A 92,906-nucleotide genomic window follows, 5' to 3' on the forward strand; every position below is an offset into this window, starting at 1 on the left:
AGCAGCGGCAGGCTCTGCGAGGCGGTCACGAACTCCCGCAGCGGATGCCGGGCCAGCACCGCGTCCACCTCCGGCGTCAACGCCGCCGCCAGACGGGTGGCGACCGGCAGCGAGTCGTCGCGCAGCGTCTCCGCCGCCGCGAGCACCGCAGTGCGCCCGGGGCCCTCGGGCACCCCGGCGGCCAGCTTCTCATGCAGGTCGCCGCCCTCCTCCAGCACCAGCCCGGTGTCGATGCCCGCCGGAATCTTGATGCGGGCAGTGCGCCGCCACGTGGTCACCGGATCGCTCCAGGCCTCCACCCGATACGTCCAGTGGCCCGCGGAGGTGGGGGTGACCTCGGCGCCCCAGCGGTCGGAGCCGGGGGCCAGTTCACGCATCGGCGTCCACGGGCCGTGCTGGCCCTCCGGATCCGTCAGGACGACATTGGCGGCGACCGCGTCATGGCCCTCCCGGAACACGGTCGCGGTGACCTGGAACGTCTCCCCGACGACCGCCTTGGCCGGGCGCCTTCCGCACTCCACCGCCGGATGGACGTCCCGCACCGGGATGCGGCCGATGGCCGGAATCGAACTCATGGGTCTCACCTCCGCCGTGCTGGGGACCGGGCCTTCGGCCCGGTCGAGGGATACAAACTGCGACATATGCGTTGAGCCGCAGGGAGGTCTACCTCCCTGCGGCGAAATGCTCCTGCGCCTGCGGGGGGCCGCGCCGGTCGGCCGCACCCGGTCGGGGCCGCTCGTTCTGCTCCCGGAGATAGGCGCCCAGGGTGGACCCCAGATAGCGCTCGGCGGCGTCCGCGGCCTCGCGGGCGCAGCGCTTGCCCATCAGCACGCACAGGGTGTAGCCCGAGTCCTCGAAGGTGGCGCGCACCGCGCGGTCGGCGGGAGACGCGAGCATGACGCGTTCCCAGGCCCGGTACCGCCTCAGTTGCCGGGCCACTTCGGCTTTGGCCGGTAGCAGCATGACGCTCTTCACTTTCTCCGGGGCTCGATCGCACGTCTCCCGACCGTCGGGCGGCCGCGCGTGGGCACGCACGGATCCGTTACGGGTCTCGAGGTCTTCACACATGGTGCACGGGTGGCGACTCAGCGTCTTGTTGGATCTTCAACTATGCGTGGTGGGTTCCATCGCCCCGGCTGTGCGCTCCGGTTGCACGAATGGTCTAGTTCACCCACTCTTGAGGTGACTCAGAAGCGATCAACGCTCACGCTTCGCGTTCGGGGCTCGTCCCACAGGGGCGAGAAGGAGCGGGAGCTTCGCGGGTGAGGAGCCACGAAGATGAAGACCGCAGTGCCCTGCTACTACCACCTCGATGTGGAAGTCAGCCCCGAACGGGTCGGACAGGTACGGCGCATCCTGGCCGCGCATCTCCGCCTCTGGGACCTCGAGACACTGGTCGAGCCCGTCTGCAGCGGCGCCGAGCTGCTGTTGCAGGCCATCGACGAGCACGCCACGGACAAGAACACCTCGGTCGAGATGTGGTGGAACGGGCAGCATCTGATCACCGCCGTGGGAGAGAACGACTGCGACCTGCGTCCCGACCAGGACCTGCGTTCCTGTCTGCAGTGGATCGCCGCGATGAGCGACGGCTGGGGCTGCTGCGCCACCGACACCGGCAGCAAGGTCATCTGGTTCTCGCAGCGGGCCAGGGCCGGCGAACGGGTGCCCCTGGTGCCCTTGGCGCCCGCGCCGAGTCTGCGCGAAGTGCTCCAGGTGCCCCGCGAGATGCCTGCCGTGGCCCTGGCCGGGCAGGTGCGCGAGCTGGACGGCATCCTGGAGGATGCCCGGTGACGGCGAAGCGCCGCCGCAAGCCAGGGGTGCCCGTCTGGAGCGGGCACCCCTACCCATTGGGTGCCTCCTACGACGGGAAAGGCACCAACTTCGCGCTCTTCAGCGAGGTGGCCGAACGCGTCGAACTCGTCCTCGTCGACGACGGCGGGGAGCACCGCGTCCCGGTGACCGAGGTCGACGGCTTCGTCTGGCACTGCTACCTGCCGGACATCGGGCCGGGACAGCGCTACGGCTACCGGGTGCACGGCCCCTGGCACCCGCAGCTGGGCCATCGCTGCAACCCGGCGAAACTCCTGCTCGACCCGTACACCAGGGCGGTCGACGGGCAGGTGGACAACCACGCCTCCCTCTTCGAGCGCGCACCGCACGGCCGGTCCCGGTCGGACAGCGCCGGGCACACCATGCTCGGCGTGGTCACCGACCCGGCCTTCGACTGGGGCGAGGACCGGCCGCCGCGACAGCCCTACGCCGACAGTGTGATCTACGAGGCGCACGTACGGGGCCTGACCCGCACCCACCCCGACGTCCCGCCCGAACTCCGCGGCACCTACGCCGGACTCGCGCATCCCGCGGTCGTCGAGCACCTGACGAAGCTGGGCGTGACGGCGGTGGAGCTGATGCCGGTGCACCAGTACGTCCAGGACGGGGTGCTGCAGGGCCGCGGCCTGTCCAACTACTGGGGCTACAACACGATCGGCTTCTTCGCGCCGCACAACGCCTACGCCGCCCACGGCACCCGCGGCGGACAGGTCACCGAGTTCAAGTCGATGGTGAAGGCACTGCACGCGGCCGGCCTCGAGGTCATCCTCGACGTCGTCTACAACCACACCGCCGAGGGCAACGAGAAGGGCCCCACGCTCTCCTTCCGCGGCATCGACAACGCCTCGTACTACCGTCTGGTGGACGGCGACTGGGGCCACTACTACGACACCACCGGCACCGGCAACAGCCTGCTGATGCGCCACCCCTACGTACTGCAGCTGATCATGGACTCGCTGCGGTACTGGGTCACCGACATGCACGTCGACGGCTTCCGCTTCGACCTCGCGGCCACGCTGGCCCGGCAGTTCCACGAGGTGGACCGGCTGTCGGCGTTCTTCGACCTCATCCAGCAGGACCCGGTCATCAGCCGCGTCAAGCTGATCGCCGAGCCCTGGGACGTGGGGGAGGGCGGTTACCAGGTGGGCAACTTCCCGCCGCTGTGGTCGGAGTGGAACGGCAAGTACCGCGACGCCGTACGGGACTTCTGGCGTGGCGGCGAGCACACGCTGGGCGAGTTCGCCTCCCGGCTGACCGGCTCCGCGGACCTTTACGCGCACAGCCGGCGCCGCCCCCGGGCCAGCGTCAACTTCGTCACCGCGCACGACGGATTCACCCTGCGCGACCTGGTCTCGTACAACGACAAGCACAACGAGGCCAACGGGGAGGGCAACCGGGACGGAGAGAGCGTCAACCGGTCCTGGAACTGCGGAGTCGAGGGCGACACCGACGATCCGGGCGTGCTGGAGCTGCGTGCTCGCCAGCAACGCAACTTCCTGGCCACCCTGCTGCTCTCGCAGGGCATCCCGATGATCGGCCACGGCGACGAACTCGGCCGCACCCAGCACGGCAACAACAACGCCTACTGCCAGGACAACGAAGTCTCCTGGGTCGACTGGGAGCTGACCGAGGAGCAGCGGGACCTCGCCGAGTTCACCCGGTACGTCATCGCACTGCGCGCCGCCCACCCGGTGCTGCGCCGCCGCCGGTTCTTCCGCGGCGAGACCGCGACCCACCCGCGCCGGCCGCTGCCGGACCTGGTGTGGCTGGCGCCGGACGCGCAGGAGATGACGGAGGAGGACTGGCAGCGCTCCGACGCGCACTCCGTCGCCGTGTTCCTCAACGGCGACGCCATCGCCGAACACGACGACTGCGGCCGTCCCGTCGTGGACGACTCGTTCCTGCTCCTGCTGAACAGCTACTGGGAACCGGTGGAGTTCCGGCTGCCGGACGTCACGTACGGCGAACGCTGGACGACGCTGATCGACACCGCCGAGCCGCACGGGCCGCCGGACGAGTCGGAGTACAAGGCGAACACCGGGCTCCTGGTCGAGCGCCGCAGCCTGGTGCTCCTGTCGAGACCCCCCTGTGCCCCGAAGGGGCGCGGGGCTTCATCGACCGGCGGCTCCGCCGCGGGGCGCGGCACGTCACGACGACGCTAGAAGCCGACCGACGACACAACGTGGCACTTCCACAGGCGCCCGGCTGCCCCAGCGGAGCGTCACCTCAGCGTTCGCGGCGCGAGGTCACCGTGAACTGCGCACCGTCGGCGTCGCGCAGCACGGCCTCGTCGCTGCCCTTCGACAGGACGCTGCCGCCGTGCACCTCGGCGGCCCGTACACAGGCCGCCACGTCCTCGACCGCGAAGTGGATCTGCCAGTGGGGCCGGATGGTGGGGTCGGGCGCCGCCCCCAGGGCCCCGGACTCGATGCGCGCCACGATGTCGCCCTGGCTGCGCAGCACCACCTCGCCGCCCTCGTAGAGGACCTCGCAGCTGCCGGGCCGCCCCGAGGCCCAGTCCAGCACCTCGCCGTAGAAGATCGCGGCGTCGAAGGCGTCGCGCGTGTGCAGTCTGATGAAGGTCGGGGCCGCCTGCCGCCACTTCTCCCAGTCGGCGATCAGCGCCCCCTCCCAGATTCCGAAGGTGGCTCCGTCCCGGTCGGCCAGCAGGGCCGCCCGCCCCGGGGGGAACGAGATCGGGCCGACCGCGGCCGTCCCGCCCCGCTCCTGGGCCCGTGCCGCGGCCTTGTCCGCGCTGGGCACGGCGAAGTACGGCGTCCACGCCACCGCCATCTGCCACATGTCGGCGACGGCGGCGATCCCGGCCACGGGCGTGCCGTCCACCATGGCCATCCGGAAGCGGTCACCCAGCTTGGCGGAGCGCCACTCCCAGCCCAGCACGGCCGCGTAGAAGTCCTCGGTGGCGTCGACGTCGCGGCTGGTCAGGCTCACCCAGCACGGCGCACCGAACACGGAGGCCGAGGTGACGATGCGCGTCATGCCGCGCGGGCGTGAGGTGTCGTGGTTCATGGCAGTTGCGTCCTGGTCTCGTCGATCGGCAGCCACCGGTCTGGTACCAGTGTCCAACCGGAACCGCACGATGCGCCTGCCGAGTACCCCGTGAGGGGGGCCGAAACGGGTGCCGTGGCGGTTGCCGCCGGTGGCGACGGGCAGGGTGAGTGCCACTATGGAGGAGTGGCACAGGTACCGCATGAACCTGCCGACGAGACGGATCGCATCTTCGCGCTGCAGGAAGAAGTCGATCAGCTGAAGGAAGCCATCGTCTCGCACGCCGTCGTGGACCAGGCGATCGGGATGATGGTCGCGCTGGGCCGGGTGGCGCCGGACCAGGGATGGGCAGTGCTGAAGGACGTCTCCCAGCACACGAACATCAAGCTCCGCAATGTCGCCGAGCTCATTCTCATCTGGGGCCGCAACGGGGACCTGCCCCCGGAGATCAAGGCCGAACTCGAGGACGCCCTGGACCGCTACGGTCCCACGCAGATCCCCGAGGCCCCACCGGAGCGGTGAGGCGACGGGGCCGCGTACGGCCGAACGGCGCAACGTTCAGCCGGTCTCCGCGAGGAGTTCCGCGCGGAGCTGGTCGAAACAGCCGCTGAGCAGCCGGGAGACATGCATCTGAGAGATGCCGAGCTGCTGGGCGATGCGGCTTTGCGTCATGCCTCCGAAGAAGCGGAGATACAGGATGGTGCGCTCGCGCTCCGGGAGCGCCTGCAGACACGGCCTGACCGCCACGCGATCGACGACGACGTCGTAGGCCGGGTCGGGCCCTCCGATCGCGTCCGTCAGGGCGTATCCGTCGGTGCCGGGCATCTCGGCGTCCAGCGAGAGCGCGGTGAAGCACTCCAGGGCTTCCATCCCGGTGCGCACCTCGCCCTCGCTCAGGTGGGCCTGCCGGGCGATCTCGGTGACGGTCGGTCTGCGCCCCGCTGTGGTCTGGGACAGGTCCTTCGCGGCCTGCCGCACCCTGTTGCGCAGGTCCTGGACCCGGCGCGGCACATGCAGTGTCCACATGTGGTCGCGGAAGTGCCGTTTGATCTCGCCGGTGATGGTCGGCACCGCGTACGCCTCGAAGGCGTGGCCGCGGGCGGGGTCGTAGTGGTCGACGGCCTTGACCAGTCCGAGGGCCGCGACCTGGTAGAGGTCCTCCAGTGACTCTCCGCGCCCTTTGTACCGGACGGCGATCCGCTCGGCCATCGGCAGCCAGGCCTGGACCAGTTGGTCCCGCAGCTGCCTGCGCTGCGGCCCTTCGGACAGCCGAGCGAGCCGGGCGAAGGCCTCGGCGGTGTCGGGGGCGTCGTCGTGCGGATGGGGTTTCGTGCTGGCGCTGGCGACACGCATGGTGCGCACCTCCCTGAGGCGGTGCATGGGGGGACGGGCGCCATGGGAGATGCGGCTCGGACCTGCGGAGACATCCGGAGCCCGACCGGCTCCCACGGACGTGCCTCCTGTCCGAAGCACTAGGTACTGATGCCCAGAATCTGTACATCCCAAACAAACACGACATTCTGGATGGATGGTGGGTGCTTGACCGTCCCTTGGGGTTCATTACCTCTGCTACAGAGATAATCTGCTGATGTGGAAACCGAAACCTTCCCGGACGAGCTGATCGACGCCCTCGTCGGCGTCCAGCGGCTGGTACGGCGCCGTCTGCGCCCGCAGATCGCCCCGCAGTTGCGCGGCGCCGAGGTCGAGCTGCTGCGCCTGGTCGTCACCCGGCCCGGCATCGGCATATCCGACGCCGCCAAAGAGCTGTACCTGGCGGGCAATTCGGTCTCGACGCTGGTCAACCAGCTGTCCCGGCAGGGCTATCTGGTCCGCGAGACCAACCCCGCCGACCGGCGCGCCGCCCGGCTGCTGCCGACGCCCGCGGCCGAGGCGCGGCTCGCCGAATGGCGCAAACGGCGCGCCGAACTCGTACGCGGCGGGCTGTCCCGGCTCGACGACACGGACCGGGAGACACTGCGCACGGCGATCCCCGCCCTGCGCAGGCTGGCCGACACCCTGCACGAGGAGGCCGAGGAGACATGACGCGGAACGCCGACACCGGACAGGCCGAGGCCGTCACCTGCACCGGACTCGCCTACGCCTTCGGCGAGACGAACGCGGTCGACGGACTCGAACTGTCGGTGGCCGAGGGCGAGGTCTTCGGCCTGCTCGGACCCAACGGCGCCGGAAAGACGACCGCGATCCGCTGCATCACCACCCTGCTCCCGGTCCCCGCCGGAATGGTCCGCGTCTTCGGCCACGACGCGGCGGGGGACCGCATGGCCGTGCGGCGCCTGCTGGGCTATGTGCCGCAGCAGCTGTCCGCCGACGCCGGACTCACCGGCCGTGAGAACGTCGCCCTGTTCGCCCGCGTCTTCGACGTGCCCCGCGCCGAACGCGCCGAACGCGTCGGCCAGGCCCTGGCGGCCGTCGGTCTCGCCGACGCCGCCGACCGGCTGGCCGGCACCTACTCCGGCGGCATGGTCCGCCGCCTCGAACTCGCGCAGGCACTGGTCAGCGCCCCCCGGCTGCTGATCCTCGACGAGCCGACCATCGGCCTCGACCCGATAGCCCGCACCGGAGTGTGGGACCACATCAACGCCGTGCGCGCCGCCACCGGCATGACCGTGCTGGTGACCACCCACTACATGGACGAGGCCGACCAGTACTGCGACCGGGTCGCCCTGATGCACCGCGGCCGCATCCGTGCCCTCGGCACCCCCGACGAGCTCAGGGAAGGGCTCGGGGAGCGCCGGCGCGCCGCGGGCGCGGCGGCCACCGACCCGCTGCCCACCCTGGAGGACGTCTTCCGGGACGTCGCGGGCAGCGGACTCGACGACCAGGCAGGAGGTTTCCGCGATGTCCGAAGCACCCGCCGCACCGCGCACCGCGTCGGCTGACCCCACCGGCGCACCCGGCATCGACCTGCTGCTGCGGCCGCCCCGGCCCCGCGCGGGCTGGCGGCTGCTGCCCGCGCGCGTGTTCGCGATGTGCGCCGTCGAACTGCAGAAGCTGCGCCACGACCGCACCGAGCTGTACACCCGCGCCGTGCAGCCCGCCCTGTGGCTGCTGATCTTCGGTCAGACCTTCACCCGCATCAAGGCCATCCCCACCGGAGGCATCCCCTACGTCGACTACCTGGCGCCCGGCATCATCGCCCAGTCCGCGATGTTCATCGCCATCTTCTACGGCATCCAGATCATCTGGGAGCGCGATGCCGGCATCCTCAACAAGCTGCTGGTCACGCCCACCCCACGCTCGGCCCTGATCACCGGCAAGGCGTTCGCGGCCGGAGTGAAGTCCCTGATCCAGGCCGTCGTCGTCATCCTGATCGCCGCGGTGCTCGGAGTGGCGCTGACCTGGAACCCGCTGAAGCTGCTCGGTGTCGCCGCGATCGTGGTCCTGGGGTCCGCGTTCTTCTCCTGCCTGTCGATGAGCATCGCCGGCATCGTCCTCAACCGCGACCGCCTCATGGGGTTCGGGCAGGCCATCACGATGCCGCTGTTCTTCGGCTCCAACGCCCTGTACCCCGTGTCCGTCATGCCCGGCTGGCTCCAGGCCGTCAGCAAGGTCAATCCGCTGAGCTACCAGGTGGACGCCCTGCGCGGCCTGCTCCTCGGCACGCACGCGCACGTGGCCCTCGACTTCGCGGTGCTGCTCGTGGCCGGCGCGCTCGGCATCGCCGCGGCCTCCTCGCTCCTCGGCCGGCTGGCCCGCTGAGGACGGCCCGCGGAACGTGATGTGCCCCACGCACACGTGCACGTCCGTGTGGCGTGTTCCGACCGTTGTTCCTGCGCACGGCTTGATCAGTGATCAAAGGGGGTGAATGCGCTGGCCACAGCGCATTCTGCTCATTTGACAGTGCCCTGAGCGCACAGATAGGAAGCAGCTCTCTGAGGTCGATGAGGTGGACTGTGTACGAGCCGAACGTGGTCGGGGACTGGCAGGAGTACGACGAGCATGCCGGCCTGCGTGTCCGCGTCCACCGTCTGGAAGCCGCCGAGCCCCCACGCGGACGCGACGACGCGGCGGCCGGGCTGACGTACTTCAGCCTCCGGGTCACCGTTGAGAACCGCGGCAGCCGCTCCTTCGGCATCCACCTCGAGGACGGCCAGATCGACGTGCGCCTGGGCCCCGACGGGGAGGCCGCGTTCATCGACTGGCGCAACTCGCAGTTCATCGAGGGCTTCGACGTCTACCCGCTGCGCCGGGCCACCGCCGTGCTGTACGCGGCCGGCCCGGACGCCTGCCTGAGCCAGGTCGACGTGCAGATCCAGCTGCGGGTCGAGGAGGAGTGGACCGACCGCCGGCTGTGGACGGGCGGCATCGGTCTGCACGACGAGCCCGTCGGCGCCTACCCGGGCACGGGCCGGGACGGCGGCCTGGCGCACCAGGTCAGCAACTTCCTCCGGGACCAGGCCGAAGAGGGCACTGCCTGACCCCGCGCGCCCCGGAGCCCGCTCAGTGCGGGATGCCGTCGATGATCTCGCGGGCACCCTGGCGCAGCAGCGCCACGGCCACCGAGGTGCCCAGGGTGGCCGGGTCGAGCCGTCCGGCCCACTCGTGGGCGTTCAGGCGGGTCTTGCCGTCCGGGGTGAACACACAGGCCCGTAGCGACAGTTCGCCATTGGCCTCCACGCGCGCGTACCCGGCGATCGGGCTGTTGCAGTGTCCCTGCAGGACGTGCAGGAACATCCGCTCCGCGGTCGCCTCCTGGTGCGTGTGCCGGTCGCCGAGTGCGCTGACCGCGTCGATGAGGTCGCGGTCGCCCTCACGGCACTGCAGGGCGAGGATGCCCGCGCCGATGGACGGCATCACCGTGTCCGGCGACAGCACCTCGCTGATCACGTCCTGGCGTCCGATGCGTTCGAGACCGGCCGCCGCCAGCAGCACCGCGTCCGCCTCGCCGGCCGCCAGCTTCGCCAGCCGGCGGTTGGCGTTGCCGCGGAACGGCACACACTCCAGGTGGGGGTGGGTGGCGGACAGCTGGGCCACCCGGCGCACCGCGGAGGTGCCGATGCGGGTGCCGGCCGGCAGCTCGTCCAGGGTGAGGCCGTCCGGGTGCACCAGGGCGTCACGGATGTCGTCCCGCTTCAGGAACGCGGCGAACGTCGTGCCGGCCGGGAGCGGCCGGTCGGCGGGCACGTCCTTGAGGCAGTGCACGGCGAGATCGGCCTCGCCCGCGAGCAGCGCGGCGTCCACCTCCTTGGTGAACGCCCCCTTGCCCTCCACCTGGGACAGGACACCCATCCACTTGTCACCGGTCGTCTTCACCGGCACGACCTCGGTGCGCACACCGGGATACAGGACCGCCAACTCGGTGCGCACACGCTCCACTTGGGCCAGCGCCATGGGCGAGTCACGGGAGACGATGCGGATCATTTCGGGGACGGACATGCGGCCACGATAGACCGTCGCCAGAGGGTCGATGACCGTTACCGCCCCATTGGGGATCCGAATCACTCGGCAGGGACGACGGGTGTGCGCACACCGCCCTGAGACGCCCGGGCATCCGGCCGGATCAGCAACGCGAGCGCCCGGGCGGTGAGCGGCCCGCCGGCCGACGGGCGAGGCATCCTGCTGATGTCCAGCGTGTTCGTCCGGCCGGACGTGGTCAGCGGATTCGCCCGGCCCCGGCAGCCGACGGTCATCTGCCCGGCCCGCGGCATGGGCCGCCTGCACACCACCCCGGGCCCGCGCCCGCCCGCCGCCCTCGCCCGCCTCCTGGGGCACCGGCGGGCCGCGCTGCCGGCCGACCTGACGGTTCCCGCCACCACCACGGAACTCGCCGCGCGACACGGCCTGGCCCCCTCCACCGTGTCGTCCCACCTGACGGCCCTGCACACGGCGGGACTGCTCGATGCCCGCCGCCAGGGCTACTACGTGCGGTACGGGCGGACCGCCCTGGGAGACCGGCCGGCTGCAGGGGCGTAGGGCGATCCCGCCGGGTCCGTCGAAGGCGCCCGGGCGATCTCGGCCACCTCGGGCTTTTCGGCCGCGGCGCGCCGGGAACCCGGTGGCCGTCCGGAGCCGCCCCCAGGTCAGGAGGCCGACGTGGCCGATTCCCAGCACACGCAGCAGGATCCTACGACGCAGCACCCGCGCCCCGAGTTCCCGGCGCAGGACCAGCCCCATCCGGGGTGGACCGGGCCCATGGACCCGCCGCCCGACCACGGGGAGAAGACCTATCGGGGCGCCGACCGCCTGAAGGACCGCAAGACCGTCGTCACCGGCGGCGACTCCGGCATCGGGCGGGCGGTCGCACTGGCCTTCGCACGCGAGGGCGCCGATGTCCTCTTCACGTACTTGGAGGAAGAGGCGGACGAAGCACGCGAGACGTCCCGGCTCGTCGAGGACGCCGGGCGCAAGGCGGTGGCCGTGGCCTGCGACATCCGGGAGGAGGACAACTGCCGGGCGCTGATCGAGCGCGCCGTCACGGAGTTCGGGCGCATCGACGTCCTGGTGAACAACGCGGCCTACCAGATGTCGCAGCCCGACGGCATCGAGGCGATCACGACCGAACAGTTCGACCGGGTCATGCGCACCAACGTGTACGGCATGTTCTTGCTGACCAAGTTCGCCCTGCCGCACATCCCGAAGGGCGGCAGTGTCATCAACTCCACGTCGGTGCAGGCCTACAAGCCCAGTCCGCATCTGCTGGACTACGCGACGACCAAGGGCGCGATCGTGACCTTCACGCAGGGGCTGGCCCAGATGCTCGCCGAGCGCGGTATCCGCGTCAACGCCGTCGCGCCGGGCCCGGTGTGGACACCGCTGATTCCCGCGACCATGCCCGACACGGTGGAGTTCGGCAAGCAGAGCCCGCTGGGCCGCCCGGCCCAGCCCGCCGAACTGGCCCCCGCCTACGTCTACCTCGCCTCCCAGGAGGCCGGCTTCGTCACGGCCGAGATCCTCAACGCGACCGGAGGCACACCACTGCCCTAGCGGGACGCGGGAATGGAAGGCGCCGTGGCGGGAACCCGCACGGCCGTCCGCAACGAGGGAGTGGGGCACATGCATCAGGGAGCGCATCGGCCGCCGCGGCCAATGTCCGTCGTCCGGGCCCGTGACGGCGGCGGACAGCACGCATCAGTGGCGGACCGGTGGTCGCCGGTGCTGCGCGGCGTCATGACGGCGGCAGCCGTCGTCGTGGTCGTGGCCGCGCTGTGGGCGACGGCCGTGGCCCGCTGAGACGCCGAGCAAGTGCCGGCGGCCGCGATGGTCAAGGAGGATCGCTCAGCACGACCGTCAAGGGCTCGGTGCGCGGCACGAGACCGTGGGCGACGTCGGTGATCCGACGGCCGTTGCGGGTGGCCCAGGCTGCCAGGGCGGAGCGGGCGTCGGGCGGGGAGAGGCCGCCGTACTCGGCGATCATGCCGGTGGCCATGCCGACGGTCGCCTTGGCGGCCACCGCCCTTTCGACACTGCTGCTGACGTCGGTGGGACGCAGCGCCTGCGGGCTCCAGTTGACGAGGGCGACCGTGGTCACATGGCCGGCGCCTGAGCCAGGTGCAGATCGAGCGCGGGCAGTCCGCCGGGCGGCCGGCGGTGCGCGCTCTCACCGAGGTCCGGAGCGTCGATTCGCTCGCTCTTGCGGTAGCAGTCCACACAGGGACCTTCGTCGGTCTGGAGCTGGAAGAGCTCCATGAGAGCCGCCCGTTGGTCGGTGACGGCCATCAGGCGCAGCTCCCCGCGCACTCCGGCGATCATGACCCCGACCGCGTCGGCGCCCACGAGGTCCAGGCAGTCGAGAATCAGCCGGTCGAGGAGTACGACGGGATCGACGTCGTCGGCGAGGGAGTCGGCCGGCCCGACGAGAGCCTCGGCGAGCTGCCGTTCCCGGTTCATCACCGATCGCCCTCTCGTCCGCCGTCCCCGGCGTCCCGCCGGCCGGCGTCCTCGCTGCCGCCTTCGGTCTCGGACCCGAGCCGGAGCGTGCGCACGAGGATGTCGTGCGCCACCTCGGTCACCGTCCGGCCCTGGACGAACGCCCGCGCGCGCATCCGGTCCAGAGCCTGTTCGGCGCCCAGATTCAGCTGCACCATCACCATGCCGACCGCTTGGTAGACCTCACTGTGGTCGGCCTCGGAAGCCTCCATCCACGACGCTACTCCTTCTTCGCTCGCTCGTTCCTCCGCGTCGTGTCCGGCATGAAGGTTCACGAGGGCGAACGTGACGGCGTCCCGCGCCCACAGCGCTATCCGCAGGTCGCGCGCCGACAGCGCGCCGGGCGTGCGGCGATACAGGTCGAGCGTGCCGATCGTCGCCCCGCCCAGTCCGAGCGGCAGCGAGAACACCGCCCGCACGCCCAGCTCGACGGCCTCGTGGGCGAAGACGGGCCAGCGCCCGGCGTCCGGCGCCTTGGTCAGGTCGTCCGCCAGCACGGCGGCGGCGCGTTCGATCGCGGACTGGCAGGGGCCGTCCCCGAGCGTGTACTGCGCCTCCGCCAGCCGGGCTGCCGTCGGGTCGCTGGCACACCAGGTGGCCCGTACCGTAGGGCCGCTCGCGATCGACACGGACGCGCCGGTGACGGGAAGCAGTGCCACGCAGGCGCTGCACAGCGCCTGGGGAACGTCGTCGGGACCGAGACCCTTGGCCGCGGCCGTGAGCGTCTCGGTGACCCGCGCGCGTTCCTCGGCCTCGGACGGTCCCCTGTCACCGCAAGCACCGTCAACAGACATGATCCACCAGTACTCCCACCGATGGCACCGGGAGAACCGACACCGGCCTGGTGTCACAGGGGCGGCTGCACGCGCCCTCAGCTCCTGTGGCTGAGGTGCGCGCCGCACAGTGCACGGGTCCCGATGTCGTGCCGCACGAGTTCCCTGGCCCCCCTGCACAAAACTGCATGCGGCTTCAGGCGTGCCCGGGGGGAGCCTCCTGCCGCGCCGACGCCTCGAGGTTCACGGCCAGCCGCTGGGCCTGCAGAAGCAGAGCGCCGTACGCCGAGGCCTCCTCGGGCTCGCCCCGGACCAGGTCGGGCAGCTGCCGCCGCAGGCCGTCCATCGCGGCGCACATCTCCCGCACGGTCTGCCGCAGCGTGTCTTCCCGGCCCTGGTCGGGTCCGCCGTCCGCGGAGAGCCGCACGATGTGGGCCGCGTGGGCCAGGAAGTCGGCGTAACCGCGGATCAGGGGCAGCCGGGACCAGTGCGCCTGCCGGTTCCGGGTGGCCGCTTCGAGCAGGGTGCGGGTGAGTTCCGTCGTGTGCACGGCCGCGTGGTCCAGCACCACGGTCGCGTTCTCGTAGTCCTTCGTCGGCCGTGACGAGGCGTGGGCGCGGCGGCGTACGTTGCCCCACAGGCTCTCCCGGCTCCAGCCGACCGCCGACCGGCACTGCGTCACGAGGTGCTGGAGGTGCTGGGCCCGCCGATGCCAGGCTTCCGTTTCGTGGACGTCCCACTGCCCGTCGACGAGACGGCCGCCCGCCGTTTCGAGGAGCCTGCCCGTCTCCTGCGCGGCCTCATGGATCGCGGCGTGCGCATGGCGCAGATAGACGGGCGGCCGGATCAGCGCGTTGACCGCGATGCCGACGGCCGCTCCGAACACGGCCTCGCCGATCCGGGCCGCGCACGCCGTCAGACCGACGTGCGTGTCGGTGAGGACGAAGAGGGCGCCGGTGGCCGTGTAAATCCCCTGCCGTCCGAGCCGTGACCACGAACTGAGCAGCACCACCAGCGGGAGGACGAGACCCATGGCGCCGATCCTGTTGTGCAGCAGCAGAACCAGCACCGTGGCCATGACGGTTCCCGAGGCGATCGCCGCCAGTTGCTGCAGGGCATGGGCGACGGACTGGTAGACCGTCGACTCGACGAGCAGGATCGCCACCCAGGGCGCCACAAAGGCCATGGGCGCGTGCAGCCACCAGCCCACCACCGCCCAGGACGCCCAGGCGGCGAAGGCGGCCTTCAGCGCCTGCGCGGCGAGATCCCGCTCCCTGCCCGGCTGTTTCCACGCGCGTTGCACGGCCCTTGCCGCACCCCGCAGCTTCCTCGGCAACGTGAGAGCGATCAAGGGATGAGATCCAGGGCGAAGGCGAGGAAGAAGGCCGCCACGCGCACTTCGCGCGGACCGGCCTCGGGATCAGGCTTGGTGAAAGTCATGACGTCCGAGTCCCCGTGGCTGATCGAATATCACCAGAACGGGATGACTGGGCGCTCCGCCCCGGCAGGCCGCGCGTCCCGGGAGGTCGGCAGCGCTGCCCGCCGACCCTGCTTCGGGTCGGTCGACCTGGGAACTCGTCGGATGTTCGACAGGAGGTGCTGTGAGCCAGAGCGACGCTACGGCGGATGTCGCACCCGAGTCGGTGGACACGGCGCTGCTGGACGTGGTCCGGGACTGCGGGGCGTCCAGGGGCCTGCTCTACGTCCTGCCGCGCAACGGTGACGCCCTGTGGCTGGTGGCGTTGACGGGGGCTCCCCGTGAAATGGCCGTTCCGTGGACCCGTGTGGGCCTCGCGGACTCCATCCCGGTGGCGGACGCCGTGCGCACCGGTCGCCTGGTGTGGATCAGCGACATGGAGGACATGGCCCGCCGCTACCCGCGCACCTCACTCGTCCTGCCGTACGCCTTCGCACTGGCGGCCGCTCCCCTCACCGCCCGGGGCTCGGTCGTGGGCGGACTGGTACTGCTGTGGCCGGCCGCTCATCCGCCGGGTCTCAGCGGGGCGGAGCGCACCGTCATCGAGGCCGGTTGCCGGCGCCTGAGTCGTCTGCTGCACCACGCGGCGGACCACAGCGCGCTGCCTCCGCCGGGCGAACCGCGGATCCTGCCGCACCCTTCCCGAGCCCGTGCTCTGCGAGCCGGGGGCAGCGAACAGGCGGCGTTCATCGCCAGGCTGCCGGGCGGCGCGTGCGCGCTCGACGACACCGGCCGGTTCACCTTCGTCACGCCCGAGGCGGCACGCCTGCTCGGCGCCGACGCCGACACCCTGCTGGGCGCCCTGCCCTGGGAAGTGCTGCCGTGGATGGACGTCCCCGAGATCGAGGACTGCTACCGGTCGGCTCTGGTGAGTGAACGGCCCACCACCTTCAGCGCGGTGCGACCCCCGGACACCCGGCTGTCCTTCGCGCTCTACCCGGACCCCTCCGGGATCAGCGTGCGGATCACTCGCAGCGGCCCCCGCGACGAACTGGCGCCGAATCCGGCTGATGCCCCCGCTCACCCCGCCGGGACGGCCGAGCCCGCCGCGCGCGGACCGAGCCGGGCCGGCTCCCTGTACCACCTGATGCACATGGCCGCCACGCTCACCGAGGCCCTCGGCGTCCAGGACGTGGTGGACCAGGCCGCCGACCAGCTCATGCCCGCCCTCGGTGCCACGGCCATGGCCGTCATGGCGCCGCGGGACGGCAGACTGAGAATCCTCGGCCACCGCGGCTACGACGCCGAACGCCTGGAACGCTTCGACCACATGCCCCTCAACGCCGACATGCCCGTCGTGCGTGTGATGGAGACCGGCAACCCGCACTTCTTCACCGACTTCGACGAACTGAGGCGGTCGTATCCCGAAGCCGTCCACTTCGACGACAAGACGTCCTGGGCGTTTCTCCCCCTGATCGCCTCCGGCCGGGCCGTCGGCTCGCTCGTCCTCGCCTACGACCGCCCCCGGCACTTCCCGCCCACCGAGCGGGCGGTGATCACCGCGCTGGCCGGTCTCGTCGGCCAGGCCCTCGAACGGGGCCGCCTCTACGACACCCAGTTCGCCGTGGCCCATCAGCTCCAGGCCGCACTGCTGCCCCGGCACCTGCCCTCCCTGCCCGGGCTGCAGGTCACCGCCCGCTATCGGCCGGCCGGCCACGGGGTGGAGGTGGGTGGTGACTTCTACGACCTGATCCGTCTGAACGACACCACCGTCGCCGCCGCGATCGGGGACGTCCAGGGACACGACATCGACGCGGCGGCCCTGATGGGACAGGTCCGCACCGCCGTGCACAGCCAGGCGGCGGCCGGGGCCTCCCCGGGAGACGTGCTCGGCCGGACCAACCGGCTGCTCGTCGGCCTGGACCCCGGCCGGTTCGCCAGCTGCCTCTATGCCCACCTGGACCTCGGCCGCCACAGCGTGTGCCTGGCCAGTGCCGGCCACCCGCCCGCCTTGCTGCGGCACGCCGACGGCCACACCGAGGTCCTGAGCCCGCCCCCCGGCCTTCTCCTCGGCATCGACGACCGGACCGACTATCAGGCCGCCGAGTTCCCCCTGCACCCCGGCTGCGTCCTCGTCCTGTACACGGACGGGCTCGTCGAACGGCCCGGCGTCGACCTCGAAGACGCCATCGGCACGCTCGCCGCACTCGTTGCACGCACCGATCCCGAAGACCCCGAGGCCATGGCCGACACCCTCATCCGTCACGCCGCCGACCTCGCCGACGACCTGGCCCTGCTCATCGTCCACCTCAAAGGGGCGGCCGCGCCCGGCCGGGAAGGCGACGGCTGACACCGTCCGCCGACACGAGGTCCGGACCGTGTCGCGCAGGTGGCGGGGGGTACCCGGACGTACACACGGGCGGGGCGGGCACATCCCTTTCGTGTCCTGCCCCGACGCAGGAATCGCGAAGGGAGCGCCCATGGTGCACGACGCGCACGGCGCGGCCCGCGCCGACGACTCGGGCCCCACCGGCCTGCACCTCGCCCCGGGGGAGCCGTCGCCCGCCCCGGGGCCGGACGCGGATCTGCCCCGAGACCGTACCCAGGCGATCCTGGAGGCGACCAAACAGGTCGCCGCTCTCCTCAAGCAGAAGGAGCACGGATTCGCCCTGGCCGGAAGCGTGGCGGCCTACGCCCACGGCGGCAGCGGAAGGCTGCAGCACGACGCCGACTTCTGCGTCCTCCCCGAGGACGCCGACGCCGTGGCGGCCACCCTGCGCGAGGGTGGTCTCACCGTCCACCACGCCCCGGAGGACTGGCTGCTGAAGGCGAGCTGCCTCGGGCAGAGCGTCGACATCATCTTCGAACTGTCCGACCGCCCCGTCACACCGGAACTGCTCGCCCGCGCCCAGGAGTTGCCCGTCGACTCGGTCCGCATGCCCGTGCTGTCGCCGACGGACATGCTGGTGAGTCTGCTCAAGGCCTTCTCGGAACACCACTGCGACTTCGGGGCCGTACTTCCCGTCGCCAGGTCGCTCCGGGAGAAGGTCGACTGGCAGGAGGTCCGGCGAACCTGCGGCGACCAGCCCATGCCCGCAGCCTTCCTGTTCCTCCTGGAGCGCCTGGACGTCATCGATGCCGAGCCGGAGCAGCGAGCCGAATCCTCGAAGGAACAGCCATGAGCGAGCACGCCGTCCAGCCGCCCTCCGGCGCCCCGGCAGGCCTCGACTACCGGGTCGCCCACCTGACCGAACGTTTCGCGGCCGGTCTGCCCGGAGAACTGGGTGTACGGGCCGAACTGCGCGGCGAGGCCGTCCTGCTCACCGGCACGGTCCCCTCGGCCCGGTGCCGTGAGGACATCATGCGCATCGCCCGCGAGGCCTTCCCGGACGTGCCGCTGCACTGCGACATCGTCACCGCGCGAACCGCCCCGCCCGACGACGCGGAGGACCTCGCATGACCCGGGTCGCAGCCGTCGGCGACATCCATCTCGGGCCGGAGAGCCACGGAGTGCTCCGCCCCGCGTTCGAGACACTGCCCGAGTGCGCGGATCTTCTGCTACTGGCCGGCGACCTCACCCGCCACGGCACACCGGAGGAGGCCCTGGTCGTCGCCAAGGAGGTCGAGGACTTGGCGGTCCCGGTCGTCGCGGTCCTCGGCAACCACGACCATCACGGCGGATGCCCGGACGAGGTGACGGCCGTCCTCGAGGACTCCGGCGTACGGGTCCTGGAAGGGCAATCCGCCGTGCTGACCCGTGGCGACATCCGTGTCGGGATCGCGGGGACCAAAGGCTTCGGGGGCGGCTTCGCGGGCAGGTGCGCGGGAGAGTTCGGCGAGCCCGTGATGAAGGAGTTCGTCCGCTACTCCCGCCGGTGCGCGGACGGCCTGCGGACCGGCCTGCGGGAACTTGCCCGGGCGGAGTGCGACGTGCGGATCGCGCTGACTCATTTCTCGCCCGTGCCGGACACGCTGGCGGGTGAGCCGCTGGAGATCTATCCGTTCCTCGGCAGTTATCTGCTGGCCGAGGCGATCGACGCCGAGGGCGCCGACCTCGCCGTCCACGGACACGCCCATTCCGGCACCGAGCACGGGATGACCAGCGGCGGAGTACAGGTGCGGAACGTGGCTCAGCCGGTCATCCGGCGGGCGTTTCACGTGTACCACCTTCCGGTGCGGGAAGCGCACCGGTGAGCTGAGCCCGTGTGAGCGGCAGTGCATACCGCAGGCGGTCGTTTCTCTAGATGTCGCGCTGTTCCAAGGGCCGCACGGCCGGGCCCTGGAGGATCTGCCCGTCCGGGGCGAAGCGGGAGCCGTGGCAGGGGCATTCCCAGGCCTGTTCCGCGCGGTTGAACGCCACGAGGCAGCCGAGGTGGGTGCAGCGGGCCGAGACGGCGTGCAGCTGACCGTTCTCATCACGGTGCACGGCGCACTGCCGCCCTCGCACCCGCACCACGGCACCGCCGCCCCGGGGGATGTCCCCCGTCGGGGGCCCCGCGATCGCGGGCAGCCGGTCGCCGACGAAGTGCCGCGCCACCTGCGCCTGATGCTTCAGGAACGACACTCCCTCGCGGACCACCGGGATCAGACGGCGGGGATCGTAGAGGCCGGCCCAGGCGACCTCGCGGCCATTGATGAGGTCGCTGAGCAGTCGGCCCGCCATGATGCCGCCGCTCAGCCCCCAGCCACCGAACCCGGTGGCGACGTAGGTGTGACGACTGCCCAGCCAGAGCGGCCCGACGAGCGGCACGGAGTCGGTGGCGTCGTTGTCCTGCGTGGCCCACCGGTGACTGATCGTGAGCCCCGGGAAATGGCCTACGGCCCAGGCGGAGAGCCGTGCGAATCCCGCCTCGACATCGGTGGTGCCGGGAGTGAAGTGCTCGCCGGTGACGATCAGCAGGCGCTTCCCGTCACGGTACGGCGCGCTGCGCACGGACCGTGTGTTCTGCTCCGGCGTGATGTACATGCCGCGCGGCGCCCGGTCCTCGTCGATGGTCCCGGCCACGACCAGCTCGCGCCGCGGGGAGAGCCGGGTGAAGAGCAGCGCACGGTCGAAGACCGGGTAGTGCGTGGCGATCACGACCTCGTCCGCCCGCACCGAAACCCCCGCGTCCGTCTCCAGGACGCAGGGCTCGCCCTCCGTGAGGCCCACGACGCGTGTGCGCTCGTACACGGCACCTCCGCGTCGGCGCAGGTCGTCGGCGAGAGCCAGCAGGTACTTGCGGGGATGGAACTGGACCTGCTCCGTCACCCGGACCGCACCGGCGACCTGGAAGGGCAGCTCGGTCTCGGTCACCAACTCGGCCGCCAGGCCCGCCTCCCGCGCCGCTTCCGCCTCCGCCTTGAGCTTTCCCAGGAGCCGGGGCTGCTCGCCGTAGGTGTAGGCCGCGGCCTCTTCCCAGTCGCAGTCGATGCCGAGCTCGTCGACGAGCTCGGCGGCGTGCCGGATCGCAGCGGTCTGCGAGTCCGCGTACAGCCGTGCCCCCGTGGGACCGCGGGTGCGGCGCAGGTGGTCGTAGGTCAGCGTGTGCAAGGCCGTCAGTTTGGCGGTCGTGTGGCCCGTGACCCCGGCGGCGAGGCGGTCCGCCTCCAGTACGGCCACCTTGCGTCCTTGCTGGACCAGTTCCCACGCCGTGCTCAGGCCCGCGATGCCACCGCCGACCACGGCGACGTCGACGGCGATGTCGCCGGACGGCGGGGGAGCGGGTTCACCCGGGGGCGCCGTCTCGAGCCAGTACGATCCGTGGATTTCCGTCTCAGCGGTCATGAGCGCCGAGTTCCCCCAGCGGTGCCCCGGACACACACACGGGGGATCACCGCCACGAGGTGATGCGGCCTCCGCCCCTGCTCGCACGGCGCAGCAGCCGGAAGGCCAGCAACACGGTGAAGGGCCACAGGCCGGCGAAGCCGCAGATGAGGGCCGGGTCCGCGGTGCGGATCCCCATGACGACGAGGAACAGGGAGGCGCAGGCCAGCAGGGCCACCGAGAAGGGGAGCCAGAGCCGGGAGCCGGGGTGGCCGGGTGTCTTTCGGGCGAGCCGGAGCCGGTGGCCCGCGTGGCCGCGCATGCTTCTGGCGAGGCGCCGGTCGCAGCTCAGTTCCGCTTCGATACTCCGCAGGGCAAGCCGTTCGTGCGACGACAGCACGACATCATCGGGGTCTGGGTGCTCAGCCATGACCCACAGGGTTCCCCGCATGGGCTGACCGACGCTTTTGCGGGGTACCCGGTGCCACGCACACGCGCAGGAGACCGGTCGCCCGGCGCGGCCGGCCCCGGCAAGAAGCGGGCAAGGAGGCAACGATGGGTACGGTCAAGGAGGCCGTGGACGTGCAGGTTCCGCTGCACATGGCGTACAACCAGTGGACCCAGTTCGAGGAGTTCCCCAACTTCATGGAGGGCGTCGACGAGGTCAGGCAGCTCGACGACCGGCACAACCACTGGACCACCAGCATCGGCGGGGTGCGACGCGAGTTCGACACCGAGATCGTGGACCAGCTGCCGGACGACCGGATCACCTGGCGGACCGTCGGCGGCGACACACAACAGAGGGGATCGGTCCGGTTCGAGCGACTGGACGACACGCACACCCGCGTGGAACTCGTGATGGAGGTCGAACCCAGCGGGGTCGCCGAGCAGAGCGCGGACGCACTGGGCCTGATCGACCGGCGGGTGAAGGGCGACCTGAACCGCTTCAAGGACTACGTGGAGCGCGAGGGCGGCGCCACCGGCGGCTGGCGCGGCCGCATCCGGCCCGCGGACCCCGGCACACCGCTGTGACGGTCGGGCTGCGGTGATCCCGAACAGGGCTTGCGGCGAGCAGCCGAGGGCGAGGAGTGGCGAGCTGGCGAAGGCGAGGAGTGAGGAGACATGACGGACCTCGACGCGTTCATGGGCCGGCTGAGTCCCGACATGTGTGTCGTCACCGCCGCGGCGGGCGAGCAGCGATCGGGCTGCCTGGTCTCCTTCTCCTCCCAGTGCTCCATCCGGCCGGTGCGGTACGTGGTGTGGATCTCCAGGGCCAATCACACCTACGCCGTGGCCCGTGCCGCGGACTGCCTGGCCGTCCATCTGCTCACCCGTGAACAGCACGAGCTGGCAGCCCTGTTCGGCGGCCGGACGGGTGATCGGACCGACAAGTTCGCGCACGTGCCGTGGACGCGCGGACACGGCGGCGCGGTCGTCCTGGAGGAGGCTGCCGCCTGGTTCGTCGGCAGCGTCGAACAGCGCGTCGACGGCGGCGACCACGTCGGCTTCGTCCTCACCCCCGAGGACTGGGGCAGCCGCGCGGAAGGACCCCTGCTCCGGCTCGACGACGCCCGGGACATCAGCCCCGGCCATCCCGCGTGACGGCGCATACACCGTCGGCCCGGAGCGGTCCGGGCGGTGACGGTGTGCCGGATGGACAGATTCAGCCGGCGTCGTCGGGAAGGTCGGCCGCCGCGTCCTCGGGCGCCAGGTCGGGTCTCAGCCGTAGCCAGGACGGCTGGCGCAGCAGCCCCGCCCGGGTGCGGGTGCTGTAGCGGACCTCGCCGACCAGCCGCGGCACCACCCAGCGGGCCCCCGCCACCGACGGCACGGGATCGAAGGGGCACACGTCGGTCGCGGCGGCCCGCAGCAGTGCGGCGAGCTGCGACCGCTCGGCCTCGCTCCAGCCGGTGCCCACACTCCCGACGTACCGCAGCCGGCCCGCGGCCCGCTGCCCCACCAGGACGGCTCCGGGCAGCCCCGACAGCCTTCCCTTGCCGGGCAGCCAGCCGCCCACCACGACGTCCTCGCTGCGCATGTTGCGGATCTTGATCCAGGCCCGGGAGCGCACGCCGGGCTCATACGGCGAGTCCAGCCGCTTGCAGACCAGGCCTTCCAGGCCGTGCTCACGCGTGGCCTGCAAGGCCTGTTCGCCGTGCCCGACCAGGGCGGCCGGGGTGGACCAGAACGGGCCGCGGAGACCGAGCCGCTCCAACCGCTCGCGGCGTCGGGCATAGGGGAGCGCGGTGAGATCCCGTCCGTCCAGATGCATCACGTCGAACAGGACGAGGTGCACGGGTGCCTTCGCCGCCTGTCGTGCCGCTTTGCCGGGTGCGTGCGCCAGCTGCATGCGGGGTTGCAGCAACTGGAAGTCGGCGCGGCCCTGTTCGTCCAGTGCCAGCACCTCCCCGTCGAGTACGGCCGGCGTCGCACCGAGCGCCTCGCTCAGTGGTCGCAGCTCGGGATACGCGCCGGTGATGTCCTCCCCGGACCGCGCCCGCAGCAGGATGCCGCCGTCCCCTTCGAGGTAGGCCACCACGCGCTGGCCGTCCTGCTTGGTCTCGTAGGCCCAGCGGGAGTCCTGCGCTGCGGGCGGCAGCGAGCCGGGCGTGGCGAGCATGGGCGGGATCAGGGGGAGCGTCACGGGGTCAGTTGTCGACGGTGCGGTCCGCCGCCATTCGTCCCGGCGACCGGGTTCCCCTGAACGGCGCTGCCTGCGGGCGGCTGTGAACGGCGCTGCCTACAGGCTGCTCGCCGTCGTCAGCAGGTCGTCGAGGCCCACCCGGCGGAAGAACTCGGCGCGGACGCGGTCGGCCACGGCGGAGACGACCTCGCTGCCGTCGCGGCTCGGATCCACGTGAAGGCGCAACGGCCGCCTGCCGGACGGCAGTTCGACGGTCCGCACGACTGCCTCGGCCACCTCGGCGGCGTCCGCGTCCGGCGGTATCAGCCCGGCCAGCCGCACGTTCACGTCGTCCATCAGCGCCTTGTAGCGGGCGTCGTAGGCGGCCGCCCGGTCGGCGTCGTCCGGTGATCCGGCGTGGGCGAAGTGGTTCGTGCCCGAGGTGAAGGCGCCCGGCACGATGATCGAGGTGTCGATCCCGAACCGGATGAGCTCGGCGGCATAGCTCACCGCGAGCGCGTCCATGGCGGCCTTCGCCGCGAAGTACGGGGCGAGGAAGGGCGGGCAGCCGCCGCGGGTGCTGGAGGAGCCGATCCACACGAGATGTCCCTGCCCCTGCGCGCGCAGCCGCGGCAGGGCCGCCCGGTTGACGCGCTGGGTGCCGAGCACGTTGGTGTCGTAGACGCCCGCCAGCTGCTCGGGGGTGAAGGCCTCGGCCGGGCCCAGCACCATGTGCCCGGCATTGTGGACCAGGACATCGAGGCGGCCCTGTTCGTCGACGACGCGGGCGACGGCCGCGTCCGCGCTGTCCTGCCGTGTCACGTCCAGCTCCACGGCGTACAGGTCGACTTCGTGCTCGGCCGCGTGGGCGGCCAGGTCGGCGGCGGCTTGAGCGTTGCGGCTGTCGAGGGCGCGCATGCCGGCGTAGACGGTGTGCCCGCGCTCGGCCAGCGCGCGGACGGTGAGGGCGCCGAAACCGCTGGAGGCGCCGGTGACGAGAACGACCTTGCTGTCAGTCACGACTGTTCCTCTCGAACTCTCGAACTCTTGGCTTCTCGAAGGACGGGCGGGCCGTCAGATGATGCCGCCGTTGGCCCGCACCACCTGTCCGTTGATCCAGCGGCCCTCGGGGCCGGCCAGGAAGGACACGACGCCCGCGATGTCCTGCGGCGTCCCCAGGCGTTCCAGTGGCGGCTGCGCGGCCAGACGGGCGATCGTCTCCTCGTCCTTGCCGTCGAGGAAGAGCTCGGTGGCGGTGGGGCCGGGCGCCACCGCGTTCACGGTCACGTCGCGGCCGCGCAGTTCCCGGGCGAGTATCAGAGTCAGCGCCTCGACCGCCCCCTTGCTCGCGGCATAGGCGCCGTAGCCGGGGAAGGCGAGGCCGACCACCGACGTGGAGAAGTTGATGAGCGCTCCGCCGGGGCGCAGGCGGCGGGCGGCCTGCTGGTCGACGACGAAGGTGCCGCGGATGTTGGTGTGGTACAGCGCGTCGAGCTCACCGAGGTCGAGTTCGGCGATGGGGGACAGGGGCATCCGTCCGGCCGCGTGCACGACCGCGTCGAGGCCGCCGTAGGTGGCCTCCGCCAGGTCGAAGAGGGCGGCGACCGCCGTCTCGTCGCCGACGTCCGCGCGGGCGGCGTATGCCGAGCCGCCTGCGGCTTCGATGGTCTGTACGACGTCGTCGGCCGCGTCCTTGTTGCCCGCGTATCCGACGACGACCGCGAACCCGTCGGCGGCGAGCCGCTCGGCGACCTGCCGGCCGATGCCGCGCGATCCGCCCGTCACGATCGCGACACGCCGGGCAGTGGGGAACTGAGTGGTCATGGCTGCACCCTTCGCTGAGTAGCGTTGCTACGGAGATTTCGTATCGACGATAACACAGGATCGTAGCGACGGTATTGCCGATTTCGTATCAGTGCTACGCATGGCGTACTGTGGACGCATGGATGCGAGGGAAAAAATCCTGGAAGCGGCCACGGACCTGCTGGCCAAAGCGCCGGTCGCCGATGTCTCCACGCGGGCGGTGTGCGAGGCGGCCGGGGTGGGGGCTCCGATGCTCTACCGGCTGTTCGGCGACAAGGCCGGGCTGCTGGCCGCCGTCGTCGACCGGGGCTTCGAGGAATACCTCGCCTCCAAGCGGGCGGCGAGGCCCAGCGACGACCCGGTCGCCGACCTCAGGAGCGGCTGGGACAACCACATGCGCTTCGCGCTGGAGCACCCCAACCACTACCGCCTGATGTACTCGCCCGAGCTGACGGCCCCGCCCGCGGCGGCCCAGGAGGCGCACGCCCTGCTGCACGGGATCCTCGAACGCTGCGCCGCCGCCGGCCGGCTCACCGTCCCGCCCGCCCTCGCCACCCAGATGATCATGTCCGCCAATGTGGGGGCGGCCCTGTCGATGCTGACCAGGCCCGAGCAGTATCCGGACGCGCAGTTCGCCGAACGGCTGCGCGACAGTGTGCTCGACTCCCTGACCCGCCCGGCCGGCCCGGGTGAGCCCGGAGAGCCGGACGGCGCCGTCCCGGTCGCTGCCGCGACGCTCGCGGCCCGCTTGAGGGCCGCACAGTCCCCGGTGTTCACACCGGCGGAGTCGGCTCTGCTGGAACAGTGGCTGGACAAACTCTCCGCAGGCTGAGGCTGAGGCCGTGGCCCGCGGTCCTCACCGCTCCGCGGCCGACGATGCCTGCACGAGCCCCGACTGGTAGGCGATGAGGACGAGTTGGGCCCGGTCGCGGGCCCCCAGCTTCGTCATCGCGCGGTGCACATGGGTGCGTACGGTCAGCGGGCTGACGAAGAGCTTCTCGCCGATCTCCTCGTTGGAGTGGCCTTCCGCCACCCAGGCCGTCACCTCCCGCTCGCGGGCGGTGAGCGCGCCGGGGTCCCCGGACGCCGCCGGCCGCGCATCCCCTGCGGGGGCGGACAGGAAGCGCGTGATCAGTACGCGCGTGGCGAGCGGGGAGAGCAGCGAGTCGCCCGCGGCCACGGTCCGGATGCCGTCGAGCAGCGCGTCCGCGGTCACGTCCTTGCCCAGGAAGCCGCTCGCGCCGGCCCGCAGCGCCTCGGCGACGTACTCGTCGATCTCGGAGGTGGTGAGGATCAGCACGCGCGTGTCCGACAGCTCGGGGTCGGCGCAGATCGCGGACGTGGCGGCCAGGCCGTCGGTGCCGGGCATGCGGATGTCCATCAGGACGAGGTCGGGGCGGTGCACGCGCGCGAGGGCGACGGCCTCGGCGCCGTCGGTGGCCTCGGCTACCACCGCCATGTCGTCACAGGAGTCGATCAGGATCCGGAACGTGGCCCGCAGGAGGGCCTGGTCGTCGGCGAACAGCACGCGGATGGTCATGGTGTCCGTTCTTGTCGTCTCATGGTGCCCGTTCCATGCGTCACGGGTTTCTGGGCGTCAGGGAGCGGCGGGGGACAGGGGCGGGGGTGGTGATCTCGAAGCCGCCGTCCAGGCCGGGGCGCCGTGGACGGACTGGCATGCTCGGCGAGGTCGGCCGACGCCTCTTGCGCGATGCGGTACGCCATCGGGTCGGCCTCCGGAGCCGGCCGCCGCGGCGCGTCCTCCCGGATCATGCGCTCGTTCAGGTCCGTGGGCTCGAACGTGCCCACCAGCCGGCCGAGTTGGCCGGGCCCCGGCCTCGGGACCCGGCGCGCGTCCGGGCTCCCCCGGGCCTGCTCGGGATGCGTCCGCGCCAGATGCGCCCCCTCCTCCCGGCTGCGCCGGGCGCACTCGGTGCGGACCTGGGCGGCCTTCAGACAGGCCCCGCGCATCCGGACCGCGTAGTACGTCCGAGTGGTCCCGCGGCCGGTCGGCACGGCCGGCCGGAACGGCGCGACCATGACCGGTGCCGACAGCGACGGCGCGAGCAGACGGCGCAGCGTGCCGGCGCCGGCCGCCCCTGAGCGCGGTCACTGTGAGCACCGTGCGGGGGCGGGTCCGCTGCCGGAACGGGCCCCGCAGGAGCGTGCTGCCAGGGCCCGTGACGGGCCCACCGCGTCCGGCCGGTGGGTGGCGGACACGCAGATCTCGCTGCCCAGGAGGAAGACGGCGACCAGAACCACGGTCCGTCTCGGTGTCGGCGCTGCGCGCATGCTCGTCCATGTGTCGCTGCCAAGGGATGCTCATCGCGTCTCTCCGGTCGGGTCCTGGAAGCCATGGTGGGTGATCCCCGCCGGGAACGACGGGCGAGGGCCGTCCGTGTCCTGCGACACGGACGGCCCTGTCGGAGGAAGCGTGCGAGGTCAGACGCAGAGGGGCTGCTGGGCGACCGGCTCTGGCGCGTGCGCATCGCGCAGGCCCTTGCGGGTGATCGCCCTCCGGGAGGCCGAGGGGGGCCCTGCGGACCGCAACACTGCCGACCGGCACGGGTGGGCGGCGAGGTCACCCTCCTGGAACCCGCGCCCGTATCGCTGGCCCACACCCTCGGCGCCGAGGGGGGATGCTCACCCGCGCCCATGTCGAGCGGGGTGTGGACCTGCGCTGCGGGGTCACCGTGAGCGAGGTGACGCACAACGGGGTGCGGCTGGCGGACGGCGAACTCGTCGAGGACGACGAGGTGTTGGTCGTCGTCGGTTCGCAGCCCGACACCGAGTGGCTGAAGGGCAGCGGCCCGGCCGTCGGCGACGGCGTGCTCTGCGACGAGTACTGCGAGGCCGCCCGGGACGTGTACGCGGCCGGCGACCTCGCCCGCCGGCACAACCCCTTGTTCGGGGATTGCGGGCGGCGGCCATGCCCTGTTCGGCGGCGTTGGTGCGGTGCTCGATCCGCATCGACGCACTGCGCCCCGCCACTTGGCCGAGGGCAGGTTCGTGGCCGCGTACCGCACCGGCGAGCGGGTGAGCGGTGCGCTTGCGGTGGGCTTGCCGCCCAAGGCCCTCCGGCCGTGGCGGCAGGCGATCGCGGCCGGAGTGGCCTGGGACGAGGCCGTGCGGATCGACGCGACCGTGCCGGGGGTGTGACCTTCAGGGGGCGGCGGGGCCGGTGAGGTACCGTCCCCGCTCGTCGTACGGCCAGACATTGGGCACACAGCCGTGCATGCCCTTGATCTGCTGCATCATCGCCGGGGCCGGCTGCCCCGCACCAGGGCAGGTGACGTGGCCGTGTCCGAGGAAGTGGCCGACCTCGTGGTTGATGATCAGCGCGTGGTAGGCGGTGACCTCCTTGGCGTAGACGGGGGTGGCGAGCAGCCAGCGTTCGAGGTTGACCATCACCTTGTGGTTGACGCTGCAGTTGTAGCGGCCTTCGGTGTCCAGGCCTCCCTCGGCGCACGTCCTGTCCACCGTCCCCGGGGTTGCGACCCGTACGACGAAGTCGGTGGTGCCGCCGGAGACCCGCTGGAACGCCGAGTGGCCGTCGGCGGTCCAGCCGCGCGGGTCGGCGAGTATGCGCTCCACCTCCTTGGCGACGGAGGCGGCGGACAGATCGATGTTCTCCTCGACCTCGACCCGGTAGCGCAGCGCCTTGCCGGTCCCGGCCTTGGCGCTTGTGCCGGCGGCGGTGGTGAACGTGTCCGGCCCGGTGGCCGGGATCTTCGGGGCGGGCGGGGTGGAGGCGCTGTGGGACGGGCTGGGCGACGGTGTGACGGGGCGCGGTGGGTGCGAGGGCTCGGAGCCCGGCTTCGCGTGTGCGGTGGGTCGGGGCCGGTCGTTGTGGGCGTCGGCGGACGTCCAGCCCACGGCCGCGAAACGGGTGATGCTCAGGACGGTCAGCGCGGCCAGACCTCCCCACACCTTCGTCCTCGACCGTCGAGCGGCGGCGTGCGAGACACCTTTGCGACGACGGCGACGGGGCGAGCGAGTTGCTTTGTGCGCGGTCATGGTCGTTCAGGTTGTGATCGATATGTGATCGGACCTGGCGCGAGCGATAACGAAAAGGTAACGCCCAGTCGACTGCGGGAGCATATGATCATCCGGTAACAGAAGCCCGGGCGGCCGGTGGAGGTGCCGATACTGAGCCCATGCCGCGAGTTCTGCTGATCGAAGACGACCGTGCCGTGCGGGAGGGCGTCGCCCTTGCCCTGCGCCGTCAGGGACACGAGGTCGCCACCGCCGTGACGGGGGAGGAGGGGCTGGAGCTGGTGCGGTCCTTCCGGCCCGATGTCGTGGTGCTGGACCTGATGCTGCCCGGTATGCCGGGCCTTGACGTGTGCCGTGCGCTGCGCGCCCTCGACCAGACGCTGCCGATCATCATGGCCACCGCGCGGGGCGACGACGAGGACATCGTCGTAGGGCTGGAGGCCGGAGCCGACGACTACGTCGTCAAGCCCGTGCAGGCCCGCGTGCTGGAGGCGCGGATCCGTGCCGTGCTGCGCCGCGTGGCCGGCACACCCGGCGACGGCGGCATACCCAAACTCGACCGCTACGGGGACCTCACCGTCGACCGAGCCGGCTTCTCGGTCACCCTGAAGGGCGCGCCGGTGGCGCTCGCCGCCTCCGAACTGCGGCTCCTGATGACCCTGTCCGCCTCACCCGGCCAGGTGTTCAGCCGGCAGCAACTCCTGGAAGCGGTCTGGGAGCACAGCTACCACGCGGACGCGCGCCTGGTGGACGCCTGCGTGAAGCGGCTGCGTGCCAAGATGGGCGAACCCCGCTACATCGAGACGGTGCGCGGCTTCGGCTACCGGTTCGCCTCCCGGTGACGCGCACGCCGAAGGCCGGGCGCGCGTTCGCGGAGCGTTTCCGGCTGCCCCAACTGCGTGGTCTGCGCACCCGATTGGTCGTCGCGTTCGCGCTCGTGGCCGCGCTCACCGCGGGGACCACCGGCGCCCTGAGCTTCCGCGAGGCGCGCACAGGCCTGCTCCAGCAGAGTCAGGACACGGTGATCGCGCAGCTGCGCGCCCAGGCGAACCGGCTCGCCCCCGAGGTCGTCGCACCGCCGGACAAGGCCGAACTGCGGCGGTTCGCGGCCGCCATGGCCGCCACCGATCCCTCCGGGACCTGGCGGGTCATGGCCACCTACCGCGATCTGAGCGCGACGTCCTTCCCGGGCGACCGGTTCGAGGAACTCACACCGGCCCTGCGCACGGCGGTGGACACCCGACTGGCCACCGTCTTCCAGCGGGTGAACAGCGGCGACCACACCGCACTCGTCGTCGGCATGTCGGTCACCTTCGCCGGAGGCGTGGGCGACTCGGGCCTCAAGGTCTTCCTGATCGTGGCGCAGACCAAGGAACAGGCGTACGTCGACGCCCTGGTCACCGCCATCGAACGGGCCACCGTGCCCGCCCTCGTTCTGGCCGTGCTGCTGGCCCTGCTCGCCGCGCGCGGGGTGCTCAGGCCGGTGCGGGCGCTGCGCGGCGCCACCCGCAGCATCGCCGAGGGGCGGCTGGACACCCGGCTCGCCGTCGACGGGTCCGACGAACTCGCCGATCTGTCGCACACGTTCAACGAGACGGCCGCCGCCCTGGAGGCGTCGGTCGCCGAACTGCGCGGCATGGAGGCCCGGGCCCGCCGGTTCGCCGCGGACGTCTCGCACGAGCTGCGCACCCCGCTGGCCGCCATGTCCGCGGTCACCGACGTCCTCGACGAGGACGCCGCCCGACTCGACCCGGACACCGCCACCGCGGTCCGGCTGATCAGCGAGGAGACCGTGAAGTTGGCCCGTCTGGTGGACGATCTGATGGAGATCTCCCGCTTCGACGCCGGCGCGGCAGTGCTGCACCTGGACGAGATCGACCTGGCCGAGTCGCTGCGCCGCACCCTCGCCGCCCGCGGCTGGACCGACCTGGTGGAGACGGAGTTGCCGCCGCCCGACGCACTGCGGGGGCGCGTCGACCCCCGCCGCCTCGACGTCGTCGTCGCGAACCTGGTCGGCAATGCCCTGCGGCACGGCGCCCGCCCCGTCCTGTTGCGTCTGACCGGGGCGGGACGCCTTGCGACGGAGCGGCGGGCGGTCATCGAGGTACTGGACAGCGGACCAGGCATCCCCGACACCGTGCTGCCCCATGTCTTCGAGCGCTTCTACAAGTCGGACGCCGCCCGCACCCGCACCGAGGGCAGCGGCCTGGGCCTGGCGATCACCGCCGAGAACGTCCGCGTGCACGGCGGCAGCGTGAGCGCCGCGAACCGGCCGCAGGGCGGCGCCGTCTTCACCGTCGAACTTCCCCTGCACAGCGAGCAGTTGACGCAGGAGCGGGCCGAAGGCGATGCATCGGCACGAGGGAGCAGGCCATGAGGGCCGGTCGTCGATCCGCCTTCCTGCTGTGGCTTCCGATGCTGGGGGCGCTCACCTCCTGCGGCATTCCCACGACCGGTGTCGTGGAGGCGGGCGGACCCGCGAGCGGGGTCGCGCCGACGCTGCGGGTCTACTTCGTGGCCGGTCGCACCCTGCGCGGCGTGGACCGCAGCCTTGCCGGGCCGGTGGATGTCGAGTCGGCCGTACGGGTGCTGCTGAAGGGGCCGACCCGGGCGGAACAGGCCGAAGGCCTGTACACGGTGCTGCCGCCCGAGGCGTCCCTGATGTCCCGCGTGACGGTGACCTCCCGCGACGGCCGCGTGACCATCCGGCTGTCGGCCGGTCCGGGGGGCTCGGGCGAACTGGCCGCGGCACAGCTCATCTGCACGGCCGTCGCGGCACAACGCGTCATCGCCCCGGGGGCCGACCCGCAGCCGGTGACCGTCACCGGGCCGGACGGGCTCGACATCCGGGGGACGGGCACGCGGTGCCCCGACGGCCCGGGGACGTAAGGCAGCCGCGTCATGCGGCCGCGGTACGCTGCGCAAACGCCCGCAGTGGATTACTTGAGTTACGCAACGAATGGTAAAGTGGGCCGCATGTCCACTCCACCGCTCCCCGAGATCCCCGAGACGCCCGCCTCGGACGAAGTGATCGAGATCGAGCGTGCGCTCACCCGCATCACCTACCTGAGCACGCGTGCCCGCCAGCACGACCGGCTGATGGCCCTGGCCGGTGTGCCGCTGGACCGGGCGGCCGTGGCGCTGCTGCGGCAGATCGCCGACTCGGAGCCGCTGCGCCCGGGGGAGCTGGCCGCCCGGCTGGGAGTGGAGGCGTCCCATGTCACCCGCACCGTGCAGCAGCTCCAGAAGTCCGGCTATGTCACCCGTGTCCCGGACCCCGACGACCGGCGCGCCCAGCGCATCGAGCTGACCGAGGCCGGGCAGCAGGCCATCGACCGCATCCGGGACGCCGGTGCGCGGGGCATGCAGGTGGCCCTGTCCCGCTGGGAACCGGAGGAACTGCGGCAGCTGGCCACCCTCTTCCACCGCATGGTTGACGACTTCCTCGCCACCGCCGTCGAGATGGAGGCGCAGGAACAGACGACCGCGCCGGCGGGTACCGCCTGATCCGACGGCTACCTCACGCCGAGGCCGCGCGGGAACGCCGCCGCACGGCAACCGGCTCCACCGCCGCAGCGGGCTCCCGCGCCGTCCCGCCCGACCAGCCGCGCACTTCGCCCCAGCAGCCGATGCGCCTGCCCACCCCCACCGCCCCCCGGCCGGCCGCCGTATGCGCGATCGTCCACACGAACCCCGGCGACCCGCGCACCCTGGCTGCCCTCGGCGCCGCCACCGGAGCCGGTGAACGCACCCTCAGCCGTCTCTTCCGCCGCGAGTTCGGCATGACCTTCCCGCAGTGGCGCACCCAGTCCCGCCTCTGCTACGCGCTGCGCATGCCGGCCGACGGCAACCCCGTCACGACCGTCGCCCACCACTGCGGCTGGTCCTCCGCCAGCGCCTTCATCGATGTCTTCCGCCGCTCGTTCGGCTGCACCCCGGGAACCCATAACCGCCGCGTGCAGGGCCCGGCCTCCGGGCCGGGCCAGGCCGCCGGAACCACCCCCTCTACCCTCGGGTAACATCCGGCAGCAGGTCATCAGAGGAGGAACCGTGCCACGGTCCGAACGCTCGCCCCTGCTGCTCGCCGGCCTGCTGGCCACCGCGGGTGTCGCCCACTTCGCCTCGCCGCGCAAGTTCGACGAGACCATCCCCGAGGCCCTGCCGGGCAGGCCCAGGACATGGACGTACGCCAGCGGCGCCGCCGAGCTGGCCCTTGCGGCGGGCATCGCACTGCCCCGCACCCGCAAGCCGGCGGCCCTCGCCGCCGCCGCGTTCTTCGTCGGCGTGTTCCCCGCCAACGTGAAGATGGCCGTCGACTGGCGGCACCGCCCCACCCCGCAGAAGGCCGCGGCCATCGGACGGCTGCCGCTCCAGGTGCCCCTCGTCCTGTGGGCCCGCAGCGTCGCGAAGAACGGGGAGGGCCGCTAGGTGAGCGAGCGTGTGAACGTCGGCGACAAGATCGACGACTTCGAGCTGCCGGACGAGACCGGCGCCACCCGCACCCTGTCCGAGCTGCTCGCCGACGGACCGGTCGTGCTGTTCTTCTACCCCGCCGCCCTCACCGTGGGCTGCACCGCGGAGGCCTGCCACTTCCGCGACCTGGCGGCCGAGTTCGCGGCCGCCGGTGCCCGGCCCGTGGGCATCAGCGGTGACTCCGTCGAGAAGCAGCAGGAGTTCACCGGCCGCCACAACCTCGGCATGCCGCTGCTGTCCGACGCGGACGGCACGATCCGCGAGCGGTTCGGGGTCAAGCGCGGCTTCACCCTGGCCCCCACGAAGCGGGTCACCTTCGTCATAGCGGAGGACCGCACCGTCCTGGAGATCGTCCGCAGCGAGGTGCGGATGAACACCCACGCCGACCGGGCCCTCGCCGCCCTGCGCGACCGGCACAAGTGACCGCCGCGAGGCGGAGGGCCCGCCCGGCCCTCCGCTTCGGTTGAAGCGGTGCGACAAAAGAACCATCCTGAACTCTATGGAGCACGTCCCCGCTGCGGCGATCGTCGATGCCCGGGGCATCGTGACCGGGTGGAGCGAAGGTGCCCGGAGGCTGACCGGATACCCGGCCGAGGAGGCCGTGGGCCGGGCGGTGCGGGATCTGCTCGCCGAGGACCCGTCGCCCGGCGCCGTGGCTGCCATGACCGGCACCGTCGTCCTCCGGCACCGTGACGGCTCCTCGGTGCCTCTCGCCCTCCGCGCATGCGCCCTGTCCGGCGGGGACGACTCACCCGACCGATACGTGGTGACCGCCGAGCAGCCCGGCAGGCCGGAGCCCACGCTTGCGGGGCAGGCCTTCCAGCAAGCCTCCATGTCGTTGTCCGTGTTCGACACCGACCAGCGCTATCTGCGGCTCAACGACGCTTCCTGCCAGGTGATGGGGGTGCCCGCCGAGACCCTGCTCGGCCGGTACTTCATGGACACCGTTGAGGACGTCGGGTACAACCGGGGATTTCTGCGGCATCTGGAGCAGGTCATCGAGACGGGCAGGCCGGTCCGGTACGAGAGCTACGCGCACGCGCCGTCCTCGAACCGGGAGCACGCCTGGACCACCGAGATGTGGCCGGTCCGGGACGCCGACGGCAATGTCATCGGAACCGGCATCGCGGCCTTCGACAGCACCGAGCAGTACTGGGCCCGGGAGCGGCTCGCGCTGCTGAACGAGGCGGCGGCCTCCATCGGCACGACACTGGACGTGGTGCGCACCGCCGAGGAGCTCATCGAACTGCTGGTGCCCCGCTACGCCGACTTCGCCAGCGTCGACCTGCTCGACTGGGTCCTCGGCGCGGAGGAGCACCCCGCACCGCGCGAGATGGACGTCGTGCTGCGCCGCGTCGCCCACGGCTCGGTCACCGAGGGCACACCCGAGGCGGCCGTGCGTATCGGCGACACCGACTTCTACCCGTCGTTCTCACCGCCCGCGAAGGCACTGAGAGCGGGGCGGGCCGTCCTCAGCCACGCGGGCGAGCCGGATTTCGTGCGCTGGGTCGCCGAGCGCAACGCGCGAGCCCCGGGGGGCCGCCCCCACCGCAGAGGTGTGCACTCGATGCTCGCGGTACCGCTGCGCGCCCGCGGCACCACCCTGGGCGTCGCGGTCGCCGTCCGCATCGCCAATCCGGACAACTACAGCGGCGACGACGCCGTCTTCGCCGAGGAACTCGCCAGCCGCGCCGCCGTCTGCATCGACAACGCCCGCCGCTTCTGCCGCGAACGCACCACCGCACTGGCCCTGCAGAACAGTCTGCTGCCAAGAGGGCTGCCCGGGCAGGCGGCGGTCGAGGTGGCCCACCGCTATCTGCCCTCCGACTCGCTGGTCGGCATCGGCGGTGACTGGTTCGACGTGATCCCGCTCTCCGGCAGCCGCGTCGCCCTGGTCGTCGGCGACGTGGTGGGACACGGCATCGCGTCCTCGGCGACCATGGGCCGCCTCTGCACCGCCGTACGCACCCTCGCGGACGTGGACCTGCCGCCCGACGAACTCCTCACCCACCTGGACGACCTGGTCACCCACCTGGCGTCGGACGACACCGACGACGAGGTCGCGGAGCTCGGCGCCACCTGCCTCTACGCCGTCTACGACCCCGTCTCCCGCCGCCTCGACCTCGCCGCGGCCGGCCATCCCCCGCCCGCGCTGCTGCTGCCCGACGGCACCGCGAGCCTCGTCGCCATGACGGCCGGACCCCCGCTCGGCGTCGGCGGTCTGCCCTTCGAGTCGACGGAGCTGGAACTGCCCGAAGGCTCCGTCGTCGCCCTGTACACGGACGGCCTGATCGAGGACCGCGACCGCGACGTCGACCATACGCAGGCCGAACTGTGCCGCGCCCTGACCGCCCGCGCCGACACCCTCGACACGCTGTGCGACACGGTCCTCAAGGCCGTGCTGCCGGAGGAGCCCAGTGACGACGTGGCGCTGCTGCTGGCCCGCACCCGGGCGCTGGGCGAGGACCGGGTCGCCACCTGGGACATCACCCCCGATCCGGAACGCGTCGCCGCGGCCCGCCAGGCGGCCACCGAGCAGCTGACCGCCTGGGGCCTGGACGAGGCCGCCTTCGTCACCGAACTCGTCGTCAGCGAACTGGTCACCAACGCGATCCGGTACGGCGCGCCCCCCGTGCAACTGCGGCTGATCCGCGACCGCAGCCTCATCTGCGAGGTCTCCGACGGCAGTTCCACCTCACCGCATCTGCGCCGGGCGCACGCCTTCGACGAGGGCGGCCGCGGACTGCTGCTGGTCGCCCAGCTCACCCAGCGCTGGGGCAGCCGCCAGACGGGCCGGGGCAAGACCATCTGGGCCGAACAGACGCTGCCCCCGGTCTGATCACTGGAAGGAGCAGCCGGGGTTGGGAGCGTCCTCGGAGAACGGCGCGCCGTGCGGCAGCACATAGAGCACGTCGAGGACGACATCGGTGTCGCCGAGGTTGCGGCCGATGTGCACATGGTCGGATCCCGCAGGCTCCTGCACGAAGCTGCCCTTGGGGTACACGCCGTCGGAGGCGCAGTCGGAGTCGAAGTGGCTGAGCGTGCCCTCCTTCACCACGGCGTACAGGGGGCCGTCGTGGTAGTGCCAGCCGGTGGCCTGGCCGCGCGGGATCGTTATCTCCCGCACGGTGTAGTCGGTGCCCCCGACCGACCATTGACCGATGAGCCGGGCAGAGACGCCAGGTCCCGGTGGTGTGGCCTGCGCGGGCGCGCAGATGAGGACGGTAGCGGCGGTCACCGCTCCGGTGACCGCCGTACGCAGGGCAATGTTCATGGGGGGATCTCCTGGTGCAGAGAAGGATTGCCGCGGTGATCATACGAGACGCACCAAGCCAGTTGGAGCAGCCCTGGATCCCACCGGGCGCTCTCAGGTGCTCGGCCGTTCCCGCACGGCGTCCTCCGGTTTCTTGTCGTCCCGCAGCCCCAGGAACCGCGGATGCCGCAGCATCCCGTCCCGCGTCCACTCGGTGAAGTCGACCTGTGCGACCAGTGCCGGCCGCACCCACCGGGCGCCCGCCTCACGGACCCGGCCCTCGAACGGCGGGTCGGCGGCGCGCAGTTCGTCCAGTCGCTCCCGCAGCGAGAGCAGCGTGGCGCGGTCGAAGCCGGTGCCGACCTTGCCCGCGTACCGCAGTTTGCCGTGTTCCTGGTGGCCGAGGAGCAAGGCCCCCAGGCCGACCCGGCTGCCGGCGGGTTCGGTGAACCCGCCTATGACGAACTCCTGCCCCTGGGAACACTTGACCTTCAGCCAGTCGGTGGAGCGGCGCGGCTGGTAGTCACCGTCGGCCCGCTTGGCGATCAGACCTTCCCAGCCGCGGGCGCAGGAGGCGGCCAGCAGGTCGGCGCCGCCCTCATTGCGGTGGGAGGTCAGCCGCAGCGGAGCGCGGTAGGTCAGGGCGCGGCGCAACAGGGACTTACGGGTCCTGAGCGGCAGCCGGGTGAGGTCCGCTCCCTCAAGCCCCAGCAGGTCGAACACGTAGTACGTCACCGCGACACCGCTCGCCTCGACGTCCTCTCGGCGGGTCAGGCCCGTGCGCTGCTGGAGCCGGGCGAAGTCGGTGCGGCCCCGGTGAAGGCGACGACCTCCCCGTCCACGGTGAAGTCCGTGCAGGACCGGGCGGCCGGCGCCGCCACGGTCTCCGGGTAGGTGTCGTTGAGGCGGCGCCCCGTGCGGGACAGCAGCGTGACCCGCCCACCGCCCCGCACCGCCGGCAGCCGTACGCCGTCCAGCTTCCGTTCGAAGATCCATCCGCTGTCGAAGTCCCGCCGGTCACTGAGCGTCGCGAGCATCGGCCGGGCGGCCGGCTCCGCGCCCGGGCGTCCCGTGCGCAGCAGCCCCTGCTCCTTGTCCGGGAGCGAGCCCAGCAGGCCGGACACCGCCGCTCACTGCTCCTCGGCGGCCGCCGCGACCTGGGCGAGCGTCCGGCCACTGCTGACCGAGCGGGCCCGGCGCGGATCCGGTGTCCCGTGCCCCGGGGCCCCGCCGCCCGCCTTCACCAGCAGCCAGGCTTCCTCGCTGTCCCCGTCCTTGCCGCCGCGGAAGCGGGTGAGGGCGTACTCGCCGTGCAGCTTCGACCCCTTGAGGCGGAAGCGGGCATGTCCGCGCTCGAGCGACTCCCCGAAGTCGACGGGCCGACCCTTGCTGTCGTGGCTGAGGGGCTCGTAGCTGCCGTGGTCCCACACGATCACGGTGCCGCCGCCGTACTCGCCCCGCGGGATCACGCCCTCGAAGTCCTCGTACTCCAGCGGATGGTCCTCCGTGGGCACGGCGAGCCGCTTGTCCTGCGGATCGCCGGAGGGGCCCTTCGGGATCGACCACGACTTCAGTACGTCGCCGACCTGCAGCCGGAAGTCGAAGTGCATGGTGCTTGCGTCATGGATCTGCACCACGAACCGCGGCTCGGCACCCGAGGCGGCAGACCGCCCCTGCGGCTCCTTGGTCCGCCCGAAGTCGCGCTTGCCGCGATACTCCCGCAGCCGGTCCCGCTCACCCACCTCCGGCTCCTTTCGTACGCCCTGCCTCGCGGGCCCCGGGTACCCGGCGAACGGCTCAGAACTCCTCGTGCACCTCAGGATCCCCGCCGAGACGGCGGTGCGGCCGGTCGGCGATCGCATCGAGCTGGGCGGGGTCCAGTTCGAAGCCGAAGACGTCGAGGTTCGCCCGCTGCCGCTCGGGATTCGAGGACTTCGGGATGGGCACCGCGCCCAGCTGGGTGTGCCAGCGCAGGACCACCTGGCCGGGCGTCACCCCGAAGGATTCCGTGATGCCGACGACGACGGGGTCGTCGAGCAGGCCCTGGCCGCGGCCGAGCGGTGTCCAGCTCTCGGTGCGGATGCCCTTGGCCGAGTGGAAGGCGCGCAGCTCGTCCTGCGGGAAGAACGGATGGAGTTCGATCTGGTTGACGGACGGCAGTACCCCGGTCTCCTTCTCCAGCCGCTCGATGTGCTCGACGGTGAAGTTGGAGACGCCGATGGAGCGGACCAGGCCCTCCTCCCGCAGCTTGATCATGGCCCGCCACGAGTCGACGTACTGTCCGACCCGGGGCAGCGGCCAGTGGATCAGGTACAGGTCGACGTACTCCACGCCCAGCCGGCTGCGGGACTCCTCGAAGGAGGTCAGGGTCTCCTCGTAGCCGTGGTGCCGGCCCGGGAGCTTCGTCGTCACCACGACCTCCTCCCGGGGGATGCCGCTGCGGGCGACACCCCGCCCGACGCCGGTCTCGTTGCCGTAGTTGGTGGCGGAGTCGACCAGGCGGTAGCCCAGGCCGAGGGCCTCGGAGACGGCCCGTTCGGCCTCCGCGTCGGACATCGGCCAGGTGCCCAGGCCGAGAGCGGGGAGAGTCGTGCCGTCGTTGAGCGTGTGCGTGGGGACGGTGATCACCGTGGGACCTTTCCCTCGACTGTGCCGTACCCACAGCGTCACGGATAGGGTGAGCTGTGATCAACCGGACGGGTGGGGGATGAAGGCAGCGCACGGGATGGGCAGCACCGAGGGCAAGGGGCCGGAGGGAGCCGGACGTCCCACGTCGCGCGACGTCGCCCGGCTCGCCGGCGTGTCGCACACCGCGGTCTCCTTCGTGTTCAACGGCCGTGCCGAAGGCAACCTCTCACCCGCCACCCAGGAGCGCATCCGGCAGGCCGCCGCCCAGCTCGGCTACCGGCCCGACCCCGTCGCCCGAGGCCTGCGCCGGCGCCGGACCGCCGTGATCGGGCTGGTCACCGACGAGATCGCCTCCTCGCCCTTCGCGGGCCGGCTGCTGCGCGGCGCCATGGAGACCGCCTGGGACAGCGAACACCTCGTCCTGACCGTCGACTCCGGCGGCGACCGGGACAAGGAGGACGCGGCCGTCGCCGAACTGCTCGACCGCCGCGTCGACGGCATCATCTACGCCGCCATGTCGCTGCGCCGGGTCCGCGTCCCCGAGGGCCTGCACCGCACCCACTCCGTCCTCGCCAACTGCCTGCCCGAGGACGACTCCCTGCCCGCAGTCATCCCCGCCGAGCGCGCCGGGGGCCGTACGGCGGCCCGGCTGCTGCTGGAGGAAGGCCACCGCAAGGTCGCCATGATCGGCGGCCGGGACGACATCGCGTCGGTGGAGCGGCTGCGCGGCTTCCGGGACGCCCTGCGCGCCGAGGGGGTCACCGTGCCCAAGGAGTGGGTCGTGCGCAGCGGCGGCGAGATCTCCGGCGGATACCAGGGCGCGCTGCGCATCCTCGACGGCGCTGGGGCCGACCGGCGCCCGACCGGCGTCTTCTGCTACAACGACCGGGTCGCGGCGGGCGTCCTGCACGCCGCGACCCGCCTCGGCATCGCCGTCCCCGGCGATCTCTCGGTGGTCGGCTACGACGACCAGGAGCACATGGCCGCGTTCCTCACCCCGCCCCTGACCACGGTCGCGCTGCCGCACCGGGCCATGGGCGAGGCGGCCGCCCGGCTGCTGCTGGACGCCATCGACACCGGACGGACGCCGCCCGCCGGCGTGCGGCGCCTGGCCTGCCCGGTCATCACTCGCGCGTCGGTGGGGCCTGCTCCCGCCTGGTGACGGCGTTCCCTGCTGTGACCGGGCCGGGCCCGTCGCGGGGGCGCGGGCGGGCCCGTCCGGTAGTCACTCGGGCGTCGGAGTGGCTCCCATCTGGTGGCGGCTTCCGCTTTCGTGGCTATGAACGGGTCCGCCTGTTGCCGGGGCGCGGGGGGATCTGCCCGGTGGTCACTCGTGCGTCGGTGGGGCCTGCTCCCGTCTGGTGATGGCGTTCCCTGCTGCGATGGGGTCGGGCGCGTCGCGGGGGCGGGGATGGATCCGTCCGGTGATCGTTCGGGCTCGGACCGGCTTCGGTCCGGTGATGGCTTCCGCTTTCCTCGCTACGAACGGGTCCGCCTGTTGCCGGGGCGGAGACGGATCCGTTCGGTGGTCACTCGTGCGTCGGTGGGGCCAGTTCCCATCCGGTGGCGGTTTTCGCGTTGCCCGCCACGACCAGCTCGCGGACATCGCCGGGGCGCAGATAGACCCGCTCGGTGACGGTGAGCCGGTCGTCGACGAACAGCTCGAACAGTGAACCGTCGACAAGCACCCGCACCTGCCGGGCGGGCGCCCGCATCACGATCGGTGCCGACCCGTCGGGCCGGGTCCGCGGCCAGTCGCTGCGATCCAGCGTGACGGTGCCCTCGTCCGGATCCAGCCGGACCGTGAGCCACGCGCCGGTGGCCGACCGCAGCAGACCCACGGTGGTCCGCCCGCCTGCGGTGACGGTGAGGTCGTACGACTCGGGGAGGGCCACCCGGGCGGGTGCGGTCACGAACGGCTCGGGCGCGCGCAGGAGTCGGAGCTCCGGCGCCGGTGCGACCCGCAGCGCGCCGTCCGGATGGACGTCCACGACGCGCGGCGCGGTGAGCACCCCGGCCCAGCCGGCGCGCTCGGCCTCGCCGTGCGCGCGGGACTCCCAGGACCATCCCCACATCAGGACCCGGTCCGGCTCCTGGAGCACGGCAGGAGCGTAGAAGTCCCGCCCGTGGTCGAGCCGTCCACCGGTCCGCGCCTCGAAGTGCAACTCCTCCTCGCCGTACGGTTGCAGACGGCCCGTCAGATAGCCGGTGGAACACGGGTCGCCGTCCCACAGCGACAGCACGAGCACCCGCTCGCCGCTCGCCGTCGCGTACAGCTGCGGGCACTCCCAGCCGACCGCCTTGTCCCCGAAGACGCCTGCGGCCACGGGGTCGTTGCCGTCGAGGAGCACCCCGGCGAAACGCCAGCGGAGCAGGTCGTCGCAGTCGTACAGCAGGACCGACGGGGTCCCGTCCGCATGCCCTGCACCGACCAGCGCCCATCTCCGCCCGCCGTGGCGGAACACGAACGGATCGCGGAACATCACCACGTCCAGACCGGCGGGCGGGCCGGTCACCACGGGTGTCGGCAGCGGTTTCCAGTCGGTCAGCGTCTCGTCGTCCGGCACCACCGCCCGTGCCAGACAGATGGTGCCCAGGCCGGTGTGGTGGCGGTCGACGCCGGTGTACACGGCGGTCGGCACACCGTCGTCGTCGACCACGCAGCCGGACCAGCAGCCCGCCTCGTCCGGGCCGCCCGGCGTCGGGGCGAGCGCGACCGGATGGTGCTCCCAGTGCGCGAGGTCGGCGCTGGAGGCGTGACCCCAGTGGACGTTCGTGTGCACGGGTGCGTCGGGGTTGTGCTGGTAGAAGAGGTGGTAGCGGTCCCGCCAGCGGAACGGCCCGTTGGGGTCGTTGATCCAGCCGGCGGGCGGACGGACCCTGAAGCGCGGGGCGTCGTTGCTCAACGATTGACTCCTGCGGACGTGATGCCCTCGCGCAGAGGGCGCTGGCCGACGACGAACACGGCGACGGCGGGGATCATGGAGAGGACGACACCGGCGAGTACCACCGAGATGGAGCCGGTGCCCAGGTTGCCCTGGAGGGAGACCAGGCCCAGCGGGAGCGTGTAGTTCTGCCCGGAGGTCTCCAGGATCAGCGGCCGGAAGAACTCGTTCCAGTGGTAGTTGAAGGCCAGCACGCCGACGATGGCGAGGCCGGGCGCGGCCAGCGGCGCATACACCGAGCGGAAGATCCGCCAGGGCCCGGCACCGTCCAGCATGGCCGCCTCGCCCAGGTCCTTGGGCATGCCCAGGAAGTACTGGCGCATCAGGAAGGTGCCGAACGCGGTCGGGAAGGCCGGAATGATCAGACCGAGCAGGGTGTCGGTCAGGCCCATCGACTTCAACACCAGGAACACCGGCACGATGGTGACCTGCAGGGGCACCATCATCGTCGCAAGCACCAGCCCGAACAGGGGCTTCTTGAAACGGAATTCGAGGCGTGCGAACGCATACCCGGCAAGCCCCGCCGTGATCATCTGGCCGACCGCGATCAGCGCGGTCACCAGCGTCGAGTTCAGGGCGAGCAGCCACACGTCGATCTGGCCGAACACCCCGCGGTAGGCGTCGGCCGTCGGATGTGTCGGGATGATCTTCGGGGGCAGGTCGAAGGACTGGGCCGGGGTGCGCAGCGAGGTGGAGACGGTCCAGATGACCGGGCCGAGGGTCAGCAGCGCGCACACCGCCAGAGCGGTGATCCGTGCCCATGGCCCGAGGGAGTACCGGGCGCGGCTCAGGGACAGGCTTGCTTGGCTCATGGAGGTCACCCGGCTCACTGGTAGTGGACGAAACGCCGGCTGAGCCGGAACTGGAGGGCGGTCACCGCCATGATCAGCACGAACAGCAGCACGCCCACCGCGGACGCCTCACCGAAGCGCAGCTGCTCGAACGCGGTCTCGTAGATGACCATCACGACGGTGCGGGTGGAGTCGCCGGGCCCGCCGTTGGTCAGCACATACGGCTGCTCGAAGACCTGCAGCGCGTTGATGACACCGACCACGGTCGCCACCAGCAGCGTCGGCGACAGCAGCGGCAGCGTCACATGCAGGTGCTTGCGCAGGCCGGTCGCCCCGTCCAGGGAGGCAGCCTCGTGGACCTCCTTGGGGATGGTGTTCAGACCGCCGACGAACAGCAGGAACGAGAAGCCGAACTGCTGCCACACATAGACGATGACCACGGTCGCGAGTGCCGCGTGCTCCGAGGTCAGCCAGGGCACCGGCGAGATCCCGACCAGCCCGATCAGCCAGTTCACCACCCCGAAGTCCTGGTTGAACAGGTACTTCATCACCACGGAGATCGACGCGGCGGACAGCACCAGCGGAAAGAAGAACGCCGAGCGGAACACCGAACGCAGCCACACCGGCATCCGCCCGTTCAGGGTCAGCGCCAGCGCGAGGGCGATCAGCAGCTGCGCGGCGACCGCGAAGACCATGAACACGAGCGTGTTGAAGAAGGAGACCCGCACGGTGGAATCGGTGAAGACCTCACGGTAGTTGGCCGCCCCCGCGAAGCTGGGTGAGTCGATCACGCTCCAGTGGAACAGGCTCAGCACCACCGAGCCGACGATCGGCACGACCGTGAACACGACGATGCCGACGATCGTGGGTGCGAGGAAGAGGGCGGCGAGCAGCCGGGTGCCGCGGGTGCGCAGGGGCGAGGGCCGCGACAGGTCGACGGCCGGTGTGGCGGCCCGCGGCCGTACGGCGGAGACCTGGGTGTTCGTCATGCGTCACGCTCCATGGCCTTCTCCAGGTCGCCCTGCATCCGGCGCAGCGCGGGGCGCACCGAGCGCGGGGAGGCAAGGGCGGTGCCGGTGTGCTTGAGCAGCACTTCGGTCACCTCGGCGACCTGCGGCGGGGCGGGGATCGGCCCGGTGTCGGGGAACTTGTCGAGGGTGTCGTAGAAGACCTGCCAGTGCTTCGGCCCGGTCTCCCGGTAGCGGGCGGCGGTCAGCATCGAGCGGCGCGCAGGGGTGGTCTGGTTGGTGTCGAACAGCCGCATCAGGGTGTCCCGGCGGGCGGCGTACTTGATGAACTCCCAGGCCTCGTCCTGCTTCTTGGAGGTCCGCAGCAGCGCATAGCCCGCCGCGCCGAACTGGTGGCGCTGGGTGCGCCAGCGCGGGAAGTACTGCACGTCGAAGCCGTCCGCCTGCATCCCGGCGAGGTGCAGTCCGCCGGCCCAGAAGCCGCCCGCCGGGGTGACACCCACCCGGCCGGTGGAGAACACGCCGACGAGGTTCTGGCCGTTGCCGCCCTCGGGGCGGGTGCACAGGCCCTCCTGGATGAGGGAGGCGAGGTAGTCGTACGCCTCCTCCACGCGTCCGGCGGTGGCCTGCGGGCGCGTCCAGCGGAAACCGCCGCCGCGGCCCTGCCGCTGGGCGGCTGGATAGAAGGAGTCCCACAGCCAGGCGCCGCCCGGCGCCTTGGACTCCGTGAGCAGATTGGTGCCGCCCGTAAAGAGCCAGGGCACCACGCCGCCCCACAGCCGGTTGGTCCAGAAGTACGGCGTGAACTGCGAGCCGCTCGACTTCTTCATGGCCCGCAGCAAGGCGGTGAAGTCCTCGCGGGTCCAGTCGGGAGCCGGGAAGTCCGCGCCCGCCCGCTCGAGCACCCGGCGGTTCAGATACATGTCGGCCGCGTTGAACTCCACGGGCAACTGGTAGAGGTGCCCCTCGTACATCATCGACTCCACCAGCGAGGGGTGGACATCCGCGAAGTACTCCTTGAGTTCGGCCGCGTCCCGCTGCACCCAGCGGTCCAGCGGGACCCCGAGGCGCTGCGCGAACAGCTGCACGCCCTCCGTGGCGACGTAGACCAGGTCGGGCGCGGTGCCCGCCGCGATCTGGGTGAGGATCTTCGCGAAGAAGTCGGACCAGTCGACGGCCTGCACGGCGTTGATCCGCAGCTTGATGCCGGGGTGAACCTTCCGGAAGCCCTCGGTGAGGGTGCGGATGGCCTCCGGACCGTAGGCGGGGCCGAGGGTGGCGACGACGAGGGAGCCGTCGTCGCGGCCGGGGATGTCGGCTCCGGTGAGCCGGTCCCAGCTCGCGGCGGTGCCGGCCAGCGCGGCGGCCCCCGTTCCGTAGGCCCCGTACCGCAGCAGGCTGCGGCGGGTGAGGTGCGAGTCGGTCATCCAACATGCCTAACTCGTGTTAGATCAGGGTTGATGCCCAGATGATGGGAAGCCCGCCAGGAACCTGTCAAGAGTCGTGCACCCCTTGACCTTTAACGAGTTAGGCCGCACAGTCCTGCACCACACGAGCCGCCGTTCTCCACTCGACGAAGAGAGGAACGAAGAATGATGCGTGGGATGTCCCGCAGAGCCCTGCTGACCGGCACCACCGCCGGGGGAGCCGCCGCGCTGCTTCCCGCAGCACGGGCCACCGCCAGACCCAGGGCGACGAGGGCTGGTTGCGCGAGCTACCGCGCCGCCTACCACTTCACGGTCCCCGACGCCTGGAAGAACGACCCCCAGCGCCCGGTCTGGATCGACGGCGAGTACCACTACTACTACCTCTACAACGCCGACTACCCCACCGGCCCCGTCGGCACGGCCTGGCGCCTGGCCACCAGCACCGACCTGGTCTCCTTCACCGACCGCGGCGTCGCCGTGCCGAAGGACACCACCCCCAACGGCGACGTCTGGTCGGGCTCGGCGGTGGTGGACACGGACAACACGGCAGGCTTCGGCGCCGGCGCGGTGATCGTCATCGCCACCCTGTCGCCCGGCGGCGGAACCGACCACCAGGAGCAGTTCCTGTACTACTCCACCGACGGCGGCCGCACCTTCACCCACCACGGCACCGACCCGGTCCTGCCCAACCCCGGCGTCGCCGACTTCCGCGATCCCAAGGTGATCCGCGACGAGGAGCGCGGCCGCTGGCTGATGGCCCTCGCCGAGGGCACCAAGGTGGGCTTCTACCACTCCGCCGACCTCAAGTCCTGGACGTACGCCGGAGGATTCGTCAAGGACGGGATCGGTACGCTGGAGTGTCCCGACCTGTTCCGCATCACCGCCGAGGACGGCACGGTGAAGTGGGTGCTGGGTGTCAGCGCCAACGGCAAGGGCTCGGGGCTGCCCAACACGTACGCGTACTGGACGGGCGCCTTCGACGGCAGCGCCTTCACCGCCGACGCCGCCGACCCGCAATGGCTCGACCACGGCTGGGACTGGTACGGCGCCGTCACCTTCGAGAAGCGGAACAGCAACGGCACCCAGGACCCCGGCGCACGCTACGCGCTCGGCTGGCTGAACAACTGGGACTACGCCAACACCACACCCACCATCGACTGCGACGGCTTCAACGGCACCGACTCGATCGTCCGCGAGCTCGCCCTGAAGCGGGACTCCGCCGGCACCTACTACCTGACCTCCCGGCCCGTCGCCGCCCTCGACGCGTACGTCTCCCGCACGGTGAACCTGGGCGACGTGACCGTCGACGGCACCAAGGTGCTCGACTACAAGGGCATCTCCTACGAGCTCACCACCGAGATCACCTGGGACCGACTCACCGGCGCCGGACTCCAGTTGCGCCGCTCACCCGACGGTGGACGCCACATCGACGCCGGCATCTACAACGACTACGGCTTCCTCAACCGCCGCAACACCGTCAACCCCGACGCCTCCGGCAAGTGGCAGGAGAGCCACACCCCGTTCAGCCATTCCGCGGGCACGGTGAAGCTGCGCATCCTCGTGGACCGCACGTCCGTGGAGATGTACCTCGACGACGGCCGGTACGTGCACTCCAGCGTGGTGTTCCCGTACCTGGTCGACACCGGCCTGGCGCTGTTCACGATCGACGGGACTGCGGTTTTCCGGAACACGGTCATCCGGGAGTTCAGCTTGTGAGTGCGGCCTCCCGCCCCGCGGAAATCCCTTTGGAGCCATCGCGGCCGGACGCGCAGACTCGACGAGGGACGAAGGCGGACGCCATGCCGACAGCCGAAACCGTCACCGGCGCCCTCGTCGACGCACTGGGCAGTGAGCCCCGGCGGCCGGGCGCCTTTCGGGAACTCCTGCGGCGCGGGGCGGAAGCCGTGCCCGACATCCGCCGGGGGCTGAGACATCCGTTTCCGCGGGCGCGGGAGGAATGCTGCAGGCTGCTGGACCAACTGCTGGTGCCCGAGGCGACGGACGAGCTGACCGCCATGCTCGACGACCCGGACGCCCGGGTACAGCTGGCGGCGCTCCACGCCCTGTCCTGCGACCGGTGCAAGCCGGACGCGGACGCCTGCCGCCCCGACCCCGCCGTACTCCGGCCGCGCTCGGTCCAGCTCCTGCACCACGACCCGGACCCCCACGTCAGAGCCATGGCCACCGAACTCGTCGGGTTGTGGGTGCACAGCACCCCGCAAGCCCTCGCCGCCCTGGTACGCGCCCGCGACGAGGACCCCTCGCCGGCGGTGCGCAAGAAGGCGACCTGGTACACGCCCGGCGGCCCAGTCCACCGCCGGACGTCACCGAAGCCAGCACGTGCAGGACAGACCTGATCCACAGGGGGCTTCGCACACCTGGCAGTTGAGGTCGGACCGGCCTCACGCGGCGTGCCGGGCCGCGCTTCGGCAGCGATCTCGGTACATGCCGGGGAGGGGGGCAGGGGGGCGTCGCATGGCAAGGCGGGCTGGACCGCGCCTGGCGGCACTGACCACCGGCGGACGGCGCCGAAGTACGTAGGTATGTCATGGGCTGCTCGACAGGAGGCTTCAGTCGTCCGGCAGTCGGGGGCGGGCCGGCCTTGGCGGGCGTGCCGGGGCGCCTCTCAGTAGCAACCCCGGTGCGTGGTGAGGAGCGGGAGCGGGGCACAGGACGTCCGGCGGATTCCCTGCGAAGATCGGATGCGGCGATCGGCCGAGCGGAGCCGGTCAGGGCGATCAGCGGAGTGCGCATGACGACTGAGCGGGACACGGTGGCGGATGTCGGACGGGCGGCCGGCATCGAGGTGCAGCCGGTGGCCGGGCACATCGGGGCCGAGATCACGGGCGTCGATCTGGCCGGCGACCTGGACGACGCCGTGGTCGCCGCGATCCGGGCGGCCGTCCTGCGCTGGAAGGTGGTGTTCTTCCGCGGGCAGCGGCTGGACCACGCCGGGCACGTGCGGTTCGCCCGCCGGTTCGGCGAGCCCGTCGTGCTGCGCAAACGGGGTAGCGCCTCGCCGCCGGACTTCCCCGAGGTGGAGACCACCGCCGACCGGCTGGAGCTGGGCGGGAAGTTCGGCATGGAGCACGAGGAGTGGCTGCAGCGCCGCCGGCACACCCTGCTGCGCGGCTGGCACTGCGACCACGGCGCCCGCATCGACCCGCCGGCCGCGACGATCCTGCGCGCCGAGACCGTCCCGCCGTACGGAGGCGACACGACGTGGTCGAACCTGGCGGCCGCGTACGCCGGACTGTCCGGCCCGGTACGGGAGTTCGTGGACGGGCTGCGGGCCGAGCACCGGCTCGGCGTCGGCTACCAGCCGCGGCCCGGCGACGACGCCTACCTGCGGCACCTGGTGGACCATCAGGTCGCCTCCGTGCACCCCCTGGTGCGGGTGCACCCGGAGACGGGGGAGCGGGTGCTGTTCGTCAACGGCTACTACCTCGAGCAGATCACCGACGTCTCCCGTCCGGAGAGCCGGGCGCTGCTGGACATGCTGCTGGAGCAGGCGGTGCGGCCCGAGTACACGGTGCGGTTCCGCTGGGAGCCGGGCAGCGTGGCCTTCTGGGACAACCGCGCCACCATCCACCTCGCCCCCAGCGACAACGCCCACCTCGACTTCCCCCGGATCATGCACCGGGTGATGCTCACGGGTGACGTCCCCGTCGGCGTGGACGGCAAGCCGTCGCAGCCGCTCGTCGGGACCGAACCCGGCCGCTGGTGACGCAGGCTCTCAGACGGCGGGCCGCCAGCCGAGCGCCGGCCCGAGCCGCGTGGCCATGTCGGTGAGGATCTGCACATAGTCCTCGTGCTCGAAGGTGAACGGCAGCGCGAACGCCACCTCGTCCACCTCGCGGAACGCGGCATGGGCATGGAGGCGTTCGGCGATCTCCTCGGAGCTGCCGACGATGTCCGGCGCGAACATCAGTCGGGCCGGGCCCTGCGGCGAGGCCGTACGAGGGGTGCGCCTGGCGACGAACTCCTCGTACTTCGCGCGCTGTTCGGGCGAGGCCGAGTCGGTGGGGATGACGACCAGGCCCTGTGAGACGCGGGCGTCGTCGCCGTCGGGGTGATGGGCGCGGAAGGCGCGGATGTGCGACAGCTGGATCTCCGCGAAGTCGAGGTCCGACCCCCCGTCCGCTCCCTCGGCCTTTACGACACTGCTGGTCAGGAAGTTCATGCCGTGCTCACCGGCCCAGCGCGCCGAACTGAGGCTGCCGCCGCCGTACCACAGCCGCCTGCCCAGGCCGGGGGAGTGCGGCTGCACCCGGTCGCTGAACACCTCGAACCCCTCGACCCCGCTGAAGTCCGTGGCGCTCTTGCCGCGCACGAAGTCCAGCAGCCGCCGCACCCGCTCGTAGGAGAAGTCCTCGGCCTCCGCCGTGTCCGGGTACAGCGCCTCCTTGACCTGGTCGTAGTGCATCGGCGGGCCGACGCTGACGCCCGGGTTGATGCGGCCCCCGGACAGGATGTCGACCGTCGCCAGGTCCTCGGCCAGCCGCAGCGGGTTCTCCCAGCCGAGCGGGATGACCGCCGTGCCGAGCTCGATACGGCTGGTGCGCTGCGAGGCCGCCGCCATGACGGCGACCGGGGACGAGATGCCGTACTGGAGATGCCGGTGGCGCAGCCACGCGCTGTCGAAGCCGAGCCGCTCGCCCAGTTCGATGATCTCCAGCGTGGACTCGTGGCCGCGGCGCGGATCCGCCTCGTCGAACAGGCCGATGGTCAGGAAACCCAGCTTGCGCAGGGGGCGTGAGGTCGGCGGCACGGGCTCCTCCATGGTTGTTTGATGTATCAAGTATTACGGCGGTGCCAACCAGGCGGGCGCGAGAACTGTTCCCCGTGTTCGGGTCAAGATCAGGTCGTCTCAGGCCAGAGGAATGGTGACCTCGTCCTCGACGGGTGGTTCGATCTCCTGAGCGCGGTTGCCGGTGGCCGCGTAGCAGCGCAGGTGGATCGCCTCCGGGGTGACGTCCAGTCGCAGGAACTGCTTGAAGAACGGCGGGCTGTACGTCGCCGACCCCGGCGAGAACAACTGCGTGTATATCTTGCGCACCGGCAGGCGGAAGCGTGACGTGCGGTCGGGGCGGCCGCCGGCGCCGAGCAGAGTGGCCACGATGCGGATACGGCGGGTGACGCGTACCGCTCCGCCCGGGGTGCGGGTCGGCGGGATGCCGAGCCGCTCGGCGATCACGGCCATCGCCTCGTCCTCGGTGAGGGTGAAGAAGCGGCGCAGATGCAGCCGCCGCCCGTAGAGCCTGCTGTAGAAGGCGAGGGAGTCGCCGCGCAGCGGATAGCAGCGGAAGTCCTTCTCGGTGACGTCCGCGACGCCGATGCGGGGGATGGTGTGCGTGGCGTGCATGAACGCCCCGCCGCCGCCCGAGACGACGTACTGGATGGTGCGGCCGTCCACCTGGACCGGGTAGCGCTGGTAGTTGTGGATGTCGCCGCCTATCGCCGCCACAAAGTGGTGGTCGGGATCGCGGACGATGTCGTCGACGGTGCCGTTGCCGCCCTCGATCGTGCAGGGGTGGTGCTCACCGTCGACGTACAGGGGTGATCCGGTGATGAGGATCTTGGGGCGGGGGCCCTTGGAGACCTCGCGCAGCCAGACGCCCTGTTCGGCGTCGATCGTGCCGAGCAGACCGGTGTCGATGCCGATGATCCGCAAGGGGCCGGCGTCGATGGCCCAGTACGGCCCCGGCTGGACGGCCTGTTGGGCCGGCGCGGAGCGCAACTGGCGTGCCTCGTCCAGGTGTTGACCGTCGCCGGGGCGGGGCCGGTGCCACAGGAGCGAGCGCATCCAGGCCCGGCTCAGGGGGCGAGGTGCCGGCTCGGGCGCGAGGGGCGGGGCGTCCGCGCAGAAGACGCGCATGAAGGCGCCGAGGTCCTCGTACCAGTCGTGGTTGCCGGGTATCGCGTAGATCGGCGCCTGGTAGTCCTGGTAGGGGCGGAAGAATTTCGTGGCGTAGTCGTCCGCGCTGCCCACCGGGTAGATGACGTCGCTGGCGATGACGGCGAAGTCCGTGCCCTGACCGACCTTCAGAAACCCCGGTACGACGGCGTACTGGGGATCGTCGCCCTCACCGGTGTCGCCGATGACCATGAAGGAGAACCGGTCCGCCTCCGTGCGCCGGATCACCTTGTCGGCGGGCGCGCCGGCCGCCGTCCGCTGTGCCACCCATCTGCTGCGGGTACGGCCCGTGGGGTCCCCGAACCAGGAGGCCAGTACGCCGTTGCGGGCGGCCCACAGCGTCCTGGGATCGAGCCAGGAGAGCTTCTCGACGTGCTGCGGCATCAGCCGCTTGTAGTCGCCGCGTTCTGTGGTGCCCCAGCCGGCGCCCTGGGCGGTATCGCGTGAAGAGTCAGACACCGCTGAACCGTAACAACGATCAAGTGGCGGGCGGGAAGCGGGTGCGGGCACTCGGCGCGCCGCCCCTGGCGTGCCTGGGCCCGTCGGGACCCCGCACGAAGGGGGCGGTGCCCCGCGGCAACTCGCGGCGGCACTACGCCAGTCGGCTCGTCGAAGCCGCCAAGGGGCCGACCCGCTCGGCGCCTTGTCTTGCGATCTCGGTGTCCGGTGCGCCTCGTGCCGCCGCCGCGGGCGCCGCCCGGCGCACTCGGCTTGGGTCCGCCGTCCTCTCCGCCCGCGGCATCCAGCCGCAGGTCACCACTCGTAGCTGGGCGGCGGTGCCCACTGCGGGGCGGGCGGCGGTACCGCCCGGTACTGATCCTGCCGGGGCCGCGCGGGAACCACTCGCCCGCCGAACGGGGCGATGCTGTGCTGCGGCGCGGGCTCTGCCGCCCGGTGGGCGACGGAGGTTCGCCGTGCCGAGGCCGACTTGTTCCATTCGCCGTCGCCCAGGACCAGAAGCGGGTCGAACATGACCACCACACCGGCCAGCAGCAGGAAGACGGTCGGGCCGAGGAGCATGGGCAGCAGTAAGGAGGTGGGTGAATCGCCCGTCCAGGCCTCATTGCCGTTGCCGTGCACATGGACGCTGACGGCGGCCATGGCCGTGTAGTGCATGCCGGAGACCGCGATCCCCATGACCAGACTGGCCCCGAGACTCGTCATGAACCCGCGGACGGTGACAGCCGCCCACAGTGCGGCGGTCGCGGCGACGATCGCGATGAGGACGGACAGGGCGACCGTGAGCGGGTCGTACCGCATGTCCCCGTTGACCTCCACCGCCGCCATGCCGAGGTAGTGCATCGTGGCGACGCCGATACCGGTGACCACGCCCGCCACACCCAACGTGACCTTGCCGGCGCCCCGGTAGCCGACGATGAACACGCCGATGCCGACCACGACGATCGACACGGCCAGGCTGAGCAGAGTGAGCCCGGTGTCGTAACGGATCCCGGTCTCCTTGACCTGGAATCCGAGCATGGCGATGAAGTGCATCGTCCAGATCCCGCAGCCGATCGAGGCGGCGCCGAGCGCCAGCCAACCAGGCTTCCAGGACTCCTTGTTCAGCAGGGACCGGACGATGCAGCGCAGTCCCAACGCCCCTCCCAGGCAGGCCATCAGATAGGCCGCCACCGGGGTCACCGCACCATAGCGGAACCCGTCAATCGTGCCCTGCATCTGCCAACTCCCCCCAGAGCCCCGGCAATTGGTGGAGCCAGGTCTACGGGTAAGAGTCGCGTAAACGCAAGGGTTTACCATTGGTAACTGAATAATTCTCAACTATCAGGGGTTGACTCCGGTCACCAGGGGGCGAGTTCCAGCCAAACGTCGGCGCGTTCGGGCATGGGCGGCCTGCGGCCGTCACCCGCGTGCTCACCAGAGCCCGCTCGGCTCCCTTCCGGCCGCCCGGAGCAGGATGGACCGCGTGGAACCCATCCCGTACTTGTCGACGTCACCGGAGAGCGCGGCCGCGTCCAGCAGAAGCGGCCGGATGTCGATGTGGGCGCTGTGTGCCTGCCCGCACAGATCGTTCAGGGCGACCATCATGTCCCGTGCGTCGCGGCCCTGATCCTCGACGGACATCTCCAGCAGTCGCTGCCGGAAGCCCTGGGGTGTGGACTCGAAGGGCAGTGTGGTCGCCCAACAGAACGAGCGGCAGCGCTCCAGGAGGGCGCGCAGGGCGGCCCGGACGTCGTCGTCGCCGTCCTCGTAGAGCGAGAGCATGTCCCGCAGCGCTCCCTCGGCCTCCGCCCGGATGTCCGCCTCGTCCAGCGGGCGCGGGCCTTCCTGGACCTTCCGCATCCAGTCGGGGTCGGTGAGATCCACCGGCCTGCTCGCGATGGGCTCGATGCAGGCATCGATCACGGCGATCCATTCCTCGAGCTCCGCCAGTTCCCCCATCGCACTCGGCTCCCGTCCGACCGCTGGTGGCATGCCGCCGCCCCCTCCGCGGCGGGAGGCTGGGGCCGAGAGGCATAGGGCGCCACGGCGTCAACAGACGGGACGCCCAGGCATCAGCGGCGGTGGCCCGGCTGCTCCGGTGGAGTACAAGCGGCCGGGCCGGAAAGCTGCCGGCCAGGTGACTGGGCGCCGACGGCGGTCCGTTCGCGGAGCCGCCGGTGCCGGCGCAGTGCGGACGCGAGGGATCGGGCCGTGTGTTACCCCCAAGTTATCGAACGCCCAAGCGCATCCCAGGCGTTGGGCGGCCGAAAGCCAAGGGGTGGCAAGGATTCAGTGAGGTCACTGATTCTTCACTTTGTATTTCTACCCGCATAGACCCGGTGGTGCTGTCATGCACACACCCGCCCGGAATCCCGGGCCCATCGCGGGAGAACCCCCATGCGTGCCATGCGCCGCCTCACCGCCACCACGGCATCCCTCACCCTCTCCGTCGCCGGTCTCATCATCGGCACGGGCTCGGCCGCGCACGCGGCCAGTTGCTCCCAGTCCTACCTGCCGCTGCCGGACCCGACCTGCCAGCCCGGCGCCTACAACCCGGACGTCACCCAGTCCACGATCGACTCCACGATCTGTGTGTCCGGCTGGACCGCCACCGTGCGACCCTCCACCTCGTACACCAACGCCCTGAAGGTCAAGCAGATAGCGGAGTACGGCTACGCCGACACCAGCACCTCGGACTACGAGGAGGACCACCTCGTCCCGCTCGAGCTCGGTGGCGCTCCCAAGGACGCGCAGAACCTGTGGCCGGAGCCGCGGTACGGCGACGAGACCGCCTACAGCAAGGACTCGGTGGAGAACAAGCTCAAGAAGGCCGTCTGCGCCGGCACGGTCAGTCTCGACGACGCGCGCAGCGCCATCGCCAGTGACTGGACCACCGCCCTGTCCTCCCTCGGCCTCAGCTGACCCCTCGGCGGCACCACCCGGCGGTCTGCCCGCGTCCCCGGCGGGCAGACCGCCTCGTCGTACAGAGGGATAACCCTCGATTGACCGGAACCCTGCTGACATGGACCGGTCAAGGCTGTCATCCTCCTCCCCAACTGCCGCGCCCACCCCCCACGTTCTCACCAAGCAGTGACGATCCCGCACAGCTCGGCTCGTCCCGGGCGGTACACCCGTCTGCCCGGTCTGTCACCGGCCGCCCCACGCGGCCGCAGCAGTAGGAGAACGAGTGAGACGCATCGCCCGCAAGCGGACAGCGGTCGGAGCCCTGGTCTCCACCGCGGCCTTCCTCGCCGTCGGCATCCAGTCGGTTCCGGCGCACGCGAAACCCGCCGCTCCCCATCCCAGCCCCCTGCGCGCCGCGGGACTGGAGGCAAGGCTGACCCCGGCGCAGCACAGCGCGCTCATCAAGAGCGCCAGGCAGAAGACAGCCGCGACCGCCCGCACGATAGGCCTCGGCGCCAAGGAGAAACTGGTCGTCAGGGACGTCGTCAAGGACCACGACGGCACCCTGCACACCCGCTACGAGCGGACCTACGCGGGCCTGCCCGTCCTCGGCGGCGACCTCGTCGTGCACACCCCGCCGGCCTCGCTGGCCGCCGGCACGGTGAGCACGACCTTCAACAACAAGCACACCATCAAGGTCGCTTCCACCACCGCGACCTTCACGAAAGCAGCCGCGCAGACCAAGGCCCTCAAGGCGGCCAGGTCCCTGCACGCCGAGCGGCCCAGCACCGACAGCGCCCGCAAGGTCATCTGGGCGGGCACCGGCACCCCGAAGCTGGCCTGGGAGACGGTGGTCGGCGGCCTCCAGGACGACGGCACGCCCAGCCAGCTGCACGTCATCACCGACGCCACCACCGGCAAGGAGCTCTACCGCTACCAGGGCATCAAGACGGGCACCGGCAACACCCAGTACAGCGGCACGGTCACGCTGAACACCACGCTGTCGGGTTCGACGTACCAGCTGTACGACACCACCCGCGGCGGTCACAAGACGTACAGCCTCAACAACGGCACCTCGGGCACCGGCACCCTGATGACCGACTCCGACGACGTCTGGGGGACGGGGTCGGGGTCCAACACGCAGACCGCGGGCGCGGACGCGGCCTACGGCGCCCAGGAGACCTGGGACTTCTACAAGAACACCTTCGGCCGCAGTGGCATCAAGAACGACGGCGTCGCCGCCTACTCGCGCGTCCACTACAGCACGGCGTACGTCAACGCCTTCTGGGACGACAGCTGCTTCTGCATGACCTACGGCGACGGCTCCGGCGGCACCCACGCGCTGACCTCGCTGGACGTGGCCGGGCACGAGATGAGCCACGGCGTCACGTCCAACACGGCGGGGCTGGAGTACAGCGGCGAGTCCGGCGGCCTCAACGAGGCCACCTCCGACATCTTCGGCACCGGAGTGGAGTTCTACGCCAACAACAGCAGTGACGTCGGCGACTACCTCATCGGCGAGAAGATCGACATCAACGGCGACGGCACGCCGCTGCGTTACATGGACAAGCCGAGCAAGGACGGCGGTTCCGCGGACAGCTGGTACTCCGGCGTCGGCAACCTCGACGTGCACTACTCCTCGGGCCCCGCCAACCACATGTTCTATCTGCTGTCCGAGGGCAGCGGCACGAAGGTCATCAACGGTGTGACGTACAACAGCCCGACCTCCGACGGTGTCGCCGTCGCGGGCATCGGCCGGGCCGCGGCCCTGCAGATCTGGTACAAGGCGCTGACGTCGTACATGACGTCCAGCACCAACTACGCCGGAGCCCGCACCGCCGCCCTCAATGCCGCCGCCGCCCTGTACGGCACCGGCTCCACCCAGTACGCCGGTGTCGGCAACGCCTTCGCCGGTATCAACGTCGGCAGCCACATCACCCCGCCCTCCTCGGGCGTCACGGTCACCAACCCGGGCAGCCAGTCCTCCACCGTCGGCACGGCGGTGAGCCTGCAGATCTCGGCGAGCAGCACCAACAGCGGCTCGCTGACCTACGCCGCGACCGGACTGCCCACCGGTCTGTCGATCAACAGCTCCACGGGCGTGATCTCCGGTACGCCGACGACGGCCGGCAGCTACAGCACCACTGTCACGGTGACCGACTCGACCGGCGCGACCGGCACCGCCTCCTTCACCTGGACCGTCAGCTCGAGCGGAGGCGGCGGCTGCACCTCGGCCCAGCTTCTCGGCAACCCGGGCTTCGAGTCGGGCAACACCACCTGGACCGCGACCAGCGGCGTCATCACCAATGACAGCGGTGAGTCGGCGCACGGCGGCTCGTACTACGCCTGGCTGGACGGCTACGGCTCCACCCACACCGACACACTGTCCCAGTCGGTGGCCATCCCGAGCGGCTGCAAGGCCACGCTCACCTTCTCTCTGCACATCGACACGTCGGAGACCACCAGCAGCGTCGCCTACGACAAGCTGACGGTCACCGCCGGTTCGAAGACCCTGGCGACGTACTCGAACCTCAATGCCGCCTCCGGGTACACGCAGAAGTCCTTCGACCTGTCGTCGCTGGCAGGGTCGACCGTCACCCTGAAGTTCAGCGGTGTCGAGGACTCCTCGCTCCAGACCAGCTTTGTCGTCGACGACACCGCGCTGACGACCGGCTGACCCTGTCCGCACGAAGCCGGGCCTCACCCTCGTCCGCCGCGGGGTGAGGCCCTTCGTCGTCAGTTGAACGGGTCGAGGGTCAGGTCCGCCTGCTGCGGGCTGCCGTCATGGACGAGCGACTCGTGGTTGCCCACGTCGTCGAAGGCGAACGCGTAGGCCTTGCCGTCGGCCATCTGCGCATGGATCGCTCGGGCGTACTGGTTGGTCACCGGGTCCTGGTAGAAGTTCGCCGAGGACGTGTCCGGCTGGTTGGTGTCAACCAGCAGAGTGGAGCGGTTGAAGCCGGCGCACAGGGTGCGTGAAATGGGGCCGCGCACCTGGTCGTTGGGCGCGTCGAGCAGCTTGTGGCAGCCGAACACGCTGTCCGCGTCCGGCTTCTGGAAGGTCGTGACCACCTTGCCGGAGCCGTCGGTGAAGTTCATGACGCCGCCCGAGACCCTGCCGAAGTACTTGGTGCTCGGCTGGTCGCCGAACGGGGTCACGGTCAGGGTCGCCGACGTGTACTTCTGCCAGACGCGGTTGATGTAGTCGTCCATCACGGACGCCGGCAGCGCGCCGGACTCCAGTCCGTGTCCTGGTGCCAGTGCCCGCAGCACCGTTCCGTCGGAGCGGGTCTGGATCAGCCCGGCCCAGCCGCCGGACTTCCCGCGCAGATCGTTCAGGACGCCGTTGTAGCCGCCCGGCTTGAGGTGGCCGGTGGTGGTCGTGCTGCCTCCCGCCCCCTGGACGCCCACCGCGTAGGGCGCGGAGAACATGTCGACCTGGGTGCTGTTGAGCCACAGGCCGGAGTCGTTGAGCGTGTACTCGGACCAGTTGAACAAGATGTCGTGGTTGGGGTCGCTCGGGTTCTGCACGGCCGGCTGCACGAGACCGCCGGTGGTCAGCTTGAACACGAGCTTCTGCCCGTAGGAGAAGTAGATGCGTCCGGAGAACTTGGGGATCCGGATCGTCTTCGACCGGCCCGCGGCCGGTCCCGCGATCGACGCGTCCGGCGCGGGGGTCGGCGGGTTGCCCCCGGCCGGCCATGCGTGGAAGGTGCCGTTCGCGTCCGCCCAGCCCTGCTGTCCCGTCGAGAGCAGGGTGCCGATCGTGTAGACGTAGACCGCGTCGCCGCGGCCGGAGTTGTTGGTCACCTGCAGCGGGATCGTGTCGGGCACCGCCGCCCTGGCGGACGAGGGTGCCTGGATCGCGATCACTGCGGCGACGAGTGCGGCTGCGGCTGTGGGGGCCGTCAGGCGGCGAGTGAGCTTGTGGTGCACGCTCCACCTCCGTGTGTGGGGTCACTCGAGGCGATGGGCCGAATTGGTCCGTACCTGTTCTTGAGAGCGCTCTCAAACTGGCACCGGAGTTGCGTGCATGTCAATAAGGAGGACGTCGGGGAAAGAAAAGGCGCCCGCGGGGCGAACCCGCGGGCGCCTGCGGCGACTTGTCAGAAGGTCCGCTGGAGAAGATCGAGGAGCGCCTCCCAGTGGCGCGCGTCGGCCTCCTTGCCGTAGGAGGCCGTGTCGGCCTGCGTGTACCCGTGGTGCGCCCCTGGGTAGACCTCGCAGCGGTGCCGGACACCTGCCGCGGTGAGCGCGTCCTCCAGGCGCTGGATCTGCTCCGGGGGCAGCGACGGATCGTTGTCGGCGTGCCCGAAGTACACCTCGGCGGTGATGTGTTCGGCCACCAGGTGCGGACTGTCCGGGTCCTCCGTCGCCAGCCGGGCGCCGTGGAAGCCGGCCGCGGCGGCGACCCGGTCCGGGTAGGTGCCGGCGGTCAGCAGGGACAACCGCGCGCCCATGCAGTAGCCGGTCAGCGCGACCGGGCCGTCCGCGACGAGGGGGGAGTCGGCCAGCCACTGCAGATACGCGGCCGCGTCCCGCATCGCCGACTCGGGCGTGACGGACTGGAGCAGCGGGCCGACCTTGCCCCAGATCTCCGGACGCGCCTCCGGGTCGATGAACTCGGGCAACTCGACGACCGGCGTGCGCCCATGACGGTAGAACACGTTGGGCACCAGCACCGTGTAACCGGCCTCGGCGATCCGGTCGGCCATCGACTTCAGGTGGGGGCGGATCCCGAAGGCGTCCATGTAGAGCAGGACGCCGGGCCGGGCGCCGCCGTCGGCGGCGTGCGCCACATAGGCATCGGCGACGCCGTCCGCGGTCGGGATGTCAACGGTGGTTCCTTTTACGGAGGTCATGGGGGGCTGCCTCTCTGCGCGCTCGGCGCCGACCGAATCATCCGGCCCGACGGGGCCGGCCGCGGCCATCGTTGCACGGGCCACCCAACCCGTCGAAAGGGCCCCCGGCCTCGGCGGATGCTGGAGTTCACTCGAACCGCGAGGTGTCCCCGGCCCCCCGCCGTACGATCTCCGCCTCGCCGCCCGAGAAGTCGATGACCGTCGTCGGCTCGGTGCCGCAGTCCCCGGAGTCGACCACCGCGTCCAGCACATGGTCGAGACGGTCCTTGATCTCCCAGCCCTGGGTCATCGGCTCCTCCTCGTCGGGCAGGAGCAGCGTGCTGGACAGCAGCGGCTCGCCGAGCTCGGTGAGCAGGGCCTGGGTGACGACGTGGTCGGGGATACGCACACCGACCGTCTTCTTCTTCGGGTGCTGCAACATGCGCGGCACTTCCCTCGTCGCCGGCAGGATGAAGGTGTAACTGCCGGGCGTCGACGCCTTGATGGCGCGGAATACGTCGTTGTCGACCCGTACGAACTGGCCGAGCTGCGAGAAGTCCTGGCACACAAGGGTGAAGTGGTGCCGGTCGTCCAGCTTGCGGATCGTACGGATCCGCTCGATGCCGTCACGGCTGCCCAGCCGGCAGCCCAGTGCGTAGCAGGAGTCCGTGGGATACGCGATGAGCGCGTCCGCCCGGATGCTGTCCGCGATCTGGGCGATGGTGCGCGGCTGGGGGTTTTCGGGGTGCACGTCGAAGTACTTCGCCATTCGCCGAGCTTATGCCGAGCCGACCTTGGCGACGAACGCGGCGACATTCGCCACCGTGCGCCGGATCTTCTCCTCCAGGGTGATCGTCTCGTGCAGCCGCGCCCCGATGCCCGCGTCCCGCTTGCCCCGCACATACAGCGAGCAGGCGAGGTCGCTGCAGATGTAGGCGCCCACCGAGTTGCCCTGCTGCCCGGCCCTGCCCGCCTTGGGCGCGACCATCAGGGAGACCCCGCCCGTGTGAGTGGTCAGGCACATCGAACACATACTGCGCCGCGTCTGCCCCACGGCGGGGGCGGAGCTGCGCAGTGCGACGGCTCGGGGGCGGCCGTCGCTCCACTCGGTGACGAGGTAGGCGCGGTCGGGGGCCTGGGGGTCGCGCCAGCCGAGGTAGTCCAGGTCGTCCCAGGGGCGCTCGGCCAGGTCGCGCGGCACGGACAGACGCTTGGCCTCGCCCTTGGTGCAGTTCACGAACGCGGCGCGGATCTCTTGCTCGGTCAGCGGTTCCATAAGGTCACGCTAATTTGCCTAAAGGCTTTAGGCAAATGCATAATCGATTCTGGTGAGAGAGGAGGGCGGCCATGGCGCGCGTCGGGCTGACGACGGAACGGGTGGTCCGGGCAGGAGCGGAGCTGGCGGACGAGGTCGGCTTCGACCAGGTGACCGTGTCCGAGCTGGCCCGCCGCTTCGACGTCAAGGTGGCGAGCCTGTACTCGCATGTGAACAGCTCACAGGACCTCAGGACGCGGATCGCCCTGTTCGCCCTGGAGGAGCTCGCAGACCGGGCCGCCGACGCTCTCGCCGGCCGCGCCGGCAAGGACGCCCTGATCGCCTTCGCCAACGCCTACCGCGACTACGGCCGGGAACACCCCGGCCGCGCGGCGGCGGCCCGGCTGCGGCTGGACCCCGAGACCGCGGCCGCCAGTGCGGGTGTGCGCCACGCCCGGATGACGCGCGCGATCCTGCGCGGCTACCACCTGACGGAACCCGACCAGACGCATGCCGTCCGGCTGCTTGGCAGCGTCTTCCACGGCTACTCGAGTCTGGAGACGGCCGGTGGCTTCAGCCACAGCGCCCCCGACTCCGAGGAGAGCTGGACGCGGATCCTGGACGCCCTCGACGCGCTGCTGCGCAACTGGCCCACCACCCCGACCCTTTGATGGACAGGCTGAGGACATGCTGACCGAGCACGACTGGATCACCACGCCCGTCACGGCCGAACTGCTGCGCGGCGCCCTCGACGTGGAGCGCACCGAGCACGGCGTGCTGCCGCACCGGCTGCCCGCCCGGGCCCGCGCCCAGTGCACCGATCCGCAGCTGGCCGGCGCCGAGTCCCAGCCCTCGGGCGTACGGCTGGCGTTTCGCACGCGCGCGACGGCCGTCGAACTCGACGCCCTGCCGACCAAACGCACCTATGTCGGTGCCCCGCCTCGTCCCCACGGCTTCTACGACCTCCTCGTCGACGGCCGCCCGGCCGGCCGGGGCAGCGTCGAGGGCGGCAACACCGTGACCATCGACATGGTCGCCGGCACGGCCGAACTGCGGCACGGCTCGGTGGGCACCCTCCGCTTCCCCGACCTGCCCGCCGAGGAGAAGGAGGTCGAGATCTGGCTCCCGCACAACGAGACCACCGAACTGGTCGCCCTGCGCACCGACGCCCCCATCGAGCCCAGTCCGCCCAGCGGCCGCAAGGTGTGGCTGCACCACGGCAGTTCCATCAGCCAAGGCTCCGACGCGGCGACCCCCACCACCACATGGCCCGCATTCGCCGCGTCCCTGGGCGGCGTCGACCTGATCAACCTCGGCCTGGGCGGCAACGCCCTGCTCGACCCGTTCACCGCCCGCACCCTGCGCGACACCCCGGCCGACCTGATCAGCGTGAAGATCGGCATCAACCTGGTCAACACCGACCTGATGCGGCTGCGCGCCTTCACCCCCGCCGTCCACGGCTTCCTCGACACCATCCGCGAAGGACACCCCACGACACCGCTGCTGGTCGTCTCGCCCCTCCTGTGCCCGATACACGAGGACACCCCCGGCCCCAGCGTCCTGGACTTCACTTCCCTGAGCGAGGGCCACCTCCGCTTCCAGGCCATGGGCGATCCCGGGGAACGCGCGAGCGGGAAACTGGCCCTCGGGGTCATCCGGGACGAGCTGGCCCGCATCGTGGCACAGCGGGCGGACGACGACCCGAACCTGAGCTACCTCGACGGCCGCGAGCTCTACGGCGAGTCCGACCATGCCGAACTTCCCCTGCCCGACCAGCTCCACCCGGACGCCGAAACGCACCTGCGCATCGGCGAACGCTTCGCCTCACTGACCTTCGCTCCGGGCGGCGCCTTCGCCGACCACACCGTCTGAACGGCCCGCTCCTCGTCGTCCGCACCCGTGGTCACGCAGCCGCCGGGCGCCCGTGAGGTAGCGTCCCCGACCGAAAAGCCGAGGTCGGTGCGATGGACGAGGAGACGGCCGAGATGGCCGGCCGACTGGGCGAGCGACCTGCTCGCACGCCTGGACACCGACGCCCGCGACCGGCGTCGCACGCTGCGCACCCTGATCGCCGCCGACAGCGACCTCCACGAGGTGGTCCTCGCCCCTCCGGCCCTCGATGACCTCGACCATCCCGACCAGCGCGGGGTGAACCGGGATCATCCGGACTCGCCTGTGCACGGGTGAGCCGTGCGGACCCCGCAGCGGGCACCGACGCGGTTCACAACCCATCCACCCGGGACGTAAGTTCGACGGGCCGCGGGGGCGCGACCGGAACGGGGGACCGGTCGGGCCCCTTTGCGTTTCTACGCGTCCAGCCGCACCGGCACCTCCTGCCAGCCGAACGCGATGAACGACGGCACCTGCCGCAACGCGTCCTCCCCGACGGCCAGTCGCACCCCGGGGAAGCGTTCGAACAGCGCCGGCAGCGCGGTCAGCGCCTCCACCCGGGCGAGGGGAGCACCGATGCACCGGTGCACACCGATGCCGAACGCCAGATGGTCGTCGGCTCCGCGCGCCGCGTCGAAGGCGTCCGCGTCCGGGCCGTAGTGCGCGGGATCCAGCCCCGCGGCGGCATACGTCGTGATGATGGCGTCGCCCGCCGGGATCGTGACGTCGCCCACCGCGATGTCGGTGACAGCGAACCTGAGCGGCAGCGAGGCGATCGACGGGTGCACCCGCAGTGTCTCGTCGACGACCGCCTCCCAGCCGATCTTCCCGGCCCGTACGGCGGCCAGCTGCTCGGGGTGGCGGAGCAGGGCGACGACCGCGTTGCCGATGAGGTTGACGGTGGTCTCGAACCCGGCGCCGATCACCAGCAGCAGTGTGTACAGCAGCTCCTCGTCGCTGAGCCGGTCGCCCTCCTCGTCCCGCACCCGGATCAGCTCGGTGGTCAGATCGTCCGCGGGGTGCTCGCGGCGGTGGCCGATCAGGGCCGGCAGCACCGTCCCGATCTGCTGCTGCACGAACGCGGCGTGCTCCGGGCTCGGGTCGGAGGTGTCCATGATGGCCGCGATCAGCCGGCGTGTGTCGTCCACCAACTCGTCCGGCACGCCGAAGAGTTCGCAGATGATCCGCATGGGCAGGGGCTGGGCGAGCGCCGTCTTGACGTCGACCACCCGCCCGCCGGCCCCGGCCGCCGCCAGCGCGTCCAGCAGCTCCGCGGTGACCGCCTCCACCCGCGCCCGCATCGTCTCGGTACGCCGGTGCGTGAAGCTCGGCGCCACCAGCTTGCGCAGCCGCGCGTGATCCGCGCCGTAGGTGGAGAGCATGTTGACCACGCCCACCCAGCCCAGTATCCAGCCCCAGGAGGGGTGTTCACCGATCTCGGGCCACAGCTTCCAGTGCAGCCGGGGATCCCGGCTGACCCGCGGGTCGAGGATCAGGTCCTTGAGGGTGTCGTAGCCGGTCGGCGCCCAGGCGGGGATGCCGCCCGGCAGCTCGACGGGAACGACCGGGCCGAGGGCCCGCAGCCGGGCACTCTCACCGGGGATGTCGGCGCCGAACGGGTCGATGACAAAGCGGTCGGTGCGGTCGGTGACGGTCACCCGGAGCACGGTACACAGCGTCGCCGCTCACTCTCGTACGAGTGAGCGATTCTCCGCCATCCGGGCGCCGCTCAGGACCGTGCTCATGATTCGATCGCTCCATCAACGGATTCGGCGGCCAGATCTTGTTTGATCAAGGATTTCCGTCGTAACCTCCGCGTGTTCTGTCGTATCCAGAGTTCGGGGATCCCATGGACCGCGCCCGCTTGCAGGACCTGCTCGCTCGTGAGAAGGAGCAGGCCGCACACCGCTGCCCGCGCTCGAAGGACGCCTATGCGCGGGCCGACCATCTCTTCGGGCGCGTGCCGATGACGTGGATGAACAAGACGGCGGGCGCCTTTCCCCGCTATCTGGCAACCGCCCGCGGCGCCCGCGTCACCGACATCGACGGGCACGAGTACGTCGACTTCTGTCTCGGTGACACCGGAGCGATGGCCGGTCACTCCCCGGCGGTCGTGGCCGACGCGGTCCAGCGCCGGTTCGCCGATCTGGGCGGTGCCACCGCGATGCTGCCCACCGAGGACGCGGAATGGGTCGGTGCCGAGCTGACCCGCCGCTTCGGCCTCGCCCGCTGGAGCTTCTCGCTGACGGCGACCGACGCCAACCGATGGGCGATCCGGCTCGCCCGGGCCGTCACCGGCCGCCCCAAGATCCTGGTGAACAGCTACAGCTACCACGGCAGCGTCGACGAGTCGCTCATCGTCGTCGGCCCCGACGGCAGGGGCGCGGCCCGCCCCGGAAACGTCGGCGCTCCCTGCGACGTCACGCTGACCAGCCGCGTCGCGGAATTCAACGACCTGGAACAACTGGAACGCGAACTCGCCCACGGCGATGTGGCCGCCGTCCTGATGGAACCCGCCCTCACCAACATCGGCATCGTGCTGCCCGAACCCGGCTACCTCGAGGGCGTCCGGGCGCTGACCCGTCGCCACGGCACCCTGCTCATCAACGACGAGACCCACACGTTCTCCGCCGGCCCGGGCGGCTGCACCGCCGCCTGGGACCTGGAGCCCGACCTGCTCACCATCGGCAAGGCCATCGGCGGTGGCATCCCGGCCGGCGCATACGGCCTGTCCGCCGAGCTCGCGGACCGTCTCCTCGGCCGCGCCGACCTCGACCTGGTGGACATGGGCGGCGTCGGCGGCACCCTGGCCGGCAACGCCCTTTCGGTCGCCGCCATGCGCGCCACGCTGGAACACGTCCTGACCGAGGACGCGTTCGCCCGCATGACCAAACTGTCCGAACGCTTCGAAGCGGGTGTACGCGCCGGCATCGACACCCACGCGCTGCCCTGGTCGGTCAGCCGGCTCGGCGCCCGCACCGAATACCGCTTCGCCTCGCCCGCGCCCCGCACCGGCACGGAGTCCGCGGCCGCCGGTGACCCCGAACTGGAGGACTTCCTCCACCTCTATCTGGCCAACCGGGGCATCCTGCTGACCCCCTTCCACAACATGGCACTCATGTGCCCGGACACCACCGACCAGGACGTCGACCTGCACACCGAGGTCTTCGCCGCAGCCCTGGCCGACCTGGCCGGCTGAGCGGCCCGACGGGACCGGGCGAGCCGGCCGTAAAAGGAGAGCGACGCACGTGGACGACATCGACCGGGCCATCCTGCGCGAACTGCAGACCGACGGGCGCATCGCCTACGCCGATCTCGGCCCCAGGGTCGGCCTCTCGGCCTCCGCGGCCCGCCAGCGCCTGCAGCGGCTGCTGGACACCAAGGCGGTGCAGGTCGTCGGTGTCACCGACCCGATGTCCATGGGGGGACAGGCCATGGCCCTGCTCGGCATCGGCGTGGACGGCGACCCGCGCGCGGTCGCCGACGAACTGGCCGCTCGCTCCGAGGTCGTCTACGCGGTGCTGACCTCCGGCGGCTTCGACCTGTTCGCCGAGGTGGTCGCCTCGGGCCCGCGCGAACTGCTGGACTTCGTCAACGACGTCGTACGGCCGATCGAAGGGGTCCGGCAGATCCAGTCCTTTCCGTACTTCGGCATCCACACGCACCGTTTCCTCTGGGACGTCGGCTGATTGCCTGGTGCGGGACGGGTACTCGGACAGCCCCGGAAGGACAACCGCTGGAGGAGGCCCGCATGACCAGCAGCACGGAGACCGGCGGCGTGACCGGTACGTCGGACAAGGACTACAACCTCATCTGGTACGTGGAGGCGTGCCTGAGCAACGCCCTGCGTCTGGAGACCTACATCCAGGACGCGGAGCGCGAGAAGGACACCGAGGTGGCCGACCTTTTCCGCAAGGCCCAGGCGGACAGCCGCAAGGGCGCGGAAATCGGCAAGGGACTGCTGCGCGGACGCCTGAACGGCGGCTGACACACCGGCCTCGCGCCCTCAGGCCCGGCCGCCCGTGCACGCAACGGGAGGCCGGGTCTTCCGTATGCCCAACTCCCGTTTGATACCCAGCGTTTACAGAGTTCGGGTCGACGGGCCGAACAAAGTTGCTAGAGTGCTACTCGCCGGTAGCAAGCTGTACGGGGCGCGGGGAGCCGGCGTGTCGCCACTTCCCGGACGGCTGGTCGAGTCGCACAGTCCGGCAAGGGGGCCGGGCCGCTCGCGGCTGCCGCGCACACATGTCGCGCGGCGCTCGAACTCCAGTTCCCTCCCCACCGATTCAGACAGGTGAGACTCTTCCCATGGCTCGTTCCCTGGTCGACTTACTGACCGAGCATGCCACGCAACAGCCCGACCGGACCGCATACCGCTACCTCGTCTCCGGCGACTGCGACGGAGAGATCCAGGAGATCACCTACGCGCGGCTCGCCCGCCGTTCCCGGGCCGTCGCGGCCTGGCTGCAGGAGCGCGGGCTGACCGGTGCCCGCGCCATGCTGCTGCACCCGCCCGGCCTGGAGTTCATCAGCGACTACCTGGGCTGCCTCGCGGCCGGTGTCGTCGCCGTGCCCGGCGTGCCCCCGCAGGGCCGTGCGCACAACCACCGCGCCCTGATCCGTATGCGCCGTCTGCTGGCCGACGCGGACGCCAAGGTGATCCTCGGCGGCCGGGACGTGGTCACTGCCCTGGCCGGCATGGCGGAGCACCTGCCCGAACTGGCCGACATCACCTGCCTCGCCACCGAGGACATCCCCGACGAGGCCGCCGACGCCTGGCGGGCCCCCGACCTCACCCCCGACTCGGTCGCCTTCCTCCAGTACACCTCCGGCTCCACCTCCGCCCCCAAGGGCGTGGCCGTCACCCACGGCAACCTGCTCGACAACGAGCGGATCATCACCGAACTCATGGGGCACACCCCGGAGGTCATCGAGGAGTACGGCCGCGAACTGATCGTCAGCTGGCTGCCCGTCTACCACGACATGGGACTCATCGGACCGGTCCTGAACACCGTCTACCTCGGCCTCACCACCACCCTCTTCTCCCCGCTGCACTTCCTGCAGCAACCCGACCGCTGGCTGAGGGCCGTCAGCCGCTACCGCCCGCACACCAGCGGCGGCCCCAACTTCGCCTACGAACTCAGCCTGAAGCACGCCACCGACGAACTCGTCGACGACCTCGACCTGAGCTCGTGGAAGGTCGCCTTCAACGGCGCCGAACCGATACGCGCCGCCACCCTGCGCCGCTTCACCGAGACCTTCGCGCCCGCGGGCTTCGGCCGTGCGGCCTTCTACCCCTGCTACGGCCTCGCCGAGGCGACCGTGATGGTCACCGGCGCCTCCGTCGGCGCCCCGCCCACTCTCCTCGCCGCCGAGGACCTCGGGCCGCACACCGGCGAGGCGGACGCGGCCGCGGTCGGCTGTGGCCGTCCCGGCCCCGGCCTCACGGTGACCATCGCGGACCCGGAACAGGGAACGGAACTTCCCGAGGGCCAGGTCGGCGAGATCTGGGTGAGCGGAGCCAGCGTCGCCAAGGGCTACTGGCGCAACGCCCTGGCCACCCGCGAGACCTTCCGCGCCACCCTGGCCGGCCGCGAGGGCCGCTTCCTGCGCACCGGCGACCTCGGATTCCTGCGCGACGGAGAGCTCTTCGTCACCGGCCGCCTCAAGGATCTGATCGTCATCGACGGACGCAACCACTATCCGCAGGATCTGGAGCTGTCCGCCGAGATGTGCCACCCGGCCCTGCGCCCCGGCTGCACCGCGGCCTTCTCCGTCCCCGCCGACGCGGGAGTCGAGGGGGAGCAGATCGTCCTCGTCGCCGAGGTGGCACCTGACGCCGCCGGCGACTCGGAGAAGATCACCGACCTCATCCGCAGCGCGCTCGGCGAGGCCCATGGCCTGTCCGTACGCGAGGTCGTCCTGGTGCACCCCGGCACGATCCCCAAGACCTCCAGCGGGAAGATCCAGCGCCACGCGACCCGGGAAGCCCACCTGGCCGGCTCCCTCGCTTCGGTCACCGCACCTGCCGCGCGCTGACCCCGACCGCCTGCCCGCGCCGCCCCGCGACGCAACTCCCGTACACGACGTGCCCGTTCGGCCGCCCATGGCTCCGCCGCGCCCCCGCGCGCTGCCGTGTCGCTCGTACGGAAAAACACCACCGAGCCGAGTTCACGAGGACACCTGCCCCGATGCCTGCGAACGAGTCCGCGATGCAGCCCGCCGAGCCGTCCCTCACCACACCGCAGAGCGTGCGGGCCTGGCTGGTCTCCTCGGTCGCCGAGGCGGCCGGGCTCGACCCGCTGACCGTCGACCCGCACCGGCCGATCGCGGAATTCGGCCTGGGATCACGCCAGTTGGTGACGCTGGCGGCACAGCTGTCCGAGCTGACCGGCCGGACGCTGAGCCCGTCGCTGGTCTTCGACCACCCGACCGTGGCGGCGCTGGCCGAGGCGGTGCTCGGTGACGCGCCCGACGCGACGGCGACCACCGGCCCGGCGCGGTCAGACCTGTCTGCGCGGCGGGACGACGACATCGCGATCATCTCCATGGCGTGCCGCTTCCCCGGCGGCGCGGACGACCCCGAGGCGCTGTGGCGGCTGCTGGCCGCGGGTGCCGACGTGGTCACCGAAGTACCGGCCGGCCGTTGGAACACCCAGGGGCTGTACGACCCCGACCCGGAGGCCACCGGCACGGCGTATTCACTGCGCGGCGGCTATCTGACCGGCATCGACCGTTTCGACGCGGCCTTCTTCGGGATCTCCCCGCGCGAGGCCGCGGCCATGGACCCGCAGCAGCGGCTGCTGCTGCAGACCGCATGGGAGACCATCGAACGCGCCGGGACCGTCCCGGGCACGCTGAACGGCAGCTCGACCGGCGTCTATGTCGGCCTGTACGACAGCGGCTACCTCGCCTCCGCCTCACTGGGGCAGCTCGACGGTCATGTCGGCACGGGCTCGGCCTCCAGCGTGGCCTCCGGACGCATCGCCTACTCCCTCGGCCTGCAGGGGCCCGCGGTCACCGTCGACACCGCCTGCTCGTCCTCACTCGTCGCCCTGCATCTGGCGGCGCGGGCGCTTGCCGAAGGCGAGTGCGACCTGGCGCTGGCCGGTGGTGCCTCGCTGCTGGTGACGCCGCGCGCGCATGTCGAGTTCAGCAGGCTGCGCGGACTGTCGCCGTCCGGGCGGTGCAGTCCGTTCTCCGCGGATGCCGACGGGGTGGTGTGGGCCGAGGGCTGCGGCCTGGTGCTGCTCAAGCGGCTCGCGGACGCCCGCCGGGACGGCGACCGCATCCTCGCCGTGATCAAGGGTTCCGCGATCAACCAGGACGGGCGCAGCCAGGGGCTGAGCGCCCCGAACGGCCCGGCGCAGGAGCGCGTGCTGCGCGCGGCTCTGGACGCGGCCGGAGTGCGGCCCGGCGACCTGGACCACGTCGAGACCCACGGCACCGGCACACCCCTGGGTGACCCCATCGAAGCACGGGCGCTGGCCGCAGTCTTCGGCCCCGGCCGCCCCGCGGACCGGCCCCTCCACATCGGCTCGCTCAAGTCCAACATCGGGCACACGCAGGCCGCGGCGGGCATCGGCGGCATCATCAAGACCGTGCTGGCGCTCCAGCACGGTGTGCTGCCCGCGACACTGCACGCCGCCACCCCGACCGGGCACGTCGACTGGACGGACAGCGGCCTGAGCCTCGTCACCGGCCCCCGGGCGTGGCCTCGCGACGGCAGTCGGGTGCGGCGGGCCGGCGTGAGCGCGTTCGGGATCAGCGGGACCAACGCGCACGTGGTCCTGGAGGAGGCACCGCAGGACTCGGCCCGGGCCGGCGCCGACGAGCCGACGGGGCAGACCCTCTTCCCGCTCTCCGCCCGCGGCCCCGAGGCCCTGCGCGGACAGGCGGAACGCCTCCGGCAGGCGCTCGCCCGGCGACCGCGGCTGCCGCTGTCCGCCGTCGCATCGACCCTCACCCACCACCGCACCCACTTCGAGCACCGGGCAGTCCTCCGCACGAGCAGCCGCGACGAACTGCTCGACGCCCTGCGCGGACTTGCGGCTGGACAACCGGACCCGGGCCTGACCATCGGCCCCCAGCAGGCGCTGCCGACCGGGAAGCTGGCCTTCGTCTTTCCCGGCCAGGGTGCCCAGTGGGCGGGCATGGCCCGCGATCTGCTCGACAGCGACCCGGTGTTCGCCGACGAGCTCGACCGCTGCGACGCGGCCCTGCGCCCGTTCACCACCTGGTCGGTCACGTCGGTCCTGCGGGGCGACCCGGCCGCGCCCTCGCCGGCGCGCGTGGATGTCGTCCAGCCGGTCCTGTTCGCCGTGATGGTCTCCCTGGCCGCCGTGTGGCGGGCGCGCGGCATACGACCGGACGCGGTCATCGGGCACAGCCAGGGCGAGGTCGCCGCGGCCTGCGTCGCCGGGGCGCTCAGCCTCAACGACGCCGCCGCCGTGGTCGCGCTGCGCAGCCAGGCCCTGACGGAGCTGTCCGGCACCGGAGCGATGGCGGTCGTCGCCCTCCCGCACACCGAGGTCGAGCCCCTCCTCGCCGCACTGGACGGCCGGGTGTCGGTCGCCGCCGTGAACAGCGGCCGCTCCACGGTGATCGCCGGCGACGTCGAACCACTCGAGACCCTCCTCGCCGACCTCGACCGGCGGCAGGTGTTCACCCGCCGTCTCGACGTCGACTACGCCTCCCACACCGCCCACGTCGACCCGGTCCGCGCCACGATCCTCGACGAACTCGACGGCGTCGCCACCACCCCGACATCCGTGGCCTGGTACTCGACCGTTACCGGCGAACCGGTCACCGACGAGCTGGAGGCCGGCTACTGGTACTCCAACCTGCGCGAGCCGGTCCGCTTCGGACCGACCGTGCGGCGGATGGCGGCCGACGGCTACCGCTGCTTCGTCGAACTGAGCCCCCATCCCTCCCTGCTCACCGCCGTCACCACCGTCGGCGAGGAACACGGCCACGACCTGGCCGCCGTCGGATCACTGCGCCGCGACGAACCCGGACCCGCCTGCCTGGACCGCGCGACCGCCGAACTCCATGTCCAGGGCCGCCCGACCGACTGGCGGCGCCTCGTTCCCGACACCGGCGCCGCCGACCTGCCGACGTACGCCTGGGACGCGCAGCGCCACTGGACCGACCCCGACACCACCGCAACGGGACCCGCCCTCTTCGACCGCGCCGCCCACCCGGTCCTCGGCATTCAGCTGCAGTCGGCCGACGCGACCCGCTGGACCTTCCGCAACGAGTGGTCCCCCAACACCGCCGCCTGGCTGCCGGACCACACCGTGTTCGGGCAGACGGTGGTGTCGGGCACCACCCTCATCGAGCTGTGCCGTGCAGCGCTCGCCGTGGCCCGCCCTGATGCTCCCGACGACCTGGCCGATCTGCTGCTGCTCGCGCCCCTGACCCTGCCCGATGCCGGCACGGTCGAGGTGTCGGTCGAGGTGGACACCTCCGCCGCCGTGCCGGAGATCACCGTGCACAGCCGCCCGCGCGGCCAGGAGACGGCGGGCTGGACGCTGCACGCGACCGCGTCGGCGGCCGGACCCGGCCCTGACGCGGTCGCCTCGCCGCCCGTGTGGCCGCGGACGGCCGAGGAGCTCTGGCGCGAGGACACCTATGAGCGGCTCGCCGCGCTCGGGCTCGACTACGGCCCGGCCTTCCGGGGCGTACGGTCGGTGGTCGCGACCGGCGAGGACGAGGTGCTGGCACGGCTCGCGCTGCCGCCCGTGACCGGGGATGCGGCCGAGGCGTATCCGGTCCACCCGGCGCTCCTGGATGCCGCATTGCAGGCGGCCGCCGCATTCGACGCGTCCGCGGGGCGGGCGCTGCTGCCCGTGGCGGTGGGCCGCTGTGTCATTCCGCCGGGCGGGACCGGCGAACTGACCGCGGTGGTGCGGCGTACCGGTGGCTCCGGGACGGACCTCGTCCTGGACGTGACGCTGTGGGACCCGGACGGCATCCCGGCGGGGCGCCTGGAAGGCGTACGGCTGCGGTCCGCCGACCCGTCGGACCTGCGTGCGGGCTCGGAGCACGCCCGGCACCTGTACGAAGTGGCGTGGACGGCACTGCCCGAAGCGCCGGTCGCGGGCGGGCGTGCGGCCTGGACGGTGATCGGTGACCGCTCGGACCCTGACGTCAAGGCGATCGTACGGGGCCTCACGGCGGCGGGAGCCGAGCTGCGCGAGTCGGGTGCCGACACCGTCGTACGACTGTGGCCGCGCCCGGCGGCGGACGCCGAACCGGCGGCTGTGGCAGGGGAGTTGGCGGCCCAAGCCCTCACGGAGGTGCAGGAACTCATCGCCCTCCCGCCCGAGGGGACGCCCGCGCGGACCCTCTGGGTGACCCGCGGTGCGGTCGCGACCGGCGACTCCGACACCGTGCCGGGCCTGGCACAGTCGGTGCTGTGGGGCCTGGCCCGCAGTACCCGCAGCGAGCACCCGGACCTCGGACTGACCCTGCTCGACGTCGACGGCGACATCGACAGTGGTCATGCCGCGACCGCGATGGTTGCTGCCCTCACGTACGCCGATGAGCCCGAACTCGCCTTGAGGAACAGCGGGTTGCTGGCACCGCGACTGGTGCGCGCCCGCCCGGCCGACGTGCTGCGGATCCCGGCCGGGGACTGCTACCGGCTGACCGGCTTCCCGGACGACGTCAACCTGCGCCCGGCGGCGCGTCAGGCGCTCGGGCCCGCCCAGGTGCGGATCGAGGTGCACGCCGTCGGCCTGCATCCCACGCATGTCTCCTGCGCCGGTGTGCTCGCCGAGGTCGGCCCCGAGGCCGGGGGCCTGGCCCGCGGTATGCGGGTCGTCGTCCTCACCGAGGCCACACCCGGGTCCGAGCTGGTCGCGGACGCGCGGCTGGTCGCCGTGGTTCCGGAGGATCTGCCGTTCACGGCCGCGGCCGCCGTGCCCCTCGCGGCCGGGGGCGAACGGTTGACCGAGGCCCTGCGCGCCGCCGTCCGTGCACCCGTACGTCCGCGGGTCTTCCCGGTCACCGCCGCGCGGGAGGCACTACGCCGCCGGGAGGCGACCGGCCGTCCCGTCGTCCTCGACCTCGTCGGCCGCCCCGCTCTCGTACCCACCGACGGCACGGTGCTGATCACCGGCGGCCTGGGCGCGGTCGGCCGCCAGATGGCCCGCCTGCTGGCCGAACAGGGCGTTCCCCGACTGCTTCTGACCTCCCGTCAGGGTCCCGTCGACCCTCGGGCCGCCGAGGTCGTCGAGGAGCTGTCCGCCCTCGGTGCCGACGTCGAGGTGGCAGCCTGCGACGTGGCGGACGCGACCGCCCTGGCCGGTGTGCTCGCCGGCATCGGCGAGGCGCTGCCGCTGCGCGGTGTGGTGCACTGCGCCGGAGTCCTCGCCGACGGCGTGATCGCCGAGCTGGCTCCCGAGCGACTCGCCCAGGTGCTGCGCCCCAAGGTCGACGGCGCCGCCCATCTGCACCGGCTGACCGCCGACCTGCCGCTGGAGCTGTTCCTGCTCATCTCGTCGGCCGCCGGGGTCGTCGGCAACGCCGGGCAGGCCAACTACGCGGCCGCCAACGTCTTCCTCGACCAACTGGCCCACCACCGCCGGGCGCTGGGCCTGCCCGCTGCCTCGATCTCCTTCGGCGCGTGGGCCGGCGAGGGCCTCGCCGCCGAACACGCCGACCTGGAGCGGATGGCCCGCCTGGGCCATCGCGCCCTCACCCCCGAGCAGGGCCGCGCCCTCGTGGAGCTCTCCCTGCGCCGCGGCACACCGCACCTGCTCGCCTGGCATCTGGACCTGCCCCGCCTGCGCGACAACGCGGCGGCCACGGGCGCGCTGTGGACGTCCCTGCTGTCCTCGCCCCGCCCCGACCGGCAGGCCGGCCGGGGACTGGCGGACCGTCTGGCCCGGCTGACCGACTCCGAACGCGCCGCCCGGGTCCTGGAGTTGGTGTGCGAGGAGGCCGCCCACGCTTTGGGCCTGGCTTCGCCCCGCTCCGTGCGCGCCGACCAGCCGCTGCGCGACCTGGGCATGGACTCCGTGACGGCCGTCGACCTGCGCAACCGCCTCGGCACCCGCATCGGCGTCCGGCTGCCCGCCACCCTGCTCTTCGACCACCCCACTCCCGCCCGCCTCGCCGATCACCTCCTGGCCACCGCGCTCGCACCGGTCGACGGGAAGCTCCGCCCCACCGTGCCGGACGCGCAGCAGGCCCGTACGACGGCGGCCGCGGCCGACGAACCGGTGGCCGTCATCGCGACGGCCTGCCGCCTGCCGGGCGCGGTCGGCTCCCCGCAGGAACTGTGGCGGCTGGTCGCGGAGGGCCGTGACGCGGTGGGTCCGTTCCCCGCCGGGCGCTGGGACGTGGAGTCCCTCTACGACCCCGACCCTGAGGCGCCGGGCAAGTCCTACGCCCGCGAAGGCGGCTTCCTCGACGACATCGACTCCTTCGACGCGGCGTTCTTCGGCATCACACCGAAGGAGGCCGCGGCCATGGACCCGCAGCAGCGGCTGCTGCTGGAGACGGCCTGGGAGTCCGTGGAACGCGCCGGGATCGTGCCCGCCGAGCTGGCGGGCAGCACCACCGGCGTGTACGTCGGCATGTTCGCCGGGGACTATCTGGCCGGGTCGCGCCTCGACGAGCTGGACGGCTACGTCGGCACCGGCTCGGCCCTGAGCGTGGCCTCGGGCCGGCTCGCCTACACGCTCGGGCTGAACGGCCCGGCCCTGGCCGTCGACACGGCCTGCTCGTCCTCCCTGGTGGCGGTGCACCTGGCGGCGCAGGCGCTGCGCTCCGGCGAGTGCGACCTGGCCCTGGCGGGCGGGGTGACGCTCATGGTCACCCCGCAGACCTTCGTGGAGTTCAGCCGCCTGCGCGGCCTGTCCCCGACCGGCCGCTGCCGGTCCTTCTCGGACGCCGCCGACGGCGCGGTCTGGGCCGAGGGCGCGGGCATGGTCGTACTGAAGCGGCTGAGCGACGCCCGCCGCGACGGGGACGAGGTGCTGGCCGTACTGCGCGGGACCGCGGTGAACCAGGACGGCCGCAGCCAGGGGCTGTCCGCACCGAACGGTCCCGCACAGGAACAGGTGATCCGGCGGGCCCTGGAGCTGTCCGGACTGGCCCCGGCCGACATCGACTACGTGGAGGCCCACGGAACCGGCACCACGCTCGGCGACCCCATCGAGGCGAACGCCCTCGCCGAGGTCTTCGGCGCCTCGCGCCCCGCCGGCCGGCCGCTGTTCCTGGGCTCGCTCAAGTCCAACATCGGCCATGCGCAGGCGGCTTCGGGCGTGGCCGGGCTGATCAAGGTGATCCAGTCGCTGCGGCACGGGATGCTGCCCCGCACCCTGCATGCCGAGACCCCCAGCCGCCATGTGGACTGGGCCGACAGCGGGCTGCACGTGCTGCGGGAGGCGGTGGCCTGGCCGGCCGGCGAGCGGCTGCGGCGTGCCGGAGTGAGCGCCTTCGGCATCAGCGGAACCAACGCGCACGTGATCGTGGAGGAGGCGCCGCCGGCCGACGAGACCGCTGCCAAGGACCAACCCGCGCCGTCCAAGCGGCTGTTCGTGCTGTCGGCGCGCACCGAGGACGCGGTGCGCGGGCAGGCCGCACGGCTCGCCGGGCACCTGACCGGTGACACGGCGCTGCCGGACGTGGCCCACACCCTGGCCAGGCACCGCAGCCACTTCGAGCGGCGCACCGCGCTGGTGGCAGGCGACAGGGAGGAACTGCTGGCAGAGCTGGAGGAGTTGGCCGCTGGACGACGGCCCGTGGCGGCGCCTCGCGAGGAGCCGACCGGCAAGGTGGCCTTCGTCTTCGCCGGGCACGGCGGCCAATGGCCCGGCATGGGCGTGCAGTTGATGGCCGACTCCGATGCCTTCCGGGCGGAGCTGACCCGTGTGGACGAGGCGGTACACCGGCACGCGGGCTGGTCGGTCCTCGACGTCCTGCGCGCACCGGAAGCGCTCGCTCCGCTCGGCCGGACCGAGTATCTGCAGCCGACCCTGTTCGCCGTGAACGCGGCACTGGCCGCCGCCTGGCGCGCACTCGGTGTCGCACCGGACGCCGTGGTCGGGCACAGCCTGGGCGAGATCGCCGCCGCCTACAGCGTGGGCGCCCTCACGCTCGAAGGTGCCGTGGCGGTGGTGTGCGGGCGTGCTCAGGCGGCCGTACCGCTGGTGGGCCAGGGCGGGATGCTCGCCCTGGAGCTCCCGCGCACCCGGGCCGAGGAGCTGCTGGAGCCGTATGCGGGGCGGCTGTTCGTCGCGGCGGTCAACAGCGGGCAGTCCACGGCCGTGTCCGGCGACGCGGACGCGCTGAGCGAGCTGCGCGGGCGGTGCGAGGAGCTGCGGATCCCCGCCCGGCGGCTGTCCACCCCCTTCGCCTCGCACACCCCCCTGATGGCAGCGCTGCGCGACGAACTGCTCGACCGCATCCACACCGTCCGGGGCACCCCGGCCGGGACACCGCTGTACTCGACGGTGACGGCGCAGCCCGTGCCGGGAGACCGGCTGGATGCCGGGTACTGGTACCGCAACCTCAGTGAGCCGGTCCGCTTCGCCGACACCATCCGGCGGATGCTGGACGACGGATACCGGTACTTCGTCGAGCTCAGCCCGCACCCCTCGCTCGCTTCCGCCATCGAGTCGGTCGCCGCCGAGGCCGGAATCGACGCCGTGAGCGTCGGCTCGCTCCGCCGCGAGGAGGGCGCTCTCGACGACCTGCTGCGCAGGCTGGGGGAGCTGTACACGGCCGGGCGCACCCCCGACTGGCAGGCACTCTTCCCGGCCGGCCGCCGCGTCGAGCTGCCCACCTACGCCTTCGCCCGCGAACGCCACTGGCGCACGCCGGCCTCCCCGACGGGCGGCATCTCGCCGTTGCTGGGCACGCACATCGAGGCCAGCGACGAGGCGGACCGCCACATCTTCCAGACCGAGATCGACCTGCGCGACGGCCGCTTCGCCTATCTCACCGACCACCGCGTCACCGGCGAGGTCTGGCTGCCCGCCGCGGCCTTCCTGGACATGGCGCTGGAGGCGGCATCGGCCGTGCAGGGCGGCGGCGAAGTGGCGCTGGCCGACGTCAGCTTCGACCATCCGCTGCGTCTGGACGCGCGGCGGCCGGTGCGGCTGCAACTGGTCCTGCGGCCCGCAGAGGACGGCTCGCGTCACTTCACCATCGCCTCGGCCGCGGCCTCCGCGCGCTGGGAGCGGCATGTCACCGGGCGCGTCACCCCGGTCAGCGGCGACCGAGCCCAGGACGAACGCGAAGCACCGGCCGCCCTGCGCGAGCAGTGCGGCCAGGAGGCCGACCTGTCCGCCGTCTACGCCCAACTCGCTGCGCTCGGCATCGAATACGGCCCGGCCTTCCGCGGTCTGGAGCAGGGCCGTTCCGGCGACTCGGCCGCGTGGGCAAGGCTTGCCCCGCGGCCCGCCGCCGGCCATCTGCTGCACCCGGCCGTCCTCGACGCCGCCTTCCACGCGGCCGCCCTGCCGCACGACACACCCGCGGGCCGGGCCTTCGTGCCCGCCGCGGCCGGACGGCTGCACTTCACCGGACGCGGGTCGGCTCCCGCATGGACGACATGCCGACTGCGCTTCGTGGACGGCGACAGAGCAACCCTCGACGTGCGGCTGTACGACGGGGACGAGCGACTCCTCCTCGCCGTCGAGGAGTTCGAGCTCGCCGCGCTCTCACCCCTGGACGGCGCACTGTTCGAGACCCGCTGGCAGCCCCGCAAACCCACCCGACAGGCGCCGACGCAGGGCAGCTGGCTGATCCTCGCCGACGAGACGGGCGTCGCCGCCGAACTCGCCGAACGGCTCGACGCGGCTTCGGTGCCCCATGTGATCGCCCGAAGGGGCGAGGCATACGACATCGAGGGCCCCGGCCGGTACGTGCTCGACCCGGCCGATCCGCAGCACCTGACCCGCCTGTTCGACGACGCCTTCGCGGACGCGGCACCCGAGCGCATCGTGCAGCTGTCCGCGCTCGACGCCCCCGCGATCGGCGACGCGCGCACCGCGCAGGAGGCGGCGCGGCTGTGCTGCCTGAGCACCCTGCACCTGGTGCGGACGCTCACCGACCGGGCACAGGGCCCGGCGCCCCGCCTGCTCACGGTCGTCAGGGGCAGCCAGGCCGCCGGCGACAGCACCGAGGTGACCCGCCCCGAACAGGCCCTGGCCTGGGGCTTCGGCCTCGCCCTTGCCCAGGAGCACCCGGAGCTGAGGCCCACCCTGATCGACCTGCCGCCCACGGACGGCCTGGACGCCCTGTGGACGCAACTGCGGTACGCCGACGACGAACGCCTCGTCGCGCTGCGCGGCGCGGACCGCCTGGTGCCGCGCCTGGCCCGCACCCGTCCGGACGACGGTGCCCGCGACGGCGCCACCCCGGACGGAGTCCACCTGATCACCGGCGGTCTGGGCGGCCTCGGCCGCGTCGTCGCCGAGCGGCTGGTACGCCGGGGCGCCCGGCAGCTGGCCCTGCTGGGCCGCAGCGCGCCGACCCCGCAGGCATCCGTGTGGATCCAAGACCTGGAAGAGCGCGGCGTCACCGTGCACGTCGTCCGTGCCGACGTGGCCGACCGCGCCGGCCTGACGGCTGCTCTGGATGCCGTACGACGGGAAGCAGGACCGATCACCACGGTCGTCCACACCGCGGGCGTCCTGGACGACGCCACGGTCGCGAACGTGAGCGACGAACGCGTCCTCAACGTCCTGGCGCCGAAGGTGCTGGGCACCGCCCTGCTCACCGAACTCGTCCCCGAGGCCGAGAACCTCGTCCTGTTCGCCTCGGCGGCCGGACTGCTCGGCTCGGCCGGACAGAGCCCCTACTCGGCGGCCAACGCCTTCCTCGACGCCTGGGCCCACCACCTCTCCCTCGCCGGGAGGCGCGCGCTCAGCCTGGACTGGGGAGCGTGGACCGGCGTCGGCATGGTCGCCGCCGACGCCACCCGCGCCGCGGAAACGAGCCGCTCGGGCCTCGTCGCCTTCACTCCCGCCGAGGGCGGCGAACTGTTCGACCGCGTCCTGGCCACCGGCCGCCGCCAACTCGCCCCCCTCGCCCTGGACTGGGAACTGCTCGCCCTCGACCCCGACGCCGCGCGCACCCGCCCCCTCCTCGCCGACCTGGCCACCGTCCCGGCGGGCCCGCAAGGCTCCGACGACCTGGTCAAGCAGGTGTTCGCGGCGACCACGCACGAACAGCGCACGGAACGGCTCGAGACATATGTGCGCGCCAGGGTCGGGCAGGTCTCCGGCGGCGCCGTCGACGCCTTGGCCACCACCGCCCTGAAGGAGCTGGGCCTGGACTCCCTCATGCTGGTGCGGTTGCGCAACGCCTTCGCCCGCGAGCTGGGCGCCGAACTCCCGTCCACCGCACTCTTCTCGGCCACCGACATCCGAGGCCTCGCCCAGGCCCTGGCCACGGCCCTGCCCGAACGCAGCACAGCCGCGCCCCGGATCGAAGCGGCCACCGAAGTGCCGGACAGCGAACAGCGCCCGGCCACCCGCGACGTCGTGCGCCTGCTGCGCAGCGCCCGGCCGGAAATGCCGGCCGCGGCCCATGCCGTCGGCCTCGCCGTACGGCTCACCGCCCCGACCACCCTCGCCGCCCTCACCGGCATCCTCAGCCGCCTGGCCGCCCGGCACGCGGCGCTGCGCACCGCGATCGCCACCGGCAGCGAGGGCGACAGGCAGCTGAGGGTGGAGCGGGAACCCGCACGGCCGCTGCTGCGTTGGACGGCCGTACCCGCAGCCGAGGAACCGGACGCCGCCGACCGGCTGCGCCGGCTGCTGGAGCCGCCGTTCGACCTCGCGCAGCCCCCGCTGTGGCGGTTCGAACTCCTCGACGGCGGTGAGCGCGGCCAGATCCTCCTGTACGGCGCCCACCACGCGGTCAGCGACCTGCAGTCCCTGCTGCTCGTGGCCGCCGAGATCGACACGGAACTCTCCGGCACCGCCCTCACGGACACGGTCACCAACCGCGACCTGGACCTGCTGATCGAGGCACAGCGGCCGGGGGAGGGCCCCGCAACCGGCGCCGCCGAGTGGCGCGAGGCCTTCCACGGCAGCGAGCGCCTCGACCTGACGCTCACTCACCCGCGTCCGGCCGCGCGCTCCTACCGGGCCGGCAGCGTGAGCGTGACGATCCCCGACGGCCTCATGGAACAGGTGTCGGCGGCCGCGAGCGCCCTCGCCGTCACCCCCGCCGCCTTCTGCCTGGGCACCCTGACCGTGCTGCTGGCCAGGCTGCGCGAGCGGCAACGCTTCGTCCTCGCCGTGCCGGTCGACACCCGTATCCACGCCGACGCGTTCGACGCGGTGGGCTTCTTCGGCGTACCGGTGCCCTTCCCCGCCGAGGCGAGGGCACAGGAGCGGATCGAGGACGTGCTGCGCCGCACCGACAGCCGCCTGGAGAAGATCCTCACGAAGGGCGCGATGTTCTCGGACGTCCTGCCGGTGCTGGCCAGGCAGGGCCTGTACCGGCCCAACGCGCCGCTGGTGGAGGTGTACTTCAACTACGTCCGCGCCGCGGGCAGCCTCACCGGCCTGGACGTGCTGCCGGTGGGAACCGGCCACTCCGACCTCGACCTCATGATCACCGTGACGCCGGAGGCCGGCCGCATCCGGCTCGACCACAACCTCGACATCCTCGACACGGCCACGGCCGCCGGGCTGGGGGAGGAGCTGCTGCGGCTGCTCGCGCAGACGGCTGAGGACGCCTCGCGGCCGGTGGGCACGACTCCTGCCGTCGAGCGACCTGCTCCCGTCGAAGAGGCAGCCGTCTCGCGCCCCGCACGCGCCCTCGCCCTCGCCGCCACCTTCGCCCTCGGCAACCTGCCCCTGATGTGCGAGGCGGCCCTCAACGACGGGGCACGGGACGGCACGGCGGCGACCGTCGCGGAAGCCCCGTACCACCACGTGCTGGCCGGCCTGCGGGATCCGTCCGGTGTCTTCGCCGACCCGGCGACGGCAGTGGGCGTGGTGCTGCTGCGGGCGGCGGACCTGGAGCGGTTCGGGCCGGTGGACGACGCGCTGCTCGCCGAGCTGCGCGCCGCCTACCCGGCCGCCCTGCGGGACCTGGCCGAGCGCACCCGAAAGCCGCTGATCGTCGGCTTCCTGCCCGCCGCGCACACCCCCGAGCGCCTCCAGCGCTGGGAGCAGGAACTGGCCGCCGAACTCACCGAGTTGCCCGCAACGGCAGTACTCGGCCCCGACGACTGGAGCGGCCGGCACGCCGTCGAGGAACGCTTCGACGAACGCACCGAGCGCCTGGCCCACCTTCCCTTCACCCCCGAGTTCCAGGCGGCCGTCGCCCTGCGCCTCGCCGAGGTCGTGCAGGCCGTGCGCCGCCCCGCCCCGAAGGTGATCGCGGTGGACGGCGACGAGACCCTGTGGGGCGGGGTGGCAGGGGAGACCGGCCCCGAGGCGGTGGACCTGACCGGCCCCCGGGCCCTGCTGGCCCGCAGGCTTCTCGAATGGCGTGCGGCCGGCGCGCTGCTGGTGCTGGTCAGCAACAACGACGAGGACACCGTGCGGGCCGTCCTGGACCGCCAGGACAGCCTGCTGAAGCCGGAACACTTCAGCGTGCTCTCCGCCGCCTGGGGCCCCAAGCCGGACCGCCTCGCCGAGGCGGCGCGCACGCTCAACCTCGGCCTGGACAGCTTCCTCTTCCTCGACGACAACCCCGCAGAGATCGCCAAGGTCCGCTCGGCCCTGCCCCAGGTGCTCTCGGTCACCTGCCCGCCGACCCCCGAACTCGAAGCGTTCCTGGGCCGGTTGTGGCCGCTGGTGCCGCGCGCGGCGACCTCCGAGGACGCGCTGCGCGCCCGCTTCTACGAACAGGAACGGCGGCGGGACACCGTCCGCGAGCAAGCCGGCTTCGAGGAGTTCCTGGCCGGGCTGCACCTGGAGGTCGACATCCGGCCCCTGACCGCCTCCGACGTGCCGCGGGCCGAGCAACTGGTGCGCCGCACCAACCAGTTCACCCTCCACCCGCGCTCCGACGACGGCCTCGACGTCGCCCGCTGGCGCGAGCACGGCGAGGTGTGGACGGCCGCTGCCCGGGACCGCTTCGGCGACTACGGCCAGATCGCCCTCCTCGCCCTGCGCGCGGACGGCGACCGGCTCGACGTACCGGCCTGGCTGATGAGCTGCCGCGCCCTCGGCCGGGGCGTCGAGGAACGCCTGCTGCAGTGGCTCGCCGACCGCGCCGAGGAACTCGGCTGCACCAAGGTCCGGCTGACCGCGCGGCGCACCGAACGCAACGCGCCGGCCCGCCGGCTGCTGTCCGCCCTGGGCGGGGGAGACCAGGACGACGAGCGCCTGGAGTGCGTGGTCACGCCCGAACACCTGCGGGCGTTCCGCTCCTGGCAGCAGTGACCGGTGACGAAGCAGCAGTGACCGGTGACGAAGCAGAGAACAAGACGAAAGGAACCGCAGACATGGTGAAGGGCACTCATGCGTGAGACGAACCAGGACGCCTCGGCGTACGCAGGCCAGCGGGCGACGGCGGAGTCGATCGAGCGCGGCGCAGGCGGTCTGAGCGTCAGCGACCTGCTGGCGAGGGTCGTGCCGGCTGCCGTGCCCGCGCACTCCGCCACCGCCACGGAGGGGGCGCCCGACACGGATCCGCCTCCGCCTCCGGATGTCGACGTGCTGGCCGCCGTCATCGCCGCGGCGGCCGGCCGCCATCTGCCCGAGGGCCATCTCCCGCCCGACGCCGACTTCTTCGACGCCGGCGGCAGTTCCGTGAACGCGGTGGAACTCGTGGCGGAACTGGAGGAGGAACTGGGCATCGAGGTCGACCTGGACGAGGTGTTCGCCGACGCCCGCCCCAGCAGCCTCGCCCGCCGCTGGGCACGGATCCCCGGCATCAGGGCCGCCGCCCCCGCGGTCACCACCGCAGGAGACCCCAAGTCCCGGGCGACCACCGCCTTGCCCGTCCCGTCGCCCCGCACACCACCGCCCCCGGTCGCACGGCCGGCCGAGCCTGCCCACGCGCCGTACACCACCGCCCGCCGAGAAGACCTCGACCAGATCCTGGCCGACCTGGCCCTGGCCGACCGCCTCCCGTTCGTCTCCGCTCCCGAGCCCCTGCCGCCCCGCCGGCTCCTGCTCACCGGCGCGACCGGCTTCCTCGGCAGTCACATGCTCCTCGACATGCTGCGCCACAGCGACGCCCATGTGTACTGCCTGGTCCGCGCCGCCGACGAGGAAGCGGCCGAGAACCGGCTCGGCGAGGCCCTGCGCAGCTACCGGCTGCCCTGGTCGACGGAGGTCCGCCGCCGCATCACCGTGCTGCCCGGCGACATCCGCCGCCCGCAGCTGGGCCTGAGCGAGGAACGGTGGAACGAGCTGGCCCACGAACTGGACGGCATCGTCGGCGTCGCCGCGGCCGTGGACTTCCTGCGCGGCTACCCGTCACTGCGCGCGAGCAACGTCCTGGGCACCCTCGCTCTGGCCGAACTGGCGGCCGCCGGCCGCCCCAAACCCCTGCACCACATCTCCTCCATCGCCGTCTTCAACGAGGTCGGCATCACCTCCATGGGCGAGGACGACCCCCTGGCCCACGCCGACCGCCTCATCGCGGGCTACGACCAGACCAAGTGGGCCGCGGAGGTCGCGCTGCGCCGCGCCCGCGACCACGGCCTGATCGTCACCGCCCTGCGCCCGGGCGGCATCGGCGGCCACACCAAGACCGGTGCCTACAACCCCCAGGACCTCTCCAGCGGCCTGGTCTCGGCCTTCGGCCGCTTCCGCACGGTTCCCGCGTTCCGCTACCTCAACTCCGCCCCGGTGGACTGGGTGAGCCGGGTCGCGGTCGGCGTCATCTGCGAACCCGACGCCTGGGGCTTCGACTACAACCTGACCGGCGTGCCCAACACCCTCGACGACGTCGTACAGGACATGGCCCTGGGCGGCATGCACGTGCGCGTCAAGGACTGGGACGACTGGCGCACCGACACCCTGGCCCGCCTGCAGGCCGAGCCCGTACCCGAACTGACCTTCCTGTCCCGGGTGTTGCAGAGCCCCGCCGCACTCAAGCTGTGCGAGGCGACACTCAAAGGACCGGCGGCCACCGGCGAACGCACCGCCCGTCTCGTCGAGGCCCTCGGCCTGCCCCCGGCCACCCGCTACGACGCCCGCGCACAGCTCAAGACCTTCGAGCGGCTGGCGGGCGACGGACTGGCCCGGCTGCCGCACAAGGACGACCAGCCCCACCTCTGGTTCACCGAGACCACCGAGGGCCAGGTGGGCCCGGTCGCGGCCGCCGCCGACACGCCCTGCTCGATGGCCCTCACGCTCTCCATCGCGAGCATGCACCAGCTGGTCACCGAGCGCCGCATCGACGTCCGCGGGCACCTCACCTGCCCGGCCGTACACCCCGAGCCGCTCACCGTGGAACACGGCGACGTATGGATCCGCCCCGAGGAGGGCATCCCCGAGCACCACGGCCTGACCCACCAACTCCTGCGCTACCGGCTGCTGTTGCGCGACACGGACGGCGGAAGCTGGTGGCTGGAGGGCCGCAAGCACGCCCGCGCCCGCCGCGACCTCTGGCGCCAGACCCGCGCCCTGACCGTCCGGATCGGACGCGAGGGCGAACCCGCGCTCCTGGCCGGCGAGTTGGTCGTACCCGCGGACAGCTACGTACGCGACCAGATCGACGGTATCCAGGTCGACCCCCGTCTCACCGGCCGGGAGCAGCGAGCCGCCAAGCTGACGTGGCTCGCCTGGTTCGGCCTCCAGATGGGCCGCGGCCTGCTCGGACCCTTCACCCGGGCCGCCGCCGACCTCCTCGACCTGCGCCGCACCCCGCACCCCACGGAGCACAACCGATGATCTTCAAGGCGACGAAACCCACCACCAGGCCGGCCCTCCGCAAGGTCAGAACCACTCCCACCCTGCGCCCCCTGCACCACCGCCTCGACCCGCGGCGGGTCGAGGAGATCCCCTTCCACGCCCCGGACGGCGTCCGTCTCGGCCTGACCCGCATCGACACCGGCGAGCGGGACCGTCCCGCGGTGCTCCTGCTGCACGGCCACACGGCCTCCGCCGACATGTTCCTGCTGCCCGAGATCCGCAACCTCGTCGACGTCCTGCTCGACGACGGGTACGAGCCGTGGCTGCTGGACTGGCGCGGCAGCTGCCGCCTGCCCTACAACGCCACCGGCCGGAAATACACCTACGACGACGTCGCCCTCTACGACATCCCCGCCGCCGTCTCCCACATCCGCGCCCGCATCGGCGAGGACCGTCCGCTCTTCGCCGTCGCCCACTGCATCGGCGCCCTCAGCCTGTCCCTGAGCATGACGGCGGGCCTGGTCCCGGGCCTGGCGGGCGTGGTCGCGCAGGGCGTGTTCCTCACCCCGAAACTCGCCGGCCGCACCTCGCTGCGCATGTCCCTGGCCGCGGAACTGCTCAAGTCCCGCCTCGACCACATCCCCGTCGACTTCCGCACGGTGGGCCTGCGGTCCAAGTACACGCCACTGTTCGCACTGGCCTCCCGCAAGGCCGACTGCCCCGACCCCACCTGCCAGATCCTGCACCACTCGGCATGGGGCACCGGCGCCTCGCTCTTCGTCCACGACCACTTGACCGAGACCACCCACAACCGGCTGGCCGAACTCCTCGGCCCCGCACCCCTGTGGATCCTGCCCCACCTGCGCCGCATCGAACTGGCCCGCACCGTGGTCCGCTGGCACGACACCGACCACCGCTACGCGGCCCTGCCCCCCAACGCACTCGATGCGGCCGGCCGCATCGACACCCCGCTGCTGCTCCTCGCGGGCAGCGACAACGGCCTCTGGCTGGACTCCCAGCAGCTGTGCCGCGACGTCCTCGCCCGCCGCCACCCGCACCTGGACGTGACCTACACCGAGATCCCCGGCTACGGCCACCTGGACACCTTCCTCGGCCGGGGCGCCGCCCTCGACGTCTTCGGGCACATCCTCGAATTCCTCGGCGAACGCCGGTGACGAGGGCCCCGCCGACCGCTAACGTACTCGCCAGTAACCGCACCGTATCCAGGAGGCACGATGCCGCAGCTCGAAGTCGACGGCGCAACGCTGACGTACGACGACGAGGGCCCCCGCGACGGCGACGGCGTGCCCCTGGTGTTCATCCACGGCTGGACGGCCGACCGCCACCGCTGGGACCACCAGATGGCGCACTTCGCCGAGAAGCGCAGGGTGATCCGCCTCGATCTGCGCGGCCACGGCGACAGCAGCGGCGCGGGGGTGCCCACGATCGCGGAACTGGCCACCGACGTCCTCGCCCTGCTCGACCACCTCGAAGTGGAACGCGCCGTCCTCGTGGGCCACTCGATGGGCGGCATGACCGCGCAGACCATCGCCCTCGACCACCCCGAGCGCGTCGAGCGCCTCGTACTGGTCGGCTCCATCGCCCGCATGACCTACAGCCGCGGCCGGGGACTGCTGATGGCGGCCTCGACGCTCGTCCCCTACAAGCTGTTCGTCGCCACCAACACCCAGCGCGCCTTCGCCCCCGGCCACCCCCGGGAGGAGGTCCGCGCCTACATCAAGGCGGCCGCCGCCAACCCGCGCGAGGTCGTCATGACGCTCTACGGCGCCATGCGCGCCTTCGACGTCCTGGACCGGCTCGGGGAGATCCGCATACCCACCCTCCTGATCCACGGCTACCACGACATCCAGCTGCCGGTGCACCAGATGCTGCGCATGGCCAAGGCCTACCCGGACGCCGAGGTCCGCATCATCGACGCCGGTCACGAACTGCCGGTGGAGAAGCCGGCGGAACTGACCACGGCCCTCGAGCGGTTCCTCGCCCGGGAGTGAGGTGATCAGCGGGCCAGCCGAGCCCTGGCCCCGCCGACCGCGGCGGCGGGCCGGGCCGTGGCCCGCACGGACCGGCGGACCAGATGGGCATCGCGCCGCAGATCACGGGCGGCGTGCCGACCGCGCCACGCCAGCGAGGGGGCACCTGCGGTGTCGTCGGCGGCGATCAGCAGACCGCCGAGCATCGACAGGTTCTTGAAGAAGTGGATGCGCTGCTGGGCGCGCTCCTCGGGGTCGTCCGCCTCCCAGAAACGGTGACCCGCAAGCGTGGTCGGGACCAGTGTGGCCGCGATGGCGAGCGCGGCCGGCCGGGGCAGACGGCCGCTCGCCAGCAGCAGACCCGCCACCACCTGCACGGCCCCGTTGAGCCGTACGACCTGCTCCGTGCGGTCGGGCAGGGCCTCGACCCGCTCGGTGACCGGCTGGACGACGGGCTCGGCCACGGGAGCGACCTCCTCGGGAGCGCGCAGCGTGTTCAGACCGCCGGAGACGAACATGGAGGCGAGCATGGGGCGGCCGACCAGACGCAGAAGACTCATGACCCTCTCCAAGGTGTGGGCGCGTGCAGAGACCCACCGGGTTCCCGCACCGCTGTGGTCGATGCCACGTCACCGCACCCGATGCGGGCATGTCCCTGCCCGAGCCGGCGAGCTACCGTCTTTCACAGTCTCCTGCCCTCTCCCCACGCAGTACGGACGGCCCCGCAGTGCTCGCAGACCTCTCCCCGCTCATCGCGGCGACCGCCCAGTGGCTGACCTGCGCCTACCCCTCGGGCGGCGGCGCACTGGCCTCGGCCCTGTGCGAGGTGCAGGCCCGCCAGGCCGTGACGGTCGCGGCCTGGCTGCGCTACCCCACCCCGGTGGACGCCGCCCTGGTCGGCATGGCCGGCCCCGGAGGATCCGCCCGGCTCGACTGGATCGCCGGCGCGGACGACCCGGGCGGCCAGGACACCGACGCTCACGCCTGGCGGACCTGGGTCGACGAGGTCGTGGCCAGCTGGGCGGCCTGTCTGCTGAGCGACCCCGAACTGGCCGGCCTCGCGGTGGCCGCTCTCGCGGACGGCAGCCATACGGCCACAACGCCCGCGGCGTTCCGGCGCCTGGTGGCCCCCGACGAGAGCGACCGGCGGGCCGCGGCCCTGCTGCGCCACCCCGACCTGCTCGCCCCGGTGACCGCGCTCCACCAGGACCAGCTGATGACCCTGCTCAAGCCGGGGCTTCCGGCCTGAGAGCAGGCCGTCCAGGTGGCGGGCGGTGTTCCGTCACTTGTGCTTGCCGCGCCCGCTCAGCGCGTCACGCACCCGGTCGACCAGCCCGGCCCCCGGCGCCAGCAGTTTGTTGGCCGGAGGAGTGTCGGGTGCGGAGGGATGCGGCCGGGTCGGCGCCAGCTTCTTGGCCTGGCGGATCTTGTCTCCCAGCTCGTCGAGGGCCTCCGCCGAGCATGCCGTGCGCAGCTGGGGGAAGAGGTTCTCCTCCTCGTCGGCGATGTGCGCGCGGACCTCGCTCATCAGCCTCCCCACGAGACGGTCGAACTCGGGGTCGTCCGCCTCGCAGCTCTCCAGATCCTTCATGATCTGTTCGGCCCCGGCGTGGTCCTCGATCTCCCGGTCCGCCATGGTGTTGCCGTTGACGAGGTGTTCCCGCACCGCCGGGTAGAGGTACTCCTCCTCGGCCACCGAGTGCCGGACCAGTTCCATCGTGGCCTGGTCGGCATACACCTTGCGGTCCTTGTCGCCGGACGGCAGTGCCTCGATCCGGCCGAAGATCTCCTCGACCTCCCGGTGATCGGTCATCAGTTCGTCGATGACGTTTCCACCGTGTCCCATCCTGTCCACCTCCAGCCAAGAAGCGGCGGCTCCCCGTCCGGATCCGCCGGAGCCCCCGAGTGCCCCGTCCCGCAGCGGGTTAACGGTGTGGGAGGCCGACTTGTTGGAACCCGCACAGAGACACACGTACCTGGAAAACCTCGGGAGGCCGGTGTGGCGGACGCCGTGGACGAGGCGCTCGGACGGGTGGGCAGGGAGGTGGCCACCCGCGCGGAACGGATGTGGGAGGTCGCCCTGGCCCTGCACGCCGACCCCGAGTACGGATTCGAGGAACACCGGGCGGTGCGGCTGCTGAGCGGCGAGCTCGAACGCGAGGGGTTCACGGTGCAGCGGGAGCTCGCCGGACTGCCCACCGCCTTCGCCGCGCGGGCGGGAACCGTCCGCCGGCCGGCGGTGGCCCTCCTCCTGGAGTACGACGCACTGCCCGGCCTCGGGCACGCCTGCGGCCACAATCTGATCGCCGCGGCCGGTCTCGGCGCCGCGCTCGCGGCACGGGCCGTCGTGGGCGACGGCGCGGGGTCCGTATGGGCCGTGGGAACGCCCGCGGAGGAGGGTGGCGGCGGAAAGGTCACCGAGACCGAGGCGGGCGTCTTCGACGACGTCGACGCCGCCCTGATGTTCCATCCCGGCGTCCACAACTGGCAGTGGGCGCCCCTGACCGCCCAGACGCAGTACCGCATCGGCTTCCACGGCCGTGCAGCCCACCCCACCGGGAATCCCACCGAGGGCATCGACGCCCTCGCGGCCCTCATCCAGCTGTTCAACGCCCTCGCCGCCATCGGCCCCCGTCTCCCGCAGGGGTCACATGTCCAGGGCATCGTCACCGACGGCGGCCTGGCGACGAACATCGTTCCCGAGTACGCGGAAGGCCTCTTCGGCCTGCGTGCCGCGACGACCACTGCCCTGGAGGACCTGGCGGGCGAGGTGCTGACCTGCGCACAGGGCGTGGCCCGCGCCATGGGTACGACGGTCACCTTCGGGCGGGCCACACCGCGCTACGAGCACTTCCGCGACAGCGCGCCCCTGTCCCTGCGGTTCGCCCGGCACCTGGCCCGCGCGGGCATCGACCTCACACCTCCGGCGCCCGGCGTGTTCCTGGGCTCCTCGGACATCGGCAACGTCAGCGGACGCGTGCCCGCGATCCACCCCTTCGTCGCGATCATGGATCCGGACGGCTCCGACCACACCCCCGAGTTCGCCGCCGCAGCAGCCTCCGGCCGAGCCCGCCGTGTGCTGCTCGCCGCGACGGAGGCCCTGGCCTGCACGGCGGTGGAACTGCTGCTGTCGGCCGAACTGCGCGAACAGGCCTGGCGCGAGCACGTTGGCAGCATCACCACCGCAGCCCGCCTTTGACGCGCCCAGGCGGGAACCGCTGTCGGACCGGGCCCGACACCGCCCGTCATCCCGCGCGGGAGATCCTCCCGCGCGGGACCGGCCGGCATGTGCTGCTCGACCTCGAGGGCAAGCGCTCAGGGTGCGAGCAGCCGGTCCTGCTCCACCGGGGGCGTGCCGTCGTGCCAGCGCAGGGCCTTGCCGAAACGCACCAATGCGCCGTAGAGCTCCGGGTCGACGTGCTCGGCGAAGACCAGTTCGAGCACCGCGCGGGCGGCCCGGGCGGGCGACTGGGCCTGGCTGTAGTCGCTGAACCAGGGGCGGGAGGTGGCGGTGTCGACCATGCCGGGGCACACGGAGGCGATCAGCGTGCCGGTGGCGAGGTCGCGCTCGCGGCGCTCGGCGGCCACCGCTCGGACGGCGGCGACCTGGGCGACCTTCGAAGGCACGTTCAGCCACCGGGGCCAGCCCGCCTGCTCGGCGGTCTTGTCGTGGATGCGGCTGCGCCAGGACTCGACGGCGGACTCGACCTGATCGAGGCTCGCGCCGTCGAACAGGGGGTGCAGCCGCGGGTCGAGGTGGCCGAGGGTGCCCAGGCTGCTGGCCACCACCAGCAGACGACCGCCCGGGCGCAGGATCGGGGCGAAGGAACGGAGGATCGCGTGGGTGGCGGTGTTGGAGACGTCGATGAACTCGTCGGCCCGCGCGGCCTGCGACTCCTCCGGCAGCACACGGGCGACCGCATTGGAGATCACGACGTCGACGCCGCCGTACCGTGCGTGCAACTCCGCGGCGAGAGCGGTGACGGCGCCGGTGTCGCTGACGTCCAGGACCCGGCCCTGCACCTGGCTGCGGGTGCCGGGCAGCTGCGCCACCGCGCGCGCGGCGTCCGCCACGCGCCGCTGGTCGCGGCCGGTGAGCAGCACCAGGTCGTGCGGGCTCATGCGGGCCGCCAGCCCCTCGGTCAGTGCGCGGCCCAGCCCTTGGTTGGCGCCGGTGACGAGAGCGATTCGAGAAGCATTCATGCCCCCAGCCAAAACCGCCGGGCTCCATGAGTCCAACGAGAGTTGAGCACAGCTAGTATGCGCAATCGTCATGGACTTCAGGGATGTGTCGCTGACCGCGCTGCGCGTCTTCCGGGCGGTGGCCGAACAGGGAACCTTCACCGCGGCCGCCGCCTCGCTGGGTTACACCCAGTCGGCGGTGTCCCGGCAGATCGCCGCGATCGAACGGGCGGCAGGCGCGGAGCTGCTGGAACGGCGGCGCGACGGGGTACGTCTGACCGCTGCCGGCCGCGTCGTGATGCGCCGCGCAACGACCGTGCTCGACGAGATCGATGCGACCGCACGCGAACTGTCGGGCCTGCCCGAGCAGTCCGGCACGGTCCGCCTGGGCTGGTTCCCCAGCGCGGGAGCCGTGCTGCTCCCCACGGCCCTGGCCATGCTGCGCAGCACGGACCCGGGACTCGACGTCGTCAGCAGGGAAGGCACCACTCCGGCGCTGGTGCGCGCCCTGCGGGCCGGCACCCTGGACCTCGCCCTCCTGGCCTCGATGCCGCCGTTCCGCCCGCCGGACACCGAGTCGCCCCCGCTCACCCTGCAGACGCTCGGCGAACGTGCCCTGCATCTCGCGGTGCCCGCCGGTCACCCCCTGGCCCGTGGCGACTTCGTCGACGTCGCCGACCTGCGCGGGCAGCGCTGGATCGGGAGCGCCGGTTCCGGTGAGGACCGGCTGATGGGAGTGTGGCCCGGCCTGGACGAACGACCCGAGATCGCCCACACCGCCCGCGACTGGCTGGCCAAACTCCGTCTCGTCGCCGCCGGGTGCGGCCTCACCACCGTGCCCGCGACACTCGCCCCCGCCGCGCCGCCAGGCGTACGCATCCTCCCTGTCCGCGGCGGACCCCAGGAACAAAGGCGGCTGCTCCTCGCCCGCCTCCCGCACCCACCCACCGAACCGGTCACCCGCGTGGCAGCCGCCCTCCGCGCCGCAGCCCTCGACGCCCCGGGCGCGCACAGCTGACACAGCGTCGGGGGGGGGGGGGGGGGGGGGCGCCCCCCCCCCCCCCCCCATTTGCACCCGCCACGAGGGGCGGGCGGGGCAGTTGTTGGCGTGACCCGGCCC

Annotated in this window: 80 protein-coding genes and 3 pseudogenes; 47 read left to right on the forward strand and 36 right to left on the reverse strand. The window is 71.9% G+C overall.

The annotated features are described in order from the left end of the window. Both ACWC1K_RS38880 and ACWC1K_RS38885 read right to left on the reverse strand, forming a co-directional pair. The coding region (locus ACWC1K_RS38880; RefSeq protein WP_450837699.1) for a maltotransferase domain-containing protein at window positions 1-575 on the reverse strand (575 nt) is incomplete at its 3' end. 88 nt (window positions 576-663) lie between these two features. Continuing rightward, window positions 664-963 carry a DUF5133 domain-containing protein gene (locus ACWC1K_RS38885; protein WP_450837700.1) on the reverse strand — a complete coding sequence of 100 codons (300 nt, stop codon included), beginning with the start codon at window positions 961-963 and terminating at the stop codon, window positions 664-666. A gap of 315 nt (window positions 964-1,278) precedes the next feature. Here ACWC1K_RS38885 and ACWC1K_RS38890 point away from each other — a divergent pair, with 315 nt between their 5' ends. Together ACWC1K_RS38890 and glgX are read left to right on the forward strand one after the other, a co-directional pair. Then, a complete protein-coding gene (locus ACWC1K_RS38890) occupies window positions 1,279-1,791 on the forward strand; it encodes a pep a2 (RefSeq protein WP_450837701.1) in 513 nt (170 codons plus the stop codon). Next, window positions 1,788-3,992: a glycogen debranching protein GlgX gene (gene glgX, locus ACWC1K_RS38895; RefSeq protein WP_450837702.1), complete on the forward strand. Its 2,205-nt coding sequence runs from the start codon at window positions 1,788-1,790 to the stop codon at window positions 3,990-3,992. Before ACWC1K_RS38890 ends, glgX begins: the two co-directional genes overlap by 4 nt. A 64-nt stretch (window positions 3,993-4,056) precedes the next feature. On the opposite strand, the gene ACWC1K_RS38900 is transcribed toward glgX, so the two are convergent. Further along, complete coding sequence (locus tag ACWC1K_RS38900) at window positions 4,057-4,860, reverse strand: VOC family protein (RefSeq protein ID WP_450837704.1); 804 nt, start codon at window positions 4,858-4,860, stop codon at window positions 4,057-4,059. A gap of 165 nt (window positions 4,861-5,025) precedes the next feature. Here ACWC1K_RS38900 and ACWC1K_RS38905 point away from each other — a divergent pair, with 165 nt between their 5' ends. Continuing rightward, window positions 5,026-5,361 carry an ANTAR domain-containing protein gene (locus tag ACWC1K_RS38905; protein WP_389083372.1) on the forward strand — a complete coding sequence of 112 codons (336 nt, stop codon included), beginning with the start codon at window positions 5,026-5,028 and terminating at the stop codon, window positions 5,359-5,361. Window positions 5,362-5,397: 36 nt separating this feature from the next. On the opposite strand, the gene ACWC1K_RS38910 is transcribed toward ACWC1K_RS38905, so the two are convergent. Beyond that, entirely contained in the window at window positions 5,398-6,192 is a 795-nt protein-coding gene (locus ACWC1K_RS38910; RefSeq protein ID WP_450837706.1) for a SigB/SigF/SigG family RNA polymerase sigma factor, read from the reverse strand. Window positions 6,193-6,429: 237 nt separating this feature from the next. On the opposite strand from ACWC1K_RS38910, the gene ACWC1K_RS38915 reads away from it, so the two are divergent. The 4 genes from ACWC1K_RS38915 to ACWC1K_RS38930 all read left to right on the forward strand — a co-directional run bounded on the left by ACWC1K_RS38915 (window position 6,430) and on the right by ACWC1K_RS38930 (window position 9,278). Next, window positions 6,430-6,882: a MarR family winged helix-turn-helix transcriptional regulator gene (locus ACWC1K_RS38915; protein ID WP_450837708.1), complete on the forward strand. Its 453-nt coding sequence runs from the start codon at window positions 6,430-6,432 to the stop codon at window positions 6,880-6,882. Beyond that, complete coding sequence (locus tag ACWC1K_RS38920; RefSeq protein WP_450837710.1) at window positions 6,879-7,739, forward strand: ABC transporter ATP-binding protein; 861 nt, start codon at window positions 6,879-6,881, stop codon at window positions 7,737-7,739. Before ACWC1K_RS38915 ends, ACWC1K_RS38920 begins: the two co-directional genes overlap by 4 nt. Beyond that, window positions 7,699-8,559 (forward strand): ABC transporter permease, encoded by an 861-nt coding sequence (locus tag ACWC1K_RS38925; protein WP_450837712.1) that lies wholly within the window; start codon window positions 7,699-7,701, stop codon window positions 8,557-8,559. Before ACWC1K_RS38920 ends, ACWC1K_RS38925 begins: the two co-directional genes overlap by 41 nt. Window positions 8,560-8,753: 194 nt before the next feature. Continuing rightward, window positions 8,754-9,278, forward strand: coding sequence for a hypothetical protein (locus ACWC1K_RS38930; protein WP_450837814.1), 525 nt, complete (start codon window positions 8,754-8,756; stop codon window positions 9,276-9,278). Between the two features lie 22 nt (window positions 9,279-9,300). Here the strand turns inward: ACWC1K_RS38930 and hemC are convergent, their stop codons facing one another. Next, entirely contained in the window at window positions 9,301-10,236 is a 936-nt protein-coding gene (gene hemC, locus ACWC1K_RS38935) for a hydroxymethylbilane synthase (RefSeq protein ID WP_450837714.1), read from the reverse strand. Between the two features lie 147 nt (window positions 10,237-10,383). Between hemC and ACWC1K_RS38940 the strand changes: the two genes are divergently transcribed. The 3 genes from ACWC1K_RS38940 (at window position 10,384) to ACWC1K_RS38950 (ending at window position 12,030) form a co-directional block, all read left to right on the forward strand. Further along, a complete protein-coding gene (locus ACWC1K_RS38940) occupies window positions 10,384-10,773 on the forward strand; it encodes an ArsR/SmtB family transcription factor (RefSeq protein ID WP_450837716.1) in 390 nt (129 codons plus the stop codon). A 120-nt stretch (window positions 10,774-10,893) separates the two neighbouring features. Then, the gene (locus ACWC1K_RS38945) at window positions 10,894-11,784 is read left to right on the forward strand and encodes an SDR family oxidoreductase (protein WP_450837717.1); all 891 of its coding nucleotides are present in this window, start codon (window positions 10,894-10,896) and stop codon (window positions 11,782-11,784) included. 102 nt (window positions 11,785-11,886) lie between these two features. After that, window positions 11,887-12,030 (forward strand): hypothetical protein, encoded by a 144-nt coding sequence (locus tag ACWC1K_RS38950; RefSeq protein ID WP_450837719.1) that lies wholly within the window; start codon window positions 11,887-11,889, stop codon window positions 12,028-12,030. Between the two features lie 31 nt (window positions 12,031-12,061). On the opposite strand, the gene ACWC1K_RS38955 is transcribed toward ACWC1K_RS38950, so the two are convergent. The 4 genes from ACWC1K_RS38955 to ACWC1K_RS38970 all read right to left on the reverse strand — a co-directional run bounded on the left by ACWC1K_RS38955 (window position 12,062) and on the right by ACWC1K_RS38970 (window position 14,802). After that, a complete protein-coding gene (locus tag ACWC1K_RS38955; RefSeq protein ID WP_450837720.1) occupies window positions 12,062-12,328 on the reverse strand; it encodes an ANTAR domain-containing protein in 267 nt (88 codons plus the stop codon). Continuing rightward, a complete protein-coding gene (locus ACWC1K_RS38960; protein ID WP_450837722.1) occupies window positions 12,325-12,687 on the reverse strand; it encodes a hypothetical protein in 363 nt (120 codons plus the stop codon). Before ACWC1K_RS38960 ends, ACWC1K_RS38955 begins: the two co-directional genes overlap by 4 nt. Beyond that, window positions 12,687-13,520 (reverse strand): GAF and ANTAR domain-containing protein, encoded by an 834-nt coding sequence (locus ACWC1K_RS38965; protein ID WP_450837723.1) that lies wholly within the window; start codon window positions 13,518-13,520, stop codon window positions 12,687-12,689. Before ACWC1K_RS38965 ends, ACWC1K_RS38960 begins: the two co-directional genes overlap by 1 nt. A 175-nt stretch (window positions 13,521-13,695) precedes the next feature. Beyond that, the gene (locus tag ACWC1K_RS38970) at window positions 13,696-14,802 is read right to left on the reverse strand and encodes an FUSC family protein (RefSeq protein WP_450837724.1); all 1,107 of its coding nucleotides are present in this window, start codon (window positions 14,800-14,802) and stop codon (window positions 13,696-13,698) included. Between the two features lie 298 nt (window positions 14,803-15,100). On the opposite strand from ACWC1K_RS38970, the gene ACWC1K_RS38975 reads away from it, so the two are divergent. The 4 genes from ACWC1K_RS38975 (at window position 15,101) to ACWC1K_RS38990 (ending at window position 19,110) form a co-directional block, all read left to right on the forward strand. Continuing rightward, the gene (locus ACWC1K_RS38975; protein WP_450837725.1) at window positions 15,101-17,266 is read left to right on the forward strand and encodes a SpoIIE family protein phosphatase; all 2,166 of its coding nucleotides are present in this window, start codon (window positions 15,101-15,103) and stop codon (window positions 17,264-17,266) included. Between the two features lie 130 nt (window positions 17,267-17,396). Then, a complete protein-coding gene (locus ACWC1K_RS38980; protein ID WP_450837727.1) occupies window positions 17,397-18,098 on the forward strand; it encodes a nucleotidyltransferase family protein in 702 nt (233 codons plus the stop codon). Next, window positions 18,095-18,376, forward strand: coding sequence for a BON domain-containing protein (locus tag ACWC1K_RS38985; RefSeq protein WP_450837728.1), 282 nt, complete (start codon window positions 18,095-18,097; stop codon window positions 18,374-18,376). The genes ACWC1K_RS38980 and ACWC1K_RS38985 overlap by 4 nt, the downstream gene beginning before the upstream one ends. Beyond that, window positions 18,373-19,110 carry a metallophosphoesterase family protein gene (locus ACWC1K_RS38990; RefSeq protein ID WP_450837730.1) on the forward strand — a complete coding sequence of 246 codons (738 nt, stop codon included), beginning with the start codon at window positions 18,373-18,375 and terminating at the stop codon, window positions 19,108-19,110. The genes ACWC1K_RS38985 and ACWC1K_RS38990 overlap by 4 nt, the downstream gene beginning before the upstream one ends. Window positions 19,111-19,156: 46 nt before the next feature. Here the strand turns inward: ACWC1K_RS38990 and ACWC1K_RS38995 are convergent, their stop codons facing one another. Both ACWC1K_RS38995 and ACWC1K_RS39000 read right to left on the reverse strand, forming a co-directional pair. Next, window positions 19,157-20,683, reverse strand: coding sequence for an FAD-dependent oxidoreductase (locus tag ACWC1K_RS38995; protein ID WP_450837732.1), 1,527 nt, complete (start codon window positions 20,681-20,683; stop codon window positions 19,157-19,159). Between the two features lie 46 nt (window positions 20,684-20,729). After that, window positions 20,730-21,092, reverse strand: a complete 363-nt coding sequence (locus tag ACWC1K_RS39000; RefSeq protein WP_450837734.1) for a DUF3040 domain-containing protein — start codon at window positions 21,090-21,092, stop codon at window positions 20,730-20,732. A 125-nt stretch (window positions 21,093-21,217) separates the two neighbouring features. Here ACWC1K_RS39000 and ACWC1K_RS39005 point away from each other — a divergent pair, with 125 nt between their 5' ends. Together ACWC1K_RS39005 and ACWC1K_RS39010 are read left to right on the forward strand one after the other, a co-directional pair. After that, window positions 21,218-21,694: an SRPBCC family protein gene (locus tag ACWC1K_RS39005; protein ID WP_450837735.1), complete on the forward strand. Its 477-nt coding sequence runs from the start codon at window positions 21,218-21,220 to the stop codon at window positions 21,692-21,694. Window positions 21,695-21,784: 90 nt separating this feature from the next. Further along, window positions 21,785-22,264 (forward strand): flavin reductase family protein, encoded by a 480-nt coding sequence (locus ACWC1K_RS39010; RefSeq protein WP_450837737.1) that lies wholly within the window; start codon window positions 21,785-21,787, stop codon window positions 22,262-22,264. A gap of 61 nt (window positions 22,265-22,325) precedes the next feature. Here the strand turns inward: ACWC1K_RS39010 and ligD (ACWC1K_RS39015) are convergent, their stop codons facing one another. The 3 genes from ligD (ACWC1K_RS39015) to ACWC1K_RS39025 form a co-directional block, all read right to left on the reverse strand. Continuing rightward, entirely contained in the window at window positions 22,326-23,306 is a 981-nt protein-coding gene (ligD, locus tag ACWC1K_RS39015) for a non-homologous end-joining DNA ligase (RefSeq protein ID WP_450837739.1), read from the reverse strand. 96 nt (window positions 23,307-23,402) lie between these two features. After that, window positions 23,403-24,305, reverse strand: coding sequence for an SDR family NAD(P)-dependent oxidoreductase (locus tag ACWC1K_RS39020; protein ID WP_450837740.1), 903 nt, complete (start codon window positions 24,303-24,305; stop codon window positions 23,403-23,405). 54 nt (window positions 24,306-24,359) lie between these two features. Then, on the reverse strand, window positions 24,360-25,109 hold the full coding sequence (locus ACWC1K_RS39025; RefSeq protein WP_450837742.1) for an SDR family oxidoreductase: 750 nt from the start codon (window positions 25,107-25,109) through the stop codon (window positions 24,360-24,362). A 118-nt stretch (window positions 25,110-25,227) separates the two neighbouring features. Here ACWC1K_RS39025 and ACWC1K_RS39030 point away from each other — a divergent pair, with 118 nt between their 5' ends. Further along, window positions 25,228-25,920 (forward strand): TetR/AcrR family transcriptional regulator, encoded by a 693-nt coding sequence (locus ACWC1K_RS39030; protein ID WP_450837744.1) that lies wholly within the window; start codon window positions 25,228-25,230, stop codon window positions 25,918-25,920. Between the two features lie 24 nt (window positions 25,921-25,944). On the opposite strand, the gene ACWC1K_RS39035 is transcribed toward ACWC1K_RS39030, so the two are convergent. Then, entirely contained in the window at window positions 25,945-26,628 is a 684-nt protein-coding gene (locus tag ACWC1K_RS39035; RefSeq protein WP_450837745.1) for a response regulator, read from the reverse strand. Between the two features lie 1,099 nt (window positions 26,629-27,727). Here ACWC1K_RS39035 and ACWC1K_RS39040 point away from each other — a divergent pair. Both ACWC1K_RS39040 and ACWC1K_RS39045 read left to right on the forward strand, forming a co-directional pair. Beyond that, window positions 27,728-27,919: pseudogene (locus ACWC1K_RS39040) on the forward strand (FAD-dependent oxidoreductase); the annotation flags it as partial. Between the two features lie 178 nt (window positions 27,920-28,097). After that, on the forward strand, window positions 28,098-28,247 hold the full coding sequence (locus tag ACWC1K_RS39045) for a hypothetical protein (protein ID WP_450837821.1): 150 nt from the start codon (window positions 28,098-28,100) through the stop codon (window positions 28,245-28,247). Window positions 28,248-28,250: 3 nt separating this feature from the next. On the opposite strand, the gene ACWC1K_RS39050 is transcribed toward ACWC1K_RS39045, so the two are convergent. Beyond that, window positions 28,251-28,997, reverse strand: coding sequence for a DUF3152 domain-containing protein (locus ACWC1K_RS39050; protein WP_450837815.1), 747 nt, complete (start codon window positions 28,995-28,997; stop codon window positions 28,251-28,253). Between the two features lie 248 nt (window positions 28,998-29,245). Between ACWC1K_RS39050 and ACWC1K_RS39055 the strand changes: the two genes are divergently transcribed. From ACWC1K_RS39055 to ACWC1K_RS39090, 8 genes and pseudogenes are all read left to right on the forward strand, one after another. After that, window positions 29,246-29,926 (forward strand): response regulator transcription factor, encoded by a 681-nt coding sequence (locus ACWC1K_RS39055; protein ID WP_450837747.1) that lies wholly within the window; start codon window positions 29,246-29,248, stop codon window positions 29,924-29,926. A gap of 44 nt (window positions 29,927-29,970) precedes the next feature. Next, window positions 29,971-31,461, forward strand: a complete 1,491-nt coding sequence (locus ACWC1K_RS39060) for a sensor histidine kinase (RefSeq protein ID WP_450837817.1) — start codon at window positions 29,971-29,973, stop codon at window positions 31,459-31,461. After that, complete coding sequence (locus ACWC1K_RS39065; RefSeq protein WP_450837748.1) at window positions 31,458-31,973, forward strand: GerMN domain-containing protein; 516 nt, start codon at window positions 31,458-31,460, stop codon at window positions 31,971-31,973. Before ACWC1K_RS39060 ends, ACWC1K_RS39065 begins: the two co-directional genes overlap by 4 nt. A gap of 87 nt (window positions 31,974-32,060) precedes the next feature. Next, window positions 32,061-32,591, forward strand: coding sequence for a MarR family winged helix-turn-helix transcriptional regulator (locus ACWC1K_RS39070; RefSeq protein ID WP_450837750.1), 531 nt, complete (start codon window positions 32,061-32,063; stop codon window positions 32,589-32,591). A gap of 77 nt (window positions 32,592-32,668) precedes the next feature. Then, window positions 32,669-33,103: pseudogene (locus ACWC1K_RS39075) on the forward strand (helix-turn-helix transcriptional regulator); the annotation flags it as partial. Between the two features lie 31 nt (window positions 33,104-33,134). Beyond that, a complete protein-coding gene (locus tag ACWC1K_RS39080; RefSeq protein WP_450837751.1) occupies window positions 33,135-33,512 on the forward strand; it encodes a DoxX family protein in 378 nt (125 codons plus the stop codon). Beyond that, entirely contained in the window at window positions 33,513-33,980 is a 468-nt protein-coding gene (locus tag ACWC1K_RS39085) for a peroxiredoxin (protein ID WP_450837753.1), read from the forward strand. It begins immediately after the preceding gene. Window positions 33,981-34,056: 76 nt separating this feature from the next. Next, window positions 34,057-36,396, forward strand: coding sequence for a SpoIIE family protein phosphatase (locus ACWC1K_RS39090; RefSeq protein WP_450837754.1), 2,340 nt, complete (start codon window positions 34,057-34,059; stop codon window positions 36,394-36,396). On the opposite strand, the gene ACWC1K_RS39095 is transcribed toward ACWC1K_RS39090, so the two are convergent. The 4 genes and pseudogenes from ACWC1K_RS39095 to ACWC1K_RS39110 all read right to left on the reverse strand — a co-directional run bounded on the left by ACWC1K_RS39095 (window position 36,397) and on the right by ACWC1K_RS39110 (window position 39,438). Continuing rightward, the gene (locus ACWC1K_RS39095) at window positions 36,397-36,831 is read right to left on the reverse strand and encodes a cupin domain-containing protein (RefSeq protein ID WP_450837756.1); all 435 of its coding nucleotides are present in this window, start codon (window positions 36,829-36,831) and stop codon (window positions 36,397-36,399) included. A gap of 93 nt (window positions 36,832-36,924) precedes the next feature. After that, window positions 36,925-37,934, reverse strand: a pseudogene (gene ligD, locus ACWC1K_RS39100) (non-homologous end-joining DNA ligase). A 6-nt stretch (window positions 37,935-37,940) separates the two neighbouring features. After that, entirely contained in the window at window positions 37,941-38,552 is a 612-nt protein-coding gene (locus tag ACWC1K_RS39105) for a DNA polymerase ligase N-terminal domain-containing protein (RefSeq protein WP_450837757.1), read from the reverse strand. 55 nt (window positions 38,553-38,607) lie between these two features. Continuing rightward, window positions 38,608-39,438, reverse strand: a complete 831-nt coding sequence (locus ACWC1K_RS39110; RefSeq protein WP_450837759.1) for an aldo/keto reductase — start codon at window positions 39,436-39,438, stop codon at window positions 38,608-38,610. 97 nt (window positions 39,439-39,535) lie between these two features. Here ACWC1K_RS39110 and ACWC1K_RS39115 point away from each other — a divergent pair, with 97 nt between their 5' ends. Next, on the forward strand, window positions 39,536-40,600 hold the full coding sequence (locus ACWC1K_RS39115; RefSeq protein ID WP_450837760.1) for a LacI family DNA-binding transcriptional regulator: 1,065 nt from the start codon (window positions 39,536-39,538) through the stop codon (window positions 40,598-40,600). A gap of 367 nt (window positions 40,601-40,967) precedes the next feature. Here ACWC1K_RS39115 and ACWC1K_RS39120 read toward each other — a convergent pair whose 3' ends face one another. The 4 genes from ACWC1K_RS39120 to ACWC1K_RS39135 are packed head-to-tail and all read right to left on the reverse strand — an operon-like array spanning window position 40,968 to window position 45,569. Further along, window positions 40,968-42,344 carry a glycoside hydrolase family 32 protein gene (locus ACWC1K_RS39120; RefSeq protein ID WP_450837762.1) on the reverse strand — a complete coding sequence of 459 codons (1,377 nt, stop codon included), beginning with the start codon at window positions 42,342-42,344 and terminating at the stop codon, window positions 40,968-40,970. Next, on the reverse strand, window positions 42,341-43,195 hold the full coding sequence (locus ACWC1K_RS39125; protein WP_450837764.1) for a carbohydrate ABC transporter permease: 855 nt from the start codon (window positions 43,193-43,195) through the stop codon (window positions 42,341-42,343). Before ACWC1K_RS39125 ends, ACWC1K_RS39120 begins: the two co-directional genes overlap by 4 nt. 14 nt (window positions 43,196-43,209) lie before the next feature. Next, window positions 43,210-44,163 (reverse strand): carbohydrate ABC transporter permease, encoded by a 954-nt coding sequence (locus tag ACWC1K_RS39130; RefSeq protein ID WP_450837766.1) that lies wholly within the window; start codon window positions 44,161-44,163, stop codon window positions 43,210-43,212. Beyond that, window positions 44,160-45,569: an extracellular solute-binding protein gene (locus ACWC1K_RS39135; protein ID WP_450837767.1), complete on the reverse strand. Its 1,410-nt coding sequence runs from the start codon at window positions 45,567-45,569 to the stop codon at window positions 44,160-44,162. Before ACWC1K_RS39135 ends, ACWC1K_RS39130 begins: the two co-directional genes overlap by 4 nt. Window positions 45,570-45,737: 168 nt before the next feature. On the opposite strand from ACWC1K_RS39135, the gene ACWC1K_RS39140 reads away from it, so the two are divergent. The 3 genes from ACWC1K_RS39140 to ACWC1K_RS39150 all read left to right on the forward strand — a co-directional run bounded on the left by ACWC1K_RS39140 (window position 45,738) and on the right by ACWC1K_RS39150 (window position 49,296). Beyond that, window positions 45,738-47,285 carry a glycoside hydrolase family 32 protein gene (locus ACWC1K_RS39140; RefSeq protein WP_450837819.1) on the forward strand — a complete coding sequence of 516 codons (1,548 nt, stop codon included), beginning with the start codon at window positions 45,738-45,740 and terminating at the stop codon, window positions 47,283-47,285. A gap of 83 nt (window positions 47,286-47,368) precedes the next feature. After that, on the forward strand, window positions 47,369-47,926 hold the full coding sequence (locus ACWC1K_RS39145; RefSeq protein WP_450837769.1) for a HEAT repeat domain-containing protein: 558 nt from the start codon (window positions 47,369-47,371) through the stop codon (window positions 47,924-47,926). 395 nt (window positions 47,927-48,321) lie between these two features. Further along, entirely contained in the window at window positions 48,322-49,296 is a 975-nt protein-coding gene (locus ACWC1K_RS39150; RefSeq protein ID WP_450837770.1) for a TauD/TfdA dioxygenase family protein, read from the forward strand. 9 nt (window positions 49,297-49,305) lie between these two features. On the opposite strand, the gene ACWC1K_RS39155 is transcribed toward ACWC1K_RS39150, so the two are convergent. The 4 genes from ACWC1K_RS39155 to ACWC1K_RS39170 form a co-directional block, all read right to left on the reverse strand. Continuing rightward, a complete protein-coding gene (locus tag ACWC1K_RS39155; protein WP_450837820.1) occupies window positions 49,306-50,340 on the reverse strand; it encodes an LLM class flavin-dependent oxidoreductase in 1,035 nt (344 codons plus the stop codon). Between the two features lie 99 nt (window positions 50,341-50,439). Further along, on the reverse strand, window positions 50,440-51,945 hold the full coding sequence (locus tag ACWC1K_RS39160; protein WP_450837772.1) for a metallophosphoesterase family protein: 1,506 nt from the start codon (window positions 51,943-51,945) through the stop codon (window positions 50,440-50,442). A gap of 294 nt (window positions 51,946-52,239) precedes the next feature. Beyond that, window positions 52,240-53,163 carry an MHYT domain-containing protein gene (locus ACWC1K_RS39165; protein WP_450837774.1) on the reverse strand — a complete coding sequence of 308 codons (924 nt, stop codon included), beginning with the start codon at window positions 53,161-53,163 and terminating at the stop codon, window positions 52,240-52,242. Between the two features lie 195 nt (window positions 53,164-53,358). Further along, window positions 53,359-53,919 (reverse strand): hypothetical protein, encoded by a 561-nt coding sequence (locus tag ACWC1K_RS39170; protein ID WP_450837775.1) that lies wholly within the window; start codon window positions 53,917-53,919, stop codon window positions 53,359-53,361. Window positions 53,920-54,324: 405 nt separating this feature from the next. Here ACWC1K_RS39170 and ACWC1K_RS39175 point away from each other — a divergent pair, with 405 nt between their 5' ends. Then, window positions 54,325-54,849, forward strand: a complete 525-nt coding sequence (locus ACWC1K_RS39175) for a hypothetical protein (protein ID WP_450837777.1) — start codon at window positions 54,325-54,327, stop codon at window positions 54,847-54,849. A gap of 265 nt (window positions 54,850-55,114) precedes the next feature. Continuing rightward, window positions 55,115-57,508, forward strand: a complete 2,394-nt coding sequence (locus tag ACWC1K_RS39180) for a M4 family metallopeptidase (protein WP_450837778.1) — start codon at window positions 55,115-55,117, stop codon at window positions 57,506-57,508. A 59-nt stretch (window positions 57,509-57,567) separates the two neighbouring features. On the opposite strand, the gene ACWC1K_RS39185 is transcribed toward ACWC1K_RS39180, so the two are convergent. The 4 genes from ACWC1K_RS39185 to ACWC1K_RS39200 all read right to left on the reverse strand — a co-directional run bounded on the left by ACWC1K_RS39185 (window position 57,568) and on the right by ACWC1K_RS39200 (window position 60,948). Further along, window positions 57,568-58,767, reverse strand: coding sequence for a glycoside hydrolase family 64 protein (locus ACWC1K_RS39185; RefSeq protein ID WP_450837780.1), 1,200 nt, complete (start codon window positions 58,765-58,767; stop codon window positions 57,568-57,570). A gap of 170 nt (window positions 58,768-58,937) precedes the next feature. After that, complete coding sequence (locus tag ACWC1K_RS39190) at window positions 58,938-59,693, reverse strand: dienelactone hydrolase family protein (protein WP_450837782.1); 756 nt, start codon at window positions 59,691-59,693, stop codon at window positions 58,938-58,940. 127 nt (window positions 59,694-59,820) lie between these two features. Then, window positions 59,821-60,441 (reverse strand): L-threonylcarbamoyladenylate synthase, encoded by a 621-nt coding sequence (locus tag ACWC1K_RS39195; protein ID WP_450837784.1) that lies wholly within the window; start codon window positions 60,439-60,441, stop codon window positions 59,821-59,823. Between the two features lie 9 nt (window positions 60,442-60,450). Next, window positions 60,451-60,948, reverse strand: a complete 498-nt coding sequence (locus tag ACWC1K_RS39200) for an FBP domain-containing protein (RefSeq protein ID WP_450837786.1) — start codon at window positions 60,946-60,948, stop codon at window positions 60,451-60,453. 71 nt (window positions 60,949-61,019) lie between these two features. On the opposite strand from ACWC1K_RS39200, the gene ACWC1K_RS39205 reads away from it, so the two are divergent. From ACWC1K_RS39205 to ACWC1K_RS39215, 3 genes are all read left to right on the forward strand, one after another. Further along, complete coding sequence (locus ACWC1K_RS39205; RefSeq protein WP_450837787.1) at window positions 61,020-61,598, forward strand: TetR/AcrR family transcriptional regulator; 579 nt, start codon at window positions 61,020-61,022, stop codon at window positions 61,596-61,598. 16 nt (window positions 61,599-61,614) lie between these two features. After that, window positions 61,615-62,799, forward strand: a complete 1,185-nt coding sequence (locus ACWC1K_RS39210; RefSeq protein WP_450837789.1) for a GDSL-type esterase/lipase family protein — start codon at window positions 61,615-61,617, stop codon at window positions 62,797-62,799. 87 nt (window positions 62,800-62,886) lie between these two features. Continuing rightward, window positions 62,887-63,114: a hypothetical protein gene (locus ACWC1K_RS39215; protein WP_450837791.1), complete on the forward strand. Its 228-nt coding sequence runs from the start codon at window positions 62,887-62,889 to the stop codon at window positions 63,112-63,114. 119 nt (window positions 63,115-63,233) lie between these two features. On the opposite strand, the gene ACWC1K_RS39220 is transcribed toward ACWC1K_RS39215, so the two are convergent. Then, on the reverse strand, window positions 63,234-64,475 hold the full coding sequence (locus tag ACWC1K_RS39220) for a cytochrome P450 family protein (protein ID WP_450837793.1): 1,242 nt from the start codon (window positions 64,473-64,475) through the stop codon (window positions 63,234-63,236). Window positions 64,476-64,666: 191 nt separating this feature from the next. Here ACWC1K_RS39220 and ACWC1K_RS39225 point away from each other — a divergent pair, with 191 nt between their 5' ends. From ACWC1K_RS39225 to ACWC1K_RS39260, 8 genes are all read left to right on the forward strand, one after another. After that, on the forward strand, window positions 64,667-66,016 hold the full coding sequence (locus tag ACWC1K_RS39225) for a transaminase (protein WP_450837794.1): 1,350 nt from the start codon (window positions 64,667-64,669) through the stop codon (window positions 66,014-66,016). Window positions 66,017-66,065: 49 nt separating this feature from the next. Further along, window positions 66,066-66,506: an Lrp/AsnC family transcriptional regulator gene (locus tag ACWC1K_RS39230; protein ID WP_450837796.1), complete on the forward strand. Its 441-nt coding sequence runs from the start codon at window positions 66,066-66,068 to the stop codon at window positions 66,504-66,506. A gap of 62 nt (window positions 66,507-66,568) precedes the next feature. Further along, window positions 66,569-66,805, forward strand: coding sequence for a hypothetical protein (locus tag ACWC1K_RS39235; RefSeq protein WP_450837798.1), 237 nt, complete (start codon window positions 66,569-66,571; stop codon window positions 66,803-66,805). Between the two features lie 320 nt (window positions 66,806-67,125). Further along, window positions 67,126-68,856 carry a fatty acyl-AMP ligase gene (locus tag ACWC1K_RS39240; protein ID WP_450837799.1) on the forward strand — a complete coding sequence of 577 codons (1,731 nt, stop codon included), beginning with the start codon at window positions 67,126-67,128 and terminating at the stop codon, window positions 68,854-68,856. A gap of 152 nt (window positions 68,857-69,008) precedes the next feature. Beyond that, the gene (locus ACWC1K_RS39245; protein WP_450837801.1) at window positions 69,009-83,189 is read left to right on the forward strand and encodes an SDR family NAD(P)-dependent oxidoreductase; all 14,181 of its coding nucleotides are present in this window, start codon (window positions 69,009-69,011) and stop codon (window positions 83,187-83,189) included. A gap of 78 nt (window positions 83,190-83,267) precedes the next feature. Next, the gene (locus ACWC1K_RS39250; RefSeq protein WP_450837802.1) at window positions 83,268-85,652 is read left to right on the forward strand and encodes a thioester reductase domain-containing protein; all 2,385 of its coding nucleotides are present in this window, start codon (window positions 83,268-83,270) and stop codon (window positions 85,650-85,652) included. Next, complete coding sequence (locus ACWC1K_RS39255; protein ID WP_450837804.1) at window positions 85,649-86,788, forward strand: alpha/beta hydrolase; 1,140 nt, start codon at window positions 85,649-85,651, stop codon at window positions 86,786-86,788. Before ACWC1K_RS39250 ends, ACWC1K_RS39255 begins: the two co-directional genes overlap by 4 nt. A gap of 60 nt (window positions 86,789-86,848) precedes the next feature. After that, window positions 86,849-87,625, forward strand: coding sequence for an alpha/beta fold hydrolase (locus tag ACWC1K_RS39260; RefSeq protein ID WP_450837805.1), 777 nt, complete (start codon window positions 86,849-86,851; stop codon window positions 87,623-87,625). 5 nt (window positions 87,626-87,630) lie between these two features. On the opposite strand, the gene ACWC1K_RS39265 is transcribed toward ACWC1K_RS39260, so the two are convergent. Then, window positions 87,631-88,164, reverse strand: a complete 534-nt coding sequence (locus tag ACWC1K_RS39265; protein WP_450837807.1) for a DoxX family protein — start codon at window positions 88,162-88,164, stop codon at window positions 87,631-87,633. A gap of 167 nt (window positions 88,165-88,331) precedes the next feature. Between ACWC1K_RS39265 and ACWC1K_RS39270 the strand changes: the two genes are divergently transcribed. Continuing rightward, window positions 88,332-88,853: a hypothetical protein gene (locus ACWC1K_RS39270; protein ID WP_450837808.1), complete on the forward strand. Its 522-nt coding sequence runs from the start codon at window positions 88,332-88,334 to the stop codon at window positions 88,851-88,853. A 33-nt stretch (window positions 88,854-88,886) separates the two neighbouring features. Here ACWC1K_RS39270 and ACWC1K_RS39275 read toward each other — a convergent pair whose 3' ends face one another. After that, on the reverse strand, window positions 88,887-89,450 hold the full coding sequence (locus tag ACWC1K_RS39275) for a hemerythrin domain-containing protein (protein ID WP_450837809.1): 564 nt from the start codon (window positions 89,448-89,450) through the stop codon (window positions 88,887-88,889). A 153-nt stretch (window positions 89,451-89,603) separates the two neighbouring features. On the opposite strand from ACWC1K_RS39275, the gene ACWC1K_RS39280 reads away from it, so the two are divergent. Next, window positions 89,604-90,803, forward strand: coding sequence for an amidohydrolase (locus ACWC1K_RS39280; RefSeq protein WP_450837810.1), 1,200 nt, complete (start codon window positions 89,604-89,606; stop codon window positions 90,801-90,803). A 116-nt stretch (window positions 90,804-90,919) separates the two neighbouring features. On the opposite strand, the gene ACWC1K_RS39285 is transcribed toward ACWC1K_RS39280, so the two are convergent. Continuing rightward, complete coding sequence (locus tag ACWC1K_RS39285; RefSeq protein WP_450837812.1) at window positions 90,920-91,807, reverse strand: SDR family NAD(P)-dependent oxidoreductase; 888 nt, start codon at window positions 91,805-91,807, stop codon at window positions 90,920-90,922. Between the two features lie 70 nt (window positions 91,808-91,877). On the opposite strand from ACWC1K_RS39285, the gene ACWC1K_RS39290 reads away from it, so the two are divergent. After that, window positions 91,878-92,804: a LysR family transcriptional regulator gene (locus ACWC1K_RS39290; RefSeq protein ID WP_450837813.1), complete on the forward strand. Its 927-nt coding sequence runs from the start codon at window positions 91,878-91,880 to the stop codon at window positions 92,802-92,804. Window positions 92,805-92,906 lie beyond the last annotated feature (102 nt).

The organism is Streptomyces sp. NPDC001492, from assembly GCF_053597275.1.

Coding starts and splice junctions, on each gene's coding strand:
- ACWC1K_RS39200 (WP_450837786.1), bottom strand. CDS start 60,948: ATGGAACCGCTGACCGAGCAAGAGATCCGCGCCGCGTTCGTGAACTGC.
- ACWC1K_RS39090 (WP_450837754.1), top strand. CDS start 34,057: ATGGAGCACGTCCCCGCTGCGGCGATCGTCGATGCCCGGGGCATCGTG.
- ACWC1K_RS38980 (WP_450837727.1), top strand. CDS start 17,397: ATGGTGCACGACGCGCACGGCGCGGCCCGCGCCGACGACTCGGGCCCC.
- ACWC1K_RS39175 (WP_450837777.1), top strand. CDS start 54,325: ATGCGTGCCATGCGCCGCCTCACCGCCACCACGGCATCCCTCACCCTC.
- ACWC1K_RS39225 (WP_450837794.1), top strand. CDS start 64,667: ATGGACCGCGCCCGCTTGCAGGACCTGCTCGCTCGTGAGAAGGAGCAG.
- ACWC1K_RS38910 (WP_450837706.1), bottom strand. CDS start 6,192: ATGCGTGTCGCCAGCGCCAGCACGAAACCCCATCCGCACGACGACGCC.
- ACWC1K_RS39035 (WP_450837745.1), bottom strand. CDS start 26,628: ATGACCATCCGCGTGCTGTTCGCCGACGACCAGGCCCTCCTGCGGGCC.
- ACWC1K_RS39145 (WP_450837769.1), top strand. CDS start 47,369: ATGCCGACAGCCGAAACCGTCACCGGCGCCCTCGTCGACGCACTGGGC.
- ACWC1K_RS39250 (WP_450837802.1), top strand. CDS start 83,268: ATGCGTGAGACGAACCAGGACGCCTCGGCGTACGCAGGCCAGCGGGCG.
- ACWC1K_RS39275 (WP_450837809.1), bottom strand. CDS start 89,450: ATGGGACACGGTGGAAACGTCATCGACGAACTGATGACCGATCACCGG.
- ACWC1K_RS39000 (WP_450837734.1), bottom strand. CDS start 21,092: ATGGCTGAGCACCCAGACCCCGATGATGTCGTGCTGTCGTCGCACGAA.
- ACWC1K_RS39140 (WP_450837819.1), top strand. CDS start 45,738: ATGCGTGGGATGTCCCGCAGAGCCCTGCTGACCGGCACCACCGCCGGG.
- ACWC1K_RS39030 (WP_450837744.1), top strand. CDS start 25,228: ATGGATGCGAGGGAAAAAATCCTGGAAGCGGCCACGGACCTGCTGGCC.
- ACWC1K_RS39205 (WP_450837787.1), top strand. CDS start 61,020: ATGGCGCGCGTCGGGCTGACGACGGAACGGGTGGTCCGGGCAGGAGCG.
- ACWC1K_RS38885 (WP_450837700.1), bottom strand. CDS start 963: ATGCTGCTACCGGCCAAAGCCGAAGTGGCCCGGCAACTGAGGCGGTAC.
- ACWC1K_RS39245 (WP_450837801.1), top strand. CDS start 69,009: ATGCCTGCGAACGAGTCCGCGATGCAGCCCGCCGAGCCGTCCCTCACC.
- ACWC1K_RS39195 (WP_450837784.1), bottom strand. CDS start 60,441: ATGGCGAAGTACTTCGACGTGCACCCCGAAAACCCCCAGCCGCGCACC.
- ACWC1K_RS39115 (WP_450837760.1), top strand. CDS start 39,536: ATGGGCAGCACCGAGGGCAAGGGGCCGGAGGGAGCCGGACGTCCCACG.
- ACWC1K_RS39190 (WP_450837782.1), bottom strand. CDS start 59,693: ATGACCTCCGTAAAAGGAACCACCGTTGACATCCCGACCGCGGACGGC.
- ACWC1K_RS39055 (WP_450837747.1), top strand. CDS start 29,246: ATGCCGCGAGTTCTGCTGATCGAAGACGACCGTGCCGTGCGGGAGGGC.
- ACWC1K_RS39095 (WP_450837756.1), bottom strand. CDS start 36,831: ATGAACATTGCCCTGCGTACGGCGGTCACCGGAGCGGTGACCGCCGCT.
- ACWC1K_RS39235 (WP_450837798.1), top strand. CDS start 66,569: ATGACCAGCAGCACGGAGACCGGCGGCGTGACCGGTACGTCGGACAAG.
- ACWC1K_RS39010 (WP_450837737.1), top strand. CDS start 21,785: ATGACGGACCTCGACGCGTTCATGGGCCGGCTGAGTCCCGACATGTGT.
- ACWC1K_RS39005 (WP_450837735.1), top strand. CDS start 21,218: ATGGGTACGGTCAAGGAGGCCGTGGACGTGCAGGTTCCGCTGCACATG.
- ACWC1K_RS38960 (WP_450837722.1), bottom strand. CDS start 12,687: ATGAACCGGGAACGGCAGCTCGCCGAGGCTCTCGTCGGGCCGGCCGAC.
- ACWC1K_RS38900 (WP_450837704.1), bottom strand. CDS start 4,860: ATGAACCACGACACCTCACGCCCGCGCGGCATGACGCGCATCGTCACC.
- ACWC1K_RS39125 (WP_450837764.1), bottom strand. CDS start 43,195: ATGAGCCAAGCAAGCCTGTCCCTGAGCCGCGCCCGGTACTCCCTCGGG.
- ACWC1K_RS38965 (WP_450837723.1), bottom strand. CDS start 13,520: ATGTCTGTTGACGGTGCTTGCGGTGACAGGGGACCGTCCGAGGCCGAG.
- ACWC1K_RS39065 (WP_450837748.1), top strand. CDS start 31,458: ATGAGGGCCGGTCGTCGATCCGCCTTCCTGCTGTGGCTTCCGATGCTG.
- ACWC1K_RS39265 (WP_450837807.1), bottom strand. CDS start 88,164: ATGAGTCTTCTGCGTCTGGTCGGCCGCCCCATGCTCGCCTCCATGTTC.
- ACWC1K_RS39130 (WP_450837766.1), bottom strand. CDS start 44,163: ATGACGAACACCCAGGTCTCCGCCGTACGGCCGCGGGCCGCCACACCG.
- ACWC1K_RS39240 (WP_450837799.1), top strand. CDS start 67,126: ATGGCTCGTTCCCTGGTCGACTTACTGACCGAGCATGCCACGCAACAG.
- ACWC1K_RS39165 (WP_450837774.1), bottom strand. CDS start 53,163: ATGCAGGGCACGATTGACGGGTTCCGCTATGGTGCGGTGACCCCGGTG.
- hemC (WP_450837714.1), bottom strand. CDS start 10,236: ATGTCCGTCCCCGAAATGATCCGCATCGTCTCCCGTGACTCGCCCATG.
- ACWC1K_RS38990 (WP_450837730.1), top strand. CDS start 18,373: ATGACCCGGGTCGCAGCCGTCGGCGACATCCATCTCGGGCCGGAGAGC.
- ACWC1K_RS39070 (WP_450837750.1), top strand. CDS start 32,061: ATGTCCACTCCACCGCTCCCCGAGATCCCCGAGACGCCCGCCTCGGAC.
- ACWC1K_RS39135 (WP_450837767.1), bottom strand. CDS start 45,569: ATGACCGACTCGCACCTCACCCGCCGCAGCCTGCTGCGGTACGGGGCC.
- ACWC1K_RS38925 (WP_450837712.1), top strand. CDS start 7,699: ATGTCCGAAGCACCCGCCGCACCGCGCACCGCGTCGGCTGACCCCACC.
- ACWC1K_RS39255 (WP_450837804.1), top strand. CDS start 85,649: ATGATCTTCAAGGCGACGAAACCCACCACCAGGCCGGCCCTCCGCAAG.
- ACWC1K_RS39170 (WP_450837775.1), bottom strand. CDS start 53,919: ATGCCACCAGCGGTCGGACGGGAGCCGAGTGCGATGGGGGAACTGGCG.
- ACWC1K_RS38890 (WP_450837701.1), top strand. CDS start 1,279: ATGAAGACCGCAGTGCCCTGCTACTACCACCTCGATGTGGAAGTCAGC.
- ACWC1K_RS39025 (WP_450837742.1), bottom strand. CDS start 25,109: ATGACCACTCAGTTCCCCACTGCCCGGCGTGTCGCGATCGTGACGGGC.
- ACWC1K_RS38985 (WP_450837728.1), top strand. CDS start 18,095: ATGAGCGAGCACGCCGTCCAGCCGCCCTCCGGCGCCCCGGCAGGCCTC.
- ACWC1K_RS39150 (WP_450837770.1), top strand. CDS start 48,322: ATGACGACTGAGCGGGACACGGTGGCGGATGTCGGACGGGCGGCCGGC.
- ACWC1K_RS39210 (WP_450837789.1), top strand. CDS start 61,615: ATGCTGACCGAGCACGACTGGATCACCACGCCCGTCACGGCCGAACTG.
- ACWC1K_RS38950 (WP_450837719.1), top strand. CDS start 11,887: ATGTCCGTCGTCCGGGCCCGTGACGGCGGCGGACAGCACGCATCAGTG.
- ACWC1K_RS38920 (WP_450837710.1), top strand. CDS start 6,879: ATGACGCGGAACGCCGACACCGGACAGGCCGAGGCCGTCACCTGCACC.
- ACWC1K_RS39285 (WP_450837812.1), bottom strand. CDS start 91,807: ATGAATGCTTCTCGAATCGCTCTCGTCACCGGCGCCAACCAAGGGCTG.
- ACWC1K_RS39260 (WP_450837805.1), top strand. CDS start 86,849: ATGCCGCAGCTCGAAGTCGACGGCGCAACGCTGACGTACGACGACGAG.
- ACWC1K_RS38995 (WP_450837732.1), bottom strand. CDS start 20,683: ATGACCGCTGAGACGGAAATCCACGGATCGTACTGGCTCGAGACGGCG.
- ACWC1K_RS39290 (WP_450837813.1), top strand. CDS start 91,878: ATGGACTTCAGGGATGTGTCGCTGACCGCGCTGCGCGTCTTCCGGGCG.